94 protein-coding genes and 2 pseudogenes (2 of these 96 cut by a window edge) are annotated in these 115,343 nt (G+C 60.3%); 44 read left to right on the top strand and 52 right to left on the bottom strand.

Annotation, left to right across the window (positions count from 1 at the left end; translation table 11 throughout):
* A protein-coding gene (locus tag BLU01_RS15600; protein ID WP_092277204.1) for an aspartate aminotransferase family protein crosses the window boundary here: on the bottom strand, window positions 1-654 show its 5' portion. Its footprint begins 639 nt before the window's first position; the window shows 654 of its 1,293 coding nt (coding positions 1-654); its start codon is at window positions 652-654; the stop codon falls past the left edge of the window.
* A gap of 181 nt (window positions 655-835) precedes the next feature.
* On the opposite strand from BLU01_RS15600, the gene BLU01_RS15595 reads away from it, so the two are divergent.
* The gene (locus BLU01_RS15595) at window positions 836-1,756 is read left to right on the top strand and encodes a LysR family transcriptional regulator (protein ID WP_092277201.1); all 921 of its coding nucleotides are present in this window, start codon (window positions 836-838) and stop codon (window positions 1,754-1,756) included.
* Between the two features lie 239 nt (window positions 1,757-1,995).
* Here the strand turns inward: BLU01_RS15595 and BLU01_RS15590 are convergent, their stop codons facing one another.
* The 10 genes from BLU01_RS15590 to bioB all read right to left on the bottom strand — a co-directional run bounded on the left by BLU01_RS15590 (window position 1,996) and on the right by bioB (window position 14,536).
* On the bottom strand, window positions 1,996-3,774 hold the full coding sequence (locus BLU01_RS15590; RefSeq protein ID WP_092277198.1) for an acyl-CoA dehydrogenase C-terminal domain-containing protein: 1,779 nt from the start codon (window positions 3,772-3,774) through the stop codon (window positions 1,996-1,998).
* A gap of 256 nt (window positions 3,775-4,030) precedes the next feature.
* The gene (locus tag BLU01_RS15585; protein WP_092277195.1) at window positions 4,031-5,827 is read right to left on the bottom strand and encodes an acyl-CoA dehydrogenase C-terminal domain-containing protein; all 1,797 of its coding nucleotides are present in this window, start codon (window positions 5,825-5,827) and stop codon (window positions 4,031-4,033) included.
* A gap of 90 nt (window positions 5,828-5,917) precedes the next feature.
* Window positions 5,918-7,204: a GGDEF domain-containing protein gene (locus BLU01_RS15580; RefSeq protein WP_092277191.1), complete on the bottom strand. Its 1,287-nt coding sequence runs from the start codon at window positions 7,202-7,204 to the stop codon at window positions 5,918-5,920.
* A 231-nt stretch (window positions 7,205-7,435) separates the two neighbouring features.
* Entirely contained in the window at window positions 7,436-9,241 is a 1,806-nt protein-coding gene (locus BLU01_RS15575; RefSeq protein ID WP_092277188.1) for a phenylacyl-CoA dehydrogenase, read from the bottom strand.
* 278 nt (window positions 9,242-9,519) lie between these two features.
* On the bottom strand, window positions 9,520-9,816 hold the full coding sequence (locus BLU01_RS15570; protein ID WP_092277185.1) for a pyrroloquinoline quinone biosynthesis protein PqqE: 297 nt from the start codon (window positions 9,814-9,816) through the stop codon (window positions 9,520-9,522).
* 108 nt (window positions 9,817-9,924) lie between these two features.
* The gene (gene bioD / locus BLU01_RS15565) at window positions 9,925-10,605 is read right to left on the bottom strand and encodes a dethiobiotin synthase (protein WP_092277182.1); all 681 of its coding nucleotides are present in this window, start codon (window positions 10,603-10,605) and stop codon (window positions 9,925-9,927) included.
* A complete protein-coding gene (bioC, locus tag BLU01_RS15560) occupies window positions 10,602-11,414 on the bottom strand; it encodes a malonyl-ACP O-methyltransferase BioC (protein ID WP_092277179.1) in 813 nt (270 codons plus the stop codon). Before bioC ends, bioD begins: the two co-directional genes overlap by 4 nt.
* Window positions 11,407-12,138 (bottom strand): alpha/beta fold hydrolase, encoded by a 732-nt coding sequence (locus BLU01_RS15555; RefSeq protein WP_092277176.1) that lies wholly within the window; start codon window positions 12,136-12,138, stop codon window positions 11,407-11,409. The genes bioC and BLU01_RS15555 overlap by 8 nt, the downstream gene beginning before the upstream one ends.
* The gene (gene bioF, locus BLU01_RS15550) at window positions 12,131-13,309 is read right to left on the bottom strand and encodes an 8-amino-7-oxononanoate synthase (protein WP_092277173.1); all 1,179 of its coding nucleotides are present in this window, start codon (window positions 13,307-13,309) and stop codon (window positions 12,131-12,133) included. Before bioF ends, BLU01_RS15555 begins: the two co-directional genes overlap by 8 nt.
* 171 nt (window positions 13,310-13,480) lie before the next feature.
* Window positions 13,481-14,536, bottom strand: a complete 1,056-nt coding sequence (gene bioB, locus BLU01_RS15545; RefSeq protein ID WP_092277170.1) for a biotin synthase BioB — start codon at window positions 14,534-14,536, stop codon at window positions 13,481-13,483.
* An 89-nt stretch (window positions 14,537-14,625) separates the two neighbouring features.
* On the opposite strand from bioB, the gene BLU01_RS15540 reads away from it, so the two are divergent.
* From BLU01_RS15540 to rarD, 5 genes are all read left to right on the top strand, one after another.
* Entirely contained in the window at window positions 14,626-15,366 is a 741-nt protein-coding gene (locus BLU01_RS15540) for a ComF family protein (RefSeq protein ID WP_092277167.1), read from the top strand.
* Between the two features lie 184 nt (window positions 15,367-15,550).
* On the top strand, window positions 15,551-16,315 hold the full coding sequence (locus BLU01_RS15535; protein ID WP_092281628.1) for a TOBE domain-containing protein: 765 nt from the start codon (window positions 15,551-15,553) through the stop codon (window positions 16,313-16,315).
* Window positions 16,316-16,421: 106 nt separating this feature from the next.
* Window positions 16,422-18,323: a PhoX family protein gene (locus BLU01_RS15530; RefSeq protein ID WP_092277164.1), complete on the top strand. Its 1,902-nt coding sequence runs from the start codon at window positions 16,422-16,424 to the stop codon at window positions 18,321-18,323.
* A 208-nt stretch (window positions 18,324-18,531) separates the two neighbouring features.
* Window positions 18,532-19,506 (top strand): serine/threonine protein kinase, encoded by a 975-nt coding sequence (locus BLU01_RS15525; protein ID WP_092277162.1) that lies wholly within the window; start codon window positions 18,532-18,534, stop codon window positions 19,504-19,506.
* A gap of 146 nt (window positions 19,507-19,652) precedes the next feature.
* The gene (gene rarD / locus BLU01_RS15520; protein ID WP_092277159.1) at window positions 19,653-20,540 is read left to right on the top strand and encodes an EamA family transporter RarD; all 888 of its coding nucleotides are present in this window, start codon (window positions 19,653-19,655) and stop codon (window positions 20,538-20,540) included.
* A gap of 229 nt (window positions 20,541-20,769) precedes the next feature.
* Here rarD and BLU01_RS15515 read toward each other — a convergent pair whose 3' ends face one another.
* The gene (locus BLU01_RS15515) at window positions 20,770-21,288 is read right to left on the bottom strand and encodes a glycine cleavage system protein R (RefSeq protein ID WP_028619921.1); all 519 of its coding nucleotides are present in this window, start codon (window positions 21,286-21,288) and stop codon (window positions 20,770-20,772) included.
* 590 nt (window positions 21,289-21,878) lie between these two features.
* Between BLU01_RS15515 and BLU01_RS15505 the strand changes: the two genes are divergently transcribed.
* Window positions 21,879-24,056, top strand: coding sequence for a malate synthase G (locus tag BLU01_RS15505; RefSeq protein ID WP_092277153.1), 2,178 nt, complete (start codon window positions 21,879-21,881; stop codon window positions 24,054-24,056).
* A 191-nt stretch (window positions 24,057-24,247) separates the two neighbouring features.
* Here BLU01_RS15505 and BLU01_RS15500 read toward each other — a convergent pair whose 3' ends face one another.
* On the bottom strand, window positions 24,248-24,694 hold the full coding sequence (locus BLU01_RS15500; RefSeq protein WP_092277150.1) for a response regulator: 447 nt from the start codon (window positions 24,692-24,694) through the stop codon (window positions 24,248-24,250).
* A 283-nt stretch (window positions 24,695-24,977) separates the two neighbouring features.
* On the opposite strand from BLU01_RS15500, the gene BLU01_RS15495 reads away from it, so the two are divergent.
* The 8 genes from BLU01_RS15495 (at window position 24,978) to BLU01_RS15460 (ending at window position 34,587) form a co-directional block, all read left to right on the top strand.
* Window positions 24,978-26,912, top strand: coding sequence for a DUF294 nucleotidyltransferase-like domain-containing protein (locus tag BLU01_RS15495; RefSeq protein ID WP_331716103.1), 1,935 nt, complete (start codon window positions 24,978-24,980; stop codon window positions 26,910-26,912).
* Window positions 26,909-27,616 carry a 3'-5' exonuclease gene (locus BLU01_RS15490; RefSeq protein ID WP_092277147.1) on the top strand — a complete coding sequence of 236 codons (708 nt, stop codon included), beginning with the start codon at window positions 26,909-26,911 and terminating at the stop codon, window positions 27,614-27,616. Before BLU01_RS15495 ends, BLU01_RS15490 begins: the two co-directional genes overlap by 4 nt.
* A gap of 333 nt (window positions 27,617-27,949) precedes the next feature.
* A complete protein-coding gene (locus tag BLU01_RS15485) occupies window positions 27,950-28,468 on the top strand; it encodes an RNA polymerase sigma factor (RefSeq protein ID WP_092277144.1) in 519 nt (172 codons plus the stop codon).
* Window positions 28,465-29,436: a FecR domain-containing protein gene (locus tag BLU01_RS15480; protein WP_092277141.1), complete on the top strand. Its 972-nt coding sequence runs from the start codon at window positions 28,465-28,467 to the stop codon at window positions 29,434-29,436. Before BLU01_RS15485 ends, BLU01_RS15480 begins: the two co-directional genes overlap by 4 nt.
* A gap of 212 nt (window positions 29,437-29,648) precedes the next feature.
* The gene (locus BLU01_RS15475; protein WP_092277138.1) at window positions 29,649-32,075 is read left to right on the top strand and encodes a TonB-dependent siderophore receptor; all 2,427 of its coding nucleotides are present in this window, start codon (window positions 29,649-29,651) and stop codon (window positions 32,073-32,075) included.
* A 77-nt stretch (window positions 32,076-32,152) separates the two neighbouring features.
* A complete protein-coding gene (locus BLU01_RS15470) occupies window positions 32,153-33,295 on the top strand; it encodes a PepSY-associated TM helix domain-containing protein (protein ID WP_092277135.1) in 1,143 nt (380 codons plus the stop codon).
* A complete protein-coding gene (locus BLU01_RS15465) occupies window positions 33,292-33,471 on the top strand; it encodes a hypothetical protein (RefSeq protein ID WP_092277132.1) in 180 nt (59 codons plus the stop codon). Before BLU01_RS15470 ends, BLU01_RS15465 begins: the two co-directional genes overlap by 4 nt.
* A gap of 486 nt (window positions 33,472-33,957) precedes the next feature.
* Window positions 33,958-34,587, top strand: a complete 630-nt coding sequence (locus tag BLU01_RS15460; protein ID WP_092277129.1) for a glutathione S-transferase — start codon at window positions 33,958-33,960, stop codon at window positions 34,585-34,587.
* 261 nt (window positions 34,588-34,848) lie between these two features.
* Here BLU01_RS15460 and creD read toward each other — a convergent pair whose 3' ends face one another.
* The 4 genes from creD to rloA2 form a co-directional block, all read right to left on the bottom strand.
* The gene (gene creD, locus BLU01_RS15450; protein ID WP_092277123.1) at window positions 34,849-36,219 is read right to left on the bottom strand and encodes a cell envelope integrity protein CreD; all 1,371 of its coding nucleotides are present in this window, start codon (window positions 36,217-36,219) and stop codon (window positions 34,849-34,851) included.
* Between the two features lie 140 nt (window positions 36,220-36,359).
* On the bottom strand, window positions 36,360-37,778 hold the full coding sequence (gene creC / locus BLU01_RS15445; protein ID WP_092277120.1) for a two-component system sensor histidine kinase CreC: 1,419 nt from the start codon (window positions 37,776-37,778) through the stop codon (window positions 36,360-36,362).
* Window positions 37,778-38,488, bottom strand: a complete 711-nt coding sequence (gene creB, locus BLU01_RS15440; RefSeq protein ID WP_092277117.1) for a two-component system response regulator CreB — start codon at window positions 38,486-38,488, stop codon at window positions 37,778-37,780. The genes creC and creB overlap by 1 nt, the downstream gene beginning before the upstream one ends.
* A 59-nt stretch (window positions 38,489-38,547) precedes the next feature.
* Window positions 38,548-39,054: a retropepsin-like aspartic peptidase RloA2 gene (gene rloA2 / locus BLU01_RS15435; RefSeq protein ID WP_092277114.1), complete on the bottom strand. Its 507-nt coding sequence runs from the start codon at window positions 39,052-39,054 to the stop codon at window positions 38,548-38,550.
* 463 nt (window positions 39,055-39,517) lie between these two features.
* On the opposite strand from rloA2, the gene BLU01_RS15430 reads away from it, so the two are divergent.
* Window positions 39,518-40,405, top strand: coding sequence for an acyltransferase (locus BLU01_RS15430; protein WP_092277111.1), 888 nt, complete (start codon window positions 39,518-39,520; stop codon window positions 40,403-40,405).
* Window position 40,406: 1 nt separating this feature from the next.
* Here BLU01_RS15430 and BLU01_RS15425 read toward each other — a convergent pair whose 3' ends face one another.
* The 9 genes from BLU01_RS15425 to BLU01_RS15385 all read right to left on the bottom strand — a co-directional run bounded on the left by BLU01_RS15425 (window position 40,407) and on the right by BLU01_RS15385 (window position 51,635).
* On the bottom strand, window positions 40,407-40,976 hold the full coding sequence (locus BLU01_RS15425; protein ID WP_092277108.1) for a DUF2780 domain-containing protein: 570 nt from the start codon (window positions 40,974-40,976) through the stop codon (window positions 40,407-40,409).
* A 459-nt stretch (window positions 40,977-41,435) separates the two neighbouring features.
* Window positions 41,436-42,635, bottom strand: a complete 1,200-nt coding sequence (fdhA, locus tag BLU01_RS15420) for a formaldehyde dehydrogenase, glutathione-independent (RefSeq protein WP_007947729.1) — start codon at window positions 42,633-42,635, stop codon at window positions 41,436-41,438.
* Between the two features lie 207 nt (window positions 42,636-42,842).
* Window positions 42,843-43,700 (bottom strand): formyltetrahydrofolate deformylase, encoded by an 858-nt coding sequence (gene purU, locus BLU01_RS15415; protein WP_092277106.1) that lies wholly within the window; start codon window positions 43,698-43,700, stop codon window positions 42,843-42,845.
* 283 nt (window positions 43,701-43,983) lie between these two features.
* The gene (locus BLU01_RS15410; RefSeq protein WP_092277103.1) at window positions 43,984-44,616 is read right to left on the bottom strand and encodes a sarcosine oxidase subunit gamma; all 633 of its coding nucleotides are present in this window, start codon (window positions 44,614-44,616) and stop codon (window positions 43,984-43,986) included.
* Between the two features lie 134 nt (window positions 44,617-44,750).
* A complete protein-coding gene (locus BLU01_RS15405) occupies window positions 44,751-47,768 on the bottom strand; it encodes a sarcosine oxidase subunit alpha (RefSeq protein WP_092277100.1) in 3,018 nt (1,005 codons plus the stop codon).
* A complete protein-coding gene (locus BLU01_RS15400; protein ID WP_092277097.1) occupies window positions 47,765-48,094 on the bottom strand; it encodes a sarcosine oxidase subunit delta in 330 nt (109 codons plus the stop codon). The genes BLU01_RS15405 and BLU01_RS15400 overlap by 4 nt, the downstream gene beginning before the upstream one ends.
* Window positions 48,095-48,108: 14 nt before the next feature.
* Entirely contained in the window at window positions 48,109-49,359 is a 1,251-nt protein-coding gene (locus BLU01_RS15395; RefSeq protein WP_007947735.1) for a sarcosine oxidase subunit beta, read from the bottom strand.
* A 23-nt stretch (window positions 49,360-49,382) separates the two neighbouring features.
* A complete protein-coding gene (gene glyA, locus BLU01_RS15390; RefSeq protein WP_092277094.1) occupies window positions 49,383-50,636 on the bottom strand; it encodes a serine hydroxymethyltransferase in 1,254 nt (417 codons plus the stop codon).
* Between the two features lie 282 nt (window positions 50,637-50,918).
* Complete coding sequence (locus tag BLU01_RS15385; RefSeq protein WP_092277091.1) at window positions 50,919-51,635, bottom strand: TraX family protein; 717 nt, start codon at window positions 51,633-51,635, stop codon at window positions 50,919-50,921.
* Window positions 51,636-51,766: 131 nt separating this feature from the next.
* Between BLU01_RS15385 and BLU01_RS15380 the strand changes: the two genes are divergently transcribed.
* From BLU01_RS15380 to BLU01_RS28315, 3 genes and pseudogenes are all read left to right on the top strand, one after another.
* Window positions 51,767-52,807: a threonine aldolase family protein gene (locus BLU01_RS15380; protein ID WP_092277088.1), complete on the top strand. Its 1,041-nt coding sequence runs from the start codon at window positions 51,767-51,769 to the stop codon at window positions 52,805-52,807.
* A gap of 78 nt (window positions 52,808-52,885) precedes the next feature.
* Window positions 52,886-53,017 carry an SDR family NAD(P)-dependent oxidoreductase gene (locus BLU01_RS28320; RefSeq protein WP_408003119.1) on the top strand — a complete coding sequence of 44 codons (132 nt, stop codon included), beginning with the start codon at window positions 52,886-52,888 and terminating at the stop codon, window positions 53,015-53,017.
* A 20-nt stretch (window positions 53,018-53,037) separates the two neighbouring features.
* Window positions 53,038-53,246 (top strand): annotated as a pseudogene (locus BLU01_RS28315) (SDR family oxidoreductase); the annotation flags it as partial.
* 340 nt (window positions 53,247-53,586) lie between these two features.
* On the opposite strand, the gene gbcB reads toward BLU01_RS28315, so the two are convergent.
* Window positions 53,587-54,687: a glycine-betaine demethylase subunit GbcB gene (gene gbcB / locus BLU01_RS15370; RefSeq protein WP_092277085.1), complete on the bottom strand. Its 1,101-nt coding sequence runs from the start codon at window positions 54,685-54,687 to the stop codon at window positions 53,587-53,589.
* A gap of 296 nt (window positions 54,688-54,983) precedes the next feature.
* On the opposite strand from gbcB, the gene gbcA reads away from it, so the two are divergent.
* Window positions 54,984-56,279: a glycine-betaine demethylase subunit GbcA gene (gbcA, locus tag BLU01_RS15365; RefSeq protein WP_092277082.1), complete on the top strand. Its 1,296-nt coding sequence runs from the start codon at window positions 54,984-54,986 to the stop codon at window positions 56,277-56,279.
* Between the two features lie 68 nt (window positions 56,280-56,347).
* Here the strand turns inward: gbcA and BLU01_RS15360 are convergent, their stop codons facing one another.
* The 8 genes from BLU01_RS15360 to BLU01_RS15320 form a co-directional block, all read right to left on the bottom strand.
* Window positions 56,348-57,127 carry a hypothetical protein gene (locus BLU01_RS15360; protein ID WP_092277079.1) on the bottom strand — a complete coding sequence of 260 codons (780 nt, stop codon included), beginning with the start codon at window positions 57,125-57,127 and terminating at the stop codon, window positions 56,348-56,350.
* 76 nt (window positions 57,128-57,203) lie between these two features.
* On the bottom strand, window positions 57,204-57,977 hold the full coding sequence (locus BLU01_RS15355) for a hypothetical protein (protein ID WP_092277076.1): 774 nt from the start codon (window positions 57,975-57,977) through the stop codon (window positions 57,204-57,206).
* Window positions 57,978-59,403: 1,426 nt separating this feature from the next.
* On the bottom strand, window positions 59,404-60,174 hold the full coding sequence (gene etfB, locus BLU01_RS15345; RefSeq protein ID WP_092277070.1) for an electron transfer flavoprotein subunit beta: 771 nt from the start codon (window positions 60,172-60,174) through the stop codon (window positions 59,404-59,406).
* A 15-nt stretch (window positions 60,175-60,189) separates the two neighbouring features.
* Window positions 60,190-61,410, bottom strand: coding sequence for an electron transfer flavoprotein subunit alpha (etfA, locus tag BLU01_RS15340; RefSeq protein WP_092277068.1), 1,221 nt, complete (start codon window positions 61,408-61,410; stop codon window positions 60,190-60,192).
* Entirely contained in the window at window positions 61,410-63,359 is a 1,950-nt protein-coding gene (gene dgcB / locus BLU01_RS15335; protein ID WP_092277065.1) for a dimethylglycine demethylation protein DgcB, read from the bottom strand. Before dgcB ends, etfA begins: the two co-directional genes overlap by 1 nt.
* A gap of 219 nt (window positions 63,360-63,578) precedes the next feature.
* Window positions 63,579-65,654 carry a dimethylglycine demethylation protein DgcA gene (gene dgcA / locus BLU01_RS15330; protein ID WP_092277062.1) on the bottom strand — a complete coding sequence of 692 codons (2,076 nt, stop codon included), beginning with the start codon at window positions 65,652-65,654 and terminating at the stop codon, window positions 63,579-63,581.
* A gap of 15 nt (window positions 65,655-65,669) precedes the next feature.
* The gene (locus BLU01_RS15325; protein ID WP_092277060.1) at window positions 65,670-66,200 is read right to left on the bottom strand and encodes a DUF5943 domain-containing protein; all 531 of its coding nucleotides are present in this window, start codon (window positions 66,198-66,200) and stop codon (window positions 65,670-65,672) included.
* Window positions 66,201-66,373: 173 nt separating this feature from the next.
* A complete protein-coding gene (locus tag BLU01_RS15320; protein ID WP_092277058.1) occupies window positions 66,374-67,351 on the bottom strand; it encodes a dipeptidase in 978 nt (325 codons plus the stop codon).
* Window positions 67,352-67,582: 231 nt separating this feature from the next.
* Between BLU01_RS15320 and BLU01_RS15310 the strand changes: the two genes are divergently transcribed.
* Together BLU01_RS15310 and BLU01_RS15305 are read left to right on the top strand one after the other, a co-directional pair.
* On the top strand, window positions 67,583-67,984 hold the full coding sequence (locus BLU01_RS15310; protein WP_092277052.1) for a lysozyme inhibitor LprI family protein: 402 nt from the start codon (window positions 67,583-67,585) through the stop codon (window positions 67,982-67,984).
* A gap of 51 nt (window positions 67,985-68,035) precedes the next feature.
* Entirely contained in the window at window positions 68,036-68,452 is a 417-nt protein-coding gene (locus BLU01_RS15305; protein ID WP_092277049.1) for a DUF3010 family protein, read from the top strand.
* 14 nt (window positions 68,453-68,466) lie between these two features.
* Here BLU01_RS15305 and BLU01_RS15300 read toward each other — a convergent pair whose 3' ends face one another.
* Complete coding sequence (locus BLU01_RS15300) at window positions 68,467-69,411, bottom strand: GlxA family transcriptional regulator (protein WP_092277045.1); 945 nt, start codon at window positions 69,409-69,411, stop codon at window positions 68,467-68,469.
* Window positions 69,412-69,617: 206 nt separating this feature from the next.
* Between BLU01_RS15300 and BLU01_RS15295 the strand changes: the two genes are divergently transcribed.
* From BLU01_RS15295 to BLU01_RS15270, 5 genes are all read left to right on the top strand, one after another.
* Window positions 69,618-70,562 (top strand): choline ABC transporter substrate-binding protein, encoded by a 945-nt coding sequence (locus BLU01_RS15295; protein WP_092277042.1) that lies wholly within the window; start codon window positions 69,618-69,620, stop codon window positions 70,560-70,562.
* A gap of 73 nt (window positions 70,563-70,635) precedes the next feature.
* Complete coding sequence (locus BLU01_RS15290) at window positions 70,636-71,523, top strand: BKACE family enzyme (RefSeq protein ID WP_092277040.1); 888 nt, start codon at window positions 70,636-70,638, stop codon at window positions 71,521-71,523.
* Window positions 71,524-71,667: 144 nt separating this feature from the next.
* On the top strand, window positions 71,668-72,633 hold the full coding sequence (locus BLU01_RS15285; RefSeq protein ID WP_092281624.1) for an L-carnitine dehydrogenase: 966 nt from the start codon (window positions 71,668-71,670) through the stop codon (window positions 72,631-72,633).
* Between the two features lie 670 nt (window positions 72,634-73,303).
* Window positions 73,304-73,786 (top strand): thioesterase family protein, encoded by a 483-nt coding sequence (locus tag BLU01_RS15280; RefSeq protein WP_092277037.1) that lies wholly within the window; start codon window positions 73,304-73,306, stop codon window positions 73,784-73,786.
* A 407-nt stretch (window positions 73,787-74,193) separates the two neighbouring features.
* The gene (locus BLU01_RS15270) at window positions 74,194-74,451 is read left to right on the top strand and encodes a hypothetical protein (protein ID WP_092277032.1); all 258 of its coding nucleotides are present in this window, start codon (window positions 74,194-74,196) and stop codon (window positions 74,449-74,451) included.
* A 93-nt stretch (window positions 74,452-74,544) separates the two neighbouring features.
* Here BLU01_RS15270 and gbdR read toward each other — a convergent pair whose 3' ends face one another.
* Together gbdR and BLU01_RS15260 are read right to left on the bottom strand one after the other, a co-directional pair.
* Complete coding sequence (gene gbdR / locus BLU01_RS15265; protein WP_092277029.1) at window positions 74,545-75,648, bottom strand: choline metabolism transcriptional regulator GbdR; 1,104 nt, start codon at window positions 75,646-75,648, stop codon at window positions 74,545-74,547.
* Window positions 75,649-76,220: 572 nt separating this feature from the next.
* On the bottom strand, window positions 76,221-77,597 hold the full coding sequence (locus BLU01_RS15260; protein ID WP_092277026.1) for an L-serine ammonia-lyase: 1,377 nt from the start codon (window positions 77,595-77,597) through the stop codon (window positions 76,221-76,223).
* A 436-nt stretch (window positions 77,598-78,033) separates the two neighbouring features.
* Here BLU01_RS15260 and BLU01_RS15255 point away from each other — a divergent pair, with 436 nt between their 5' ends.
* The 3 genes from BLU01_RS15255 (at window position 78,034) to choV (ending at window position 81,082) form a co-directional block, all read left to right on the top strand.
* Entirely contained in the window at window positions 78,034-78,984 is a 951-nt protein-coding gene (locus BLU01_RS15255) for a choline ABC transporter substrate-binding protein (RefSeq protein WP_092277023.1), read from the top strand.
* Between the two features lie 77 nt (window positions 78,985-79,061).
* Window positions 79,062-79,907, top strand: a complete 846-nt coding sequence (choW, locus tag BLU01_RS15250; RefSeq protein WP_092277021.1) for a choline ABC transporter permease subunit — start codon at window positions 79,062-79,064, stop codon at window positions 79,905-79,907.
* Window positions 79,904-81,082 (top strand): choline ABC transporter ATP-binding protein, encoded by a 1,179-nt coding sequence (choV, locus tag BLU01_RS15245; RefSeq protein ID WP_092277018.1) that lies wholly within the window; start codon window positions 79,904-79,906, stop codon window positions 81,080-81,082. The genes choW and choV overlap by 4 nt, the downstream gene beginning before the upstream one ends.
* A 252-nt stretch (window positions 81,083-81,334) precedes the next feature.
* Here choV and BLU01_RS15240 read toward each other — a convergent pair whose 3' ends face one another.
* Window positions 81,335-83,284, bottom strand: coding sequence for a BCCT family transporter (locus BLU01_RS15240; protein ID WP_231987167.1), 1,950 nt, complete (start codon window positions 83,282-83,284; stop codon window positions 81,335-81,337).
* 485 nt (window positions 83,285-83,769) lie between these two features.
* On the opposite strand from BLU01_RS15240, the gene betI reads away from it, so the two are divergent.
* The 9 genes from betI (at window position 83,770) to yccS (ending at window position 97,844) form a co-directional block, all read left to right on the top strand.
* A complete protein-coding gene (gene betI, locus BLU01_RS15235) occupies window positions 83,770-84,363 on the top strand; it encodes a transcriptional regulator BetI (RefSeq protein WP_092277012.1) in 594 nt (197 codons plus the stop codon).
* A gap of 107 nt (window positions 84,364-84,470) precedes the next feature.
* Window positions 84,471-85,943, top strand: coding sequence for a betaine-aldehyde dehydrogenase (gene betB, locus BLU01_RS15230; protein ID WP_092277009.1), 1,473 nt, complete (start codon window positions 84,471-84,473; stop codon window positions 85,941-85,943).
* 153 nt (window positions 85,944-86,096) lie between these two features.
* Window positions 86,097-87,800, top strand: a complete 1,704-nt coding sequence (gene betA / locus BLU01_RS15225; protein WP_092277006.1) for a choline dehydrogenase — start codon at window positions 86,097-86,099, stop codon at window positions 87,798-87,800.
* Between the two features lie 284 nt (window positions 87,801-88,084).
* Window positions 88,085-89,527, top strand: coding sequence for a TldD/PmbA family protein (locus BLU01_RS15220; protein ID WP_092277003.1), 1,443 nt, complete (start codon window positions 88,085-88,087; stop codon window positions 89,525-89,527).
* Window positions 89,527-90,864, top strand: a complete 1,338-nt coding sequence (locus BLU01_RS15215) for a TldD/PmbA family protein (RefSeq protein ID WP_092277000.1) — start codon at window positions 89,527-89,529, stop codon at window positions 90,862-90,864. Before BLU01_RS15220 ends, BLU01_RS15215 begins: the two co-directional genes overlap by 1 nt.
* Window positions 90,865-91,085: 221 nt before the next feature.
* Window positions 91,086-92,513, top strand: a complete 1,428-nt coding sequence (gene mdtD, locus BLU01_RS15210; RefSeq protein ID WP_092276997.1) for a multidrug transporter subunit MdtD — start codon at window positions 91,086-91,088, stop codon at window positions 92,511-92,513.
* Window positions 92,514-92,700: 187 nt separating this feature from the next.
* Window positions 92,701-94,086, top strand: a complete 1,386-nt coding sequence (dbpA, locus tag BLU01_RS15205; protein WP_092276994.1) for an ATP-dependent RNA helicase DbpA — start codon at window positions 92,701-92,703, stop codon at window positions 94,084-94,086.
* A gap of 133 nt (window positions 94,087-94,219) precedes the next feature.
* Window positions 94,220-95,398 (top strand): BaiN/RdsA family NAD(P)/FAD-dependent oxidoreductase, encoded by a 1,179-nt coding sequence (locus tag BLU01_RS15200; protein WP_092276991.1) that lies wholly within the window; start codon window positions 94,220-94,222, stop codon window positions 95,396-95,398.
* Window positions 95,399-95,660: 262 nt separating this feature from the next.
* Window positions 95,661-97,844 (top strand): YccS family putative transporter, encoded by a 2,184-nt coding sequence (yccS, locus tag BLU01_RS15195; protein ID WP_092276988.1) that lies wholly within the window; start codon window positions 95,661-95,663, stop codon window positions 97,842-97,844.
* A gap of 155 nt (window positions 97,845-97,999) precedes the next feature.
* On the opposite strand, the gene BLU01_RS15190 is transcribed toward yccS, so the two are convergent.
* Window positions 98,000-98,737: a substrate-binding periplasmic protein gene (locus BLU01_RS15190; protein WP_092276985.1), complete on the bottom strand. Its 738-nt coding sequence runs from the start codon at window positions 98,735-98,737 to the stop codon at window positions 98,000-98,002.
* A 257-nt stretch (window positions 98,738-98,994) separates the two neighbouring features.
* Here BLU01_RS15190 and BLU01_RS15185 point away from each other — a divergent pair, with 257 nt between their 5' ends.
* Window positions 98,995-99,447, top strand: coding sequence for a GNAT family N-acetyltransferase (locus tag BLU01_RS15185; protein WP_092276982.1), 453 nt, complete (start codon window positions 98,995-98,997; stop codon window positions 99,445-99,447).
* Between the two features lie 126 nt (window positions 99,448-99,573).
* Here the strand turns inward: BLU01_RS15185 and BLU01_RS15180 are convergent, their stop codons facing one another.
* Genes BLU01_RS15180 through BLU01_RS15170 form a run of 3 tightly spaced genes read right to left on the bottom strand, consistent with a single transcriptional unit; the run spans window position 99,574 to window position 102,549 of the window.
* On the bottom strand, window positions 99,574-99,870 hold the full coding sequence (locus BLU01_RS15180; RefSeq protein ID WP_092276979.1) for a winged helix-turn-helix domain-containing protein: 297 nt from the start codon (window positions 99,868-99,870) through the stop codon (window positions 99,574-99,576).
* Window positions 99,871-99,883: 13 nt separating this feature from the next.
* Window positions 99,884-100,381, bottom strand: a complete 498-nt coding sequence (locus BLU01_RS15175) for a M48 metallopeptidase family protein (RefSeq protein ID WP_092276976.1) — start codon at window positions 100,379-100,381, stop codon at window positions 99,884-99,886.
* A gap of 44 nt (window positions 100,382-100,425) precedes the next feature.
* Complete coding sequence (locus BLU01_RS15170) at window positions 100,426-102,549, bottom strand: putative bifunctional diguanylate cyclase/phosphodiesterase (RefSeq protein WP_092276972.1); 2,124 nt, start codon at window positions 102,547-102,549, stop codon at window positions 100,426-100,428.
* Window positions 102,550-102,871: 322 nt separating this feature from the next.
* Between BLU01_RS15170 and BLU01_RS15165 the strand changes: the two genes are divergently transcribed.
* Together BLU01_RS15165 and BLU01_RS15160 are read left to right on the top strand one after the other, a co-directional pair.
* A complete protein-coding gene (locus BLU01_RS15165) occupies window positions 102,872-103,540 on the top strand; it encodes a polysaccharide lyase family 7 protein (protein WP_092276969.1) in 669 nt (222 codons plus the stop codon).
* A 713-nt stretch (window positions 103,541-104,253) separates the two neighbouring features.
* Complete coding sequence (locus tag BLU01_RS15160) at window positions 104,254-104,547, top strand: fructose-bisphosphate aldolase (protein WP_092276966.1); 294 nt, start codon at window positions 104,254-104,256, stop codon at window positions 104,545-104,547.
* Window positions 104,548-104,924: 377 nt separating this feature from the next.
* Here BLU01_RS15160 and BLU01_RS15155 read toward each other — a convergent pair.
* From BLU01_RS15155 to tkt, 9 genes and pseudogenes are all read right to left on the bottom strand, one after another.
* Window positions 104,925-105,242 (bottom strand): annotated as a pseudogene (locus BLU01_RS15155) (class II fructose-bisphosphate aldolase); the annotation flags it as partial.
* A 42-nt stretch (window positions 105,243-105,284) separates the two neighbouring features.
* Window positions 105,285-106,550 carry a type II toxin-antitoxin system HipA family toxin gene (locus BLU01_RS15150; RefSeq protein WP_092276963.1) on the bottom strand — a complete coding sequence of 422 codons (1,266 nt, stop codon included), beginning with the start codon at window positions 106,548-106,550 and terminating at the stop codon, window positions 105,285-105,287.
* Window positions 106,543-106,794 carry a helix-turn-helix transcriptional regulator gene (locus BLU01_RS15145; RefSeq protein ID WP_092276960.1) on the bottom strand — a complete coding sequence of 84 codons (252 nt, stop codon included), beginning with the start codon at window positions 106,792-106,794 and terminating at the stop codon, window positions 106,543-106,545. The genes BLU01_RS15150 and BLU01_RS15145 overlap by 8 nt, the downstream gene beginning before the upstream one ends.
* Before the next feature lie 162 nt (window positions 106,795-106,956).
* The gene (gene fba / locus BLU01_RS15140; RefSeq protein ID WP_054044249.1) at window positions 106,957-108,021 is read right to left on the bottom strand and encodes a class II fructose-bisphosphate aldolase; all 1,065 of its coding nucleotides are present in this window, start codon (window positions 108,019-108,021) and stop codon (window positions 106,957-106,959) included.
* Window positions 108,022-108,274: 253 nt separating this feature from the next.
* Window positions 108,275-108,607 carry an MliC family protein gene (locus tag BLU01_RS15135; RefSeq protein ID WP_092276957.1) on the bottom strand — a complete coding sequence of 111 codons (333 nt, stop codon included), beginning with the start codon at window positions 108,605-108,607 and terminating at the stop codon, window positions 108,275-108,277.
* A gap of 56 nt (window positions 108,608-108,663) precedes the next feature.
* Entirely contained in the window at window positions 108,664-108,888 is a 225-nt protein-coding gene (locus BLU01_RS15130; RefSeq protein WP_092276954.1) for a hypothetical protein, read from the bottom strand.
* A 34-nt stretch (window positions 108,889-108,922) separates the two neighbouring features.
* Window positions 108,923-110,086: a phosphoglycerate kinase gene (locus BLU01_RS15125; RefSeq protein WP_092276951.1), complete on the bottom strand. Its 1,164-nt coding sequence runs from the start codon at window positions 110,084-110,086 to the stop codon at window positions 108,923-108,925.
* 12 nt (window positions 110,087-110,098) lie between these two features.
* Window positions 110,099-111,166, bottom strand: a complete 1,068-nt coding sequence (gene epd, locus BLU01_RS15120) for an erythrose-4-phosphate dehydrogenase (protein ID WP_092276948.1) — start codon at window positions 111,164-111,166, stop codon at window positions 110,099-110,101.
* Window positions 111,167-111,338: 172 nt separating this feature from the next.
* Window positions 111,339-113,336 carry a transketolase gene (gene tkt / locus BLU01_RS15115; protein ID WP_092276945.1) on the bottom strand — a complete coding sequence of 666 codons (1,998 nt, stop codon included), beginning with the start codon at window positions 113,334-113,336 and terminating at the stop codon, window positions 111,339-111,341.
* A gap of 261 nt (window positions 113,337-113,597) precedes the next feature.
* Here tkt and BLU01_RS15110 point away from each other — a divergent pair, with 261 nt between their 5' ends.
* Both BLU01_RS15110 and metK read left to right on the top strand, forming a co-directional pair.
* Window positions 113,598-114,593 (top strand): ArsR/SmtB family transcription factor, encoded by a 996-nt coding sequence (locus BLU01_RS15110; protein WP_092276942.1) that lies wholly within the window; start codon window positions 113,598-113,600, stop codon window positions 114,591-114,593.
* Between the two features lie 18 nt (window positions 114,594-114,611).
* Window positions 114,612-115,343: the 5' portion of a methionine adenosyltransferase gene (gene metK, locus BLU01_RS15105; protein ID WP_092276939.1), read on the top strand. Its footprint extends 459 nt past the window's final position; 732 of the gene's 1,191 nt are visible here — the first part of the coding sequence; the start codon lies at window positions 114,612-114,614; its stop codon lies off the right edge, out of view.

Here is a 115,343-nt window from a genome sequence, read left to right as displayed (position 1 = left end):
GGCATCACTCTGGATTGGCTCGAGCATGATCGCCACGGTTTGCGCGTCTACCGCCGCGTGCATCGCCGGCAGGTCGTTGAACGGCACGTGGCTGAACCCCGGCAGTCGCGGTTCAAAGAGGTTGGTCAGGCTGGAACTGTCCGACGCCGAGATCGTCGCGAGACTACGCCCGTGGCAGCCATTTCTGGCAACGATGATCCGCGAAGCACCACCGCGATAGCGCTGGCCCCACTTGCGCGCCAGCTTGATCGCCGTTTCACAGGCCTCGCTGCCGCTGTTGAGCAGGTACGCCTGATCGCTGCCGGTACTGCGGCAGAGACGCTCGGCGAGGTTGAGCATGCCGCGGTTATGTAGGCCGAAACCTGGATTAATCAGCGCCTGAGCCTGATCGGCAATGGCCCTGACCAACACCGAAGCGCTATGGCCCAAGCTGTTGGCACCGCCGCCCTGGGTGAAATCCAGATACGCGCGGTCGTCGCTGTCCCACAGCCACGAACCCTGCCCTCGCACGAATATCTGCTTCGGCCGCTCGACGCTGGGCATCAGGCACTCGCTGGAAAGGTTGTCGTTGCAAGTCGGTTTGGACGCGTCCATCGCCAAGTCGTCGAGGCTGCGCGGGCTGGCTGTATTGCGGCGCAAATTGAACAGATTCATCGCAAAAAACCTCCGTTGAGGTGTTTTGCCGTGTCTGTGTAAAAACCTATGTAAACACCATCGCTGCAAACGCTATTCATCGCGCTTTCCGGCCCTGTAAGCCTTGTGAATGCGGTTAGACTAGGCGCCGGCACGGCCGTGAGCCATTTCGATTTCACAGCATTTTCGATAAGTGTTACTTATGGATTTCAAGCAACTGCGTTATTTCGTCGCGGTCTACGAAGAGGGCCATGTCGGCCGGGCTGCCGAGCGACTGTCGATCTCGCAACCGGCGCTGTCGCAGCAAATCCGCCATCTCGAACAAAACCTCGATGTCAGCCTGTTCGAGCGCAGCAGCAAACGGTTGTTGCCGACGTTGGCCGCGCACACGCTGTACAACCACGCGCTGCCGCTGCTGGATGGGATGCAGCGGGCGCGCGAAGCGCTGGGCAATTTCAAGGGCCAGGCGTTGCGCACACTGGCGATTGGCGTGCTGCAAACGGTGCACACCAGTCTGGTGCCGCAAATGCTCGAACGGGTGCGCAAGGCGCAGCCGCATCTTGTCGTGCAGATCTACGAATTGACGGGTCTGGAGATCGAGCGGCGCCTGCTCAACGGTTCGCTGGACATCGGCATCAGCTACCTGCCGCCACGTCAGCCGGGGCTGCATGGCGTGCTGCTGTACGAAGATGAACTGACGCTTGTCATCCCGGCGGAGCATCCGTTGCGGGAATTCAAGAAAGTCTCGATGAGTCAGGCGGCCGAGCTGCCGATGTTGCTGCTGGGCGAGGAATTTCAGCTGCGGCAGATCTGGCAAACGCAACTGGCCAACCTCGGCCGGCGGCCGCAGGTGCAAGCTGAATTGAACAACATGGCGGGCATTCTCGACAGCTTGCCGCATACCCGGCTGGCGACGGTGCTGCCGGGGCGCTCGCAAAAAGCTTTGGGCAACCATGAACTGCTGTGGAAACCGATTACCGAACCGCGCGTGCCGCTGAACGTCGGATTGGTCTGTCGAGATGTGCAACGGCAGCAGGCCTCGTTGGCGCTATTGCAGACGTTGCTGGAGGAAGTGCTGAACGGACCGGAAGATCGCTTAGTCGGCCCGGCGAAACCGGCCTGATGGCTGGGCCGGGCACTTTTCTGCAGGCAAAAGAAAACCCCGCCGAAGCGGGGCTTTGCAGACTGTTTCCCTGACATCCATTTCACTCCGCCGTCCTGGCAGAATCCTACGTGTCCCTGTTGTTGCTTTGCGCTTCCTGCGCGACGTCCATGTGAAGTAGATTAACTGTGGATCCAATCGGCGCCAATGGGAGAACAGCAGCACGTCATGTAAGAGATTGCTTACATGACTTTACATGGTCAGAACTGCGCAGCGTCGAGCAGGAACAGCGACTCGCTGCCAGCCTTCACCGAGGCGCTCAACGAGTGGATACGCGGCAGCAGACGGGCGAAGTAGAACCGCGCGGTGCCCAGCTTGCTGGCGTAGAAATCTTCCTGCGCTTCTTTGCCGAACGCCGCTTTGGCCATCAACGCCCACATATAGGCGTAGGAAACGTATCCAAACGCTTGCAGATACTCGACCGACGCCGCGCCGATTTCATTCGGGTTGTTTTTCGCCCGGTCGAGCAGCCACGAAGTCAGCTCATCGAGAGTGGTTACCGCGTCGTTCAACGGCTTGGTGAACTCCGCCAGATCGGCGCTGGCCGTTGCGGTGAAGTGGCGGATTTCGTCGGCGAACAGGTTATAGAACGCCCCGCCGCTGCCAACAATCTTGCGCCCGACCAGGTCCAGCGCCTGGATGCCGTTGGTGCCTTCGTAAATCTGCGTGATGCGCACGTCGCGCACCAATTGCTCCTGGCCCCACTCGCGGATGTAGCCGTGGCCGCCGAAAATCTGTTGGCCATGCACAGTGGTTTCCAGGCCCAGATCGGTGAGGAACGCCTTGGCCACTGGCGTCAGTAGCGCCACCAGATCTTCCGCACGTTTGCGTGTGGTCGGGTCTTCGCTGAACTTCGCGGTGTCCAACTGCATCGCCACGTACGTCGAGAACGCGCGACCGCCCTCGTTCGAGGCTTTCATGGTCAGCAACATCCGGCGCACGTCCGGGTGGACGATGATCGGGTCAGCAACTTTGTTTTTGTTCTGCGCGCCGGTTGGCGAACGGCTTTGCAGACGATCGCGCGCGTATTCGATGGCGTTCTGGTAAGAACGCTCGCCGGTCGCCAGGCCCTGAATGCCGACGCCCAGACGCTCGTAGTTCATCATGGTGAACATCGCCGCCAAGCCTTTATTCGGCTCGCCGACGATGTAACCGACGGCTTCGTCGAAGTTCATCACGCAGGTCGCGGAGGCCTGGATGCCCATTTTGTGTTCGATCGAACCGCAATTCGCCGGGTTGCGCGCGCCGAGGCTGCCGTCAGCGTTGACCATGAATTTCGGCACGAGGAACAGCGAAATGCCTTTCGGACCGGCCGGCGCGTCGGGCAATTTCGCCAGCACCAAGTGAATGATGTTTTCGGTCAGGTCGTGCTCGCCACCGGTGATGAAGATTTTGGTGCCGCTGACTTTGTAGGAACCGTCGGCCTGAGGCTCAGCCTTGGTGCGGATGATCCCGAGGTCGGTGCCGGCATGCGGCTCGGTCAGGCACATGGAACCGGCCCAGACGCCGGAGTACATGTTCGGCAGGTACGCAGCTTTCAATTCTTCGCTGGCGTGGGCGTTGATCGACAGGCAGGCGCCGGCCGTGAGCATCGGGTACAAGCCGAACGACAGGCTTGCGGAGTTGACCATTTCTTCGACTTGCGCCGAAACCGCCTTGGGCATGCCCATGCCGCCGTAAGCCGGATCGCCGCCGACGCCAACCCAGCCGCCCTCGGCATAGGTCTGGTAAGCCTGTGGGAAACCTGCCGGCGTGGTCACGGCACCGTCCGCCCAATGGCAACCTTCTTCGTCGGCTGCACGGCTCAGTGGCGCGATGCTTTTGCTGGTGACCTTGCCCGCTTCTTCGAGAATCGCTTCGACGGTTTCGGCGTCGACGGTGTCGGCCAGTGCCGGCAGTTCGGCCCAGAGCTTGGCGACCTCGAACACTTCATTGAGGACGAAGCGCATATCGCGCAGGGGCGCTTTGTAGTCAGCCATGGCAAACCTCGCAGGATCTAAACAGGTGATTCACAGGAAATGTGTTTTCGTTGGGCCCGAGTGTAACCCAACAACTTTTACGACACATAGGGTCAGCTCATGACCGATTTGTAATCTTTAGTCACTGCGATTTGTCTGCTGAATCGCAATCGCGGGCAAGCCTTGCTCCCACAAGCGTTCAGCCAATGCAGACTTGCGAACGGCACTGAACCTGTGGGAGCAAGGCTTGCCCGCGATGCTTTTCATGGGCTCGCCATCAAAGCGCAAACATCTGCGCCGGCAATTTCATCAAACAATCACTCCCGGCCTCGATCGCCGCCCGATGCGCAGCGGTGCGTGGCAGCAATCGCTTGAAGTAAAACTCGCACGTCGCCAGTTTCCCGCGCAGGTAATCGGCATCGCCGCTGCCCGCGTCCAACTGTTGCTGCGCCGTCAGCGCCATGCGCAGCCACAAGTAGCCGAGGATGATGTAGCCGCTGTACATCAAATAATCCACGGACGCGGCGCCGACCTCGTCGGCATTCTTCATCGCCGCCATGCCGATCTGCGTAGTGACTTCGCCCCACTGCTGGTTCAAGCCATTGAGCTGCGCGACGAACGCGCCCAGTTGCGGATGCTCGGCATTCGCCGCGCAAAACTTATGGACGATTTTGGTAAACCCGCGCAGCAGTTTGCCCTGGCTGCCGAGCACTTTGCGCCCGAGCAAGTCCAGCGCCTGAATGCCGTTGGTGCCTTCATAAATCGGTGCAATCCGGCAGTCGCGTACCAGTTGCTCCATGCCCCATTCGCGGATAAAACCGTGGCCGCCGAAGACCTGCATACCGTGGTTGGTCACTTCCAGGCCGGTGTCGGTCATGAACGCTTTGCAGATCGGCGTGAGAAACGCCAACAAGTCCTCGGCGTCCTGCCGCGCGGTCGCGTCGGCGCTCAGATGCGCGGCATCGAGTAATTGCGCGGTGAAATAAGTCAGCGCGCGGTTGCCTTCGTTGAAGGCTTTCATGGTCAGCAACATGCGCCGCACGTCGGGGTGGACGATGATCGGGTCAGCGGCTTTTTCCGGGGCTTTGGCGCCGGTCAGCGAGCGCATTTGCAGGCGATCGTTGGCGTATTTGATCGCGCCCTGGAAGCTCGCTTCACCCAGACACAAGCCTTGCATGCCGGTGCCCAGGCGCGCGTGGTTCATCATGGTGAACATGCAATTGAGGCCTTTATTGGCCTCGCCGATCAAAAAGCCCTTTGCCTGATCAAAGTTGAGCACGCAGGTGGCCGAGGCCTTGATGCCCATTTTGTGCTCGATGGAACCGCAGGAAACGCCATTGCGCTCACCCGCAGCGCCCTCGGCGTCGGGTAGGAATTTAGGCACGATAAACAGCGAAATGCCCTTGGTGCCTGCGGGAGCATCCGGCAGTTTCGCCAGCACCAAGTGGATGATGTTGTCGCTCAAATCGTGCTCGCCGGCGGAAATGAAGATCTTGCTGCCGGTGATCGCGTAACTGCCATCGGCGTCAGGCACCGCGCGGGTCTTGATGATGCCCAGATCAGTGCCGCAATGGGCTTCGGTCAGGCACATGGTGCCGGTCCACTGGCCGGCCGTCAGTTTGCTCAGGTAGGTGTTTTTCTGCTCTTCGGTGCCGTGGGCGTGGATCGCCGACATTGCGCCGTGGGTCAGGCCGGGGTACATGCCCCAGGAGGTGTTGCTGGAACCGACCATTTCGCTGATGACCAGCCCCAGCGAACTCGGCAAACCTTGGCCACCGTACAGCGGATCCGCCGCCAGACCATGCCAGCCACCTTCGACGTATTGTGCGAAAGCCTGCTTGAAGCCTGTAGGCGTTGTTACCACGCCATTGTCGAAATGGCAGCCCTCTTCGTCACCGCTGCGATTGAGCGGCGCGAGGACGTTTTCACAGAATTTCGCGCCTTCTTCGAGGATCGCGTTGACCATGTCCGGGCTGGCGTCAGTCGCCCCCAGCGCGGCGTAGTTGTGGTGAAAGTCGAAGACGTGGTCGATCAGAAAGCGCATGTCGCGCAGGGGGGCTTTGTACTCGGGCATGGTCGTTTCTCCGGCAGCAGATCAGCCAAACCTACTGCCGCGCACCACGCCTCACAATCACAGTCCAGACGCTGAATGCGCCATCATCACTCAACCCGCAGCGGCGTCCATGCGCACGGCGCCACGGCGGCTCTGGCCGAACGCAACGACGCAATTTCGCCCGGCACCCTTGGCGCTGTAGAGCGCTTCGTCAGCCGACTTGAGCACTTGTTCAGGGGTGCGCTGCTCCAGACGCTCGGCGACGCCGATGCTGACCGTCACCGAAACGCTGGACGCGCCGGAGCCGGCTCGACGCTGACGTCCCTGTTGGTCGTCTTGCGGCCGGTCGGGGTTGCGCAGTTGAATGTTGTAGGTCGCAATCGACTCGCGGATGACTTCCAGGTGCGGCATGCACTCTTCGAGCGTCTTGCCCGCAAACACCAGGGCGAATTCCTCGCCGCCATAGCGATATGCCCTACCGCCACCGCTGATTTTCGACAGTTTGCTGGCGACTAATCGCAGCACCTGATCGCCAACATCGTGGCCGTGGGTGTCGTTGAATTTCTTGAAATGATCGACGTCGCTCATCGCCAGCACGTAATTGCGCCCCAGCCGCTGCATGCGCTCGTTCAAGGCGCGGCGGCCTGGCAAACCGGTGAGTTCGTCACGGAAGGCCATTTGGTAGGCTTCGTGAGCGACCGCCGAGGCAATCATCAACATCACTTGGCTGCACATGATGTTCAGGGTAAACGGCAGGATGAAGGTTTTCGGCAACATCCAGAACAACCCGAGCAAACCGACCAGTTGCGCAGCGTGCAGCGGTCGCGGATGGCGCCAGTATTGCCAGGCCAGCAGTACAAACGCGGCGATGAACACCGGATAGGACAACTGGATCAGGCTCATCCACGCGCCGTGCAACGCCGGCCAGCGAATCTCCGATAACCACATCAGCAACGCCTGCGGATAACTCTGCTCGATGCCCAGCGCCACGCTGCCGAACGCCAGCAACACGGCGAAACGCGCCACCATGTCCTGAAACAAATGCGTGCGTTCCTGCCACGCCGCGAACAGCCCGAACAACAGCGGCAGCAGCAGGCAACAGAGGTGGAACACCACTGCGGCGTCTTCGCGAACCTTGCCGTTGTCGCGGTAATAGTCGGTCTGGGTGTCGAGCAAAAAGTAGGCGATGTACACCGTGACCATCAGAAACAGTTCGCGCTGACGTCGGTAAACCGCGCAATACGCGCCGCCGAGCAACAGCACCAAGGTCGGCAGCACGTTGAACAGCGAGGTGAAAAAGACGTTGAGATCCTTGATATACGCAGCCGAAAGCCCTGCGAGCAGCAGCAGGAGTGAAGGCAGGAAGTGGCTGAAACGTACAGCGGAAGAACGCGGCAAGGGGTAAAGCTCCGACCCGGCAAACAAAGATGGCATTGTGCCTGCAATTGGCGCAGTTAAGCACATGCAATGTGATGTCTGTCACACCGCCCACTCTATAACGGCAGGTTTCGGCGATTTCTTAGTGTTGCAGTCGGGAATTATTCAGCGCAGCACTCGACGTTTTGCGCAGGCACAAAAAAGCCGCTGCTCTCGAAAGAGCAGCGGCCGGTTGAAGCGACCGCGGCGGGCTTAGTAACCCAGGGCGAAGTCTTCTTCTTTCATGTCCATCAGGTTGTTGGCGCCCGACAGCATGGTCACCACGTGGGTGCGGGTACGCGGCAGGATGCGCTGGAAGTAGAAGCGCGCAGTCTGCAGCTTGGCGGTGTAGAACGCTTCTTCGGAGGTGCCGGCCGCGAGTTTCTCGGCTGCCAGACGTGCCATGTCAGCCCAGAAGTAAGCGAGGCAGGCGTAACCGGAGTACATCAGGTAATCCACCGACGCCGCGCCGACTTCTTCGCGATCTTTCATGGCGGCCATACCGACCTTCATGGTCAGCTCGCCCCATTCCTTGTTCAGTGCAGCCAGCGGCGTAACGAATTCCTGAACGGCTTCGTTACCTTCGTTGGTCTGGCAGAACTTGTGGACGATCTTGGTGAAGCCTTTCAGGGCCTCGCCTTGAGTCATCAACACTTTACGGCCCAGCAAGTCGAGTGCCTGGATGCCGGTGGTGCCTTCGTACAGCATCGAAATGCGGCTGTCGCGAACGTTCTGCTCCATGCCCCACTCGGCGATGAAACCGTGGCCACCGTAGATTTGCACACCGTGGTTGGCGGATTCAAAACCGACTTCGGTCATGAAGGCTTTGGCGATTGGAGTCATGAAGGCCAGCAGTGCGTCGGCTTTCTTCTTCTCTTCTTCGTCCACGCCGTATTTGACGATGTCGACCTGCTTGGCGGTGAAGTAAACCATCGCGCGGTTGCCTTCGGCGAACGCCTTCATGGTCAACAGCATGCGACGTACGTCAGGGTGCACGATGATCGGGTCAGCGGCTTTTTCTGGCGCTTTCGGGCCCGTCAGCGAACGCATTTGCAGACGATCGCGAGCGTATTTCAGGCCGCCCTGGAAGCCGATCTCGGCGTGCGCCAGACCTTGCAACGCAGTGCCCAGACGCGCGGTGTTCATGAAGGTGAACATGCAGTTCAGGCCTTTGTTCGCCGGGCCGATCAGGTAACCGGTGGCCGCGTCGAAGTTCATCACGCACGTGGCGTTACCGTGGATGCCCATTTTGTGTTCCAGGGAACCGCAGGTCACGGCGTTACGCTCGCCGATCGAACCGTCAGCGTTCGGCATGAACTTCGGCACGATGAACAGCGAGATGCCTTTGGTGCCGGCCGGTGCATCCGGCAGACGGGCGAGGACGATGTGGACGATGTTGTCGGCCATGTCGTGTTCACCGGCCGAGATGAAGATCTTGGTGCCGGAAACCTTGTAGGAACCGTCGGCCTGAGGTTCAGCCTTGGTGCGCAGCATGCCCAGGTCGGTGCCGCAGTGCGGTTCGGTCAGGCACATGGTGCCGGTCCATTCGCCGGACACCAGTTTGGTCAGGTACGCGTCTTGTTGCTCAGGCGTGCCGTGCTCGGAAATGGTGTTCATCGCGCCGTGCGACAGGCCTGGGTACATGCCCCACGACCAGTTGGCTTCGCCAACCATTTCGCTCACGGCCAGACCCAGCGACTCCGGCAGGCCCTGGCCGCCGTGCTCGACGTCGTGCGCCAGGCTCGGCCAGCCGCCTTCGACAAATTGCTTGTAGGCTTCTTTGAAGCCAGTCGGGGTTTTAACCCCGGACTCGCTCCAGGTGCAGCCTTCGGTGTCACCCACGCGGTTCAGCGGAGCCAGCACCTGCTCACAAAACTTGGCGCCTTCTTCGAGAATGGCGTCAACCATGTCCGGAGTTGCGTCTGCGCAAGCCGGAAGGCTCGAATAATGCGCTTCGTAGCCGAGCAGCTCGTCACAAACGAAGCGAATATCACGCAAGGGGGCCTTGTAGTCAGGCATAGCGATAAACCTCTGCTGATGTAACCGGGAATGAACGACCGCATTGATTTGTTGTGACGGTCAAACAGTTGTTTGAAACATACGTTTACGCCCAAATCTTGTCAAGCGCCGATCTTTTGCCGTTCGTCATCACGCTCGCATTCATAACGGCCACACAGCCGCGAACCGCCGCCGACATCGCGCCATGCCACAGACAAAAGATTAGTTGAGGAAGAAAGACTTACGCAGAAAAACGCCGCGAAGATTCGCGGCGTTGGGGAAGCGGATTGAGCAAATAATCAGGCGTAAGTATCAATCAACGTGCCGAGCACTTCATCGGAAGCCTTGGCGACTTTCGCTCCAAGCTCGACCTGCAACTTGCCCTGAGACATCTCGACCATATCGCTGGCGAAGTCCGAGCGCTGACTGCGATCAACCGAACGCAGGCGATCGACCTGCACATCCGAAGACTGACCGACCGGCACCCGTTCGACAGCAGCACCGGCGATCTGGCCGGCAGCCTGATCGATACGGTTCTGCCCGGTCTGGATAGTGTTCAGACCGGCATAAAAAGCGCTGTTACCTGAGATTTCCATGGGAGAACTCGTCCTGTGAAGGAACAACAGCGGCCATTGAACCAGACGCACCGGCAAAACACCCGACAAAAACACTAATGGCACAGTGCCTTGCCATAGGCAAAAACATTAATCGAGCAAGTCCAGTTGCAGATGCTCCGCCACCGCTTCCGCCGATAACGCCTTGAGTTTCGGCACTCGCCCCAGGCACGGCGCGGGGATGCGCTCGGCCAGTGTCGCGAGGTTCTCCTCCAGCCGCGAAGTCTTCGGCTCGATGATATTGGCCACCCATCCGGCCAACTGCAGCCCGTCATTGGCAATCGCTTCAGCCGTCAATAGCGCATGGTTGATGCAGCCCAGCCGCACGCCGACCACCAGAATCACCGGCAGATTCAGCGCCATCGCCAGGTCCGACAGATTGTCCTGATCGGCCAGCGGCACGCGCCAGCCGCCGGCGCCTTCGATCAAAGTGAAATCGGCCTGCAGATCGAGAATTTCACGCATCGGCGTCAGCAACGATTGCACAGTCAACGCTACGCCCGCCTCGCGCGCCGCCAGATGCGGGGCGATTGCCGGCTCGAACGCCACCGGATTGACCTGTGCATACGTCAGCGGCAGCGAACACTGCGCCAGCAACGCCAACGCGTCGGCGTTACGCAAACCTTTCGGCGTCACCTCGCAGCCAGACGCCACCGGTTTCCCCGCCGCAGTGCTTAAACCAGCCGACCGCGCGGCGTGCAGCAAACCGGCGGCGACCGTGGTCTTGCCGACGTCAGTGTCAGTGCCGGTGATGAAATAAGCTGCGCTCATAGGGGTTTCTCCAGCACGGCGTAAACCACTTGATAAGTCGCCGGCAATCCCTGCGCCTGACGAAACGGCTCATACGCCTCGATCAGACCGAGGATCCGCGCCCGGCCAGTCAAACCACCGGGCCGCCCGGGATTCAAATTGTGCGCGCCGAGGGCCTTGAGCTCATGGGTCAGGCTGCGCACGTCCAGGTAATGCAACACATGCGCAGTGTTTTGCAGGCTCACAACCCTCAAGCCACTGGCCGCACACAGTTGTTGATACGTCGCGAACTCGCGGAAACGGTTCACATGCACCAGCCCATCCACCTGCCGCCAGCTATCGCGCAATTCGTAGAGCGTGCCGACACACAGACTAGCAAACGCAAAAATCCCGCCCGGTTTCAGCGCCCGGTTCGCTTCGCTGAGCACCGAGGCGAAATCCGCACACCACTGCACCGCGAGGCTGGAGAAGATCAGGTCGCAGGTCGAATCCTGCAGCGGCAGACGCTCGGCATCACCCGCGATGAAATGCGTGGCGCCGCCCAATGGCCGGGCGTGCTCAAGCATGCCCTCGGCAATGTCCAGCGCCACGCCGTGCGCCGCCGCAAAACGCTGCGCCAGCGCCCGGCTGAAATAACCGGTGCCGCAGCCCAGATCCAGCCAACGCTGCGGCGAAAAATCCTCCGGCAAACGGCTCAACAATTGGTTGCCAACATCGCGTTGCAGCTGCGCGACGCTGTCGTAACTGCCCGCCGCGCGGGAAAAGGACGCCGCGACCTGGCGCTTGTCCGGCAAAGCGCCGGGCAGCCGTGGATTGGATAAATCAGTCATCACCGCACTCATGCAAAAAAGCCTGGATCGCCCCGGCCACGCCGTGAGGGTCTTCCAGGAGAAACGCGTGGCTGGCCTGTTCGATCAGGCCGATTTCGACATCCGGCAGCAACGCCAGCAGTTCGCTTGCTGCTTCTGCGGGAACCAGAGCGTCGAGGCCGGCGAACAAATGCAACTGCGGGCCACGAAACGCCTGCAACGCCTGGCGGGTATCCAGTTGCGCGAGAATCTCCAGACCGCTCATCAACACCTGCGCCGAGGCGTGCGGCGCGCCGCCGAGCACCAACCGCGACAACCCGCGCGGGTCATCGGCGCCTTGCGCGCAAAGCAGCGAAAAGCGTTTCAGGGTCATGCGCGGATCAGCGCTGCAACCGGCGAGGAAAGCATCGAAGGATTCACCGGGCATCGCGCTCGGCCATTGCTCATGGGCGACGAATGCAGGATTGCTCGCCAACGTCAGCAAACCGCAGCAACGATCGCCGCGCCGCGCCGCCAACTCGGAGGCGAGCATGCCGCCCAGCGACCAGCCGCCGAGCCAGGCATCCTGCGGCACGCTCGAATCGAGCTCGTCGAGCCATTCTTCGAGATCGCCCGATTGCAGCTCCGGCAACGGCTCGATTTCCACGTGCAAATGTTCATCGAGCCCTTGCAGCGCTGCGGCCAATGGCTCCAGCGGCGAAATCCCGAGGCCCCAGCCGGGCAGCAAAATCAGACGATCACGCATGGCTTGGCTCCGGTCCCAGTTGTGCAAAACAGTCGGCCAGTCCATCTAACAATAGCTGCACCTGCGCCTCGCTGTGCGCGGCGCTCAGGGTCACGCGCAAACGTGCGCTGCCGGCGGGCACGGTGGGCGGGCGGATCGCGGTGACCATCAAGCCGCGTTCGCGCAACATCTGCGACAGGCGCACGGCGCGGCCGGCATCGCCGATCATGATCGGCTGGATCGGGGTGAAGCTGTCCATGAGTTCCAGGCCGATCTGATCGGCGCCTCGACGAAATTGATGGATCAGCACATTAAGGTGCTCGCGCCGCCAATGCTCGCTGCGCAGTAATTCGAGACTTTTCAGCGTCGCGCAGGCCAGCGCCGGCGGTTGACTGGTGGTGTAGATGTACGGACGGGCGAACTGGATCAGGCTTTCGATCAGATCGTCGCTGCCGGCGACAAACGCGCCAGCCGTCCCGAACGCCTTGCCGAGGGTGCCGACCAACACCGGCACATCCTCCTGGCTCAAGCCGAAATGCTCGACGATGCCGCCACCATTGGCGCCCAGCGGACCGAAGCCGTGAGCGTCATCGACCATTAGCCACGCGCCTTTGGCTTTGGCTTCGCGGGCCAGCGCTGGCAAGTCGGCGATGTCGCCGTCCATGCTGAACACGCCGTCGGTGACCACCAGCGTATTGCCGGTGGCTTTCTCCAGACGCTTGGCCAGACTTTCGGCGTCGTTGTGCAGGTATCGATTGAACCGCGCCCCCGACAACAGGCCGGCATCCAGCAGCGAAGCGTGGTTGAGCCGGTCTTCGAGCACCGTGTCGCCCTGCCCGACCAGCGCGGTGACCGCGCCGAGGTTGGCCATGTAGCCGGTGGTAAACAGCAGCGCACGCGGGCGCCCGGTGAGGTCGGCCAGCGCTTCTTCCAGTTGATGATGCGGCGTGCTGTGGCCGATCACCAAGTGTGAAGCGCCGCCACCGACGCCCCAACGCGATGCACCGGCGCGCCAGGCTTCGATGACTTGCGGGTGATTGGCCAAGCCCAGGTAATCGTTGTTGCAGAACGCCAGCAATGGCTGGCCATCGACCACCACTTCCGGGCCTTGCGGACTTTCGAGCAGTGGGCGCTGGCGGTAGAGATTGTCGGCACGACGGGCAGCAAGGCGTGCGGCGAGATCGAAAGACATGCAGGCCTCGAAGGTCAGATCACAGAGTGCGAAAACTACACAGTCTCCTGTGGGAGCGAGCTTGCTCGCGATGGCGGCGGCTCAGTCAACATCAATGTTGAATGTCACTCCGTCATCGCGAGCAAGCTCGCTCCCACAGGGATTTGTATTCCATCAGAGGAATGTGTCGGGTCAAACAGCGGCGTTATAGAACTGCTCGCTGCTTTTCTGCTCGACCAACGCTTGCTCGATAGCGGCCTGATGCACTTCATCGGCGTGTTCTTCGCGGGCTTCCGGCAAAATCCCCAGGCGCGAGAACAGTTGCATGTCCTTGTCAGCCTGCGGGTTGGCGGTGGTCAGCAGTTTGTCGCCGTAGAAAATCGAGTTGGCCCCGGCGAAAAACGCCAGCGCCTGCATCTGCTCGTTCATCGCTTCGCGGCCGGCGGACAGGCGCACGTGAGATTGCGGCATGAGGATGCGCGCGACCGCGAGCATGCGGATGAAGTCGAACGGGTCGATGTCATCGGCGTTTTCCAGCGGCGTCCCAGCGACTTTCACCAGCATGTTGATCGGCACCGATTCCGGGTGCTCCGGTAGGTTGGCCAACTGGATCAGCAGATTGGCGCGGTCGTCGAGCGATTCGCCCATGCCGAGGATGCCGCCCGAGCAGATCTTCATCCCTGATTCACGCACGTAGGCCAGCGTTTGCAGGCGTTCGCTGTAAGTGCGCGTGGTGATGATGCTGCCGTAGAACTCCGGCGAGGTGTCGAGGTTATGGTTGTAGTAATCGAGGCCGGCCTGGGCCAGCGCTTCGGTCTGGTCCTGGTCGAGGCGGCCGAGGGTCATGCAGGTTTCCAGGCCCATGGCTTTCACGCCTTTGACCATTTCCAGCACGTAAGGCATGTCTTTGGCCGACGGGTGTTTCCACGCCGCGCCCATGCAGAAACGCGTCGAGCCAATGGCCTTGGCGCGCGCAGCCTCTTCGAGGACCTTCTGCACTTCCATCAGTTTTTCTTTTTCCAGCCCAGTGTTGTAGTGGCCGGACTGCGGACAATATTTGCAATCTTCCGGGCAGGCGCCGGTTTTGATCGACAGCAGCGTCGAGACTTGCACGCGATTGGCGTCGAAATGCGCGCGGTGCACCGTCTGCGCCTGAAACAGCAGGTCATTGAATGGCTGAACGAAGAGTGCTCTGACTTCGGCCAAAGACCAGTCATGACGCAGGTTTGCAAAGGTGCTGGCGCTCATGGGTGTTTCCTTGTTTATGCTTGGCTGGCGCCGGGGAATGGAATACCCACAGGCGCGACACGGATGTTCGGCATATTTAAGGAAGAGCGATGCGCTGTCAACCACGATACAAAGGACTGGTTTACATCTGGTTAAAAAACAAACAGCAGTGTTTGTTATGTTCGGAAGTCGCCGAGGAGGCTTCAGCAATCTGTTCAGCCTGCGAAACCGAGCTGCCCTGGCTCGGCGAGCAATGCCGCACCTGCGCCCTGCCGCTGCCCACGTCCGGGCTGACGTGCGGGCAATGTCTGCGGCAACCGCCCGCGTTTGAACAGGTCGCAGCGCCGTGGAGTTACAGCTTTCCGGTGGACACGCTGATCACTCGCTTCAAACACGGCGCGAAGTGGCCGTTTGGCCGCCTGCTCGGCGAACTTCTCGGGCAATACCTGCAACATCGCTTCGATGAAGACCTGCCACGACCGGATGCCCTGGTGCCGGTGCCGCTGGCGAATCAACGCTTGCGCAGGCGCGGGTTTAATCAGGCTGCCCTGCTTGCGCGCTGGTTGAGTGAACAGCTGCAGATCGCCTGCGATGAATCGTTGTTGCTGCGGGTTCAGGACACCAGCGCGCAGCAGGATCTGAATGCCGAGGCGCGCAAACGCAACTTGCGCCACGCCTTTGCGCTGGCGCCGAATGCATCAGTCGCCGGCCGGCATCTGGCACTGATCGATGACGTGCTGACCACCGGTGCCACCGTGCAAACCTTGGCCAAGCTGCTAATCAACGCCGGCGCCGCACGGGTCGACGTCTACTGCCTGGCCCGCACGCCCAAACCTGGCGATGTCATCTAAACCACACAAAACCCCTTGTAGGAGTGAGCCTGCTCGCGATGGCGGTCTTCCAGTCAAAAAACCGGTGACTGACAGATCGCCATCGCGAGCAGGCTCACTCCTACAGGGATTACTCGGTGACTTGACTCCCGCGCTCCAAGCCGCCAACTTGCCTGCCATCACGACCGCCCAAAAGCACCTCGCCATGTCCTTGCCCACGTTGTTGTCCCAGCACATCGTTCGTCGCCCGCAGCGCATCGCGTTGCTGCAGCACATCGCCGAACAAGGCTCGATCACCCGCGCTGCGAAGAGCGCGGGGCTGAGTTACAAAGCCGCGTGGGACGCCATCGACGAGCTCAACAACCTCGCGCAAAAGCCCTTGGTCGGGCGCAGCGTCGGCGGCAAGGGCGGCGGCGGTGCGCGGTTGACCAGCGAGGGCGAAAGGGTCTTGCGCCTGTATCAAAAGCTGCAAGCGTTACAGGCCCAGGTGCTGGAAGCGGCAGAAGATGCCAGCGACCTGGACTTGCTCGGGCGGTTGATGCTGCGCACCAGCGCGCGCAATCAATTGCACGGCACAGTCATGGCGATTGAAGCCCAGGGGCGCAACGACCGCATTCAGTTGCGCCTGGCGGAAGACTTGAGCATCGACGCGCAAATCACCCACGACAGCACCCTGCGCCTGGAGCTGCAAATCGGCACCGAAGTCGTCGCGCTGATCAAGGCTGGCTGGCTGGAATTGTCGGCGCCCGAGCACAGCGCAACACCCGGCGACAATTGCCTGCGAGGCCTCATCGAAGAAATCCTCGACGCCGAAGACGGCCCCAGCGAAGTGCGCATCAGTTTGCCCAACGGCCAGACGCTCTGCGCCCTCGCTGAGCCTCTGCACTTGAAAACCCAAGGCCTGACCGCCGAAAAACCGGTGCTCGTGCAGTTTTCCCCGTCCAACGTTTTGCTCGGCACCCCGCTCTAGCCAGCGCCTGCGCAACCTTTGTTACACCGATCGTGGCAAGACAACTGCAACAAAAGCTTCATCGACCATGATTAAGGTGACTGCAAAAACCTGCAGGGAGCCTGACGTGAGCCTATTAAAAGAACACCAATCCACCGACCTGGAAAAAATGGTCGGCCTTAGCCGTCGTGGCTTCATCAGTGCCGGCGCCCTGTGCGGCGCGGCGATGTTTCTCGGGGGCAACCTGCTGAGCCGCAGCGTGCTGGCCGACAGTGTCAGCACCGGCACCAGCAAATTGCTGGGGTTCGACAGCATCGCCGCCGCCACCAGCGACGCGATCACGCTGCCCAAGGGTTACACCTCTTCGGTATTGATCAGTTGGGGCCAGCCACTGCAGAAAAACGGTCCGGCGTTCGACCCCAGCGGCAACGGCAGCGCACAGGCGCAGGAAGTGCAATTCGGCGACAACAACGACGGCATGAGCCTGTTCGAGTTTCCCGGCGAGAAAGACCGGGCGCTGATGGCGATCAACAACGAATACACCAACTATCGCTACCTCTACCCGCACGGCGGCATGCCGCAATCGGCCGAAGAAGTGCGCAAGGCACTGGCCTGCGAAGGCGTTTCGGTGATCGAAGTGCGGCGCAAGAACGGCCATTGGCAGTTCGTCCAGGGCTCGCGCTACAACCGGCGCATTCATGGCAACTCGCCGTTGCGCGTTGGCGGTCCGGCCGCCGGCCACGCTTTGCTGAAGACCAGCGCCGACCCGCAAGGCACGCGCGTTCTGGGCACCTTCCAAAACTGCGCCAACGGCAAAACGCCGTGGGGCACGTACCTGACCTGCGAAGAAAACTTCACCGATTGTTTCGGCAGCAGTGACGCCGCGCAGACCTTCGACGCCGCGCAAAAACGCTACGGCGCGGTCGCCGCGAGCAAAGAGATCAACTGGCATCAACACGATCCGCGTTTCGACCTGGCGAAGAATCCCAACGAGCTCAACCGTCACGGCTGGGTGGTGGAAATCGACCCGTTCGACCCGCAATCGACCCCGGTCAAACGCACGGCGCTGGGGCGCTTCAAGCATGAAAACGCGGCACTGGCAGAAACCCGCGACGGCCACGCCGTGGTGTACATGGGCGACGACGAGCGCGGCGAATTCATCTACAAATTCGTCAGCCGCGACAAGATCAATCACAAGAACGCCAAAGCCAACCGTGACCTGCTCGATCACGGCACTTTGTACGTCGCGCGCTTCGACGCCGGCGATGGCAATGCTGATCATCCGAAGGGCCAGGGCCAGTGGATCGAGCTGACTCACGGCAAGAATGGCATCGACGCCAGCAGCGGTTTTGCCGATCAGGCCGAAGTGCTGATCCACGCGCGCCTCGCCGCCAGTGTGGTGAATGCGACGCGCATGGATCGCCCGGAATGGATCGTCGTCAGCCCCAAGGATGGCCAGGTTTATTGCACGCTGACCAACAACGCCAAGCGCGGCGAAGACGGTCAACCGGTCGGCGGCCCGAACCCACGGGAGAAAAACGTTTACGGGCAGATCCTGCGCTGGCGCACCGACCGCGATGATCACGGTTCGAAAAGCTTTGCCTGGGACTTGTTTGTGGTCGCCGGCAACCCCGGCGTGCATGCCGGCACGCCGAAGGGCGGCTCGTCGAACATCACCGCGCAGAACATGTTCAACAGCCCGGATGGTCTGGGTTTCGACAAGGCTGGGCGTCTGTGGATTCTCACCGATGGCGATTCGAGCAATGCCGGGGACTTTGCCGGCATGGGCAATAACCAGATGCTCTGCGCCGATCCTGCGACCGGGGAGATTCGGCGGTTTATGGTCGGGCCGATTGGTTGCGAAGTGACCGGGATCAGTTTTTCTCCGGACCAGAAAACCCTGTTTGTCGGGATCCAGCATCCGGGGGAAAACGGTGGTTCGACCTTCCCCGAGCATTTGCCGAACGGCAAGCCAAGGTCATCGGTGATGGCGATTACCCGCGAGGATGGCGGGATCGTCGGCGCCTGATCGGCCCTCATCGCGAGCAGGCTCACTCCCACAGTTGATCGTCTGGGTGACACAGATAATGTGTACACCCAAGATCCCTGTAGGAGTGAGCCTGCTCGCGATGGCGCCAGCTGAAACGACACACAGCACAAGCCCAACCACTAAAGAAGCCTCGTCTGCGCTACCATGCTTGGCCGGACGCGGCAGCCTGCTGCGCGCAGGAGTCAGCATGGCCCACCCGTTTGCAACCCTCACCCCCGATCTCGTGCTGGATGCCGTCGAAAGCATCGGCTTCCTCAGCGACGCGCGCATTCTGGCGCTGAACAGCTACGAAAACCGCGTCTATCAAGTCGGCATCGAAGACTCCGAGCCGCTGATCGCCAAGTTCTACCGCCCACAGCGCTGGACCAACGAAGCGATCCTCGAAGAACACCAATTCACCTTCGAACTCGCCGAGTGCGACGTGCCGGTGGTCGCGCCGATGATTCACAACGGCGTCAGCCTGCACGAACACGCCGGGTTTCGTTTCACCCTGTTTCCGCGCCGTGGTGGCCGCGCGCCAGAGCCGGGCAATCTCGATCAGCTGTATCGCCTCGGCCAATTGCTCGGGCGCCTGCACGCGGTCGGCGCGACCAAGCCGTTCGAGCACCGCGAAGCACTGGGCGTGAAAAACTTCGGCCAGGATTCGCTGAACACCTTGCTCGAAGGCAATTTCATCCCCAAAAGCCTGCTGCCGGCCTACGAGTCCGTAGCGCGCGACCTGCTCAAGCGCGTCGAAGAAGTCTACAAAGCCACGCCGCACCAGAACATCCGCATGCACGGCGATTGCCACCCCGGCAACATGATGTGTCGCGACGAGATGTTCCACATCGTCGACCTCGACGACTGCCGCATGGGCCCGGCGGTGCAGGACATCTGGATGATGCTCGCAGGGGATCGCCAGGAATGCCTCGGCCAATTGTCGGAATTGATGGACGGCTACAACGAGTTTCACGACTTCGACCCGCGCGAACTGGCGCTGATCGAACCACTGCGCGCGTTGCGCCTGATGCACTACAGTGCCTGGCTCGCCCGACGCTGGGACGACCCGGCGTTCCCGCACAGCTTCCCGTGGTTTGGCAGCGAGCGATATTGGGGCGATCAAGTGTTGGCATTGCGTGAGCAGCTGTCTGCGCTCAATGAAGAACCCCTGAAACTCTTTTAAACACCGCAACCCCTGTAGGAGCGAGGCTTGCCCGCGAAGCTTTTGGCGGCCTCAAGGTCCCCTTCGCGGGCAAGCCTCGCTCCTACAAAAACCGAAACACATCTATACAATCCCCTCTTTGTTAGCTGCCTAAGCAAGGATTCTGCATGCAAGCCGCCAACCCGCGTCGCGGGTACATCCTGGGCCTTACTGCCTACATCATCTGGGGACTTTTCCCCATCTACTTCAAAGCCATCGCCTCGGTGCCGGCTGTAGAAATCATCATTCATCGCGTGCTCTGGTCGGCGTTGTTCGGCAGTTTGCTGTTGCTGGTGTGGAAGCACCCAGGCTGGTGGCGCGAGTTGCGCGACAACCCCAAACGCCTGGCGATTCTGGCGCTCAGCGGCACGCTGATTGCGGCCAACTGGCTGACGTATGTGTGGTCGGTGAACAACGGGCGGATGCTTGAAGCCAGCCTCGGTTACTACATCAACCCGCTGATCAACGTGTTGCTGGGGATGTTGATCCTCGGCGAACGGCTGCGGCGCATGCAGTGGCTGGCGGTGGGTCTGGCGGCGGTGGGCGTGGCGCAGCAGGTGTGGCAGGTCGGCAGTTTGCCGTGGGTGTCGCTGGTGTTGGCGCTGACCTTCGGTTTCTACGGGCTGATCCGCAAACAAGCGCCGGTCAAAGCGTTGCCGGGGCTGGTGGTGGAAACCTGGATGCTGGTGCCAATTGCCATTGCGTGGTTGCTGTTCAACCCGGCGGCGGCCAGCGCACAACCGGCGTTCTGGACCACTTCCGAGGCGTGGTGGCTGGTGGCGGCCGGGCCGGTAACGTTGATCCCGCTGGTCTGTTTCAACGCTGCCGCGCGGCATTTGCCCTACACCACGCTGGGATTTCTCCAATACCTGGCGCCGACCCTGGTGCTGCTGCAAGCTGTCCTGCTGTTTGACGAACACATGTCATCCAGCACGCTGGTGGCGTTCATCTTTATCTGGGCGGGATTGGCGATTTACAGCGTCGATGCGGTGATCAGTTTGCGTCGGCGCAGCTGATCAGAAAACGTACAAACCTCTACAGGCCACGTCCCTCGTGGCCTGCATCAATCCTTCCCAAGGTTATCCACAGCGTGATCCCCGCCGTTTGTGCGCAACTTGTTGAAACTGCTGGTTTTTTGATCAGATCCTGAAGAAGCCCGGCCGCCGTGGTCTGGCGGCGCATCTCTACAGGTTATCCACAGGCAGGTGCACGTTTAACTTGGATAACCCTGCTGGCGCTGTCGGCTCATGGCTCGCTGCGCAGGACCAATTCGACCATCAAGTCATCGGCGAGGGTTTCCAGCCGCGATTGCAGCACGTCCAGCGACAAGGTCAGCGGCACCGCGAGAATTGCTTCGGCGTGGAATAACGGCTCGCTGCTCATCGGCGCCGGGCGCACTTCGGTGACCAGACGTTCGAGATTCACCCCTTGCTCGCTCAGCAGCCGAGTGATGTCGCGGACGATGCCCGGACGGTCGTTGCCGACCAGTTCCATGGCAATCGGCTTCCAGGTGCAGGATTGCTCGATGCCGCTTTCGGCGATCAATACGCGAATGCCGTGAGTGGACAGCGCTTGCAGGGCATCGACCAGTTCGTCATAGGCCTCTGCCGGTACGCCGACGCGAAGAATCCCGGCGAACTGCCCGGCCATCCGCGACATGCGGCTTTCCAGCCAGTTGCCGCCGTGCTCGGCGATGCATTGGGCAATGCGCTCGACCTGCCCTGCTTTGTCCGGTGCGAATACAGTGAGTACGAGGTGGTCCATGGCGCAGCCCTCTGTTGTTATAGAAAAAGAAGTATAGGCACGGGTTGTTTGTGGCGAGGGGGCTTGCCCCCGTTCGGCTGCGAAGCAGTCGCAGAATCGGCCAATCTGATTGATCTGAAAATCATCGGGGCCGCTCCGCGCCCCAACGGGGGCAAGCCCCCTCGCCACAAAAGATCAGCATTCAGCCCAAAAATGCAGGGCCACATTGCAGTGCATCGAAGATTATGTGTACAAGTTTTTATATTTAACTGGAACAATCCAATAGTTTTTTGAGAACATCCCGTTCCCCGACATGACTGCAATGCGTCATGGGGTCGCAGAACGACGTAATTAGTCTGATTTTCACAAGCGCAATTCATCATGTAGTATGCCGCTGCGCGCACTACATAACGTTGGATCGATGTCTGCCAAGGCCCACTCGCAACCCGCAAAGCCCCGTCAGCAAGGCCTCCAAGCCGTTGATTGGACCCAACCCAGCCGCCCGCAATGGCATGTACTGGTAGACCGGTTTGTGGTTTAAATGGCCAGAGGCTTCATTGTCATAATTGAAGAGCTGAAAAGCGAAATAGCTGAGCAGAGTGAGGCAAGCAATGACTGAACACGTTCAAGTCGGTGGCCTGCAGGTCGCCAAAGTCCTGTTCGACTTCGTGAACAACGAAGCCATTCCCGGTACCGGCCTCACCGCCGATAAGTTCTGGGCCGGTGCCGACAAGGTCATCCATGACCTGGCGCCGAAGAACAAAGCCCTACTCGCCAAACGCGATGATATCCAGGCTCGTATCGATAGCTGGCACCAATCCCGTGCCGGTCAAGCACACGATGCCGTGGCCTATAAAGCCTTCTTGCAAGACATCGGTTATCTGCTGCCAGAAGCGGCTGATTTCCAGGCAACGACGCAAAACGTCGATGACGAAATCGCCCGCATGGCCGGCCCGCAACTGGTGGTGCCGGTGATGAATGCGCGCTTCGCGCTCAATGCCTCGAACGCTCGCTGGGGCTCGTTGTACGACGCGCTCTACGGCACCGACGCCATCAGCGAAGCTGACGGCGCGGAAAAAGGCAAAGGCTACAACAAGGTTCGCGGCGACAAGGTCATTGCCTTCGCCCGCGCCTTCCTCGACGAAGCGGCGCCATTGGCCGCCGGCTCCCACGTCGATTCCAGCGCTTACAAAATCGTCGACGGCAAACTGGTGGTCGCCCTCAAGGGTGGCAGCAACAGTGGCCTGCGCAACGATGCGCAGTTGATCGGTTTCCACGGTGACGCCGCCGCGCCAACCGCGATCCTGCTGAAGAACAACGGCCTGCATTTCGAAATCCAGGTCGATGCCAGCACTCCGGTCGGCCAGACCGACGCGGCCGGCGTCAAAGACATCCTGATGGAAGCCGCGCTGACCACCATCATGGACTGCGAAGACTCGGTCGCCGCTGTCGACGCCGATGACAAAGTGGTGATCTACCGCAACTGGCTCGGCCTGATGAAGGGCGACCTGTCGGAAGAAGTCTCCAAGGGCGGTCAGACGTTTACCCGCACCATGAACGCCGACCGCACCTACACCGGCGTCGATGGCAAGGAACTGAGCCTGCACGGTCGTTCGCTGCTGTTCGTGCGCAACGTTGGCCACTTGATGACCATCGACGCGATCCTCGACAGCCAGGGCAACGAAGTGCCGGAAGGCATTCTTGATGGTCTGGTGACCTGCCTCGCGGCGATCCACAGCCTCAATGGCCACAACTCGCGCAAGAACAGCCGCACCGGTTCGGTCTACATCGTTAAACCGAAGATGCACGGCCCGGAAGAAGCGGCGTTCACCAACGAGCTGTTCGGGCGCATCGAAGATGTGCTCGAGCTGCCGCGCAACACGCTGAAAGTCGGGATCATGGACGAGGAACGCCGCACCACGGTCAACCTCAAGGCGTGTATTCAGGCGGCCAGCGAGCGCGTGGTGTTCATCAACACCGGTTTCCTCGACCGCACCGGCGACGAAATTCACACCTCCATGGAAGCCGGCCCGATGGTGCGCAAGGCTGACATGAAAGCTGAGAAGTGGATCGGCGCTTATGAAAACTGGAACGTCGATATCGGCTTGAGCACTGGCCTGCAAGGTCGCGCGCAAATCGGTAAAGGCATGTGGGCAATGCCCGACCTGATGGCGTCGATGCTCGAACAGAAAATCGCCCACCCGATGGCCGGCGCCAACACGGCTTGGGTGCCATCGCCAACCGCCGCGGCGCTGCACGCGCTGCATTATCACAAGGTTGACGTGTTTGCCCGTCAGGCCGAATTGGCCAAACGGGCGCGCGCTTCGGTGGACGACATTCTGACCATCCCGCTGGCGGTCAATCCGAACTGGACGCCAGAGCAGATCAAGAACGAACTGGACAACAACGCCCAGGGCATTCTCGGTTACGTGGTGCGCTGGATCGACCAAGGCGTGGGTTGCTCGAAAGTGCCGGACATCAACGACGTCGGCCTGATGGAAGACCGTGCGACGCTGCGGATTTCCAGCCAGCACATCGCCAACTGGCTGCGCCACGGCATCGTCACCGAAGAACAAGTGATGGAAAGCCTCAAGCGCATGGCGCCGGTGGTTGACCGTCAGAACGTCAATGACCCGCTGTATCGCCCGTTGGCTCCGGATTTCGACCGCAACATTGCCTTCCAGGCAGCGGTCGAACTGGTGGTCGAAGGCACCAAGCAACCGAACGGTTATACCGAGCCGGTGCTGCACCGTCGTCGTCGCGAGTTCAAGGCTGCCAATGGTCTGTAACTGAGCGCTGATGCCGGACAAAAAAGGCCCTGATCGCGAGATCAGGGCCTTTTTTTATCTGCAAACTCGGTCCCCTGTGGGAGCGAGCTTGCTCGCGATGGCGGTGTGTCAGTCACCTCGATGTTGGCAGTGATGGCCTCATCGCGAGCAAGCTCGCTCCCACAGGGAATATGCCGGGCTCACGGCTTGCGCTAAGGCTCCATCCCCAATTCATGCTTGACCAATTCGAGCAATTTGCCGGTATCGATCGGCTTGAGCAGAAAATCCACCACGCTCAAATGCATCGCGGCGATGGCGTCTTTGACGTCGGCATCACCGGACACGATGATAATCGGCATCGCTGCGCGGACTGACTCGCGGACTTGGCGGATCAGCTCCAGGCCATCGACATGGCCCATGCGCAGATCGGTAATCACCAGTCCAATCGAAGGTTTCTCGTCGAGCATTTTGAGCGCTGTCTCACCACTGGCGGCGGTCATGCAACGAATGCCGTCCAGCGCAAGAATCTCCGACAACAACTCCCGGGCGTCCTTATCGTCATCAACGATCAAGACCCGCTGCGGCGGAAGATCGGGTTCCAGCATGATCGCACTGAGCGCCTCGCGCTCGGCGTCACTCAAAATATCGTGGTCGGACATGGCTTTCTCTACGTGTTCAATTCAATCCCCTAGCACAGTGGTCAGACATCGCTAAGCAGGCCTTCAATGTGCACTTCGTCGGATAATTTTCCTAGAGGGCAATTGAGAGATAAATCCCGCACTGGCGATTAAGAGATAAATCCCACGCCGGCGCCGGACTTCTCCGAATTCAAGCAAATGCACGCTTACCTAGACTTACGTCCAATGGGCACCCTGCGCACAGGGGCCGACCATGGCTGAACGATCCGACAACAATAATTCGAAAAAGACTGCGGTAATAGTTATGAGTAAAGCGGACGCGTTCACCCAGGCAGGGAAAACCGCGGTATTGCAGAACATTCAGGGCACTTTGCAATTCCTCCAGCGTTTCCCGCCCTTCAATCACATGGAACATGCCCACCTGGCTTATCTGGTGGAGCAATGCCAGCTGCGTTTTTATGGTCCCGGCGAAAGCATCATCAAGCCTGCCGATGGCCCGGTTGCGCACTTCTACATCGTCAAACAGGGCCGAGTGGTTGGCGAACGCCCGCACACGGCCAAGGGCGGCACCGAAACCACGTTTGAAATCACCACCGGAGAATGCTTTCCGCTCGCCGCGCTGCTGGGCGAACGGGCGACCCGCACCGAGCACCTGGCGGCCGAAGACACCTTTTGCCTGCAACTGAACAAACTGGCGTTCATCAAACTGTTCGCGCTCTCCAGCACCTTCCGCGATTTCGCCCTGCGCGGGGTCAGCAGTTTGCTGGATCAGGTCAATCAGCAAGTTCAGCAAAAAGCCGTGGAAACCCTCGGCACGCAATATTCGCTGAACACCCGGCTGGGCGAATTGGCCATGCGCCACCCGGTGACGTGCTGCCCGCAGACGCCGCTGCGCGAAGCAGTGACGCTGATGCACGAGCAGCAGGTCGGCAGCATTGTGATCGTCGATGAGCAGAAAGCGCCGCTGGGGATTTTCACCCTGCGCGATTTGCGCCAAGTCGTTGCTGGCGGCACCAATGATTTCAATCAGGCCATCGACCAGCACATGACCCGCGCGCCGTTTTTCCTGACGCCGGATCACAGCGCGTTCGACGCAGCCATCGCCATGACCGAACGGCACATCGCCCACGTCTGCCTGGTCAAGGATCAGCGCTTGTGCGGCGTGGTCTCGGAGCGCGATCTGTTTTCCCTGCAACGGGTCGATCTGGTGCACCTGGCGCGGACTATCCGCAGCGCGCAGAGAGTGGAAAACCTGGTGGCGATGCGCGGCGAGATCGGCCAATTGGTCGAGCGCATGCTCGCTCACGGCGCATCCTCGACGCAGATCACTCACATCATCACCCTGCTCAACGACCACACCGTGTGCCGGGTGATCGAGCTGACGCTGGCCGAGAAAGGCGACCCCGGCATCCCGTTCAGTTGGCTGTGTTTCGGCAGCGAAGGCCGGCGCGAGCAGACGCTGCACACCGATCAGGACAACGGCATTCTGTTCGAAGCACGCGACGCCGCGCATGCCGCCGAGATTCGCGGCAAGCTGCTGCCGATCGCGCAGCACATCAACCAGAGCCTGGCGCTGTGCGGGTTTACCCTGTGCAAGGGCAACATCATGGCCGGCAACCCCGAGCTGTGTTTGTCGCGGGCCGAATGGGCGCGGCGCTTTGCGGCGTTTATTCGCGAGGCGACGCCGGAGAACCTGTTGGCTTCGAGCATTTATTTCGACTTGCGCGTGGTCTGGGGCGACGAGCAAAGCTGCGAGCAACTGCGCCGGGGGATTCTCGAGCAAGTCGCCGACAACCGTTTGTTCCAGCGCATGATGGCCGAAAACGCGCTGCGCAATCGGCCGCCCGTGGGACGTTTCCGCGAGTTCGTGCTGGCGCGCAAGAATGGCGAGAAAGCCACGCTGGACCTCAAAGTCCAAGGCCTGACGCCGTTCGTTGATGGCGCGCGCTTGCTCGCGTTGGCCAATGGCATCGAGGCCAACAATACCCAGGAACGCTTCCGCCAATTGGTCGAAAAAGAGCTGATTGATCGACTCGACGGCGCCGCGTACGAAGAGGCGTATCACTTCATCCAGCAAACGCGCATGCAGCAACATCAGCTGCAGACCCGCGAAAACCTGCCCTATTCCAATCGCGTCGATCCCGACAGCCTCAATCATCTGGACCGGCGCATCTTGCGTGAATCCCTGCGCCAGGCCCAACGCCTGCAAAGCAGCCTGACGTTGCGGTATCAGCTATGAGCCTGTTTTCGTGGTTGCGCCCGGCGTCGCCGCTGTTGCCCGAGGCGCTGCAACAACGTCTGACGCGCTTGCCGCTGGGCGCGGAACTGGCGCAATGCAGCTTGCGCGAGCAGCGCTGGGTGGTGCTGGACCTGGAAACCACCGGGCTGAACCTGAACAAGGATCGGGTGTTGTCGATCGGCGCAGTGGTGATCGAGGATGGCGCGATTGATTTCAGCCAGCAATTTGAACGCACGCTGCAATGCGCCGACCTGAAACGCGCGCCGAGCATGTTGATTCATGGCTTGGCGCCCAGCGCGATTGCCGCGGGCAGCGACCCGGCGCAGGCGTTGCTGGAGTTCATGGAGTTTGTTGGCGACAGTCCGCTGCTGGCGTTTCATGCGCCGTTCGATCAACACATGCTTGGGCGCTCGCTGAAAGATCATCTGGGCTACAAGTTGCAGCATGTGTTTCTGGATGTGGCAGATATCGCGCCGCTGCTGTGCCCGCAGGCGAATATCCGTGAGGCGGGGCTGGATGAGTGGATTGAGTGGTTCAAGCTCGAAGTGTTCGAGCGCCATAACGCCAGTGCCGATGCGCTGGCCACGGCGGAACTGGCGTTGATCCTGTTCAGCCGCGCGCGCCAGCAGCAGATCGATAGCCCGTTGGAACTGCAGCAGCGGATCAACCAGTGGAAACGCCGGCAACGAGCGCCCTCGTTTTAGAACCGTCCCCAATGTCGCGTCAGCAGAGCTTTAGTGGCCAGGGCGCTTGCCTTGTGGCGAGGGGGCTTGCCCCCGTTGGGGCGCGAAGCGGCCCCCAGCATTTTCCAGTCAGACCGCGTTGTGCGAGTTGACGACTGCTGCGCAGCCGAACGGGGGCAAGCCCCCTCGCCACAAGGCGATCCCCTCAACACAGGCAAGCGTCCTTCACCAGAGGATGTTGTTTCACTTCACCCCCCGAAACCTCCCGACCAACGCCAATTGCTTACCTCTGCCGCTCCTGACACAATCGCGAACAATTCTCGTTAGTTAACACTTCCTAATCGGTGAAGCTTCTTGTCGTCAATTCCAGGCCCTCACAGCGACCTCGTCGGTGCGTTATACCGCGACCATCGGGGTTGGCTGTTGGCGTGGTTGCGACGCAATGTGGCCTGCCCGCAACGGGCCGAAGACCTCAGCCAGGACACCTTCGTGCGCCTGCTCGGCCGCGATCAATTGAAAGAGCCGCGCGAGCCTCGCGCGTTTCTGGTGGCAATCGCCAAAGGCCTGCTGTTCGACTACTTCCGCCGCGCTGCGCTGGAACAGGCCTACCTCAACGAACTGATGCTGATCCCCGAGGGCGAGCAACCGTCGGTGGAAGAGCAGCAAATGATCCTCGAAGACCTCAAAGCCATCGACCGCTTGCTCGGCAAACTCTCGAGCAAGGCCCGCGCGGCGTTCCTTTATAACCGTCTCGACGGCCTCAGCCATGGCGAAATCGCCAGCAAACTCGGGGTTTCGGTGCCGCGTGTGCGCCAATACCTGGCCCAGGGAATTCGCCAGTGCTACATCGCGCTGTACGGAGAACCGCTATGAGCCCGGCCAGTTCCAAACCGGTTTCGGCGCATGTGCTGGACGCGGCGATTGCCTGGCAATTGTCGCTGGATTGCGCCAGCCCGATCGAGCGCGAAGAGTTCGCCAAATGGCACGCCGCCCACGAAGAACACGCCCGCGCCTGGCGCCAGTTGGGCATGCTCGACCAACGCTTCAGTGTCGCCAACGGCCCGGCCCGCGCGGCGTTGCTGCAATCGCGTGAAAGCATTCGGCGGCGCGTGCGCAAGCTCGGCAGCGGTCTGGCCAGCGTGGTTGCGGTGTTTGGTTTGGCGCTGTTTGCCGGCGAGCGTTATCTGCCGCTCGACTATTGGCTGGCCGATCAGCGCACCGCCACCGGCGAGCAACGCACCTTGCACCTCGCCGACGGCACGCAGATCAACCTCAACACCCACAGCGCGGTGGACGTGCGTTTCGATGACAAGCAGCGGCTGATCATTCTTCAGGAAGGCGAAATCCTCGTCGAAACCGCTCATGGCGATGCCCGGCCATTTATCGTCGAAACCCGCGAAGGCAGCATGCGGGCGCTCGGTACGCGGTTTTTGGTCAAACGTGAAGAACAAGGCACGCGGTTGAGTGTGCTGAAGTCGGCGGTGGCGGCGCATCCCGAGTCGAGCCCGGAAGAACAGATTTTGCACGAAGGCCAGCAAGTGCTGATGCGCAGCAACGGTCTGGGGCCGATTGTGGCGCTCAACAGCGGCGCCGATGCGTGGACGCGCGGGATGCTGGTGGTGGACAACGCGCGGCTGGAAGACTTGGTGAATGAGCTGGCGCGCTATCGGCGCGGGCATTTGGGCGTGGCGCCGGAGATTGCCGATTTGCGCATCACTGGCAGCTTTCCGTTGCACGACACCGACAAAGCATTGAGCGCCCTGCTGCCTACCTTGCCGGTGCAGATCGAACAGCGCACGCCGTGGTGGGTGACCGTGGCGAAGGCTGACGTCAAACCCTGAGATTTGCGGTGTCTGGTCGGACGCCTTCGCGGGCAAGCCTCGCTCCTACATTAGAAATACGCTCCCCCTGTAGGAGCGAGGCTTGCCCGCGAAGAGGCCAGCAGCCACACCGCAAATCACGAATCAAAATTATTTTCATCCAGCCCTATCACTTTTGCATTCTCGTTCGGCACCTAGGCAATTGAGAAATATTTCCATTCAGGAGCCTGTGTATGACCCGTTCGCTCGATACCGTGCTGCGCCCCAGTTTGCTCGCGATTGCCATTGCCCTGTGTGCGCCGCTGGCCAGCAGTCCGCTGTTGGCTGCCGAACAGGCGTCGAGCGTTCGCGCCTACAACTTGCCGGCCGCGCCACTGGCCAGCACGTTGAACCAGATCGCCAGCCAGGCTGGCCTCGCGCTGTCGCTGAATCCTTCGCTGGCGGCGGGCAAAACCTCGGCGCCGGTCAACGGTCAGTTCGACGCGACCGGCGCATTGCGTGAGGCGCTGCGCGGCACCGGGCTGCAACTGGAACAGAGCGGCACCGGCACCTACAGCCTGGTCGCGGTGCCGGATGGCGTAATGGCGCTGCCGGAAACGGCGGTCATTGGCGTCGAAAACTACGAAACCGCCTGGAGCCCGGTCGAAGGTTACGTCGCCACGCGCACCGCCGCCGGCACTAAAACCGACACCGCGCTGGTCGAAGCGCCGCGCTCGATTTCGGTTGCCACGCGCCAGCAAATGGAAGATCGCGGCGTGCAAAACCTCGACGACGCCGTGCGCTACATGCCGGGCATCACCGCCAGCAGCTACGGCAGCGATACCCGCGCCGACTGGCTGCGCGTACGCGGTTTCGAACCGACGCAATTCCTCGACGGCCTGCCATTGCCGCGCGGCACGTACGCCAACCCGAAACAGGAAACCTGGAACCTCGACCGTCTCGCCCTGCTGCGCGGCCCGGCTTCGTCCGTCTACGGCCAGACTCCGCCGGGCGGTTTGCTGGACATGGTCAGCCGCCGCCCGAGCGCCGAGCAGAGCAGCGAAATCGAGTTGCAGTACGGCAGCGACAACCACCGCCAGATCAATTTCGCCAGCACCGGCAAAATCGATGAAGAGGGTCAGTTCCTCTATAGCCTCAGCGGCGTGGTGCGCGACAGCGGCACGCAAATCGACCACGTCGACAACAAGCGCTACAACATCGCGCCGAGCCTGACCTGGAACATCGACGAAGACACCAAATTCACCTTGCTCACGCAGTTCACCCGCGACGATACCGGCATCACCAGCCAGTTCCTGCCGGTGCAAGGCACCAAGATCGACATGCCGTTCGGCAACGTCTCGCATCACAAAAACCTCGGTGATCCGGACTGGGAATACTACGACCGCACCTACTACGCGCTGGGCTACGCGTTCGAACATCGTCTGAATGACGTGTGGCAGTTCAAGCAAAACCTGCGTTACACCAAGTCGGATTTGTCGTTTCAGGGCATTACCGTCGGTTCGTATCCGTCCACTCAAGTGGACAACGCCGGCAACGTCGGGCGCAGCACGACCATCGTCGACGAAGACATCAGCCAGTTCGCCGTGGATAACAACTTCCAGGCCGATTTCAATACTGGCGAGGTGCGCCACACCTTGCTGCTGGGCCTTGATCACCAGCGCAGCAACACCAACTACACCTCGATCTTCGGCACCGCGCCGACGATCAATGTAAACAATCCGGTGCACGGTTTGCCGATCACGCGCCCGGACCGCTCCACCGCTTTCTACGACCTCGATCAGAAAACCTACCAGACCGGCCTCTACGTTCAGGACCAGATGGCCCTCGACCAATGGCGCCTGACCCTCGGCGGGCGTGAAGACTGGGTGCACACCGGCACCAAGTTCTTCAACAAGGGCGACGCGACCAACACCGAGCGTGACAAGAAATTCAGCGGCAACGCGGCGATCAGTTATGTCTTCGACTCCGGTTTCGTGCCGTACCTGTCGTACGCCGAATCCTTCCAGCCAACCACTGGCGCCACGGCTTCGAGCACCGAAAGCTTCAAGCCGACCGAAGGCAAGCAGTGGGAATTGGGCATCAAATACCAGCCACCGGGCAGCAAGACTTTGCTCTCCGCTGCGGTGTATGACCTGACGCAGAAAAACGTTTCGGTCTCCACCACCGTCGGCGCCACGCCCATCACCAGCCAAACCGGCGAAGTGAAGGTCAAGGGCCTGGAGCTGGAAGCGGTGTCCGACGTCACCGACAACCTGAAAATCATCGCCGCTTACACCCTGGCCAAATCCGAAGTGCAGAAGGGCGACAACAAAGGCAACCGCCTGCAACTGATGCCCAACCAACAAGCCTCGTTGTGGGCCGATTACACCTGGCACAACGGCGTGCTCGACGGGTTCGGCATCGGCGCCGGCGCCCGCTACACCGGCAACACTTATGGCGACCAAGGCAACACCTGGCTGGGCAAGGCCAACGCCTACACGGTGTTCGACGCGGCGCTGCATTACGACCTCGGCCGACTCGACAACAGCCTCAAAGGCGCATCGTTGGCACTTAACGCCACCAACTTGCTGGACAAGGATTACATCTCGACCTGCGACAGCTTTTACTGCTACTACGGCGACCAGCGCAGCGTCGTCGCCAGCGCGTCCTACAAATGGTAAAAGCTTGAGCTGATACGCCCAATTACTGAGCCGTCCTCCGTGGACGGCTTTGGTATTTCTGAACGCTATGAAATGAAATGAAAAGTAAAACAATTCGTCGCTGGTCCTTTGTCCACACCTGGACCAGCCTGATTTGCACAGTGTTTCTGCTGATGCTGGCGCTGACCGGCCTGCCGTTGATTTTCCATCACGAGATCGACCATTTGCTGGGCGACGCGCCGGAATTGAAGCAGATGCCGGCCGACACGCCGCAGCTGAATTTGCAGCAGTTGATCGAAGCGGCGGAAAAACATCGTCCCGGCGAAGTTGTGCAATACGCCGGCTACGACGAGGAAGACCCCAACGGCATGTTCGCGATCATGGCGCCCACCGCCGACACCGAACCGAACTCGTCGCACACCTTCATGCTCGACGCCCGCACCGGCGAAGCGCTGGAAATGCCCTCGGCCAACGGCGGGCTGATGATGGTCATGCTGCGCCTGCACGTGGACATGTTTGCCGGGCTGCCGGGCAAATTGCTGCTGGCGTTCATGGGGTTGTTGTTCATCGCGGCGCTGGTTTCCGGCACCGTGCTGTACTTGCCGTTCATGCGCCGCTTGAAGTTCGGCACGGTACGCCAGGACAAATCCACGCGGCTGCGCTGGCTCGATTTGCACAATTTGCTCGGCGTAGTGGCGTTGACGTGGATGCTGGTGGTCGGCGTGACCGGGGTGATCAGTGCCTGCGCCGATCTGCTGATTGCCGCGTGGCGTTATGAAAGCCTCAACGCGATGATCGCGCCGTACCGCGACAAGCCACCGCTGACGCAACTGGCCCCGGCCACGCGGTTGCTCGACATCGCCAAAGACGTGGCGCCGGGCATGCAGCCGGACTTTATCGCGTTCCCCGGCACGCGCTTCTCCAGCGAACACCATTACGCGGTGTTCATGAAGGGCAGCACGCACCTGACTTCGCACTTGCTGACGCCGGTGTTGATCGACGCCAGCACGCTGCAAGTCACGGCGGTCGCGCAACGCCCGTGGTACATGGACGCGATGGGCATGTCGCAGCCGCTGCACTTTGGTGATTACGGCGGCATGCCGATGAAGATCCTTTGGGCGGTGCTCGATGTGCTGACGATTATCGTCCTCGGCAGCGGTGTTTATCTGTGGGTGGTGCGGCGCAAAGCGGCAAAACGCCTCGCGCAAAACGTCGAGCAAATCGCGGAGCAAACGGCATGAGGCCGCGCCAGTCGAACTTCTGGAAAGTCTTCGCCACGCCGACAGTGATCGCGCTGCTGAGCGCCGCCGGGTTGTTCGCCGCACTGTTGGGCGATGGCTTGTGGGATGCGCTGAGCTGGCTGGGGCTCGGCGTTCCCGCAGTGCTCGGCATGCGCGGCCTGCTGCGACGCCGCTGATATCCCCGCCCCCAATCCCTGTAGGAGCGAGCCTGCTCGCGATAGCTATTCATCATCCAACATCGATGTTGACTGACACACCGCCATCGCGAGCAAGCTCGGCTCCCACAGGAATCTTCAGTGGATGCCGGATTTTGTGGACAACACAGATCCCCTGTAGGAGTGAGCCTGCTCGCGATAGCAATTGATCATTCAACATCGATGTCGGCTGACACACCGCCATCGCGAGCAAGCTCGGCTCCCACAGGAATCTCCAGCGGATGCCGGGTTTTGTGGACAACACCGATCCCCTGTAGGAGCGAGCCTGCTCGCGATAGCAATTGATCATTCAACATCGATGTAGGCTGACACACCGCCATCGCGAGCAAGCTCGGCTCCCACAGGAATCTTCAGTGGATGCCGGGTTTTGTGCGCAACACCGATCTTCCCGGTCTGGATTCGCGATCAGCTATCCTGCCCCACTCTGCCACTGACCGAGACGCTGCCATGTCCGCCCCGAGCATGACCCTGTTTCACAATCCCGCTTCGCCGTTCGTTCGCAAAGTCATGGTGCTGCTGCACGAGACTGGGCAAACCGCGCGCGTGGCGTTGCAAGCCAGCCAACTGACGCCGGTCAGCCCTGACCTGGCGCTGTGCGAAGACAACCCGCTGGGCAAAATCCCGGCCCTGCGCCTGGCCGATGGCAATGTCATCCATGACAGCCGGGTGATCCTCGATTACCTCGATCAGCAGCACGTCGGCAATCCGCTGATCCCTCGCGAAGGCCCGGCGCGCTGGCGGCGCTTGACCCTGGCCTCGCTGGCCGACGGGATCATGGACGCTGCGGTGATGATCCGTTACGAACAAGCGTTGCGCGCCCCGGAGAAGCAGTGGGACGAGTGGCTTGAGGGCCAACGCGAGAAGATTCGTCGTGCGCTGGCGCTGTTGGAAGCCGATGCGATTGCCGAATTGACCAGCCATTTCGATGTCGCGGCGATCAGCGTGGCGTGTGCCTTGGGTTACCTGGATTTGCGCCATCCCGATCTGCAATGGCGCGTGGCTAATCCGAAGCTGGCCGAGTGGTTTTTTGCGGTAAGTCAGCGGGCGTCGATGCTGGCGACGATGCCAAAGATTTAACGACGCCCGGGGTTTAACAAAAAAAGGGTTTAACGAAGCCTAAGCCTTAATGCTTCGCCGACTGTTCGGCCCCCATCGCGAGCAAGCTCGCTCCCACAGGGTTTTTCGGTTGTTCATGCCATTGCGGTGACACCAGAAATCCAATGTGGGAGCGAGCTTGCTCGCGATGGCACCAACGCGGTTCAACAGGCAATAACTCGACAATCCGCGTCACCAGGTTTTCCCTCCAGCATTGATCCTCCCGCAACCCCAACCGCCGGCTCATTGCACCGCTCCAATATCAAACGCCAATGGCTTGGCCGACTTTTGCCCGATCCCGTACCAGTCGAGTTTGCGCGTCAGCACCATGAACACCCCGAGCAGGCCGAACAACAGCAGCGAGCCCATGAGCAGCGCGTAATCCTCGGCGCTGAGCAAGCCGTAAAGCAAGCCGTACAACGCCGCCAATCCCGCCGAAAAACTCAAGCCGTGGCGCACGCTGCGCAGCACGTGGCAGACGTAGAAGCCGATCAACAACACACAACTGCTCGCCGACACCAGGTACGCCAAGGCAAAACCGATGTGTTCGGACAGCGACAGCAGCAACAGGTAAAAGAACGCCAGCGCCACACCGACCAACGCGTATTGCACCGGGTGCACCGCCAGGCTTTTCAGCACTTCGAAGAGGAAGAACCCGGCGAACGTGAGGACGATGAACAACAGCGCATATTTGATCGCCCGATCGCTTTTCAGGTACTGGTCCACCGGATCGATAAAACTCACGCCGAAACTGCGCGCATTGAACGCTTCACACTTGTCGGCGACTACGCAGCTGTCCAGCGCCTCTTCGAGGTTGGTAGAGAAAAACGAGGTCTGCCAATGGGCGCTGAAACCCTGATCGCTGACTTCCCGCTGAGCCGGCAAGTAGTTGCCGATAAAGCTTGGATGCGGCCAATTCGCGGACAACGAGACCTTGCTGGTGCGGCCGACCGGGATCACTTGCAACTGCCCGGTGCCTTGCAAACGCAGGTCAAACCCGAAAGCCAGTTCCGTGGCTTTGCCGGGGTCCAGCGCTGGCAGCATGACGTGCACGCCCTCGCCCAAAAAGCTCACTTGGCTGCCCGGCACGAAGTCCAGGCGTTGGCCGTCGAGTTCCAGTTTCAGCGCGTTTTCGATACCGCGAATATCGCTGATGCCGACCGCGAGGAAGGGCTGATCGAACTGGTAATCGGCGAAATCTTCGGTGATGCCGAGTTGCTCGGGAATCGCGAAGTTGCCGCTGATGCGGTTGTCGGCGTGGAACAGCCGCGCTTCATAAATGCCCCGCGCACGCAGCTCGGTCTGCACGTTGCCGTCCAGTTCGAAGCGCTCAGGGAGGAAGAACATCCGCCCGCGCTCTTCGCCGACTTCCTGATAACGCTCGTTGGTTTTTTCGTTGAGTTTCCAGGTGCGCACCACTTTGCGATACGGCACCACCATCACCGGCCCGCTCAATTGCTGGCTGTAACTGGAGCTGCGGGCAATGTCTTCAAGCACGCCGTCGCGCAATTGCTGACGGTCCTGGATTACGCCGTTGATCATCATCAACGGGATCAGCAATAACAGAATCAGCAGGGCAATCGCCCCGAGTTTTATGGCCAGGCTACGGTTCATGAGGTCTCTCCCTGTTCGAATGAGGGAGAGTCTGGCGGCGGCGTGTGAGGGTTTTGTGGGGAAAATGTGGAGAGTGTGTGGAGACTCATCTACATAACCCTGTAGGAGTGAGCCTGCTCGCGATGGCCCGCAACTCGGTCCTAAGCCAGGCGCAACATCACCTCAACCCCACCCTCAACGTTGCCCACACTCATGTCCCCACCATGCAACTTGACCACTTCTTCGACGAAGTTAAGCCCCAACCCGGTGCTTTTGCGCCCACTGTCCGGTCGCGGCAATGAGTAAAAACGCTCGGTCAATCGCGGCAACGCGTAATCGGGAATCGCCTCGGTCTGGTTGAACAGTTTGAATTCGACGCGCGCCCCGGCCCTCTCAGTGCTAAAGCGCAACACGCCGCCCACCGGGGTGAAATCCAGCGCATTTTCCAGCAGGTTGCCGAATGCCTGACGCAACAAAAACGGTTCACCGATCACGCTCAGGTCCTGTGCAATCGCTTGTTCGACGCGCAACTGTTTGCCTTCAATGCGCGCCGTTTGCGCCGCCAGCACTTGCTCGACCAGCGCCGCCAGCGGCACCGCGACCCGTTCCTCCAGACCCTGGCGCTGCTCGACCAGCGCCAGATTGAGCAAGCGCTCGATCAACTGCTGCATCCGCGCACTTTCGCTGTCGATGTTGCTGACGAAACGCTGTTGCTGCGCCAACGGCATCTCGTCTTGCAGCAGTTCCGCCGCACCGCGAATCGCCGCCAACGGACTTTTCAATTCATGGGTCAGCGTGTGCACGTAGCGCTCGACGTAGGCCTTGCCTTCCAGTTGCGTGCGCATCTGCTCGACGGCGCTCGCCAGTTGCTCAAGTTCGCCGCCGCGATAATGCGGCACCTCGACCCGGCGCCCTTCGCTGACGGCCTGCGCGTAAGCGGTCAAGCGCCGCAGCGCCGCGCTCAACCACCACGACAACAGCGCGCCGAACAGCAGACCCAGGACAATCATCCCGGCGCCGTAAGCGATCAAGCGCCGCTCCGTGCGATCGACGTAGGGCTGCAGCGAACTGTTGGGTTTGGCCACGGTGACCACGCCAATGATCTTGCCGTTGTCGCGGATTGGCGCGCCGACGTGCATCACCGAGGTGGTCGCATCTTCTGCAATGCTGCGGGTCGAGCGCGCGCCGTATTCACCGCGCAAGGTCAGGTAGACGTCGTTCCAGCGCGAGTAATCCTGGCCCAGCGCCACGCCGCTGGAATCCAGAACCACGATGCCTTTGGCGTCGGTCACGTAGATGCGGTGGCTGACCTGATTTTTCGGCAAGCCCCAGATGCTCGCCTTCGGCTCGCGCTCGCCATAGGCCTTGAGCAGTTGCGGCCAGCGGTTCTGGTTGAGCGTGCCGGCCTTGAAATCGTCGCGCAGGATTTCTGCCATCAGGTTGGCGGTATCCACCAGCGTTTCTTCGGTGGATTGGCGCACGCCGGGGCGGACTTCCTTCATCACGGTGTTGAGCACAAAGTAGCCGGTCAGGCCGATGAACAGCACATAGACCAGGAAAATCCGGATTCCCAACGGCATCAGCTGTGTCCCGGGCTGTAGCTGTAGCCGAGGCCGCGATGGGTCTGGATCGGCTCGGCCTCGGCGCGCACCAGGCGTAATTTGGCTCGCACGCTTTTGATGTGGCTGTCGATGCTGCGCTCGTAACCGGCATCGGCCGGAACGCCCAGCGCGTCGAGCAATTGTTCGCGGCTGAAGACACGTTCGGGTTGTTCGAGCAGGCATTGCAGGAGCCGGAATTCGTGGCGGGTAAGGCTCAGCAACTGGCCGCGATAGCTGATCTGCACGCGTTCGCTGTCGATGCGAAACAGCATTGGGGTCGGGGCTGGGGTTTGAGTTGAAGTTGCTGCGACCTCGGCCACCGCGCGCGGCGCCATGCGTTTGAGGATCGCGCGGACCCGCGCCGCCACTTCGCGTGGGCTGAACGGCTTGACCACGTAATCGTCGGCGCCGATCTCCAGGCCCACCACCCGGTCAATTTCGGCGTCGCGGGCGCTGAGGAAAATCACCGGCACTTCGCTAAAACGGCGCAGTTGCTTGCAGGTTTCGAAGCCACTGATATCGGGCAGGCCGATGTCGAGGATGATCAGGTCGGCCGGGGTCTCGCGCTGATGCTCCAGCGCGGCGGCGCCGAGGCTCAACCAAGTGGTGGTGAAGCCTTCGCCCTGCAAGGCAAAAATCAACGTATCGGCAATGGCCGCTTCGTCTTCGACAATCAGGATATGAGGCATGGCATCCGAGCCCAACAGTTAAGTTGCGCAACGGTGGCGCAAGCCTCGCATCGCGTCAATCAGCAGTCGGGTTTGTCGGCGGTGTAACGACGTGCCGGGTTCACTGCGGCGTTGAATTCGCGCAAGGCCTTGGCGCCGATCAGCAGCGGGTAATTGAAGCTGCTGCGGTCGGTAAGGTTGACCTCGACCGTGCGCTTGACGTTGCCGAGGCACAATTCCAGATCGACCACTGGACGCTTGGTCGGCGCGGCTTCGTCCTTGTCGTCTTCATCTTCTTCGGAGCGTGCCTTGATCTTGCTGATCCGGGCGATCTTGTGTTCGTAGACCTTGTTGCTCGCGTCTTTGGTGGCGAGGCGGAAGCGCACCCACTCGTCGCCATCGCGGGTGAACATTTCGATGTCCTTGGCCGACAGCGACGCGGTCAGGGCGCCGGTGTCCATTTTCGCCTTGAGGACTTCACCGCCGATTTCCGGCAGCGCGATGTATTCGTAACGCCCGTACAGGGTCGGCTCGGCGGCCATGACCGGCAGGGCCACGAGGGTCAGCAGTGCAAGGAGGGATTTCACGTGATGGGTTTTCCTTGGGAAATGGAGGGCGCAGAGACCGAATTCTAGACCGCAAAAACCAGCGATAGTTAGGCTGCCGCTGCCTTGTGGCGGGAGAGCTTGCTGTGGCGGGGCCGCTTGCTGTGGCGAGGGGGCTTGCTGTGGCGAGGGGGCTCGCCCCCGTTCGGCTGCGCAGCAGTCGTAAACCCGGCTCACACGGTCCGCCTGAAACTACGCGGCGCATGGTTTTGGGGCCGCTTCGCAGCCCAACGGGGGCAAGCCCCCTCGCCACAGCAAGCCCCCTCTCTAGAGCAAGCCCCCTCTCCAGAGCAAGCCGCCTATCCACAGCAAGCCGCCTCGCCACAGGGATCTTCATGAGGCGCGAAGCATAACTGTTGAAAGGTGAAACATTCGTCGACGCGGATTTGGCCTGCCGGCCGAAGCTGCTTATCATGGCGCGCCCAACTGTTTTCAAGAGTTACTTATGCGCCGCCTGCTCACCGGCTGTTTCGTTACCCTGCTGCTGTTGCTCAACACCCTGGTCCTGATCGGGCCGCTGATGGTGTTTGCCCTGCTGAAACTGGTCTTGCCCGGTCGTTATCGCGTTTACGCCTCGACGGCGGTGATGTGGATCGCCGAAACCTGGGCGGAAATCGACAAGCTGATTTTCAAGCTGTGCATTCCCACCCAATGGGACATTCGCGGCGGCGGCGACTTGCGCAGCGACACCTCGTATCTGGTGATCAGCAACCATCAATCCTGGGTGGATATACCGGCGCTGATCCAGGCGTTGAACCGGCGCACGCCGTTCTTCAAATTCTTCCTCAAGAAAGAACTGATCTGGGTGCCGTTCCTCGGGCTCGCCTGGTGGGCGCTGGATTACCCGTTCATGAAGCGCTACACCAAGGCGTTTCTGGCGAAGAACCCCGAACTGGCAGGCAAGGACCTGGAGATCACCAAAGCCGCGTGCGAGCTGTACAAAAGCCAACCGGTGACCGTGGTCAATTACCTGGAAGGCACGCGGTTTACCTCGGCAAAAAGCACTCAGCAGCAATCACCCTTCAGTCATTTGCTCAAACCCAAGGCGGGCGGCGTGGCGTTTGTACTGGCGGCGATGGGCGAACAGCTGGACGCTATTCTCGATGTGACGGTGGTGTATCCGCAGCAGCGGATTCCGGGGTTCTGGGATTTGATCAGCGGCAATGTGCCGAAGGTGATCATCGACATCCAGACCCGCGAACTCGACCCGGCGTTGTGGCGTGGCGATTACGAAAACGACCCGCAGTTTCGCCAGACGGTCCAGAACTGGGTCAACCAGCTCTGGATCGAGAAAGACCGGCGCATCGCCGAATTGCGCGACGAGCGCCGTTGAATCAGCTACCAGTGCCGGTGCCGGTGCCGGTGCCCCAGATGCTGCCCAGACTGCCGAGCAGCGAACCGCCGACGCCCTGCTGACCGAGGTATTGCAGAATCACCGGGGCAAACTGGCCGATCATGCCGCTGTCCATGCCCAGCGCGCTGAAGGCGTTGTTCAGGTCGTTGGTGTCCTTGACGTTGCCCAAGGCATTTTCCAGCCCTGCGGATTTGCCCGACGAGCCCAGCAAACCGCTCAGCGCCGCCAGGTTGCCGCTGCCGCCGGAGAGCTTGTCGATGCCCGGTACTTCCTTGGCCAATTGCGAATAGTCAGTGCTGCTCAACTGATTCTTCGCCAGGCCGAGCATCGCACTGGTGCCGCCGACCGCTTGTTGCGGGGTGACGTCCAGCGCACTCAGGGCGCTCAACAGACCGGCGGTCTCCGAAGTCGGCGCCGCCGCGGCCGCACTGTCATTGCCCTTCATGCCGGAAATGGCATTGGCCGCGTCGTTCAGGTTGAACTGGGCGAAGGCCGGACTGGCCGCCAGACTCATCAGCGTAGCCAATGCAAAACCGCGTGAAATCTTCATCGAGAGAACCTCTATTGGGCAAAAACCGTCCGCCCTGTTTGCCAGCAAACAGACGCGGCGAAAAACTGTGCGTTGGACTGGCAGGTCGGGGGATTGTTCCCATCTGCACAACCGACTGCCCTCTGTGGCAAGGGACATGCCCCATCTGCGCAACTCACTGTCCTCTGTGGCAAGAGGACTTGCCCCATCTGCGCAACTGACTGGCCTCTGTGGCAAGAGGACTTGCCCCATCTGCGCAACTCACTTTCCTCTGTGGCAAGAGGACTTGCCCCATCTGCGCAACTCACTGTCCTCTGTGGCGAGGGGGCTTGCCCCCGTCGGGTCGCGCAGCGGCCCCTGAACAATCTTGCGCGGTGAATCAGGCAAAACGAACGGGGGCAAGCCCCCTCGCCACGGGTTTGCTGGTTTGCTCATGAAAACGGCGACCCGAAGGTCGCCGTTGTGCATTGCGTGAATGCCTTACGCCGCGCTGAACAGTTTGTGCGGATCGATCACAAACTTCTTCGGCACACCGGCATCGAACTCGCCGTAACCGCGTGGCGCGTCATCGAGGCTGATGACTTCCACGCCTACGATGTCAGCAATGTGGATACGGTCCCACATGATCGCCTGCATCAGTTGGCGGTTGTACTTCATCACAGGCGTCTGGCCGGTGTGGAAGCTGTGGGATTTGGCCCAGCCCAGACCGAAGCGAATGCTCAGGCTGCCCATTTTTGCGGCGGCGTCCACGGCACCCGGATCTTCGGTGACGTAGAGGCCCGGAATGCCGATCTTGCCGGCGACGCGGACCACGCCCATCAGCGAGTTGAGGACAGTGGCCGGGGCTTCGTGTTTGACCCCGTCATGGCCGTGGCCGCGTGCTTCGAAGCCCACCGCGTCGACCGCGCAATCCACTTCCGGCTCGCCCAGCAGAGCGGCGATTTGTTCGTGCAGCGGGGTGTCCAGCGACAGGTCGGCGATTTCGAAACCCTGCGCTTTGGCGTGGGCCAGGCGCACGGTGTTGACGTCGCCGATGATCACCACCGCCGCGCCCAACAGGCGAGCAGAAGCGGCAGCGGCGAGGCCGACCGGGCCGGCACCCGCGATGTACACGGTGCTGCCCGGGCCGACGCCGGCGGTGACGGCGCCGTGGTAGCCGGTCGGCAGGATGTCGGAGAGGCAGGTCAGGTCGCGAATTTTTTCCATCGCGCGGTCGCGGTCCGGCAGTTTCAGCAAGTTGAAGTCGGCGTACGGCACCATCGCGTATTCAGCCTGGCCGCCGGTCCAGTCGCCCATGTCGACGTAACCGTAAGCGCCGCCGGGACGGGCCGGGTTGACGCTCAGGCAAACTCCGGTGTGCATCTCTTTGCAGGAACGGCAGCGCCCGCAAGCAACGTTGAACGGCACGGACACCAAGTCGCCGATTTGCAGGTTTTCGACGTCGCTGCCCTTCTCGATGACTTCACCGGTAATTTCATGGCCCAGCACCAGACCGGTTTGCGCCGTGGTACGACCGCGCACCATGTGCTGATCGGAGCCGCAGATGTTGGTGGAGACGACGCGCAGGATCACAGCGTGATTAATCTTCCTGCCGCGCGGGTCCTGCATTTTGGGATAGTCGATTTTCTGTATTTCGACCTTGCCGTTGCCGAGATACACGACACCACGATTACCAGACATGCTTTCACCTCGCTGTTGTTTTTATGTAGCGGTCGCGTCGCCATGGATCGGCGGCGCGTTGATTGCTAGGGTTAGTGCTTGTTTGTCTTGTGTTGCCTGTTATGGCCTCATCGCGAGCAAGCTCGCTCCCACAGTTGATCTTTGGTGTGACTGAGATCTGCGACCAAGTGCAACCCCTGTGGGAGCGAGCTTGCTCGCGATAGCAATCTAAAGAACCACGGTGCGATTGGCGTTCAAAAACACCCGTCGCTCAATGTGATAACCAACGGCCCGCGCCAGCGTCAGCCCTTCGATATCCCGCCCCTTGGCGATCAGATCTTCCGGGTAATGACTGTGGTCCACGGCCTCGACGCCTTGGGCAATGATCGGCCCTTCGTCCAGATCGTTGTTGATGTAATGCGCCGTCGCTCCGACCAGTTTCACGCCTTTGTTATAAGCCTGGTGATACGGCTTGGCGCCCTTGAAACCCGGCAGCAGCGAGTGGTGAATGTTGATCGCCTTGCCATCGAGCTTGCGGCACAGCTCGGGCGAGAGAACCTGCATGTAGCGCGCGAGGATCACCAGTTCCGCGCCGGATTCTTCGATCACTTGCCACACCTGACGCTCTTGCGACGGCTTGTCGTTGGGGTCGAGTGGGAAATGGTAGTACGGAATCTGGTGCCAGTCGGCGAGCGGTTTGAGGTCCGGGTGGTTGGACACCACGGCGGCCACGTCCATCGACAATTGGCCGATGCGCTGGCGGTAGAGCAAATCGTTGAGGCAGTGATCGGCCTTGGAAACCATGATCACCACTTTTGGCCGGTAGTTCGGCGCGGTCAGTTCGAAGATCATGCCGAAACTTGCGCCGCGTTCTTCGAGGCCGGCGCGGAAAGCTTGTTCGTCGAAGCCTTCGGGCTGACGGAATTCCACGCGAATGAAAAACCGCCCCGAGAGCCGGTCATCGAAGGAATGGTGCTCGGTGACGTAGCAACCCTGCTCGAACAAAAAGCGCGTCACCGCGTCCACGGTGCCGAGCACGCTGGGGCAGTCGGCAGTCAGAATCCATGTGTCTGGGGCGCGGCTCATAGTGCGGTGACTCCTGTTCATTGTGCGGGGTGTCAGGGAAATCCCCCCCTCACCCTAGCCCTCTCCCCAAAGGGGCGAGGGGACTGACCGAGTTGTTCCTGCAGCTACATCGACCTGAAATACCGAGTTGAACTCAGGCTCTTCAAAGCGATTTCAAGTCGAACACAAATAGCGACAACACTAGAGATCTGCTCCCTTTCCCCCTCTCCCCTTTGGGGAGAGGGTTGGGGTGAGGGGTCGATTTCAGGTCAACCCCAAATATCAGGGCCAACCCGGCTCATTTCTAAGCCTGAACACTAAGCCCGTATTCGGCCGCCGCATCCTGCAGCCACAACCACCAGTAATCCGAAAAGCTACGGCGGATCAGCAGTTCCCAAGTGTCTTCAGCTGTGTGGCGAATCACCAGTTGCGACTTGGCGAACACGGTGCCGACGGCTTTGCCCACCGGGAAGCTGTTCGGGTGCACGTCGTAGCTGGTGGATTTCATCAGCACCTGGCGCACGTTCGGGCCGCTCAGTTCAAGGATCTGCTGGCCGCCGCTGACGTTGACGATCTGGATGTGCAGGTCGCCCAGCGCTTCACGGAGTTTTTGCTCGGCGGCGAATTCTTCGCCGCTCGGTACGATCAGCAGCCACTCGTCCGGGCCCATCCATTGCAGGCTGGTTTCACCCTGGATGATGACGGCCAGCGCGCCGGGCAATTCGATGCCCAAGGCTTTGTGTACGCCTTCACTGAACGCCGGATCGTGGCCATCGCCACGAAGGGTCAAGTGGCCGAGGAGTTTTTTCTCACGCACGATCACGCCGGCGCTTTTGCGGCCCTTGCCCACCAGGCTGGCGAGGTCGGCATGATGCAGCGACGACTCGGCTTTGGCCCCGGTGGTCGGGCGTTGTTGGTAAACATTGGCTGCGGTCATAAAGCACCTTTTCTGAATTCGTACGACACACCTGTGGGAGCAAGGCTTGCCCGCGATTGGGGCGACGCGGTTCGGCTGATACACCGCGTCATCGTTCATCGCGGGCAAGCCTTGCTCCTACAGGGGGTGTGTGGTTACACGTTCTGGCGATCACCTTTCGGGTCGAAGAACACCGAAGAAACAATCTCCGCCTCGATCACGCTGCCATCCGCCAGCGGCGCAAAAACCCGCTCGCCGATGCGCTTCAAGCCGCCCTTGACCACGCCCATGGCAAACGAATAGCCCAAGGAGTTGTGCAAGTAGCTGGAGGTGACGTGGCCAACCATCGTCATCGGAATCGTCTGCTTAGTGTTGAACACCAGTTGCGCGCCTTCCGGCAGCCACTGAGTCGGATCGATCGGCTTCAAGCCGACCAACTGTTTGCGCTGTTCACGCACACAATCTTCGCGATTCATCCCGCGCTGGCCGATCCACGAAAACGGCTTGGTGCGACCGACACACCAACCCATGTTCAGGTCGTCCGGGGTCATCGAGCCGTCGGTATCCTGGCCGACGATGATGAAACCCTTCTCGGCCCGCAGCACGTGCATGGTCTCGGTGCCGTACGGCGTCAGGTTGTACGGCTTGCCGGCCTCGACGATTTTCTCCAGCACGCCCATCGCATAGTCGGCTTGCACGTTGACTTCATACGACAGCTCACCGGTAAACGAAATCCGGAACACCCGTGCCGGCACACCGCCGACCAGGCCTTCTTTCCAGGTCATGAACGGGAACGCTTCGTTGCTCAGGTCAATGTCGGTGACTTCGTTGAGCAGCTTGCGGCTGTTCGGCCCGGACAGGGTCATGGTTGCCCAGTGATCGGTCACGGAAGTGAAGTACACCTTCAAGTCTGGCCATTCGGTCTGCTGGTAGATTTCCAGCCATTGCAGCACGCGTGCCGCGCCGCCCGTGGTGGTGGTCATGACGAAATGGTTGTCGGCCAGGCATGCAGTCACGCCGTCGTCGAAGACCATGCCGTCTTCTTTGCACATCAAGCCGTAACGCGCCTTGCCGACGTCGAGCTTGGTCCAGGCGTTGGTGTAGATGCGGTTGAGAAACTCGCGCGCATCCGGGCCTTGAATGTCGATTTTGCCTAGGGTCGAGGCGTCGAGCAGGCCGACGCTGTCGCGCACGGCTTTGCATTCGCGCTTCACCGCCGCGTGCAGGCCTTCACCGTTTTTCGGGAAGTACCAAGGGCGTTTCCACTGACCGACGTCTTCAAACTCGGCGCCATTTTTCACGTGCCAGTGATGCAGCGCGGTGTGGCGAACCGGTTCGAAAATGTGCCCACAGTGACGACCGGCCACGGCGCCGAAAGTCACCGGCGTGTAGTTCGGGCGGAACATCGTGGTGCCCATCTGCGGGATGGTCACGTTCAGCGAACGGGCGGCGATGGCCAGGCCGTTGACGTTGCCGAGCTTGCCCTGATCGGTGCCGAAGCCCAGCGCGGTGTAGCGTTTGACGTGCTCGACCGACTCGAAACCTTCACGGGTCGCCAGCTCGATACCGCCCGCGGTGACGTCGTTTTGCAGGTCGACGAATTGCTTCGGCGCACGCGCCGAGTTCTTCTCATGCGGCACCTGGAACAGCGCCAGAGTCGGCTCTTCGAGACGGCTCAGGGCTTTCGGCAAGGTCGCTTCGACCAGCCCGAAACCGGCTTCGCTGGCGGCGCGCACGCCCCCCTCAAAACCATCGGCCAGCGAATCGCCGAGGCCGTAGACGCCATTGATGCCGCCGACGCACACGCGTTTCTGCGGTGCTTCGCCCGGTACAAAACCGAGGATGTCTTCACGCCAGGTCGGTTTGCCGCCCAAGTGCGAAGCCAAGTGAACCACCGGGCTGTAACCGCCGGAAGTCGCCACCAGATCGCAATCGAGCCATTCGCCCGGACTGGTCACCGCGTGGGCTTTCACATCAATTGCGGCGACGCGTGCAGCGCTGACGCGCTTGGTGCCGCGCACTTCGATCACCGCGCTGCCAGTGAGGATGCGAATGCCTTTGGCGCGTGCTTCTTCAACCAACGCACCGCGCGGGTTGCTGCGCGCATCGGCGATGGCCACGACTTGCAGGCTGGCGTCGAGCCAATCCAGGGCCACGCGATAGGCGTGATCGTTGTTGGTCGAGAGGACGAGTTTTTTCCCCGGGGCCACGCCGTAACGGCGCACATAAGTGGAAACAGCGCCGGCGAGCATGTTGCCCGGCACGTCGTTGTTGCCGTAGACCAGTGGCCGCTCACAAGCGCCGGTGGCCAGCACCACACGCTTGGCGCGGACCCGGTGAATGCGCTGACGCACCTGGCCAATCGGTGCGCGGTCGCCGAGGTGATCGGTCAGGCGCTCGTGAATGGTCAGGAAGTTGTGGTCGTGGTAACCGTTGACCGTGGCGCGCGGCAACAGCAGCACGTCCGGGGTGTTTTTCAGTTCTTCGATGACGCTGGCGACCCACTCGATAGCCGGTTTGCCGTCGAGGCTTTCGCGCGAATCGAGCAGGCTGCCGCCGAATTCTTCCTGCTCATCCGCCAGAATCACCCGTGCGCCACTGCGCGCCGCTGCCAATGCCGCCGCCAGACCAGCAGGGCCGGCGCCGACGATCAGCACGTCGCAGTGCTGGTTCATGTAGTCGTAAGTGTCCGGGTCGTTCTCGGTCGGCGAGCGGCCAAGCCCGGCAGCCTTGCGGATGTACTTCTCGTAAGTCATCCAGAACGATTGCGGGTACATGAAGGTTTTGTAGTAGAAACCCGGCGGCATCAGCTTGCCGCCGACCTTGCCGAGAATGCCCATCATGTCGTTGTTGACGCTCGGCCAGCCGTTGGTGCTGGTCGCGATCAAACCTTGATACAGCGCTTGTTGCGTGGCGCGCACGTTGGGAATTTGCGTGGCTTCGGTGGCGCCGATTTGCAGCACCGCGTTCGGCTCTTCGGCACCTGCGGCAAAGATGCCGCGCGGACGTGAATACTTGAAGCTGCGACCGATGATGTCGACACCGTTGGCAATCAGCGCAGCGGCCAGCGAGTCGCCTTCGAAGCCTTTGTAGGTCTGGCCGTTGAAGGTGAAGCTCAGCACTTTGTTGCGGTCGATCCGTCCGCCGTTGGACAGGCGATTGATCTGGCTCATACCTTCTCTCCCAGAGCCGTGGCGGCCGCTTTCGGGCTATCGGTCTTGTCGGTGAATTGTGGCTTGGCGCCGATCTTGTAGGTTTCCAGAATCTCGTAGGTCACGGTGTTGCGGGTCGCGTTGAAGTACTGGCGGCAACCGGCGGCGTGAATCCACAGTTCGTGGTGCAGGCCGCGCGGGTTATCGCGGAAGAACATGTAGTCGCCCCACTCCTCGTCGGAGCAGGCCGCCGGGTCCAGTGGGCGCGGAATGTGCGCCTGGCCGGATGCATGGAATTCCTCTTCGGAGCGCAGCTCGCCGCAGTGAGGACAGAAGATATGCAACATGGGGATTTCTCCTGTTAGTGGGCAACCGCAGCAGCGCCGTGTTCATCGATCAACGCACCGTTGTGGAAACGGTCGATGGAGAAAGGTGCGGCCAACGGGTGCATTTCACCCTTGGCCAGACTCGCGGCAAACACGTTGCCCGAGCCAGGTGTGGCCTTGAAGCCGCCGGTGCCCCAACCGCAGTTGAAGAACATGTTCGGCACCGGAGTTTTCGAGATGATCGGGCACGCATCCGGCGTGGTGTCGACGATGCCGCCCCACTGGCGGTTCATGCGTACGCGCGACAACACCGGGAACATTTCGACGATGGCTTGGATGGTGTGCTCGATCACCGGGTACGAACCGCGCTGGCCGTAGCCGTTGTAGCCGTCGATACCGGCGCCGATTACCAGGTCGCCCTTGTCGGACTGGCTGATGTAACCGTGCACCGCGTTGGACATGATCACGCTGTCGATAATCGGCTTGATCGGCTCGGACACCAGCGCTTGCAGCGGGTGGGATTCGATCGGCAGGCGGAAACCGGCGAGCTTGGCCATGTGCCCGGAGTTACCGGCAGTCACTACGCCGACGCGCTTGGCGCCGATGAAGCCTTTGTTGGTTTCAACGCCGATGCACACGCCGTTTTCCTTGCGGAAACCGATCACTTCGGTCTGCTGAATCAGGTCCACGCCGAGTGCGTCAGCGGCACGGGCGAAACCCCACGCCACGGCATCGTGACGGGCGACGCCGCCGCGACGCTGGACGGTGGCGCCCATCACCGGATAGCGGGTGTTTTTCGAGCAATCGAGGTACGGAATCTCGTCGGCCACTTGCTTGGCATCGAGCAGCTCGCCGTCGACGCCGTTGAGGCGGTTGGCGCTGACCCGACGCTCGGAATCACGAATGTCTTGCAGGGTGTGGCACAGGTTGTAAACGCCGCGCTGCGAGAACATCACGTTGTAGTTCAAGTCCTGGGACAGGCCTTCCCACAGTTTCATCGCGTGTTCGTACAAGTGCGCCGACTCGTCCCACAGATAGTTGGAGCGGACGATGGTGGTGTTGCGCGCGGTGTTGCCGCCGCCCAGCCAGCCTTTTTCGACCACGGCGACGTTGGTGATGCCGTGCTCTTTGGCCAGGTAATAAGCCGTGGCGAGACCATGCCCGCCACCGCCGACGATGACCACGTCATAGACCTTTTTCGGGGTCGGCGTGCGCCACATCTTCTGCCAGTTTTCGTGATGGCTGAGGGAGTGCTTGAAGAGGCCGAAGCCTGAGTAGCGTTGCATAGTCATTTACTCCAAAACCGCGCTCAGCGATAAACCGGGAAGTCTGCGCACAGGGCCGACACTTGCTGCGCGACATTGGCCTCGACGTCGGCATCGCCGAGGTTGTCGAGGATGTCGCAGATCCAGCCGGCCAGCGTCACGCACTGGCTGACTTTGAAACCGCGCGTGGTCACCGCCGGGGTGCCGATGCGCAGGCCCGAGGTCACGAACGGCGACTGCGGGTCGTTCGGCACGGCGTTCTTGTTGACGGTGATGTGGGCGCGGCCGAGTGCGGCGTCCGCCTCTTTGCCGGTGAGGCCCTGACGGATCAGGCTGACCAGAAACAGGTGGTTGTCGGTGCCGCCGGACACGACGTCATAGCCGCGCTCGATGAACACGCCGGCCATTGCTTGGGCGTTGTCGATCACTTGTTGTTGATACGCTTTGAAACCTGGCTCCAGCGCTTCCTTGAAGCACACCGCTTTACCGGCAATCACGTGCATCAACGGGCCGCCCTGACCACCGGGGAACACCGCCGCGTTGAATTTCTTTTCCAGCGCTTCGTTGGCCTTGGCCAGGATCAGACCGCCACGCGGACCGCGCAACGTCTTGTGGGTGGTGGTGGTGACTACGTCGGCGTACGGCAGCGGGTTCGGGTACAAACCCGCGGCGACCAGACCGGCAACATGAGCCATGTCGACGAAGAGGTATGCGCCGACCTTGTCTGCAATCTCGCGAAAGCGCGGGAAGTCCAACGTCTTCGAATACGCCGAGAACCCGGCGATGATCATTTTCGGTTTGTGCTCGACCGCCAGACGCTCGACTTCGTCGTAGTCGATCAGCCCGGTTTTGGTGTCGATGCCGTACTGCACGGCGTTGTACAGCTTGCCGGAAAAGCTCACTTTGGCGCCGTGGGTCAGGTGACCGCCGTGGGCCAGGCTCATGCCCAGCACGGTGTCGCCGGCGTTGAGCAATGCCAGGTAAACCGCAGCGTTGGCCTGGCTGCCGGAGTGCGGCTGGACGTTGGCGTAATCGGCGCCGAACAGTTGCTTGGCGCGTTCGATGGCCAGCGCTTCAACCTTGTCGACGTGCTCGCAGCCGCCGTAGTAGCGCTTGCCCGGATAACCTTCGGCGTATTTGTTGGTCAGGCCGCTGCCCTGCGCTTGCATGACGCGTTTGCTGGTGTAGTTCTCTGACGCGATCAGTTCGATGTGATCTTCCTGGCGTTGCTCCTCGGCATTCATCGCCGCCAGCAGTGCATCGTCGTAGCCCTTGATCTGGTCTTGCTTGCTGAACATCGCGTCTCTCCCAGCGGCATCTATGCGCCATTCGTCTCGGTAAGGCCCTGGCAATTTCGGCAGTGCCCTTTGATGCGATGGTATGACCGGCGCAGACAGGTCAAATGCCTACGGACGCCACGCAAAGGTGCGTTTACGACATGCGCTGAAATGGCTGGCGCGGCAGATCACCAAACCACAGAGATCCCCTGTAGGAGTGAGCCTGCTCGCGATAGCGGTAGGCCAGGCAACATCAGTGTTGCCTGTAAAGGCCTCATCGCGAGCAGGCTCACTCCTACAGGGTTATGCGACAAGCTCGCGGATGAGTAACAACAGCAAAAAATGCATCGGATACAGCGCATACGCCCAGCGGCGCATCGGTGGCGGCTTGACGTTTTTGGCGTGTCGCAACAAGAACACTCCCAGCACTGGCGCAATCAGGCAAATCACGAAACCGCCAATCGCCGTGCCGTTGCCCCAACGCGCCGCGCTGTACAGCACTTGCCATTGGTTGGCCGCCAGACAGACGATCCCCGGCAACAGGCTGAAATACCATGGCCGGCGAAACACCAGGAGCATCGCCAGCGGCAGCAGCACGCCGAAAAACCCGAACATCAGCCGTTGTGCAAAAAGTGCCGCAATCACCACCGCGCCCACCGCCAGCCATCGCGATTGCAGCGTCGGTTGCCGCCAGCCGCGCGCCACCAGCAGACCGAGGACCAGGGTCGGCATCACGTTCAGCGTGTCGGGATCAGGAATAAACAGTCGATAGGGGATTTCGCTGATTGCGCTGAACAGCAGCAACCAGCCCAGATAACGCCACTGGCTGTTCGCGGCCGCCGCGTTGACCCGCGCCAGATTCGCCGCCATCGCCAGGCAAAACCACGGAAACGCCAGCCGACCCGGCACATACAGAAAATCGACGGAGTAACCGACATATCGCAGGTGATCGAGCACCATGCTCATCAGCGCCAGCCACTTGAGCAGATCCAGCGCGCCGTCCCTTTGCGTCATGTGCATAATTGCCCGTCAATTGTGTAATTTTCTGACAGCATCATCGCGTGTGCTCCCCGGACGATCTTCGGTAAAGTGCGCACCATCATTGACCCCGAGGCCCTTCACCATAAGGGCCTTGCACACGGAATCAGGCCATGACCGATAAGAGCCAACAATTTGCCAGCGACAACTATTCCGGCATCTGCCCTGAAGCCTGGGCCGCCATGGAACAGGCCAACCATGGCCACCAGCGCGCTTACGGCGACGATGAATGGACCGCACGCGCGTCCGACGATTTCCGCAAATTGTTCGAAACCGACTGCGAAGTGTTTTTCGCCTTCAACGGCACTGCCGCCAACTCGCTGGCCCTGTCGTCGCTGTGCCAGAGTTACCACAGCGTGATCTGCTCGGAAACCGCCCACGTCGAAACCGACGAATGCGGCGCTCCGGAATTCTTCTCCAACGGCTCGAAACTGCTGGTCGCGCGCACGGAAAACGGCAAGCTGACCCCGGAATCGATCCGCGAAGTCGCGCTCAAGCGCCAGGACATCCACTACCCGAAACCGCGCGTGGTCACGCTGACCCAAGCCACCGAAGTCGGCAGCGTCTACACCCCGGAAGAAATCCGCGCGATCAGCGTCACTTGCAAAGAACTCGGTTTGAACCTGCACATGGACGGCGCGCGTTTCTCCAACGCCTGCGCCTTCCTCGGCTGCACGCCGGCGGATCTGACCTGGAAGGCTGGCGTTGATGTGCTGTGCTTCGGCGGCACGAAAAACGGCATGGCGGTGGGCGAGGCGATTCTGTTCTTCAACCATAAACTGGCGGAAGACTTCGACTATCGCTGCAAACAGGCCGGGCAACTGGCTTCGAAAATGCGCTTTCTCTCGGCGCCGTGGGTCGGCATTCTGGAAAACGACGCCTGGCTGAAATACGCCAAACACGCCAACCGTTGCGCGCAATTGCTTGCCGAACTGGTCAGCGATATTCAAGGCGTGGAATTGATGTTCCCGGTGCAGGCCAACGGCGTATTCCTGCAACTCTCGGAACCGGCGATCGCCGCCCTCACCGCCAAGGGCTGGCGCTTCTACACCTTCATCGGCAACGGCGGCGCCCGCTTCATGTGCTCATGGGACACCGAAGAAGAACGCGTGCGCGAACTCGCCGCCGACATCCGCGAAGTCATGTCCCGCTGAGCCCTCCCCTGCCGGACCTGACGGACCCGTAGGAGCTGTCGAGCCCCCGCTCACATACCAATAATCAGGAGCGCACGCATGTCCCTAAAAGGCAAAACCCTGTTCATCACTGGCGCCAGCCGTGGCATCGGGCGCGAGATCGCGCCGCGGGCCTCGCGGGATGGGGCAAATTTTGTGATTGCCGACAAAAGTGCCGAGCGGCATCCCTAGTTGCCGGGCACGATCTTCGGGGCTCGCGGGAGTCCTTCAAACATGCACGAACGCCGGCGATCATGGCGGATGCCGCGCACATCATTCTGGACAGCGCTGGCCGCAGCATTACCGGGCGGTTGCTGATTGATGAGGAGGTTTTGCGCGAAAGCGGAGTGACGGATTTCGGGGGTATCGGTTTGAACCGGGCGCCACCGACAAACTGATGCCGGACCTGTTTGTCGATTGAGGGGTTTGTAGTGTCAGCTGGGCCCACCCCTCTCCCTAACCCTCTCCCCAAAGGGGCGAGGGGACTGACCGAGGTGCTCTTAGAGCTACGTCGACCTGAAAAACCGAGTCGAACTCAGGAATTGAATAGCCTCGATACTTGAAATCCAGAGTCGAACTCAGGCTTTGAATAGCCTCGATACTTGAAATCCAGAGTCGAACTCAGGCTTTGAATAGCCTCGATACTTGAAATCCAGAGTCGAACTCAGGCTTTGAAAACAACGAAGATCTGCTCCCTTTCCCCCTCTCCCCTCTGGGGAGAGGGTTGGGGTGAGGGGGTGGTTCTTGAAGTTAACGAATCATCAGAACTCAATCCGCACGTCGCCCTTCGGCACGCTGCAGCAGGACAGGATGTAGCCTTCGGCTTCGTCTTCTTCGGTGATCCCGCCGTTGTGTTCCATGTCGACTTCGCCACCCAGTTTCAGCACTTTGCAGGTGCCGCAAATGCCCATGCCGCACGCTTTCGGGATCAGCAGGCCGAGCTTGGCGGCGGCGGCGTGCACGGTTTCGCCCGGTGCCACGCGAATGCTTTTGCCCGAAGAAATGAATTCCACTTGATGCAGGTCTGCCAGATCGACTTCTGGCGCATCCGCAGCGATTTCCGCCTGTTCTACCGCATCGGCGCGGGCCTCCGGTGGGGTCGCGCCGAAGGATTCTTCGTGATACCGCGACATGTCGAAACCGACCGCTTCGAGCATGCGCTTGACCGCGTTCATGTACGGCGTCGGGCCGCAGCAGAAAACTTCGCGCTCAAGGAAATCCGGCGCCATCAGTTCGAGCATCTTGTGGTTCAGGTAACCGCGATAGCCGGCCCACGGCTCGCCCAGACCGTGCTTCTCGCAGATGAGGTGCAGGCTGAAGTTGTCGATCCGCGACGCCATGTGTTCCAGCTCGCGGTGGTAAATGATGTCTTTCGGTGAACGTGCGCTGTGGATAAACACCATGTCGACGTTGCCGTTGGTGTCGTAAAACCAACGCGCCATCGACATCACCGGCGTGATGCCGACGCCGCCGCTGAGGTAGAGCACTTTCGGCGCGGTGAAATCCATGGCGTTGAACAGCCCCACCGGCCCGTGCACCGCCAGCTCCTGGCCCTCGTGCAAGGTGTCGTGCAACCAGTTGGAAACCTTGCCGCCCGGCACGCGTTTGATCGTCACCGAAAAGCTGTACGGCACCGATGGCGAACTGGAGATGGTGTAGGAGCGCATGATCGGCACGCCTTCGATTTCCAGCTCCAGGGTGACGAACTGCCCCGGTTTGAAGAAGAACAGAATCGGCTGATCGGCCATAAAGCAGAAGGTGCGCACGTCCCAGGTTTCCTGGATGACTTTGACGCAACGGACGATGTGTCGACCATTGGCCCAGGTCTGGGTGGTAACCGGATTCAGGAAGCTGTTGGACATGCTGTTCTCCGTAGCCGTGTGTCGGCCTTATGTTGGCGATTCTGCGTATAGCGCGAGTCGCCCATTTACCTATCTGCGACATTCACATACTTATCGCGACCAGCCCCCAACTACCGGGGGTTGCGCGTCGGGAACAGATTGGGCCATGTCGCCCATGGATAAGGTTCTGGCGTGCGCCGGCCCCACACTCGCCCCATACCTATACACATTCCTTACATCTTCAATTAGCACCTTGCGTCGCAACCCTGATTAGCCACTTTCGCCGGCCACACAGAATGGCCTTGAGGATCAAATCGATGGACGTCACCGCAAAAATCAGCTTGGGCGATCCGCTGGAACCCGCACGCAAGGCCACCGCGCAGATGCTGCAAGAACGCGAGCGCACTTTCTCGCTGCCGCAGCCGTTTTACTCTGACGAGCGGCTGTTCGATATCGACATGCAGGAGATTTTCCAGAAAGAGTGGTTGATCGCCGGCATGACCTGCGAGATCCCGGGCAAGGGCAACTACCTGACGCTGCAAATCGGCAAGAACCCGATCATCGTGATTCGCGGTGCCGAAGGCGTGGTGCACGCGTTCCACAACGTCTGCCGCCACCGCGGTTCGCGGCTGTGCACCAGCGACAAGGGCAAGGTCGCCAAACTGGTCTGCCACTACCACCAGTGGACCTACGAACTCGACGGTCGCCTGCTGTTCGCCGGCACCGAAATGGGCGCCGACTTCCACATGAAGCAGTACGGCCTCAAACCGGTGAACGTGAAAACCGCTGGCGGCTACATCTTCATCAGCCTGGCCGAGAATCCGCCGGCGATTGATGACTTCCTGTCGACGCTGAACCATTACATGGAACCGTACGACATGGAGAACACCAAGGTGGCCATCACCACCACCCTGGTGGAAAAAGCCAACTGGAAACTGGTGCTGGAAAACAACCGCGAGTGCTACCACTGCAACGCCTCGCACCCCGAACTGCTGAAAACCCTGCTGGAATGGGACGACGTCACCGACCCGCGCGCCGATCAGGCATTCAAGGATCACGTCGCCGCGTCCGCCGCCGCGTGGGACGCCGAGAAAATCCCTTACGCCCACGCCAGTTTCGGCCTGCGCAACCGTATCGTGCGTATGCCGCTGCTCAAGGGCACCGTGTCGATGACCCTCGACGGCAAACAGGGCTGCGCCAAACTGATGGGCCGGATCAAAAACCCGGACCTCGGCTCGATGCGCATCCTGCACCTGCCGCATTCGTGGAACCACTGCATGGGCGACCACATCATCGTCTTCACGGTGTGGCCGATCAGTGCGCAGGAAACCGTGGTCACGACCAAATGGATCGTGCACAAGGACGCGGTTGAAGGCGTCGATTACGACGTCGACCGCATGCGTCAGGTCTGGGACGCGACCAATGATCAGGATCGGCGCTTGGCCGAAGAGAACCAGCGCGGGATCAACTCAACGGCTTATCAGCCTGGGCCTTACTCCAAGACGTACGAGTTCGGCGTGGTGAATTTCGTCGATTGGTACAGCGAGCGGTTGCTGAACAATCTGGGGGCCGAGCCTGCGGCCTACCTCAAAGGGGTTCCGGTTCAAGGCTGATTGCTCAGGCAGCGATTCCAACCATCAACAACGAAGGGCGCTCAGCGCCCTTTGTCAGTTATGTCGTCTCAGATATCCACACTGTCCAGAAACTGTCGAGTGCCTGTATCAAGTTCGATTCCGGCAGGCGCGAGATTGGCTGGAACAAGCATTATATTTTCGCGGATATTGGTTTCGCCCAGCTTGTCGATGATCTGCTGGCGAATTGCTGAATAGTTCGACTCGATCAATTCAGCCTTGAATGAACTGACGCTTACATTGCCCAAAATATCCTTTACTGCAAACTTCTGATTAAACAAATCCGCTTCGACCGACTCAAGCGTCTTGAAATAAATACTGCAAACGGACAATCGACTGCCGCTGTGAACAACGCTGAGTTGCAGATTAATGACCGAGATTGTCGACGGCACTGGCGGTACTTTTTCTTCTACCTCGAATTCGACGTGGGTTTTGCTATTGTACAAAAGCGCAGGCGCACTGGACTCAGGCAGTTCCAGCCAAAGACCAATGCCCTCCTCAATGCAATCTACCAAAGTGGAATCCAGCGTCTTGAAAAATGTCGCCTGCAAAATCTTCATAAGGGTTAACGAGCGAATCAGCGGTGGCACAGGGTAGCTGATCGTATTGGAGTTGGTTATTTGCCAGAATACTTTCCCCAACGAGCTGCGATACATATCCAGCCAGGCCGCAGGATCAATAAAACGTGATGTCAGTTTTTTATCAGCAGCCAACTGGCATAACAGATTGGAATTGACTACATCCTGCACAACAGTGTCGTTTGTTACCGAAGGCGCAGCGACTAGCAAATTACCTGATACGACGTAAGTTCCGGCGGCAGGCAAGCTCATGGCGAATCATCCTTGAATAATGATGACGCGAAGAAGACAAACCCGGCACCTGAGTGCCGGGTTCGCATCAGGACAATTAAATATCCAGGTCTTTGACAAAGTTTTTGGCGTTATCACCAAGCTTGTCGATAACAGCCTGGCGAACCTGTTTATACACCGATTCGTTCAGGACAATCTGTTGCGCCGCCCGGTACATCCGGGACGATGATGAACTCCAGTGCCAGAACAGGAAGCTGCCGGACTGCACCGTCGTCGTCGCGTTGACGCACGTCAGCACCATAATCACGTTACCGCCAGTGTCCTGCGCCACCGGAAGGATCTGGAAGGTGCCGGTGCCGCTCTTGGTGCTGCTGTTGTCGAAGAGTTTCAGCGCGCCTTGATTATTCGGATTGGATTTCAATGCCTCGAAAGTTTGCGCCACCACTAGATACAGGGCTGACTCGGGAGCCACCACCTGTGCGAGAACTTCCAGCACCACCTGGTCCATCGTGACATCGGTATTCTTTGGCTGATAATCGGAGTAAGCACTTGATACACGACCCCAGCCCAGATTCGCCAGACCTTCGGTATAAAATTTGAACCACTCCTGCTTCTGCGAATCCGGATCAAACTTCTTGTCAGCCGCCAGTTGCATCAACAACGTGCTGTTCTGCACATCGTCGCGGGCTTGATCAGTAAGCCCTGACACAAAAGAAACCACACTGCCTTTGACCACCGCCGCGCCATTCTCATCGGCACTGGCACGCACCACTGCTGATCTTTCGCGAGAACTTACTGCGGCCGGTGCTTCTGGAATTTCAAGTTTCGAGATCCAGGCCAGACGTTCTACATGGCTTTCGATAACACTCATGACAATGCTCCATATTGTTAAGAAGTTAGTTACACGATTGGCTGCCACCGCCGAGCTGACTGTTTTAACAGATCAGCCGCGCACGCAATAACGTGAACGCTGGTAGGCGTCATTATCTATTCATAAACGCAGTGAATCCCGCCGTTGGTGCAACGGCAGATTTGGATTTAATCCAGTCGAAGAAGATATCGGTTATAGCGCGGCAGACAAACGAAGGTCGTGCGGTAAGTTTCCATGATCTCTCTCCTTGAGAAATGCGAGTACGCAATGGTATTCCGTCCAGTGCTTTTTGCCAGTGACAGTTAAGTCTTGAAGCCACCATGTGTCAATGTGCCTTTATAGACTTATAAGGAGTTATCTAGAGAATTTTCAGGGCCATTGGCGATAACTTCCATGGTGGTTTTGTTGCTGTCGCTCAAGCGTGTCCTGGCGGACTGAAGCGAGACGGGACGCGGGAGTGCTTTAGAACTGTACGAAATTTGATCTATTGCGTCTGGGACTATACGGAGCGTGGCTTGTGGGGTTTCGCAAACAAGTTATCCACAAGACCACCCACAGCTATTGGGGACAACTGAGGGTGCTCCCGAGAAATGATCGATAAATAGTGAATAAAAACCGTGACTTATTCGGAAGTACGCTTTGACAGCGGGATTGGTTGTTTTTTGATCGAAAGGTTGCAAGGCACGGTTTGTATAGCCTGCAGAGGATGGCGAACATGTTATCCACAGAAGGGCTAACAGAGTTTGGGGGCAACTTTGGCTAGGCTGTGGAAAACCGCTGACTGTGGCGGTAAATCCAGGGTTGGGGGAGATTTTCGGAGGGAAAAGGCTGAATTGGTTGTTTATTGATCGATCACGTGTAAGGCCCGATTTATAAGGCGTGCAGCGGACAGCGAACATCTTATCCACAGAAGCGCCAACAGAGATTGGGGGCAAGTGTGGATGATCGAGCAGAGTTATCCCAAAGAAAAAGCCAGGAAAAACCGTGAGATAGGCTGGTTGTTTTTTGTACGAGAGGCTGCAGGGCGCGAAGCACAAGGGCTGCGGCGAAGCGCGAACACCTTATCCACAGATACGCTAACAGGGATTGTGCATAAACCCACTACCACGCAAATTCTTGTAGGAGCTGAGCTTGCTCGCGAAAGCGGTGGGTCAGGCGATATCGATGTTGGATGGGATGGCCCCTTCGCGAGCAAGCTTTGCTCCTACAGGGGTTTTCGGTGGTCACAAATTTTGTGTACACCCACCGGCCCTGTGGGAGCTGAGCTTGCTCGCGATGGCGGTGGGTCAGGCGCCATTGATGCTGGATGGGATGGCCTGTGGGAGCTGAGCTTGCTCGCGATGGCGGTGGGTCAGGCGCCATTGATGTTGGATGGGATGGCCCCTTCGCGAGCAAGCTCAGCTCCTACAGGGGTTTGTGTGCGGGTTTAGCGAACTACGCCTTCTTCGATCAGCAATTTGAGGATGGCCTCGGCCCCGGCTTGCGCGGTCACGCCTTTGAGCACTTGCCCGCCGCCACCGCTGGCCTTGGCCGTGGCGGCTTTCATGCGGTCGGCGCCGCTTTTGGCTTTGATTACTTTCAGGCGTTTCGGCCGTGGTTTGGCGGTTTGCAGAGTGGCGACGCTGAGCAATTCATCATCGACAACCTCGACCTCGTCCGCTTCCAGCACCCCACGCCGCGCTGGGCCGTAGGCACTTTGCCGAGGTTTCGGCGCCGCGTTATCCACAGTCGCGAGGAACGGCAATCGCACTTCCAAGCGACGCCGCTGACCGCGCGGCAACGCTTGCAGTACCAGCGCCGAACCGCCGTCGATGGATTCAACCTGGGCCAGCCCCACCACCAGCGGCCAGCCAAGGCTTTCGGCGAGCAGGAACGGCAACATGCCCGAGCCCTCGCCGGTTTCCGCCTGACTACCAGTGAGCACCACTTGCGCCCCGGCCTCACGCAAATACGCGCTCAACGCCGGCAGCGCGTCGGCGCCGTCCGGTTGCTCGAGCACGTGCAATTGCGCCAGGCCCATGCCCAGATAAGCGCGCAACGCCGGTTCCGCGACATCGCCGGCATGCAGCACTTGCAGGTTATCCCCAGCCAGTTGCAGGCCCAGCTCCACCGCGCGCGCATCCTGCTCGGCGCGGCGCGGGCGGCCGGAGGTCGGGTGGGCGCCGATGGACACCAAGCTGATGACTTTTGTACTCATGGTGCGTTCCTTCCCTTAAGCCGCATCGCGCTTGGCGTCGTTGCGGTAAGCCGCTACCGCGTCGATCAAGGCTTGAAGAATGTCGGCGCTCTCACCGATCACCGACAGGTCGGCCCGTTTGATCATGTCGCAACCCGGATCAAGGTTGATCGCCACCACTTTGTCGCAGGCGCCGATGCCTTGCAGGTGCTGGATTGCCCCGGAAATCCCCACCGCCACATAAACCCGCGCGGTGACCCAAGTGCCGGACGCGCCGACTTGGCGATCGCGTGCCATGAAGCCATCGTCCACCGCCACCCGCGACGCGCCTTCAGTGGCGCCCAAGGCTGCGGCGGTGTTGTGGAAAAGTGTCCAGTCCTTGACCCCGTTGCCGCCGGAGAAGATGAACTCGGCTTCGGCCATCGGAATCGCCGCCGGGTCCACCGCGACTGCGCCCAAATCTTCGATACGCGACAAACTGCGCGCCACGCTTGTGGATAACTCCACGGGCAACGCTTCATGACGGGTTTCGCTGACCGGATCGGCGCATTCGGCGGCGCCCAGAATCAACCGCGCGACCGGCCGCGCAAGGTCTTGCAGCCCAGCGCCAGCACGGCCGATGCATTGCTCATCCTTGACCTGCCAGACCCGCGTGGCCGGGCGTTCGCCGAGCGCCGCGGCAAAGCGCCGACCAAGTTCGCCACCGCCGCTGCGACTGTCCGGCAGCAACCAGTGACGCGGGTTGAACTGGTTATCCACAGCCCGCAAGCCCTGCACGCGTTGCTCCGGTGCATAACCGTTGAATTCCTCACCATCGAGCACCAGCAAACGATCAACGCCCGCCGTGGTGAAAGCGTTTTCCTTGTGTTCGCCGAAGACCACCGCCAACACCGCGCCGTCCTTGCCGGCCAACTGATGCGCGAGGCCAAGCAGATCGCGGTCGTGGCTGCTCAAGCGGCCGCCGACCATGTCCGGCACCACGCTGATGTAAAACGCCGGAGCCGGCACTTGATGCAGCGGCAGTTGCACGTCTATGGCGGCTGAACGTTTGGTCGCCCCGCCCTGCTGCGCGCCGCTGCGATCGATGCGCTTGATCCCGTTCGGCCCGATAAAACCGATGCCATGCAAATTCTTGCGGATGACCCCGTTCGGCCCCATCCAGCTGTGTTGCGCCGGTTGCATCGCCGCGTGCAGCGGGTGCAAGCGGTTACGCGCAATCCATTCGGCGCGCGGGTCGCGGCGGATAGTGTCGCTCATCAGTGGGCCTCCGCAGGTTCACGTTTGGCCGGAGTGGCGGGTTTGCTCGGTGCCTGGTCTTCGAGCAGGGCATCGGCCACCAGTTCGGCAATGTCTTTGATCAGCGGCCGCGGTTCGACCACGCCCTCAAGCATCGCGGTGCATTGCGGGCAACCCACGGCCACCAGTTCGGCGCCGGTTTCGCGGATGTCGTCCATGCGCATGTCGGGGATCCGCTGCTTGCCCGGAATGTCGGTGATCGGCGCGCCGCCACCGCCACCGCAGCAACGCGAGCGGAAACCGGAACGCTGCATCTCTTTGACTTCGATCCCGAGCGCGCGCAGCACTTCGCGCGGCGCCTCGTATTCGCCGTTGTAACGGCCGAGGTAGCACGGATCGTGATAAGTCACGCTGGCGCCTTTGTGCTGGCCGAGATTCAGTGCGCCAGCGCCAATGATTTCCGCCATGTAGGTGCTGTGGTGCTGCACCAGATAGTGGCCGTCGAAGGCGCCGTACTCGTTTTTCAGCACATGGAAACTGTGCGGATCGCAGGTGACGATGCGGTTGAAGCTGTACTTGGCGAGGGTCTGAATGTTGCGTTTGGCCAACAACTGGAACGTCGCTTCGTCGCCCAGACGTCGGGCCACGTCGCCGCTGTCGCGCTCCTCCAGACCGAGCACGGCGAAATCGACCTTGGCCGCTTTCAGCACTTTGACGAAGGCGCGCAAGGTGCGCTGGTTGCGCATGTCGAACGCGCCGTCGCCAACCCAGAACAGCACGTCGATGGATTTTTTCTCGCTCATCAAATTCAGGTTCAGATCCGCCGCCCAGTTCATCCGCCCGCCCGGCGCAAAACCGCCCGGGTTGTCGGTGGCGATCAGGTTTTCGAGGACTTCGGCGCCCTTGTTCGGCGTCGCCCCGCGTTCCAGTGTGAGGTGGCGGCGCATGTCGACGATGGCATCGACGTGCTCGATCATCATCGGGCATTCCTCGACGCAGGCGCGGCACGTGGTGCACGACCACAGGGTTTCGGCATCGACCAGACCGTTGACGATCGGTTGATGGGGATTGCCTGCGTGTCCGCCGATCGGTTTGCCGGGGTACGGGCTACCGGCGAAGTTGGCATCGGTGCCCCCGGCGAGGCCGACGACCATGTCTTGAATGAGTTTTTTCGGGTTCAGCGGTTGGCCGGCGGCGAACGCCGGGCACGCCGCTTCGCACTTGCCGCACTGCACGCAGGCGTCGAAACCGAGCAGTTGGTTCCAGGTGAAATCCTTGGGTTTTTCCACGCCCAGCGGCGCGTTCGGGTCGTTCAGGTCCAGTGGTTTCAGACCGGTCGAGCGACCGCCGCCAAAGCGTTCGGCGCGACGGTGCCAAGCCAGGTGCAGGGCACCGGCGAAGGCGTGCTTCATCGGCCCGCCCCAGGTCATGCCGAGGAACAGTTCGCAGACGCCCCAAAGCACACCGACGCCGAGGATCGCCGCGACCACCCAGCCACCAAAGTTTTCCGGGAGGATCCCGGCGACCGGCAGGGTCAGCAGGAAGAAGCTCGCCGAGAACGCCAACAGGCTTTTCGGCAAACGCATCCACGGTCCTTTGGACAGGCGCGCGGGAGGATTGCGCCGCCGCAGGAACATGAAAATCGCGCCGACGAACATTACCGCCGAAGCGATCAACAGGGCGAAGCCGAGGATGCGGTTTTGCAGGCCGAAACCGTAAACCAGCAGCGCCAGCACAATCGACGCCACCGCGCCGCCGGCTGTCGCTACGTGGGTGTTGGCGATGTATTTGTCGCGCGCGACGACGTGGTGCAAGTCGACCATGTAGCGCTTGGGCATGGCGAGCAGGCCGCCGATCAAATCGACCTTCGAAGCCCGGCCCCGGCGCCACATGTTCATCCGCCGCAACGCGCCGAGCACAGCCAGGCCCAGGGCAGCGAACAACAGGATTGGAAGAAGGGTGTTCAACATGGTGAAGCTCCCAAAGACCTCAGGGTCTTGCACGGGTTCATGTGCGTGCCGATGAAGGCCTGGCACCTACCTGTGGCGAGGGGGCTTGCCCCCGTTCGGCTGCGAAGCAGTCGTAAACCGTCCAACGCGTTTTACTGAAAAACCGCATCAGCTGATTTCGGGGCTGCTGCGCAGCCCAACGGGGGCAAGCCCCCTCGCCACGGTGATGGTGGTTATCCGTCAGAAATCCTTACACAGGCGCAGTGCGTCGTAGATCGCTGCGTGCGTGTTGCGCTGCGCCACGCAGTCGCCGATGCGGAACAGCAAGTAGCCGTCGCCCGCCGTCTTTTCATCAAGAGTTTTCAGCGAAGGCTGCGGCTGGATCGCGAACAGGGCTTCGATATCCATCTGGCCTTTGTTGCGCGACGCCTCCTTCAGCGCGTAATAGATTTCTTCGTCCGGACGCACGCCGTTTTCGACGACGACCTGGTCCACCACCCGCTCCTCTTTGGCGCCGGTGTATTCGTTCTCCAGCACCGCCACCAACTTGTCGCCTTCGCGGTAAACCTTCTCGAGCATCATGTCGCCGGTCATGATCACTTCTTTCGGGTACATGCTGCGGTAGTAGGTAGGGAACGAGGTGCCGCCAATCGCCACGCCTGGTTTGATGTCGTCGGTGACTATCTCGACCTGGCAGCCCTTGTCGGCCAGATAGTCGGCGGTCGACATCCCGGTGAATTCACAAATGGTGTCGTAGACCAGCACGTTTTTGCCCGGCGCCACTTTGCCGTCGAGGATGTCCCAACTGCTGACCACCAAACCTTCCGCCGCGCCCCAATGCTCGTTCTGCTCGATGAATGGATGGCCGCCGACGGCGAGCACCACCACGTCCGGGCGCAGATCAAGAATGGTCGCCGCATCCGCCGCCACGCCCAGGCGCAGATCGACTTTCAGCCGCGCCAGCTCCAGTTGGAACCAGCGCGTGATCCCAGCAATCTGGTCGCGTTGCGGAGCTTTCGACGCCGTAGTGATTTGCCCGCCGATGAATTCTTTTTTCTCGAACAGCGTCACGTCATGGCCACGTTCGGCCGAGACACGCGCCGCCTCCATCCCCGCCGGACCGGCACCGACCACCACGACTTTGCGTTTGACTCCGGTCGATTTCTCGATGATGTGCGGCACGCCCATGTATTCACGGGAAGTCGCGGCGTTCTGGATGCACAGCACGTCCAGGCCCTGGTACTGACGGTCAATGCAGTAGTTGGCGCCGACGCATTGTTTGATCTGGTCGACCTGACCCATTTTGATCTTGGCGATCAGGTGCGGATCGGCGATGTGCGCGCGGGTCATGCCGACCATGTCGACGTAGCCGCCCTCGAGAATCCGCGTGGCCTGGTTCGGGTCTTTGATGTTCTGCGCGTGCAGCACCGGGGCCTTGACCACTTCCTTGATCCCGGCAGCCAGGTGCAGGAATGGCTCCGGTGGATAACTCATGTTGGGGATAACGTTGGCCAGAGTGTTGTGCGTATCGCAACCCGAACCGACGACGCCGATGAAGTCGATCATGCCGGTGTCGTCGTAGTACTTGGCGATCTGTTTCATGTCCTCGTGGGACAAGCCGTCCGGGTGGAATTCATCGCCGCACAGGCGCAGGCCGACACAGAAATCCGCACCGACTTCGGCGCGCACAGCCTTCAATACCTCGAGGCCGAAACGCATGCGGTTCTCGAAGCTGCCACCCCATTCATCGGTGCGCTTGTTGACGCGCGGGCTCCAGAACTGATCGATCATGTGCTGGTGCACCGCGGACAATTCGATGCCATCCAGACCACCGGCCTTGGCGCGGCCCGCCGCTGTGGCGTAGTTGCCAATGACCCGCCAGATTTCTTCCGGCTCGATGGTTTTGCAGGTCGCACGGTGCACCGGTTCACGGATGCCCGACGGCGACAGCAGGGTTGGCCAATGCTCGCCGTCCCAGCGCGAGCGGCGGCCCATGTGGGTAATCTGGATCATGATCTTGGCGCCATGCTTGTGCATGGCGTCGGCCAGGTTCTGGAAATGCGGGATGATCCGGTCGTCAGCCAGGTTGACCGATTTCCACCAGCCTTGCGGGCTGTCGATGGCCACACTGGAAGAACCGCCGCAAATCGCCAGGCCGATCCCGCCCTTGGCTTTCTCTTCGTAATACTTGACGTACCGGTCGGTGGTCATGCCGCCGTCGGTCGCGTAGACCTCGGCGTGCGCGGTGCTGAGCACGCGGTTGCGGATGGTCAATTTGCCGATCTGGATCGGCTGGAACATTGCTTCGAAAGCCATGGCGGGTTCCTCGACTTACAACGGCTTGACGGTGAACAAACCGTCGTCGTGGCCTTCTTCGGAGCCACCGTAGACTTGCTCGGCAACCGTGCGAATGCTGCTGCCGCGCGCTTGCAGAATCTGGTCCATGGCACCGGCAAACCAACCGGTGAACATGTAGTCGACTTTGCGCCCGACCTTGCCGTAGACGTAGACGAATGCCGAGTGTTCGAGCTTGACGCTGGCGATGCCTTTATCGAGGTCGATGTCTTGGATCTTGAACAGGCCCCAGCCGCGTTGCGACAGGCGCTTCATGTAGTGCTCGAACACCGCAACGCCTTCCAGGCCGTGGCATTCAGCTTCTTTCTCGCACCAATGCCAGGCGGATTTGTAGCCGGCCTTGTAGAGGATTTCGGCGTAGGCGTCGGCGCCCAGCACTTCTTCGATGCCCATGTGGTTGTTGACGAAGAAATGACGCGGCACGTACAGCATCGGCAGGGCGTCGGAGGTCCAGACACCGGTTTCGCTGTCGACTTCGATTGGCAATTGCGGGGCGATCTTGGCCATGGAAACTTAACTCCAGAAAATTCGTGGTGTGTTTTGCGTATGTAGCAGCTGCCGAGCCTGCGAGGCTGCGTTGGGCTGCGAAGCGGCCCCCCAAGGGCGGTCCTGCGGACCGCGACGCAGCCTCGTGCCTCGGCAGCTGCTACAAAAGATCGTTATTCACAAGGGATCGTTATTCACTCGCCCCAGACGTCTTTGAGAACGCTGACCCAGTTATCGCCCATGATCTTGCGCACTACTCGCTCGGGGTGGCCGCGCTTGAGCAGCGTTTCGGTCAGGTTCGGGAACTCGCCGACGGTGCGGATGCCCAGCGGGTTGATAATCTTTCCGAAGCTGGTGAGGCGTCGCGCGTAGCCCTTGTCGTGGGTCAGCATTTCGAAGAAATCCTGGCCGTGACCCTGGGTGAAGTCGGTGCCGATGCCGATCGCATCTTCGCCAACGATGTTCATGGTGTATTCGATCGCTTCGGCGTAGTCGTCGATGGTCGAATCAATGCCCTTGGCGAGAAACGGCGCGAACATGGTCACGCCGACAAAACCGCCGTGGTCGGCAATGAACTTCAGTTCTTCATCGGACTTGTTGCGCGGGTGCTCTTTGAGGCCCGACGGCAGGCAGTGGGAATAGCAGACTGGCTTTTTCGATTCGAGGATGACTTCTTCGGAAGTCTTGGAGCCGACGTGGGACAGGTCGCACATGATGCCGACGCGGTTCATTTCGGCGACGATTTCGCGACCGAAACCCGACAGCCCGCCATCACGTTCGTAGCAACCGGTGCCGACCAGATTCTGCGTGTTGTAGCACATCTGCACCACGCCAACGCCGAGCTGCTTGAAGATCTCGACATAGCCGAGCTGGTCCTCGAACGCATGAGCATTCTGGAAGCCGAAAATGATCCCGGTCTTGCCCTGCTCCTTGGCTTTGCGGATGTCGGCGGTGGTTTTCACCGGGATCACCAGGTCGCTGTTCTCGCGGATCAGCTTCTGGCTCGCGGCGATGTTATTGATCGTGGCCTGGAAGCCTTCCCACACCGACACTGTGCAGTTGGCTGCGGTCAGACCGCCCTTGCGCATGTCTTCGAACAGGTCGCGGTTCCACTTGGCGATAATCAGCCCGTCGATAACGATGCTGTCGGCGTGCAATTCGGCTGGGCTCATCAGGCAGTCCCCTATTAGCGATTCGTGCGCCGAATCGTGTGCCGGCGCTTTGGGGCCAGCATATGCCTGAGCACCGGGGCAGCCGGGTGCAAAAACGACAGGGGGTTTGCCGAAAGCGTCAATCCGCGACAAAGGGTCGTCGTTGAACGTGGCGCGCCACCTGTTCAAGGACCTGCGCATGGGCCAGAATTCGGCGCATCACTGGATGCTTACTGGATTTAGGGCGACTCAATGAAATCGATCTTCCTGGCAATGGCACTGATAGCGACCGGCGTACACGCGGCAGAAGAATCCGACAACAACCCCTGCGATGCCGTCGAAAACGACATACAGACCCTGGAATGCTCAGTCTACGGCCGCACCACCGCCGAAGACCTGCTCAAGGAAAACGTCCAGAGCCTCAACGATAGCCTGCAAACGACCTACGGCAAAAACAAGGCCCAGCTGAACGACATCAGCGAAAAACTCAAAGTCGCCCAACAGCAATGGCTGAAAACCCGCGACGCCGACTGCGCCGTGGAAGCGTTCCCGGCGACCAGCGGCAGCCAGGCCTTCACCATTGCGCAGAATGATTGCGTGGCAAGAATGAGCGATGAACGGTCGGAGTTTTTGGAGTCGATTTCGCAGGAGTGAGGATGTAATGGAAAACAATGTGATCCCCCACTAAGTAGTCAGGAATTCCCAATGAACATCTGCGGCATTGAAATCAAAGGCAGCGAAGCGATCATCGCCGTGGCCTCCCTCGACGGTCAGGCCTTAAGCCACGTTGCTTTGGCGACCAAGAAAATCGCTCTGGACGATGACGACGAAGCGGCGAACGTCAAAGTCTTCGCCGCTCAGGTTGCCTCGTTTGTTCGGGAGAATTCGGTCGACCGGATCGCGATCAAGAAGCGCAGCAAGAAAGGCGAGTTTGCCGGTGGGCCGACGACGTTCAAGATCGAAGGGATTTTTCAGCTATTGGAGAGTTGCGAGGTGACGCTCTTGTCTCCGCAGACGATCAATGCCCAGGCCAAGAAGCACAATTTCGAGCTGCCGGCGACGCTGAACAAGTATCAGCATGAAGCCTATAAAGCGGCGTGCTCGGCGCTGATGAAGAAGTAGAAACTTTCCACTGATCATGCCCTGGCGGTGCGGCGATCCTCCCGCGGGCAGCGCTCAAACCGTGCGCGGTAGCTGCGGGTGAAATACGACGGCGACTCAAACCCGCAGGCGATGCTCACTTCCAGCACGCTGAGGTCGGTCTGGCGCAACAGTTGCCGGGCTTTTTCCAGCCGTAGTCGCAGATAAAAATTGCTCGGTGTGTCGTTCAGGTGCAGGCGAAACAACCGCTCCAACTGCCGCCGCGTCACTTTGATCGACTCCGCCAATTGCAGCGTGCTCAGCGGCGGCTCGCTGTGCAGTTCCATCTCGCCGATCACCTGAACCAGTTTCTTGTTGCGAATCCCGTAGCGCGTGGCGACTTCCATGCGCTGGTGGTCTTTGCGCGGGCGGATGCGCCCGAGCACAAACTGTTCGCTGACCTGGATCGCCAGCTCCGGGCCGTGGGCCTGGGCGATGAGGTCGAGCATCAGGTCGATGGACGCGGTGCCGCCAGCACAAGTGATGCGGCGGCGGTCGATTTCGAACAGTTCCTGGGTGACGCTGAGCTGTGGATAAGACTCTTTGAAGGCGTCGATGGCTTCCCAGTGCAGCGTCAGGCGATGGCCGTCGAGCAAACCGGCGTCGGCGAGGACAAAACTGCCGGTGTCGATGGCGCCGAGGGTCACGCCGTCGTTGTCCAGTCGGCGCAGCCAATGCTGCAGCGTCGGCGTGGCGAATTTCAGCGGTTCAAAACCGGCGACCACCAATAAAGTCGCGCCTTTCTTCAGCGGTTCCAGCGCCGCGTCGGCGTTGACCGACATGCCGTTGCTGGCCAATACCGCGCCGCCGTCGGCGCTCAACACGTGCCAGCGATACAGCTCGCCGCGAAAGCGATTGGCGACCCGCAACGGCTCGATCGCCGAGATGAAACCGATGGCGGAAAAACCCGGCATCAACAAGAAATAGAAATCCTGGGACATGGAGCGCACTCGACTGGCAGGTAACGAGAGGTCGACTAGCGTGGGGACGTTGATACGCCAGTTGTCGATGGCATTCAAGGGCGCAGGTCGCTGCAGTGCAAGAGCTGGTCGCCATAGTGCGCTTTCACGGGGGCATTGCTGCGTAACTTGGCATCACCGGTGCGCAGATGCCGGGAACCACAATAACGTATGCCGAGGAAACCGACATGAAACGACTGATCAGCAGCTGTGTTCTTGCACTCAGCGGTACCGCTTTCTTCAGCGCCAGCGTCATGGCGGCCGAACCTGCGTCGTGCCAGAACGTGCGCATGGGCGTGGTCAACTGGACCGACGTGATCGCCACCAGCGCCATGACCCAGGTCCTGCTCGATGGCCTCGGCTACAAAACCAAACAGACCAGCGCGTCCCAGCAAATCATTTTCGCCGGGATTCGTGACCAGCGCCTCGACCTGTTCCTCGGCTACTGGAACCCGTTGATGACCCAGACCATCACCCCGTTCGTCGATGCCAAACAGGTGAAAGTGCTGGAAGCGCCAAGCCTCAAGGATGCCCGCGCGACCCTCGCGGTGCCGACCTATCTCGCCGACAAGGGCCTGAAAACCTTCGCCGACATCGCCAAGTTCGAAAAAGAACTGGGCGGCAAAATCTACGGCATCGAGCCTGGCTCGGGCGCCAACACCCAGATCAAAGCGATGATCGCGAAGAACCAGTTCGGCCTCGGCAAGTTCCAGTTGGTCGAGTCGAGCGAGGCCGGCATGCTCGCGGCGGTGGATCGCGCCGTGCGCCGCAAGGAGGCCGTGGTGTTCTTCGGTTGGGCGCCGCACCCGATGAACGTCAACGTGCAGATGACGTACCTGACCGGCAGCGAAGATGCGCTCGGGCCGAACGAAGGCATGGCAACCGTGTGGACCGTCACCTCGCCGAACTACGCGCAGCAATGCCCGAACATCGGCCGTTTGCTCAGCAACCTGACTTACACCGCCGAAGACGAGAGCCGGATGATGCAACCGCTGCTCGATCACAAAGATGCTTTCGAATCGGCCAAGCAATGGCTCAAGGATCACCCGCAGGACAAGCAGCGCTGGCTCGAAGGTGTGACCACGTTCGATGGCAAACCAGCGGCTGAAAACCTGTCATTGACCAGTAAATAAACCCGATTGAACCACCGAATCGCAGCCTACACGGGCTGCGAACGGAATCATCACGCCTGTAAGGAATCGCTAAATGAACCACGACGTCATCATCACCTGCGCACTCACCGGTGCTGGCGACACGAGCGCCAGAAGCCCACACGTGCCGGTCACCCCGAAACAAATCGCTGCCGCTGCGGTGGAAGCGGCCAAGGCCGGCGCAACCGTGGTGCATTGCCACGTTCGCGACCCGCAAACCGGCAAGTTCAGCCGTGACGTAGCGCTGTACCGCGAAGTCATGGAGCGCATCCGCGAGGCGGACATCGACATCATCGTCAACCTCACCGCCGGCATGGGCGGCGACCTTGAAATCGGTGGCGGCGAGAACCCGATGGAGTTCGGCCCGAACACCGATCTGGTCGGCCCGCTGACCCGTCTGGCCCACGTCGAAGAGTTGCTGCCGGAAATCTGCACGCTCGATTGCGGCACGCTGAATTTTGGCGATGGCGACACCATTTATGTGTCGACGCCGGCGCAGTTGCGGGCCGGCGCCAAGCGGATTCAAGAGCTGGGCGTGAAGCCAGAACTGGAGATTTTCGACACCGGTCACCTGTGGTTCGCCAAGCAGATGATCAAGGAAGGTTTGCTCGACGACCCGCTGTTCCAGTTGTGCCTGGGCATCCCGTGGGGCGCGCCGGCCGACACCACCACCATGAAAGCCATGGTCGATAACCTGCCGGCGAATGCGGTGTGGGCCGGGTTTGGCATCGGCCGCATGCAAATGCCGATGGCCGCGCAAGCGGTGCTGCTCGGCGGCAACGTGCGGGTCGGGCTGGAGGACAACTTGTGGCTGGACAAAGGCGTGTTGGCGACCAATGGGCAATTGGTTGAACGCGCCAGCGAAATCCTCAGCCGCCTCGGCGCCCGCGTCCTCACGCCGGCAGAAGGCCGGACAAAAATGGGCCTGACCAAGCGCGGTTGATCCCCTTAAACACATAACCTGTGGGAGCACAGCTTGCTCGCGATAGCGGTATTCCAATCGCAGAAGATGTGCCGGATGTTCCGACGCCATCGCGAGCAAGCTTTGCTCCCACAGGCGTTCACCGAATCAATTCAGGAAGTCGCCATGAGCTTTATCACCGAAATCAAAACCTTCGCCGCACTCGGCAGCGGTGTCATCGGCAGTGGCTGGGTGTCTCGCGCCCTCGCCCACGGCCTCGACGTGGTGGCCTGGGACCCGGCGCCGGGTGCCGAAGCGGCATTGCGCAAACGCGTCGCGAACGCCTGGGGCGCGCTGGAGAAACAAGGCCTGGCGCCCGGTGCAGCGCAAGATCGCCTGCGTTTTGTCGCGACCATTGAAGAGTGCGTGCGCGACGCCGATTTCATTCAGGAAAGCGCCCCGGAACGCCTCGAACTGAAACTCGAACTGCACGGCAAAATCAGCGCCGCAGCCAAACCCAACGCGTTGATCGGCTCCAGCACCTCAGGGCTGTTGCCGAGCGAGTTCTACGAAGGTTCGACGCATCCGGATCGCTGCGTGGTCGGGCACCCGTTCAACCCGGTTTACCTGCTGCCGCTGGTGGAAGTGGTCGGCGGCAAGAATACTGCGCCGGAGGCCATTCAAGCGGCGATAAAAGTCTATGAATCCTTGGGCATGCGTCCGCTGCACGTGCGCAAGGAAGTGCCGGGATTTATCGCCGACCGCTTGCTCGAAGCATTGTGGCGCGAGGCGCTGCACCTGGTGAATGACGGCGTCGCGACCACCGGTGAAATCGACGATGCGATCCGTTTTGGCGCCGGCCTGCGCTGGTCGTTCATGGGCACGTTTTTGACTTACACACTGGCGGGCGGCGATGCCGGGATGCGTCACTTCATGGCCCAGTTCGGTCCGGCATTGAAGCTGCCGTGGACCTACCTGCCGGCCCCGGAACTGACCGACAAATTGATTGATGACGTGGTCGACGGCACCGCCGACCAGCTCGGCTCGCACAGCATTTCGGCGCTGGAACGCTACCGTGATGATTGCCTGCTGGCGGTGCTCGAAGCGGTGAAAACCACCAAAGAAAAGCATGGGATGGCGTTCGCCGACTGATAGCGATCGGCTTGAAATCCACCCCTCACCCTAACCCTCTCCCCAGAGGGGAGAGGGGACTGACCGAGGTGTTTTTGGAGCTCCATCGACCTGAGTTATCGAGTCGGACTCAAGCTTGAAAGCCATGGAGATCTGCCCCCTTTCCCCCTCTCCCCTGTGGGGAGAGGGAACTGACCGAGGTGTTCTTGGAGCTCCATCGACCGGGGATATCGAGTCGGACTCAAGCTTGAAAGGCATGGAGATCTGCCCCCTTTCCCCCTCTCCCCTGTGGGGAGAGGGAACTGACCGAGGTGTTCCTGGAGCTCCATCGACCGGAGTTATCGAGTCGGACTCAGGCTTGAAAGGCATGGAGATCTGCCCCCTTTCCCCCTCTCCCCTGTGGGGAGAGGGGACTGACCGAGGTGTTTTTGGAGCTCCATCGACCGGAGATATCGAGTCGGACTCAGGCTTGAAAGGCATGGAGATCTGCCCCCCTTTCCCCCTCTCCCCTGTGGGGAGAGGGAACTGACCGAGGTGTTCTTGGAGCTCCATCGTCCGGAGATATCGAGTCGGACTCAGGCTTGAAAGGCATGGAGATCTGCCCCCTTTCCCCCTCTCCCCTGTGGGGAGAGGGCTGGGGTGAGGGGTGGATCTTGAACACAAACAAACTCCCAAGACTGGAACCAAAATCATGCCCGCACTCACCACCTATCAAACCCGAATCATCCCCGACTGGGTCGATTACAACGGCCACCTGCGCGATGCCTTCTACCTGCTGATATTCAGCTACGCCACCGACGCGCTGATGGATCGCCTGGGCATGGACAGCAGCAACCGCGAAGCCAGCGGCAACTCGCTGTTCACCCTCGAACTGCACCTCAACTACCTGCACGAAGTGAAGCTCGACGCCGACGTCGAAGTGCACACGCAAATCATCGCCCACGACAGCAAACGCCTGCACCTCTACCACAGCCTGCATCTGGTGGGCGGTGACAAGGAACTGGCCGGCAACGAGCAAATGCTGTTGCACGTCGACCTCGCCGGGCCGCGTTCCGCACCGTTCAGTGCCGACACCTTGAGCAAACTGCAAACCATCGTCGCCGACCAAAGCGACCTGCCAAGCCCTGACTACGTCGGCCGAGTGATTGCTTTACCGCAAAAAAAATCGGGATGAAATGAGTTGTTGACGCGCATTCCCGTGCTGCAACGCTAGACCGCGTTTTCGTTCTTCGCGGGCAAGCCTCGCTCCTACGGGCGTACCTCTGTAGGAGCGAGGCTTGCCCGCGAAAGCGTCAGCCGAGACACCCAATCCCTTCCTGATCCACAGCCAAAAAAAACCCCGATCAAGCCGTGACTTGATCGGAGCTGAGGAGGGTACTTTTGAGGAGCTGTTGCGCGAGGGTGACCAAACCGTCGTGGTGCCAGCTGAGTCCAGTGTGCCTAACCTCACCCATCGCAAGTTAGCCGAAAACGACCTGTTCATAGGTATTGCGGCCATGGCGACAAATCGCCCTTGCCCAGACCCCATCGCGCTACGAGAATCGAGCCACACGACACCGTTCCCTGAAGAAGGATTGCGTCATGATGCACGCCGATTTAATTGACCAGGAAGACCTGTTGGGCCAACTGAAAGCGCTGGGTTTTCAAGTGCCGAGCGGCGCCACGGCCGAGCAGGCTTGTGAGTGTGCGGTGCGCGGGCTGGACGATGTCCGGGCATTTGAATTGCGCAAGATGGTCAAGGACATGTACACCAGCGGCGCGAGCATCCAGCCGATGGTACGCCAGGCGATCGACAAGCAATTATTGCCGGCGCTGGCGGAGTATCAGCAGAAGTCGTAGCGACTGATAAATCCAATCGCGAGCAAGCTCGCTCCCACAGAAGATCGCATATCCCTGTGGGAGCGAGCTTGCTCGCGATGAAGGCCCCTCGGCCTAGAGCCTTACGCTGGCAAAAGTCGATTCATTACGCGCCTGACTCAGCGCCGACAGCGGCCCGGACAGCGGCGACAGCACCAGTGCTTGCGGCAGCGGCATCATCGCCACTTGCTGCGTGGTGTTGGAACCGACGCGTTCGTCGCGCGGCGGAATGCCGAAGTACTCGCGGTAGCACTTGGAGAAGTGCGGCGTCGAGACAAACCCGCACACCGACGCTACTTCGATGATCGACATCGGCGTTTGCTTGAGCAACTGCCGGGCGCGGATCAAGCGCAGTTTCAGGTAATAACGCGACGGCGAACAGTGCAGGTATTTCTGGAACAGCCGCTCCAACTGACGGCGCGAAACGGCGACGTACACCGCCAGCTCATCCAGATCGATCGGCTCTTCCAGATTGGCTTCCATCAGCGCGACGATTTCCTGCAGCTTCGGCTGATTGGTGCCGAGCATGTGCTTGAGCGGCACGCGCTGGTGATCCTGCTCGTTGCGGATGCGTTCGTAGACAAACATCTCGGAAATCGCCGCCGACAGTTCGCGGCCATGATCGCGGCTGATCAGGTGCAGCATCATGTCCAGCGGCGCGGTGCCGCCGGAGCTGGTGAAACGGTTGCGGTCGAGGGTGAACAAACGAGTGCTCATGGCCACGCGCGGGAAGGCTTCCTGCATCGAGGCCAGGCATTCCCAGTGCACGCTGCAATCAAAACCATCGAGCAGACCGGCGCACGCCAGCGCCCAGCTACCAGTGCACACCGCGCCCAGGCGCTTGGACTGGCGCGCCTGGCTTTGCAGCCACGACACGTGTTCGCGAGTGACCGTGCGCTGAATGCCGATGCCGCCGCAGACGATGATGGTGTCCAGGCTTGGTGCTTTGTGCATCGAGCAATCGGGGGTGATTTGCAGACCATCGCTGGCCCAGACCTGGCCACCGTCAACGGTGAGTGTGGTCCAGCGATACAGCTCGCGGCCGGACAATTGGTTGGCCATACGCAGAGGTTCTACTGCGGAGGCCAGAGAAATTAGCGTGAAATTGTCCAGCAGCAGAAAGCCGATGGATTGAGGCGCACGGTTCTGGGGTTGGGCCCCGGAGTTGAACGTCGTCATCGCGGTATCTCCTCACACAAAGCGGGTGATGGCCTCAGGCGGAGGCTCTTGTTATTGCCATCGTTCTCGCGTGGGAGACGGGCTTTGTAATGACAGAGCAATTGCCATGCCTAAAATTGAATGGCCGTTCAATAACTCCTGAAAACGACGTCGCGGTGCGTCTATATAAGCCTTGCGCGAAGTGGGGGTTATAAGTGCCATCAGCGCCGGCAAATGCGCCGCGCAAAAGGCTGTGAGCAAATCGGTAGCACTTGTGGGAACAGGGCTGCGGCGCCTTGCAACAGAATGTCACCGCAAGCACAGGTGACAGGCGGTATTGGCCAGCCAGGAGCGCTGATCAGGGATCTGTCACTTATCTGTAAGCGACGCGCCAAAACGTGGCGCGTTTTGATTGCGGTGTGCACTTAGCGCGCAGTTTTGACTGGTCTTCTCTGGCAAATGACCTTTCTGTGGCGAGGGGATTTATCCCCGTTCGGCTGCGCAGCAGTCGTAAAGATTCTGGGGCCGCTTCGCGACCCAACGGGGATAAATCCCCTCGCCACAAAAGCCCCTCGCCACAGGGCAACTCGGTTTCAACACTCCACCGCGCTGACCGCCAAGCCGCCGCGCGAGGTTTCTTTGTATTTGTCGTGCATGTCGGCGCCGGTGTCGCGCATGGTGCGGATCACCCGGTCCAGCGAAATAAAGTGCTGGCCGTCGCCGCGCAAGGCCATTTGTGCGGCGTTGATCGCTTTCACCGCGGCAATCGCGTTGCGCTCGATGCACGGCACTTGCACCAGGCCGCCGACCGGGTCGCAGGTCAGGCCGAGGTTGTGTTCCAGGCCAATTTCCGCGGCGTTGCACAACTGCTCCGGGGTCGCGCCGAGAATCTCCGCCAGCCCCGCCGCCGCCATCGCGCACGCCGAACCCACTTCGCCCTGGCAACCGACTTCGGCGCCAGAGATCGAGGCGTTTTTCTTGCACAGGATCCCCACCGCCGCGGCGCTGAGGAAATAGTCGACCACGTTCGCCTCCGTCACCACTTCGCTGAACTTCATGAAGTAATGCAGCACCGCCGGAATGATTCCCGCCGCGCCGTTAGTCGGTGCCGTGACCATGCGCCCGCCGGCCGCGTTCTCTTCGTTGACCGCCAGTGCAAAAAGATTGACCCATTCCATCGCGCTTAACGTCGAGCCGATCACATTGGGCTTGCCCAATTCCTGAAGACTGCGATGCAACTTGGCCGCGCGCCGCCGCACGTTCAAACCGCCAGGCAAGATGCCTTCGTGCTTGAGCCCTTGCTCGACGCAATCCTGCATGGCGCGCCAGAGTTTCATCAGCCCGGCGCGGATTTCATCTTCGCTGCGCCAGACCTTTTCGTTGGCCATCATCAGCTCGGCGACGCGCAGATCGTGCGTCTGGCACAGCGCAAGCAATTCCACCGCGCTGGAAAAATCGTAAGGCAGTTCGGTGCGATCCAGATCCACCACGCCGCTGGAGGCTTGCGCCTCATCGACGACAAAACCACCGCCAATCGAATAGTAGGTGTCGCGATGCAGTTCGCCGTTTTCGCCTTCTACAATCAACGTCATGGCGTTCGGGTGAAACGGCAGGTTTTCATCGATCAGACGCATGTCGCGGGCCCAGATGAACGGCACCGGCAAACGACCGTCGAGGTACAGCGTGCCGGTCTCGCGCAGGCTGGCGATGTGGATGCCGATTTGCGACGGATCGATCGCGTCCGGCCACTCGCCCATCAGGCCCATGATCACCGCGTTATCGCTGCCGTGACCGATGCCAGTGGCGGATAACGAGCCGTAGAGCTGAACTTCGACACGCCTTGTTTGTTCCAAAAGACCCTGCTCACGCAAACCTTGCACGAACAGCGCGGCCGCTCGCATCGGGCCGACGGTGTGCGAACTGGAAGGGCCGATGCCGATTTTGAACAGGTCGAAAACGCTGATAGCCATTACTGCCGAACTCCTGGATGTACCCGATCCAGGCGCAAAAGCGCCCAGTGACGAAGCTGCTACGCTCAAGCTGCAATCCGCCGCAATGGCTGCATCATCGGGCTTTTGCGGTGTCGTTCGACGTCTCACACCGACGCACTCATGTCCACCAACGCCGCGGGTCTTTGACGCTGCGCTTTCGCCGTTTTTTAGCGGTGCAGAGCGGCAAACAGGGCTGAAAAAAGCTGTAAACGACGTCACCGACACTGGATGCGACCATCCCTGTACTGGTTACGACGCCCCCTGTAGGCGTCAGATTTTCACTGGTACATGATCGTATCGACTCGATTGCAAGGCGCCGCGGTAGAGCAGTCTGAAAAACGCCACCCAACCGCAACCTATAAGTGCGGTGGTCCAATCGGAACACTGCCGAAAAAAACAACCAAGGAGTCCATCCATGAAAGGTTCCCCCTCGCTGTTGTTGGCCGCCATGCTGAGTCTGCCGTTATTGGCGCAAGCCGCAGAACCAGCTCAGTGCAGCACCGTAAATTTCTCTGATGTCGGCTGGACCGACATTACCGCGACTACCGCGACCACCAGCGTTGTCCTCAACGCCCTCGGCTACAAAACCAAAACCACGATGATTTCCGTGCCGGTGACCTACAAGTCGCTGGCCGACGGCAAAAACATGGACGTGTTCCTCGGTAACTGGATGCCGACCATGGAAAACGACATCAAGGCCTACCGCGAAGCGGGCACCGTCGACACCGTGCGCACCAACCTGACCGGCGCCAAATACACCCTCGCGGTGCCGCAAGCGCTCTACGACAAAGGCCTGCATGACTTCGCCGACATCGCCAAATTCAAGAAAGAGCTCGACGGCAAGATCTACGGCATCGAGCCGGGCAACGACGGTAACCGGCTGATCCAGAGCATGATCGACAAGGATGCCTTCGGCCTCAAAACCGCCGGTTTCAAAGTCGTCGAATCAAGTGAAGCGGGGATGCTCTCGCAGGTTGATCGCGCGCAGAAACGCCAAACCGCCGTGGTCTTCCTCGGCTGGGCGCCGCACCCGATGAACAAGCGCTTCAAGATCCAGTACCTGACCGGCGGCGATGACTTCTTCGGCCCTGATTTCGGCGCCGCCACCGTCGCCACCAACACCCGCAAGGATTATGTCCAGGAATGCAGCAACGTCGGCACGCTGCTGAAAAACCTGGAGTTCACCGTGGACATGGAAAGTGCGCTGATGGGCAACATCCTGGATGACAAGATGAAACCTGACGCCGCTGCCAAGGCCTGGCTGAAAAAGAATCCACAGGTGCTTGATACCTGGCTCGCAGGCGTGACCACCATTGACGGTAAACCAGGCCTGGAGGCCGTGAAAGCCAAGCTCGACCAGCCTTGAATTAAGGAGCATCGCTTACGCCGGGCGGCTCACGCCGTCCGGGCTGTTTATTTCCTTGCATGCGGACGTTCATTACCATGCTGATTGATCAGAAAATCCCTTTAGGCCAGTACATCGCAGGCTTCGTTGAATGGTTGACGCAACACGGCGCCAACACCTTCGACGCCATCGCCGTGTCACTGGAAACGATGATCCACGGCGTGACTTTCGCGCTGACCTGGTTCAACCCGCTGGCATTGATCGGCCTCATTGCACTGATTGCACATTTGATCCAACGAAAGTGGGGGCTGACGGTTTTCGTCATCGCTTCCTTTCTGCTGATCCTCAATCTGGGGTACTGGCAGGAAACCATGGAAACCCTCGCCCAGGTGTTGTTCGCCACCCTGGTCTGCGTGGTCATCGGCGTGCCGCTTGGCATCGTCGCCGCGCACAAACCGATGTTCTACACACTGATGCGTCCGGTGCTCGATCTGATGCAGACCGTGCCGACGTTCGTGTACCTCATTCCAACCCTGACCCTCTTCGGGCTGGGTGTGGTCCCGGGCCTGATTTCGACGGTGGTGTTCGCGATTGCCGCGCCGATCCGCCTGACCTACCTGGGGATCCGCGATGTACCCGCAGAACTGCTCGACGCCGGCAAAGCCTTCGGCTGCTCGCGTCGCCAACTGCTCTCCCGTATCGAACTGCCCCACGCCATGCCAAGCATCGCGGCCGGTATCACCCAGTGCATCATGCTGTCGCTGTCGATGGTGGTGATCGCCGCACTGGTGGGCGCCGATGGCTTGGGCAAACCCGTGGTCAACGCACTGAACACCGCCGATATCGCCCTGGGCTTCGAAGCCGGGCTGGCCATCGTCCTGCTGGCGATCATGCTCGACCGTATCTGCAAACAACCCGACGCCAAAGTAGGGGGTGACGCATGAGCATTATTCGCTTCGAAGACGTCGACGTGATCTTCTCCCGAGATCCGCGTGAGGCGCTCAAACTCCTCGACCAAGGCATGACCCGCGACCAGATCCTGAAAAAAACCGGGCAGATTGTCGGCGTTGAAAAAGCCACGCTGGACATCGAGCGCGGCGAAATCTGCGTGTTGATGGGCCTTTCCGGTTCCGGCAAATCAAGCCTGCTGCGCTGCATCAACGGCCTCAACACCGTCAGCCGTGGCAAGTTGTTCGTCGAGCACGAAGGCAAGCAGATCGACATCGCTTCGTGCACCCCGGCCGAGCTGAAAATGATGCGCACCAAGCGCATTGCGATGGTGTTCCAGAAGTTCGCGCTGATGCCGTGGCTGACGGTTCGCGAGAACATCAGTTTCGGTCTGGAAATGCAGGGTCGCCCAGAGAAAGAACGGCGCAAGTTGGTCGATGAAAAACTCGAGCTGGTGGGTTTGACCCAGTGGCGCAACAAGAAGCCCGACGAGCTCTCCGGCGGTATGCAGCAACGTGTCGGCCTGGCCCGTGCGCTGGCGATGGACGCCGATATTCTGCTGATGGATGAACCGTTCTCGGCACTCGATCCGCTGATCCGCCAAGGTTTGCAGGACGAACTGCTGGAGCTGCAACGCAAGCTGAGCAAGACCATTGTGTTTGTCAGCCACGACCTCGATGAAGCACTGAAACTCGGTAGCCGGATCGCGATCATGAAGGACGGCCGGATCATCCAGTACAGCGTGCCGGAAGAAATTGTGCTCAACCCGGCGGACGATTACGTGCGTACCTTCGTCGCGCACACCAACCCGCTGAACGTGCTTTGCGGCCGCAGCCTGATGCGCACGCTGGACAACTGCAAACGCATCAATGGTTCGGTGTGTCTCGATCCGGGCGGCGATTCGTGGCTGGACCTGGCCGAGGGCAACACCATCAAGGGTGCTCGCCAGAACGGCGCCAGCATGGACTTGCAGAACTGGGCGCCGGGGCAAGCGGTTGAGGGCCTGGGCCGTCGGCCGACGCTGGTGGATTCGAACATCGGCATGCGCGATGCGCTACAGATTCGTTATCAGACCGGCAATAAACTGGTGCTGCACGACAACAACAAAGTCGTCGGCATCCTCGGCGACAGCGAGCTGTACCACGCACTGCTCGGCAAGAACCTGGGTTAAGGCAACAGACACAAAAACGCCGCGAGAGGATCGCGGCGTTTTTGTTTACGCAGATATCTAGCTATCACACCACCACTGTGGCGAGGGGGCTTGCCCCCGTTGGGTCGCGCAGCGGCCCCAAATCCAGACAGTGCGATCTTACAGATGGACCGCGCTGGCCGGGTTTACGACTGCTTCGCAGCCGAACGGGGGCAAGCCCCCTCGCCACAATGGTTCTGCGGTGCAGCGACGTGCACCGCAGTACTTCAAGTTTTAGCTATACACCCGGCCAAGGAGTTGCCGATGGCTTTCAAACTGATCGAGCACGTCACGGGTGATCTGATCCTGAGTGAAGCCCATCAAGTCGTAATCCTGGCTGCCGTTGTGCAGGTACACCTCGGCGCGGTAGTACCGAGCGCGTGGCTCTTCAGCGCTTTCCGCCGACACCCCTTCGCTCGCCGCCGCCAGATAACCGTCCAGGCTCACTTCGTAGACAAAAGGGTTGCCCTCTTCCATCTCGATCCGCAGGCCCATGCAACGCTTGGATTTACCGAGCAAGGTCTGCACTTCCAGGCCTTGAGCCTGCAACTGCGCCGCCGCATCTTCCAGCGCCGGGCTGACTTGCTTGTCCATGAAACGCTGCACGACCGACTGGTTCGGTTGCAGGTCCAGTTGGGTCAAACGCTCGCTGAAACCACGACGACCGCGTGCCGCCAGCTGCGCTTGCTCCTGTTCGACCTGCACGTCCTGACGCATCTGCTTGTGCAAACCGAACATGAAGAACACCAGCACCACCGAGAACGGCAGACCGGCCAGCACCACCATGGTTTGCATGGCTTCGAAGTTACCGGCGAACAGCAGGCCAATCGTTACCAGAGTAATCACCGCCGACCAGAAGATCCGCAGCCAGTGCGGCGCATCCTCGTCAACGTTGCCGCCTCTGCAGGAAAGGTTGGCCATCATCACCGCGCCGGAATCCGCCGGGGTCAGGAACAGCACAAAACCGACAAAGATCGACACGCCGATCACAATCTTCGACGCCGGGTAATGCTCCAGCAATTGATAGATCGCCATCGACGGCTGTTCCAGCGCGGTTTTCCCGAGCTCGACCGCGCCATGGTTCATCACCAGATCCAGCGCCGAGTTACCGAAGATCGACAACCACGCCAGGGTAAAACCCAGCGGAATCAGCAACACGCCGGCGACCAGTTCACGCACCGTGCGACCACGGGAAATACGCGCGATGAACATGCCTACGAACGGTGCCCAGGAAATCCACCAGGCCCAGTAGAACAAGGTCCACAGGCCCATCCAGCGTTCAGTCTTGGCGCCGTCGCCCTCGTACACATACAGGTCGAAGGTTTTCAGCACGATGCCGTTCATGTAGTCGCCGATGTTCTGCACAAAGCCGTTGAGCAAGTGCAGGGTCGGGCCGAACAGCAGCACGAAAATCAGCAAACCGCTGAACAGCACGATGTTCAGGTTGGACAGACGACGGATGCCGTTTTCCACGCCGGACACGGCAGCGATGGTCGCCACGGTGCTCATCACGATGATCACGATCAGCAGGTTAGTGTTGCTGTGTTCCATGCCGAACAGGTTTTCCAGCCCCGACGACACTTGCAGCGAACCAATCCCCAGGTTCGTCACCAGCCCCAGCAGCGTCACGAACATGCCGAAGCCGTCCACCGCGTGACCGGCCGCGCCTTTGACCCAGCGCTCGCCGACCAGCGGATACAGCGCCGAACGCAACGCCAGCGGTTGGTTATGCCGATACGCAAAGTACGCCACGGCGAGGCCGACCAGTGCGTAGATCGCCCAGCCGTGCAGGCCCCAATGCAGGAAGGTCAGTTGCACTGCCTGACGCGCGGCCATGTTGCTGCCGGCCACGCCTTCAGGCGGATTGAAGTAGTGGTCCAGCGGCTCGGAAGCGCCGAAGTACAACAGCGAAATGCCGATGCCCGACGAGAACAGCATCCCCGCCCAGGCGCCGTAGCTGAAGTCCGGGGTGTCGTCCTTGCTGCCCAGTTTGAGTTTGCCGTAAGAGGAAAACGCCAGGCCGACGACGAATACCAGGTAGGCGGCGATCACCACCATGTAGTACCAGCCGAAACTGCGGGACAACCAGGCCTGGGCAATACCGAGCAATCTGCCGGCCTCTTGCGGGGCGATGATCAGAATGGCGGTCAACAACAGGATCAACGCGGTAGAGGTGTAAAACACCCAACCGTTGACCGTCACCTTCTCGGGTGGGGTCTTTATAAGAGAGGCAGAACTCATGGCACAGATGCTCCAGGCAGTGCGAGAGAAGAACACAAGGCAACGCGTGACCCGACCAATCGGTTAGTTGGCAGCCGACCGGCGGGTGATATAAAGACACCCCGAAAAAGCCCGCAAACCGCAGGCAAAGCGTTGAGAACCGACGTCGCAGACCAAGCGACGGACGAATGGTCCGCCGCTTGGGCCAAAGGCGTCTTGCCCATTTCAACACGTCCGTCATCGTCGATCCGCGCCATGCCCCGCGCAGGTTTCGGGCTTTTTCAGATGTCGTTTTTCCGCCGACTACACGCGGGAAAAACCGGTAGGCAGCGACGAATTGTCGCAGATCTTATTCTTTGTTGATTGAACGTTCAATCAAAACAAAATAGACTGGCCCTCAATCCGACAGACGTTTTTCGTCCGTCGGAAGGCCTAAGGAGATGTGCAAGATGCCCAAGGTCGGTATGCAACCCATCCGCCGTCAGCAATTGATCGAAGCCACATTGCAGGCCGTCGATCAGGTTGGAATGGGGGACGCCAGCATTGCGCTGATCGCCCGTTTGGCCGGTGTCTCGAATGGCATCATCAGTCACTACTTTCAGGACAAGAACGGCCTGATTGCCGCTACGGCGCAGTACCTGATGAGTGTTCTCAGCGAGAACGTCACCGCGCGTCGTCAAGCGCTGGAAGACAGCAGCCCGAGGGCGCACCTTCAGGTGATTATCGAAGGCAACTTCGACGCCAGCCAAGTCAATGGCCCGGCAATGAAAACCTGGCTGGCCTTCTGGGCCACCAGCATGCACCACCCGTCTTTGCACAGGTTGCAGCGGATCAACGATCACCGTTTGTATTCCAACCTGTGTTGCCAGTTCCGCCGTGTATTGCCGCTCAATGATGCGCGCAGTGCAGCCCGAGGCCTGGCGGCCCTAATCGACGGTTTGTGGTTGCGCGGCGCCCTGTCGGGAGATGCTTTCGACACCGAGCAAGCGCACCGCATCGCTTACGAATACATGGATTTCCAATTGGCCAAGCAGGTGAGCTAGAGCACACATAACCGCTCAGCCCCTGAACGCCGCTGAACCGCACCGCTCCAGCTACACGGTGCGAGCAGTGGTTACCGCCAACCCACTTATGCTCTTGCGAGGACTTTATGGCCCGTTTCGAACTGCAAAAACTCTACATCGATGGCGGCTACTCCGACGCCAGCAGCGACGCCACTTTCGAAGCCATCAACCCGGCTAACGGAGAAGTCCTCGCAAACGTTCAGCGCGCGACATTCGACGACGTCGAGCGCGCTGTTGTCAGCGCTGAAAAAGGTCAGAAGATCTGGGCTGCGATGACCGCCATGGAGCGTTCGCGCATCCTGCGTCGTGCCGTCGACATCCTGCGCGAGCGCAACGATGAGCTGGCCGCGCTGGAAACCCTGGACACCGGCAAATCGTTCTCCGAAACCAAATACGTCGACATCGTCACCGGCGCCGACGTGCTGGAATACTACGCCGGCCTGGTGCCAGCGATCGAAGGCGAGCAGATCCCGTTGCGCGACACTTCTTTCGTCTACACCCGCCGCGAGCCGCTGGGCGTGGTTGCCGGTATCGGCGCGTGGAACTACCCGATCCAGATCGCCCTGTGGAAATCCGCACCTGCCCTGGCGGCCGGTAACGCGATGATCTTCAAGCCAAGCGAAGTCACCTCCCTGACCACGCTGAAACTGGCCGAGATCTACACCGAGGCTGGCGTTCCAGCGGGCGTGTTCAACGTGCTGACCGGCAGCGGCCGTGAAGTCGGCACCTGGTTGACCGAGCACCCACGCATCGAAAAAATCTCCTTCACCGGCGGCACCGACACCGGCAAGAAGGTCATGGCCAGCGCTTCGAGCTCTTCGCTCAAAGAAGTGACCATGGAACTGGGCGGCAAATCCCCGCTGATCATCTTCGACGACGCCGACCTCGATCGCGCCGCCGACACTGCGATGATGGCCAACTTCTACAGCTCCGGTCAGGTCTGCACCAACGGCACTCGCGTATTTGTTCCGACTCAGCTCAAGGCTGCGTTCGAAGCCAAGATCGCCGAGCGCGTTGCACGCATCCGCATCGGCAACCCTGAAGACGAGAACACCAACTTCGGCCCACTGGTCAGCTTTGCGCACATGGAAAGCGTGTTGGGTTACATCGCCAAGGGCAAGGAAGAAGGCGCCCGCCTGCTCTGCGGCGGCGATCGTCTGACTGAAGGCGACCTGGCCAAAGGCGCATTCGTCGCACCGACGGTGTTCACCGATTGCACCGACGAAATGACCATCGTTCGCGAAGAAATCTTCGGCCCGGTCATGGCGATCCTGACTTACGACACCGAAGAAGAAGTGATCCGTCGTGCCAACGACACCGACTTCGGCCTCGCTGCCGGCATCATCACCAAGGACCTGAACCGCGCTCACCGCGTGATTCATCAACTGGAAGCCGGTATCTGCTGGATCAACGCCTGGGGCGAGTCCGACGCGAAAATGCCGGTCGGCGGCTACAAGCAGTCGGGTGTTGGCCGTGAGAACGGGATCAGCTCGCTGAACAACTTCACACGCATCAAATCGGTACAGGTCGAACTGGGCGATTACGCCTCGGTGTTCTAAGGAACGCCCGCACAACCTGTAGCAGCTGCCGAGGAACGAGGTTGCGTTGCGCGTCCGCAGGACCGCCCCCGGGGGTCGCTGCGCACCCAACGCAGCCTCGTGCCTCGGCAGCTGCTACGGGCGACCTGACCACTTTCAATGAGGGTGCATTTTATGTCCCAAGAATACGATTACATCATCATCGGTGCCGGCTCGGCCGGTAACACCCTGGCGACCCGTCTGACTGAAGACGAAGGCGTCACCGTCCTGCTGCTCGAAGCAGGCGGCCCGGATTATCGTCTCGACTTCCGCACGCAAATGCCTGCCGCTCTGGCGTTTCCGCTGCAAGGTCGACGCTACAACTGGGCGTACGAAACCGATCCGGAACCGTACATGGACGGTCGCCGGATGGAATGCGGTCGCGGCAAAGGCCTCGGCGGTTCCTCGCTGATCAACGGCATGTGCTACATCCGCGGCAACGCGATGGACTACGACAACTGGTCGAAACTCCCAGGTCTGGAAAACTGGACTTACCTCGACTGCCTGCCGTATTTCCGCAAAGCGGAAACCCGCGACATCGGCGCCAACGACTACCACGGTGGCGACGGTCCGGTCAGCGTGACTACGCCGAAGGCTGGCAACAACCCGCTGTTCCACGCGATGGTTGAAGCCGGCGTACAAGCCGGTTACCCGCGCACCGAAGACTTGAACGGTTACCAGCAAGAAGGCTTCGGCCCGATGGACCGTACCGTCACGCCGAACGGCCGTCGTGCCAGCACCGCGCGCGGTTACCTGGACATCGCCAAGAAGCGCTCGACGCTGACCATCGTCACCCACGCCTTGACCGACAAGATTCTGTTTGAAGGCAAACGTGCGGTCGGCGTGCGTTACCTGATCGGCTCGGCAGAAGAACGTGTTGAAGCCAAGGCGCGCAAAGAAGTGCTGCTGTGCTCCGGCGCCATCGCCTCGCCGCAGATTCTGCAACGCTCCGGCGTCGGCCCGGCCGAACTGCTGAACAAGCTCGACATCCCGGTGGTCCACGACCTGCCAGGCGTCGGCGAAAACCTGCAGGATCACCTTGAGCTGTACCTGCAATACGCCTGCACCCAACCGGTTTCGCTGTACCCGTCGCTGCTCTGGTACAACCAGCCTGCGATCGGTGCCGAATGGCTGTTCAACGGCACCGGCATCGGCGCCAGCAACCAGTTCGAAGCCGGCGGTTTCATCCGTTCGCGTCCGGAATTCGAATGGCCGAACATTCAGTACCACTTCCTGCCGGTGGCGATTAACTACAACGGCAGCAACGGCGTGAAAGAGCACGGTTTCCAGGCGCACATGGGTTCCATGCGTTCGCCGAGCCGTGGTCGCATCCAGGCCAAGTCGAAGGATCCGCGCGAATACCCGAGCATCCTTTTCAACTACATGGCCACCGAGCAGGACTGGCAGGAATTCCGTGACGGCATCCGCCTGACCCGTGAAATCATGCAGCAGCCGGCACTGGATCAATACCGTGGCCGCGAAATCAGCCCGGGTATCGACGTGCAAACCGATGAGCAGCTCGACAAGTTCATCCGCGAACACGCCGAAACCGCGTTCCACCCGTCCTGCTCCTGCAAAATGGGCACCGACGAGATGGCCGTGGTTGACGCCGAGGGCCGTGTGCATGGCATGCAGAGCCTGCGTGTGGTCGATGCGTCGATCATGCCGATCATCACCACCGGCAACCTCAACGCGCCAACGATCATGATCGCCGAGAAAATCGCCGACAAGATCCGTGGCCGCCAGCCACTGCCGCGCAGCACCGCCGACTACTTCGTCGCCGGCGATGCGCCAGTGCGTGGCAAGCCGATGCGTGATGTGAGCCCGACTGCGCAGTAACACCCTTACACCGCGGTGCTGCCTTCGCGGGCAAGCCTCGCTCCTACAGGTTTTGGATTGGTTCGCCTATTTGTGATCAACCCAATCCACTGTAGGAGCGAGGCTTGCCCGCGAAAGCGTTCCAACAGACGAAACATGTAGACCTGACACAAACCGGTAAACCTTCCTACACCCGCGCCGCCCTTGATCCTACCCCCCACGCAGGCCTAATCTAGCGCCACGCAAACGTTTCACCCCCCTCGCCGTACCGATACGCCGCTACTCCATACCAAGGAGGTTCTCGAATGTTCGATTTCCACCCCCAGCTCAAGCAGCGTTTTGCTGCGTTGCGCACGGGCGCTGAATTCTTTTCGCTGCGTTATGTGCGCGAGTCCGGCCAATACCTGTCGGTGCGCAAGAACGTCGCCGAACCGCCGAGCCTGAGCCGTGACGAAGGCGCGATGCTGACCGTTCGGGTCAACGGCGTCGAAGCCTACGCGGCGACCAACGACCTCTCGCAGCAAGGCCTGCAAGCCGCACTGGAGAAAGCCGAGCAGCACGCTCGCCGACTCAAGCCGCACGCCCTGCTCGACCTCAGCGCACAAGCCGTATCGAGTGAGCGCGCCGATTACTTTTCGCCAAACTTCGACCAGCCCTTCCCGTCCCTGAACGACTGCTACCAGTTGCTCGGCGCCGAATCCGCGTCCGTGCCCAAGGACGAGCGACTGGTGAACTGGCAGGTCAGCATCGGCGTGACCAACGTCGAGCAGATCTACCTCAGCAGCGCCGGCGCCGAACTGCGCCAGGCCCAGCGCTTCGTGTTCCCCAGCCTGGAAGTGACCGCCTACGACGGCAACGACAGCCAGACCCGCACCCTCGGCCGCGAGAACTTCGGCCAACAGGGCGGCTTCGATGTGATCAGCCGCTGCGGACTGGTCGGCGCCGGGCCGAAAATCGCCGATCAGGCGCTGCAATTGCTGTTGGCGCCGAACACCCCGCAAGGCCCGCGCGACCTGCTGTTGATGCCCGACCAGATGATGCTGCAGATCCACGAATCGATCGGCCATCCGCTGGAACTCGACCGCATCCTCGGTGATGAACGCAATTACGCCGGCACCAGTTTCGTCAAGGCTGAGGATTTCGGCAGCCTGCAATACGGCTCCAAACTGCTCAACGTGACGTTCGACCCGGACATCCCCGAGCAGCTCGCCAGCTACGGCCATGACGACGACGGCAGCGCCGCGAGCAAGCAATTCCTGATCAAGGAAGGCCTGTTGTTACGGCCACTGGGCGGCGCACTTTCGCAATTTCGCGCCGGCATGGACGGCGTCGCCAACAGCCGCGCGTGCGGCTGGAACCGTCCGCCGATCGATCGCATGGCCAACCTCAACATCGAGGCCGGCGATCAGCCGCTGGAGCAATTGATCGGCGGCATCGAGAACGGCATTGTGATGAGCACCAACCGTTCCTGGTCGATTGACGATGCGCGCAACAAATTCCAGTTCGGCTGCGAGTGGGGCCAGTTGATCGAGAACGGCGAACTCAAAGGCGTGGTGAAAAACCCCAACTACCGGGCGATTTCCGCGCACTTCTGGAAAAGCCTCAGCGCGGTCGGCGACGCCAACACCGTCAAAGTCCTCGGCACGCCGAACTGCGGCAAGGGCGAACCGAACCAGGTGATCCGCGTCGGCCACGCCTCGCCGGCGTGCGTGTTCAGCAACATTGATGTGTTTGGGGGAGATGCCTGATGAGCATTGAAAAAAGTCAGGCCGATGCGTTCAAGTCGCTGGTCACCTGGCTGCGCGACGCGATTCGCGAGCCGGAACAATTCACCCTCAGCTACGCCGCCGAGTCGTCGTCCTTCGTGCGTTTCAATCACGCCAAGGTGCGTCAGGCCGGGCAAGTGCAGCAGGCGAGTGTCGGTTTCAAATTGATCAACGAAGGTCGCCACGCCGACCTGCACATCACCCTGTCCGGCGATGCCGAGGTTGACCTGCAGCGCTTGGCCGAGGGCCTGCAACAACTGCGCGAAACGTTGCCGTTGCTGCCGGCGGACCCGTACTTGCTGCTCAACCACAACGGCTGGCAGAGCAAGAATGTGCAGGACCATCCGTTGCCGGACACCGAGCAGGTGGTCGCCGAAATCGCTCAGGCCGCCGAGGGTCTGGACCTGGTCGGGTTCTACGCTGCCGGGCCGATCAGTCGTGGTTTCGCCAGCTCTTCGGGCGCGTTTGGCTGGCATCAGGCCAACAGCTTCAACTTCGATTTCAGCCTGTTTCATGAAAACGGCCAGGCGCTGAAAGCCAGCTACGCCGGGCACGACTGGAGCAGCGAAGGCTTCGCCAAACGCTTCCAGCAGGCCCGCGAGCAATTAGCGTTTCTCGGTCGGCCATCGCGCACTCTGGCGCCGGGGCAATACCGCGCTTACCTCGCCCCGGCGGCGCTGGAAGAGATCATGGGCATGCTCGGCTGGGGCGGTTTTTCCGCGCAGTCGATTGCCAGCAAGGGCAGCCCGTTGCAGAAGTTGTATGCCGGTGATCAGTCGTTCAGCCCGCTGGTATCGCTGGACGAAAAGGTCAGCGGTTCCCTGAGCCCGGCGTTTTCCGGCGAAGGTTATCCGCGCAGTGATCTGGGGTTGATCGTCGCCGGCAAGGCTGGCGCGCAACTGGTGGGTTCGCGCAGTGCCGCCGAATACGGTTTGACCGCCAACGGTGCCGGCGGCGGAGAAATGCCAAGTGCATTGAACATGGCGGCCGGCGTGTTGCCAGAAGCAGAGATCCTCAAGCAGTTGGGCACCGGGCTGTACATCAGCAACCTGTGGTACTTGAACTACTCGGATCAACCCGCTGCACGGATGACCGGGATGACCCGGTTTGCGACGTTCTGGGTCGAGAACGGCGAGATTCAGGCGCCGGTCAGCACCATGCGTTTTGATGACAGCGCCTACAGCTTGCTTGGTTCGCAGCTCGAAGCGCTGACCGAAGAACGCGAACTGCTGCTGTCGGCGAGCACCTACAGCCAACGCGCCACGGCATCGGCGCTGCTGCCCGGCGCACTGATCAAGCGATTGACCTTGACCCTGTAAACCCGCCACCCGGCACACCGAAAACCCTGTGGCGAGGGGGCTCGCCCCCGTTGGGTTGCGAAGCAGCCCCAGATCGGCAAACGCGGTTCACCGGCCAAACCGCGTTTGCTGGATTTACGACTGCTTCGCAACCCAACGGGGCGGTGCGACGTTTCGCCAAGCCCCCTCGCCACGGGGTCACCGGTAGTCGCTGGATTTTTGTTCGAATCAAATGAGGTCCCATGCCCAACCGCCCGCCTCTTGACGCTGTCACCGCCCGTTGGCTGCCGTGGGTTGTGGCGATTGCTTTCTTCATGCAGTCGCTCGACGGCACCATTCTCAACACCGCGCTGCCGGCGATGGCGCTGGACCTGGCGGAAAACCCGCTGCGCATGCAAGGCGTGATCATCGCCTACATGCTCACCGTCGCGTTGCTGATCCCCGCCTCAGGCTGGATCGCCGACCGCTTCGGCACCAAGAAAATCTTCTTCGGCGCGATCCTGCTGTTCAGCATCGGCTCATTGCTTTGCGCGTTGTCGAGCACCCTGAGCATGTTGATCGGCGCGCGCATCATTCAGGGCCTGGGCGGCGCGCTGATGTTGCCGGTCGGGCGCCTCGTGGTGCTCAGAGCCTACCCGCGCTCGGAACTGGTGCGGATCATGGGTTTCATCACCATCCCCGGCCTGCTCGGCCCGCTGATCGGCCCGACCATGGGCGGCTGGATGGTCGAATACCTGACCTGGCACTGGATCTTCCTGATCAACCTGCCGGTCGGCGCCATCGGCTGCTACGCCGTGTGGAAGTTCATTCCCGACCTGCGCGGCAGCGAACGCACACGCTTCGACAGCCTGGGCTTTTTGCTGTTTAGCGCGGCGATGGTGCTGATCACCATTGCCATGGAAGGCCTCGGCGAATTGCACCTGCCGCACCTGCGCGTGATGTTGCTGCTGTTCGGCGGCATGGCGTGTCTGGCGGCATATTGGCTGCGCGCCGGACACATCGATAATCCGCTGTTCGCGCCGTCGCTGTTCAGGACCCGCACATTTGCCGTGGGCATTCTCGGCAACCTGTTCGCGCGCCTCGGCAGCGGCGCCTTGCCGTTTCTGGTGCCCTTGCTGCTGCAAGTGGCGCTGGGTTATTCGCCGTCGCAGGCCGGCATGAGCATGCTGCCGCTGGCCGCTGCGGCGATGGTCGCCAAGTCGGTCGCGCGGCCGCTGATCGAACGCTTCGGCTACCGCATCATCCTTACTGGCAACACCGTGGCGCTGGGCCTGATGCTCGCGAGCATGGGCTTGGTCAGCGAGCAGACGCCGTACTGGTTGCTGCTGGCGATGCTAGGGATTCTCGGCGCGATCAACTCGCTGCAATTCACCGCGATGAACACCGTGACCCTGATCGACCTCGACGACGCCAGCGCCAGCAGCGGCAACAGTTTGCTCTCGGTGGTCGCGCAACTGTCGCTGAGCCTCGGCGTCGCGTGCGCCGGGGCGCTGCTCGGTGGTTTCACCGCCGAAGTCGGCAACGATGGCGTCGACACCGTGCTCGGTGCGTTCCAGCTGACTTTTGTAACAGTCGGGATCATGGCGATGCTGGCCGCGACAATCTTCTCGCAGCTGTCAAAGGAAGACGGGCGCCGGGCAATCAGCCGCCAACCCGACATCGACCACTAACCGTGTAGCAGCTGCCGAGGCACGAGGCTGCGTTGCGTGTCCGCTGGACCGCCCTCGGGGGCCGCTTCGCAGCCCGACGCAGCCTCGTGCCTCGGCAGCTGCTACAACGTGCTTCTCGTCCAGAATTTGCAGGTGCAGCGCGCAGGCCTGATACACTGCGCGACATTTTGTTTTGCAGGCCCGTCCCGTGACCACCATCGCCACCGCTTTTAATACTTTGCCGCTGTCCGCCGCCATGCTGGCTAACCTCGACTCCCTCGGTTATGCGCAGATGACGCCGATCCAGGCGCAAAGCTTGCCGGTGATCCTCAAGGGGATGGACCTGATCGCCCAAGCCAAGACCGGCAGCGGCAAGACGGCTGCTTTCGGCATCGGCCTGCTGAACCCGATCAATCCGCGCTTCTTCGGTTGCCAGGCACTGATCATCTGCCCGACCCGCGAGCTGGCGGACCAGGTGGCCAAGGAAATCCGTCGTCTGGCCCGTGCCGAAGACAACATCAAGGTTCTGACCCTGTGCGGCGGCGTGTCCCTCGGCCCGCAGATCGGCTCGCTGGAGCACGGCGCGCAAATCATCGTCGGCACGCCGGGGCGGATTCAGCAACATTTGCGCAAAGGTTCGCTGATCCTGCATGGCCTCAACACGCTGATCCTCGACGAAGCGGATCGCATGCTCGACATGGGTTTCTACGATTCCATCGAAGAAATCATCGCGCAGACCCCGGAGCGCCGTCAGACCCTGTTGTTCTCCGCGACTTACCCGACCGGCATCAAGCAATTGGCCGCGAAGTTCATGCGCAACCCGCAGATCGTCAAAGCCGAGGCGTTCCACGACGACACGCAGATCGAGCAGCGTTTCTACGAAATTTCCCCGGAAGAACGCATGAGCGCCGTGACCAAGGTGCTTGGCCATTTCCGTCCGGCGTCCACCGTGGCTTTCTGCTTCACCAAGCAGCAGGTTCAGGAAACCGTTGATCACCTGACCTCCAAAGGCATTTCCGCCGTCGGCCTGCACGGCGATCTGGAACAGCGTGATCGCGACCAGGTATTGGCGATGTTCGCTAACCGCAGTACTTCGGTGCTGGTTGCCACCGACGTCGCCGCGCGCGGTCTGGACATCGATGCGCTGGACATGGTGATCAACGTCGAGCTGGCGCGTGATTCGGAAATCCACATTCACCGTGTGGGCCGTACTGGCCGCGCCGGCGAAAAAGGCATTGCGATCAGCTTGGTTGCGCCGTCCGAAGCCATCCGCGCCCAAGCCATCGAGAAACTGCAGCAGTCGCCGTTGAACTGGGATCAGATCGACAACCTCACCTCCCAGGGCGGCGGTCCGCTGCTGCCGGTGATGAGCACGCTGTGCATCGGTGCCGGGCGCAAAGACAAAGTGCGTCCGGGCGACATCCTTGGCGCCCTGACCGGCGATGCCGGGATTCCAGGCGCGCAGGTGGGCAAGATTGCGATCTTCGATTTCCAGGCGTTTGTGGCGGTTGAACGCGGGATTGCCAAGCAAGCCCTGCAACGCCTGAACGATGGCAAAATCAAAGGCCGTTCGTTGCGCGTACGCATTTTGTAAGAACACCACCGCCCCCCCCTGTAGGAGCGAGGCTTGCCCGCGAAGCTTTTGGCGGCCTCACGGTCCCCTTCGCGGGCAAGCCTCGCTCCTACAAGGTCCGGGCTAGCTTTGAGATCTGTGTGAGGACACCGTTTTGCGCTCTACCGAAGTCGTGATCATTGGCGCTGGCGCCGCCGGGTTGATGTGTGCGCTGACCGCCGCAGGGCGCGGGCGTAAAGTGATGTTGCTCGACCACGCCAACAAGGCCGGCAAGAAAATCCTCATGTCGGGCGGTGGCCGCTGCAATTTCACCAACATGTACACCGAGCCGGGCAATTTCCTCTCGCAGAACGAACACTTCTGCAAATCCGCCCTCGCCCGCTACACCCAGTGGGATTTCATCGGCATGGTCGCCAAGCATGGCGTGCCGTACCACGAGAAAAAACTCGGCCAGTTGTTCTGCGATAACAAATCCAGCGACATCCTCGAAATGCTCCTCAACGAATGCGATCAGGTCGGCGTCAACCTGCACCTCGACACCTCGATCTCGACCATCGAAAAAACCGCAAGCGGTTACTTGCTGGACACCACGCTCGGCCAGTTGAGCTGCGAATCGCTGGTGATCGCCACCGGCGGTTTGTCGATCCCGACACTCGGCGCCACCGGTTTCGGCTACCAGGTCGCCAAGCAATTCGGCCACGAATTGCTGCCAACCCGCGCCGGGCTGGTGCCGTTCACCATCACCGATCAGCTCAAAGAGCTTTGCACCGAGCTGTCCGGCACCTCGGTGGATTGTCTGGTGAGCTGCAACGAGCAGAGTTTCCGCGAGAACATTCTGTTCACCCATCGCGGCCTCAGCGGCCCGGCGATTTTGCAGATTTCGTCATTCTGGGAATCCGGCGACACGGTTGAAATCAACCTGATGCCGGACCACGACGCGCCGAGCTGGCTGCAACAGCAGCAAGCCGAACGGCCGAACAGCGAGTTGAAAACCCTGCTGGGGGAAATCTTCACCAAGAAGATGGCCAACCTGCTGGCGGACAGCTGGTTCGTTTCCAAACCGATGAAGCAGTACACCCACGCCGAAATCGCCGACATCGCGGAAAAACTCGCGAGCTGGAAAGTCGTGCCGGCCGGCACCGAGGGTTATCGCACGGCGGAAGTGACGCTGGGCGGGGTCGATACGCACGAAGTGTCGTCGAAAACCATGGAATCGCTGAAAAGCCCCGGTTTGTACTTCATCGGCGAAGTGCTGGACGTCACCGGCCACCTCGGCGGCTTCAACTTCCAATGGGCCTGGGCCTCCGGCTACGCTGCCGCGCAGTACGTCTGATACCACCCACACCAGATTGTCGGCGGATCGAAACTCTGGCAATCAACACACCGCCCCTGTAGGAGTGAGCCTGCTCGCGATAGCGCCGGGTCAGGCAAATTATTTCTGACTGACACGCCTCATCGCGAGCAGGCTCACTCCTACAGCGGGTCGCTTGTGATATCAGGGAACAGATTTTGCTGTCAGATGTGATCGGCGCCATTGCGTCGACGTCATTACTGGCTCAATTTAGCGGCATTGCCTCGGAAGGCCTTCGCACTTCATGTCATCGACTTCTTTTACTCAGTCTCTGCGTCGCCTCTGGGCGCTGGATAAATTCAGCTACAGCGTGCGGGTGTTCATCGCCCTGACCGGCAGCATGGCCGTGTGCTGGTATCAGGACGAAATGGCGCTGCTGATCCCGTTGTTCCTGGGCATCATCGCCAGCGCCCTCGCTGAAACCGACGACAGTTGGCAGGGCCGCCTCAACGCGCTGGCCGTGACGCTGGTGTGTTTCAGCGTCGCCGCGCTGGCGGTCGAATTACTCTTCCCCTACCCGATCATTTTCATCGTCGCCCTGGCGCTGGCCAGTTTCGGCCTGACCATGCTCGGCGCCCTCGGCGAACGCTATGGCGCGATTGCCTCGGCGACGTTGATCCTCGCGGTCTACACCATGATCGGCGTCGACCAGCGCGGCGGCGCGGTCACCGATTTCTGGCACGAGCCGCTGCTGCTGGTGGCCGGCGCCGCGTGGTACGGCTTGCTCTCGGTGCTGTGGCAGGCGTTGTTTTCCAATCAGCCGGTGCAGCAAAGCCTGGCGCGGCTGTTCCGCGAATTGGGCCTGTACCTGAAGCTCAAATCATCGCTGTTCGAACCGATCCGGCAGATGGACACCGAGGCGCGGCGCCTCGAACTGGCGCAGCAAAACGGGCGTGTGGTCGCGGCGCTGAACGTCGCCAAAGAGATCATCCTGCACCGGGTCGGCAACGGTCGGCCGGGGTCGAAAGTCAGCCGTTACCTCAAACTGTACTTCCTCGCCCAAGACATTCATGAACGCGCCAGCTCTTCGCACTATCCGTACAACGCGCTGGCCGAGGCGTTCTTTCACAGCGACGTGATGTTCCGCTGTCAACGCCTGCTGCGCCAGCAAGGCAAGGCCTGCCGGGCGCTCGCCGAATCCATCCAGATGCGCCAGCCGTTCGTCTATGACGCCAGTTTCGCCGAAGCGCTGGGCGACCTGCACGCCTCCCTCGAACACCTGCGCGTGCAAAGCAACCCGGCGTGGCGCGGGCTCCTGCGCTCGTTGCGCGCATTGGCGGCCAACCTCGGCACGCTCGACCGTTTGCTCAGCGACGCGAGCAACCCCGACGCTCTCGCCGACGCCACCGACAGCAGCCTGCTCGACCGCTCGCCGCGCAACTTCAAAGACGTCTGGCTGCGCTTGCGCACGCAACTGACGCCGACCTCGTTGCTGTTCCGCCACGCCCTGCGCCTGCCGCTGGCGCTGAGCATCGGCTACGCGATGGTGCATTTGATTCACCCATCGCAAGGCTACTGGATCATCCTCACCACGCTGTTCGTCTGCCAACCGAACTACGGCGCCACGCGACGCAAACTCGGCCAGCGGATCATCGGCACGGCGATCGGCCTGACCATCGCCTGGGCATTGTTCGATCTGTTCCCCAATCCGCTGGTGCAATCGTGTTTCGCGATCGCCGCCGGGGTGGTGTTCTTTATCAGCCGCACCACGCGCTACACCTTGGCCACCGCTGCGATCACGATCATGGTGCTGTTCTGCTTCAATCAGGTCGGCGACGGTTACGGACTGTTCCTGCCACGCCTGTTCGATACCTTGCTCGGCAGCCTGATCGCCGGGCTCGCGGTGTTCCTGTTCCTGCCCGACTGGCAGGGCCGACGCCTGAACAAAGTGCTGGCCAACACCCTGACCTGCAACAGCATTTACCTGCGCCAGATCATGCAGCAATACGCCGCCGGCAAAAGTGATGACCTTGCTTATCGCCTCGCCCGCCGCAACGCGCACAACGCCGACGCGGCGCTGTCGACCACGCTGGCGAACATGCTGATGGAGCCGGGGCATTTCCGGAAGGAAGCGGACGTCGGTTTCCGTTTTCTGGTGTTGTCGCACACGCTGCTGAGTTACTTGTCAGGCCTCGGCGCGCACCGCGAAACGCAGTTGCCGCCGGACGTGCGCGAGCATTTGATCGACGGCGCCGGCGTGAGCCTGGCCGCGAGCATCGACGAAATCGCCCAAGGGCTGGCGAGCAAAACGCCGATTGCGATTCAGAGCGATGAAGAAGAAGCGCTGGCCAATGCGCTGGAGCAGATGCCGGACGAGATTGATGAAGGGCAGCGATTGGTGCAGACGCAACTGGCGCTGATCTGCCGGCAGTTGGGGCCGTTGCGCACGTTGGCGGCGCATTTGATCAAGGACACCCGCCAGGATTGAGATTTGCAGTGGCTGGGCGGGCCTCTTCGCGGGCAAGCCTCGCTCCTACAAGGGAAACGCATTTCCAATGTAGGAGCGAGGCTTGCCCGCGAAGGCGTCATCCGCAACACCGCCGAGCAACTTGCGGCTCGCCGCTCAGAACTTGCCGCAGCCCTTCACATCCCATGCTGCTTCATCAATCGCTCATAACTGCCATCCGCCTTCATCGCTGCAATCTCCCGATCAAACCCGGCAACGATCTGCTGATGCCTGGGGTTCTTCAGGCTGACCAGAATATGCAGGCTGTTCTCACTCAACGGCTTGGGCAGAAACTCCACCGAGTTGCGCACCTTCACCGATTCGCGCGACAGGTAATAGCGCGCGACGAACTCATCTTCCAGCGTCAGTTGCACCCGGTCCGCGGCGAGCATGCGCACGGCCATGGCGAAGTTATGCACAGGGATTTTCTGCAACGCGGCGTCGTCATCGAATTCCGGCGAATAGGCGTAACCGCGCACCACCGCAATCGGGTACGTGTGCAATTGCTGCAAATTGTTGTATTCGATGGGCGCGTCTCTGCGCTTGATGAAGCGCACGCGGTTGAGCAGGTATTCGGCGGAAAACTGCCCAAGTTGGGTCCGCTCGTCGTTGTACCAGGCGTTGACCAACACGTCGTAGCGGCCCTCGCCCACACCCAGCAACGCCCGCGCCCACGGCACTTGCTCGAACTCGCTGGCATACCCGGCGCGGGCCAGCGCGGTGCTGACGATGTCGGTAGCCAGGCCGCCGTTGATCAACGTGGCATCGGTGAACGGCGGCCAGTTATCGGCCACCAAACGCAGCTTTTCCGCCGCCGCGTTCTGAGTCAGCAACAGCAATCCAATCAAAGCAAAGGCTCGATGCAATCGCGGCATGCTAGAAAATCCTTGGCGGGCGGGCTGCCCGGGATGTTTTTCAGCGAAGACTCCAAAACGCGGAGGCCGGTGAACCGGTACTCAACTTTAGCTCATTGAAGCCGGCGCACAGTGCTGACTTGCAGAGTACACAAAGCAGCAGCGGCCGCGCGAAATGAATGATGGCATTTTGGCCTTTGTCACAGATTTATCAGCCACCGAGACATCTTTCGTCAGGTCGCCTAGTATCGGCTGAACGTTGTTCAAGGAATAAGAAGATGACTATCGAGTGGGTCTGCAAACATCACAACGATCTGGGTAAAGAGCAGCTGTACGCCATTTTGAAATTGCGCGCCGAAGTGTTTGTGGTCGAGCAGCGCTGTGCTTATCAGGACGTCGACGGCCAGGACCTGGAAGGTGACACCTGCCATTTGATGGGCTGGAACGGCGATGTGCTGGTCGCGTACCTGCGCTTGCTCGACCCGGAGTCGCAGGGCGGCGACGTGGTGATCGGTCGGGTGCTGACCGCGCCGCAAGGTCGGGGTCAGGGGCTGGGCCATCAGATGATGGAACAGGCGTTGAAGCAGGCTGAGAAACGCTGGCCGGATGTGCCGATTTATCTGTCGGCGCAGGCGCATTTGCAGGGGTATTACGGGCGATACGGGTTTGTCGCGGTGGGTGAGGAATATCTGGAGGATGATATTCCGCATATTGGAATGCGGCGTCTCTGAGGGACCCATCGCGAGCAAGCTCGCTCCCACAGGGGATTTATGGTTTGCCGGCGATCTACGGCACGACATATTTCCCCTGTGGGAGCGAGCTTGCTCGCGATGGCGTCAAGACTGGCGCCACCTACCTCAGGGATACCCCAACACTTCCTTTATCTGACGCAAATTACCCTCAATCCACCGCCGATCAATCGCCCCCCAATCACGAATCCGGTAGCACCCGGCGTGATTGCGCGCGCCATCCTCCTGCTCAAACTCGCAGACGATGTCCAGATCGGCCAGCGCCGCGATGGTGTCCTGCGCCGTGCGCCGGGGCATGCCGGTGACTTCGGTGAGCGTCGGCACGCTGCTGGCCTGCCCGCTGTCGATCAGGTACGCCACGTACAACCGGCGGTAGAAGCTGCTTTTGGTTTTGCTGACATCCATCCAGGCCTTCCTTTTATTCCGATTGCATGTCGCGCCACGTCAGGTACACGCGCAAATCGAACTCGACCTGGTGATACCCCGGCAACATGTGTTCGCACAGTTTGTAGAACGCCTTGTTGTGATCCGACTCTTTGAAGTGCGCCAACTCGTGCACCACGATCATTTTCAGAAAGTCCGACGGCGCTTCCTTGAACAGCGAGGCCACGCGGATTTCCTTCTTGGACTTGAGCTTGCCGCCCTGCACCCGCGAAATCGTGGTGTGCAGGCCCAAGGCGCGGTGGGTCAGGTCGAGGCGGTTGTCGAACAAGACCTTGTCGATGCCCGGCGCGTTGCGCAGGTATTCCTGCTTCAACTCCAACGCGTAGGTGTACAACGCCTTGTCACTTTGCACGGCGTGTTTTTGCGGGTAACGCTGGCTCAAGTAATCACCCAGCCGACCGTCGGCGATCAGCTGGCGCACTTGATCCTGCAACGCGGCGGGATAGGCCTGGAGGTATTTCAACGCGGTCATTGGGCGGGCAACACGATCATCAAAAGGTCGCCAGTGTAGCGAATTCAGCCGCTCAGCGCGCTCCAGTCAAACGGGCGCACAAAGTCGTCGGCATCCTCGGCCATCAGTGGCCGCGCCACCAGAAACCCCTGCACGTACTCGCAGCCATTGGCTTGCAGCCACTCGTATTGCGCCACGGTTTCCACGCCTTCGGCGATCACCAGCAAACCGTATTGCTTGCACAAATCGATCACCGTGCGCACCAGCGACGCATCGCGCGCCGACTCCGGCAGCCGCGCGATCAGGTGCCGATCAAGTTTGAGCGTGTCCAGTTCCAGATCGCGCAAATGCGTCAGCGAACACGGCCCCGAGCCGAAGTCATCCAACGCTACGCGCACCCCGAGATTGCGCAGCAAGCGCAGCTGCTTGCGGGTTTCGTCAGGGTTGAGCATCAGTGCGTCTTCGGTCACTTCGACTTCGATTTGCCACGGCTTGAGGTCATGCCGTTCCAGGGTTTGCCGCAACTCCGTGACCAGGTTCGGCATGCCAAATTGCGTGCTGCTCAAACTCACACCGAGCACCAGATCCTCGGCGAACAGGGTTTCCCAGGCTTTGCGTTGCTGGGCGCTGCGGTGATAAATCCAGCTGCCGAGACGACTGATCAGCCGAGCCTCTTCGAGCAACGGTAAAAACAGCCCCGGCGGCACATCGCCAACACTCGGGTGCTGCCAGCGCAGCAACGCTTCGAAGCCGCGCACCTGACCGCCATCAATCGCCACTTGCGGCTGATAAACCAGATTGAAATCGCGGTTTTCGATGGCCGTGCGCACGCTCTCTTCCAGCATCAGACGCGAGCGCGCGCGGCCGTTCATTTCATGATCGTAAAAGCGATATTGCTGCCGCCCGGCGCGCTTGGCTTCATACATCGCGATGTCGGACGCACGCAGCAAGCCGTCGAGGTTCGAGCCGCAGTCCGGGTAGGTGGCGATGCCGATACTGGCGCCGAGGGCGATGTCCAGGCCTTCAATCTGCTGACAAATGGACACGCGCTCGATCAGCTTTTCAGCAATCTTCGCCGCTTGCTCGGGGAATTCCAGATCGAGCAACGCGGTGAACTCGTCGCCGCCCATGCGCGCGAGAATGTCGAACGGTCGCAGGCACGCTTTCAGTTGTTCGGACACCCAACGCAACACGCGGTCGCCGGCATCGTGGCCGAGGGAATCGTTGACCCGTTTGAAGCCATCGAGGTCGAGGTACAACAGCACCCAGGCGCCGTCGGAACGCTCGCCGCGCAGCAGCAAGTTATCCACCGTCTGGTGAAAACCGCGGCGATTGAGCAGCCCGGTCAGCGGGTCGGTCACCGCTTGAAATTCGAGTTGCTGATGCAGATGCCGCACCACCGACATGTCCAGCACCGTCACCACCATCGCGTGTTGTTCGGACGGCAACGGCGCGCAGGACAACGCCACCGGCACTTGCTGGCCCGGCGCCGTGCGCAGCAGCGCATCGTGCAAACGCAAGGTTTCGCCGCGCGTGTATCCGACATAAAGGTCGGAATCGGCCCACACCGGAATGTGCGGTTTTTGCAGGAAATCGAGAAACTCCCGCCCCTGCAACTCCGTCACCGTAGCATTGAGCAACCGCGACATCGCTGGGTTGGCAAAACGAATCAAGCCGTCCTCGCCCACCACCAGAATGCCCTCGGCGGCGTTGTCCAGCACCGAGGCATTGAAGGCGCGAGCGAGCTCCAAATCGTGGCTCAAGCGCTGCAGCGCGCGGCGATTGCGCTGATGCTCAAGCAAGGCCTGGACTTTCGGTTTGAGGATTTGCGGGTCGAACGGTTTGAACAGGTAATCCACCGCGCCACTGGCGTAACCCTTGATCACGGCGTCTTGGGACTGCTCGTTGGCGGTGAGGAAAATGATCGGCGTGAGGCGCGTGCGTTGACTGCCGCGCATCAGCCGCGCGACTTCAAAACCATCCATGCCGGGCATCTGCACATCCAGCAGCACCAGGTCGATATCGTGTTCGAGGAGCAAACTGAGCGCCTCGAAACCCGAGGCGGCGGTCATGACCTGCCAATCCTGGCGCTGCAACAATGCGCGCATGCTGATCAGGTTTTCAGGGTAATCATCAACGATTAAAAGGACAGAGCTACCATCACCTGGCGTTGGTTGAGCGCATTCCATGCTGCTTCTCTTGTCTGGACATTCAGGCCGATTTCTTGTGAAAACCGGACACGTACTGAGCCTTCACTCTAGACCCGGAACGGCAAAAGCAGTAGGTGTCATCTCGCCATCGTTGATTCAAAGCTTCTATAAGCCGACTAACGGTCGGCGCTACAGCCCCCTGAAACCGGGAAAGATGGCATTTCGACAGGATGTTGACGCCAATCATCTGCCGGGCGGGCATTAACAAAAACCCCCGCTACGCTTATAAAGAGCGCCCTCCAAGGCCCGTGCCAGAGCTTCTGGCACGGGCGTGCAGCCTGAATTTGTGGAAGCTTTGTCTATGATCGATCTCGCAACATGGAACCTCAGTGTTCCTGTCGGCAATCCGCCGTACACCGTCGAAACGTCCAAACTGGTGAACGGCTTCAAGGACCAATACTTCCATTCCAATACCGGCACGCTGTTTTTCTGGTCACCGGTCACGGGCTCCAAAACCGAAAACGCCAAGTACCCGCGCACCGAACTTCGCGAAACCTACAGCAACGGTACGTTGCGTAATTGGCTTTATCCGGACGCGGACAACACCTTGCGCGCAACGCTCGCGGTCAATCAGGTGCCCAGCTCCGGCAAGATTGTGATCGGGCAGATCCACGCGTATGAAAGTCAGAAGCCGATGGTCAAGGTCGAGTATCAATACAAGACCAAAACCGAGACTGGCAACATCGTCGCCAAAGTGCGCATGCACCCGGATGACGGCGAAGGCCGGGTGATTATCATCGCCACCGGGGTGAAGCTCGATCAGGAGTTTTCCTACCTGATTCATCTGAGCCCCGGCGGGCAACTGGGTATCAGCGCGGCGGGTTATCAGTGGGATTCGAACATCAGCGCCACTTGGCGCGTGAAGCCGCTGTATTTCAAGGCTGGCGTGTACGTGCAGGACAACACCGGTTACACCAGCGAGGGCGGCAAAGTGACCTTCAGCAAACTGGACATTGATCACGACAAGTAAGCCATCTGCCCTGTGGCGAGGGGGCTTGCCCCCGTTGGGCTGCGAAGCGGCCCCCATCAATTCCATTACCCTCCGAAAATCTCGTAGGAAATTACCTTTTGTGGCGAGGGGGCTTGCCCCCGTCGGGCTGCGAAGCGGCCCCAATCAATTCCATTCCCCTCCAAAAATCTCGTAGGAAATGACCTTTTGTGGCGAGGGGGCTTGCCCCCGTCGGGCTGCGCAGCGGCCCCCATCAATTCCATTACCCTCCGAAAATCTCGTAGGAAATTACCTTTTGTGGCGAGGGGGCTTGCCCCCGTCGGGCTGCGAAGCGGCCCCAAACCCTGCCACCTGTTTCCTACAGCCGCACCTTAGTGCCCGGTTTTACGACGGCTGCGCCGCCGGACGGGGGCAAGCCCCCTCGCCACAAGGGTTATGCGCTGTCCTACGGTGCAGTTGCAGCCATCAAAGTCGCCGCTTATAGTTCGCCCCGTCGCTGACAGCAGTCGGCGATAGGGTTTCGCAGCCCTACAGCGCAATGGCAACCAAGCTCCATAACAAACGATGGTCGTTTTAACGCCCGCAGTTCGTTTTATGGTGGCTGCGTGTGGGAGACCTTCGGGTCTGCCGGGTTCCTTGTGCCTCGGTCTGCGAACCCGCACGCAGCTACCACCCATTCGATTCGCAGCGAACGGCAGTAGCTCTTCTTTATTAAGCACAAGGAAGATTTACTAATGACCATGAGCAATCCGCCGCGCCGCTTCACCCCCATGTCCCAACTCGCCACCGACTACCCCGTCCTCGTCATCGACACCAACGCCCCGCTCCGCGAATTGCACAACTGCCTCAGCGAACGCCTCAACGCCGTCCTCAAATACCTCAACCTGATGGCCTGCACCAGCCTGCCCGACTACGCCGAACACGATATCAACACCGTCACCAACATCGCCCGCATCCTGCTCCAGGACGTGAATGACGTGTTTCGAGTGATTGAACAGCGTGGGTTTGATACGCCTGAAGTGAAGTAATCAAAAGTTAGTCGCAAAAAAACCCGCATCGCTGCGGGTTTTTCGACGGTAGTGACTAGAGCTTTGTCGGATCGACCTGGACCTTGGCATGACCTTACTGTTTACCATCCCTCCAAGCGGACTCGTGAGGGGTTTCGGTTTTTGAGGTTTTGTGTCTTCAGGCTTCGGTTATTTGGTGCTCATCGTTGTGTACTCCTTCAGATTTGTATTCTTCAACTTGTCTTCTATTCACGCGTCGACTTTCCTACACCGATCTGAATACACCATCAGCAATCCAGCTAGGCGCACATATGTCAGCCCATTCCGAAAGTGAAAATCGCCACACAAAAAACCCGCCTCTCGGCGGGTTTCTTATCAACGCAGCTTAACGCCCAGTCTTAATTAACCTTAGCGTTCAACTCACCTTTCAGATAACGCTGATACATCGCCTCCAACGAGATCGGCTTGATCTTCGACGCATTGCCCGCCGTACCAAACGCTTCATAACGAGCGATACACACATCACGCATCGCCGTCACAGTCGCGCCAAAGAACTTACGCGGATCGAACTCGCTCGGGTTGGTAGCCATCAGGCGACGCATCGCACCGGTGGACGCCAGGCGCAGGTCGGTGTCGATGTTGACCTTGCGCACGCCGTGCTTGATGCCTTCGACGATTTCTTCAACCGGCACGCCGTAGGTTTCTTTGATGTCGCCGCGCCACCCATCTCGCCGTGATGAAGATTCACACAAGGTCACTTATTTTTTCATAACAGGTTTTCGCTTAAGACCCGATTTAACAGAGTCATGCAGCGCCACCATTCTTCCTGCATCCCATTCCCCCTGCATTCCCGACAACAACTCATCCTCAACACGCCCCTGATTAACAACCAGCGCCTCAGTCATCGCTTCGGCAATTCGCTCAATAATCAACGACGGCTTGTCCACCGCGCAGTGCTGGCGACCAAACTCGATCAACTGCTGCCGATCGGGGTAAGTTTTGACCTTGTTCATCTTGATAGCCAAGGTACGGTCCACCAATGAGCGGCCGGATTTGGGATTGTAATTTTCGTAAACAGTCGTAGTCGTGACATCGAATACAGGAGCCAGTTGCACCGTTTCACGCGCACCAGGATGCGTGTAAATCACCCCAAAGTTTTTCAGGTGAGCATCACCATTGCGGACCATGACTGAAAGACAGACCGACGAAAAAAACCGTTCAAGCTCACGCAGCGGATTTGCATGCCGGCAAACCTGTGCAATCACCGCTGCGAGCGTTTCGTAACTCTGGGAATACTTATAGTTGTCATGAGGATCTTTGTTGAGCCCCAGAAGAACGGCCATGTCTTCAAATCCGAGTCGACCGGACTCCGTCAGGTCAAACCGCTCCATCACAAACAGATCACCCCTTTCAGAAAGCCAGAAGGGCGGTGTTTCCAATCCGGCAAGGCGAGCTGCCTCCAGACACAGGAACTCGTTCTGGGCCAAGTGTGCATATTCTTCAGCGCCTGACTTCACAATCAGGTCGGAACTGAGCATGGTTTTCCGGCTGCCGGTCAGCTTGTCCAGGTCAGGTACCAACACCTTGGGTTGTACACCGGAAATACCGGACTCGAAGTAAGTATCAACAAGGAAGTCGAAGACACCTTGAGAGGTATCGGCAGACAGGATTTCTTGCAGCCCGACTTGAGCGCGAACAGCAACGGAAGCCTCAAGCGGATTCTGATAGGTGAGACGTCCAATCTGGTTTCCACCGATCACCGACAGCAGGCGCATTTCGTCCACCTGCATGTGCTTGGCCATCCGACGCTTGATCTGATCCGCCAGAAATCCTTCAGGGACGTTCATATCAAATATTGGGTGCAAAACATTACTGACAGAGGGTGTCGGGTCATAGGGCATGACCAGCGATACTTCTTTAGGTGCATCCGCTGATTCGTACCCGAACGAAAACTGCGACCCCTTGGACAGCTCACCGGAAAAACCTTGCGGCGTGATGATGTTGAGCTGTTTAACCCTACTCATCGTGTTCTACCAGCTCGGCCAAGGATTTGAGATCGATGCGGTTATCGACAATTTCCAGCGCCATGCCCAACGCAGAAAGAACCCTGAATACCGTATACAGCGATACGTTTTCCCCCGCCTCCAGATCAATGACGGTTTTCCGGCTGCATTTCGCCCTGTGCGCCAACTGCAGCTGGGTATAGCCTTTGGCTCGCCGCAACTGGCGGAGACGATCAGCGAAGACGGAGGGGTTGTAGAGCAGCATAAATGTCACCTATATAGAACTTTTATAGCCTTGGACTTGATTATGTTTACTATAGGTGACTTTTCAAGCGCCTTACGTCGGTCATGATGAATCATGAGATTGCGCGAACAAAAAAACCCGCCTCACGGCGGGTTTCTTATCAAAGCTGTTTAACACTAAGGCTTAGTTAACCTTAGCGTTCAACTCACCCTTCAGATAACGCTGATACATCGCTTCCAACGAGATCGGCTTGATCTTCGAAGCATTACCGGCAGTACCAAACGCTTCGTAACGAGCGATACACACATCACGCATGGCGGTCACGGTGGCGCCGAAGAATTTACGTGGGTCGAATTCGCTCGGGTTGGTGGCCATCAGGCGACGCATCGCACCGGTGGACGCCAGGCGCAGGTCGGTGTCGATGTTGACCTTGCGTACGCCGTGCTTGATGCCTTCGACGATTTCTTCAACCGGTACGCCGTAGGTTTCTTTGATGTCGCCGCCGTACTGGTTGATGATCGCCAGCCAGTCTTGTGGGACCGAAGACGAGCCGTGCATCACCAGGTGGGTGTTGGGGATGCGTTTGTGGATTTCTTTGATGCGGTCGATGGCCAACACGTCGCCGGTAGGTGGCTTGGTGAATTTGTAGGCGCCGTGGCTGGTGCCGATGGCGATGGCCAGGGCGTCGACCTGGGTGCGTTTGACGAAGTCAGCGGCTTCTTCCGGGTCGGTGAGCATTTGGCTGTGGTCCAGAACGCCTTCTGCGCCGATGCCGTCTTCTTCACCGGCCATGCCGGTTTCCAGCGAACCCAGGCAGCCCAGCTCGCCTTCTACCGAAACGCCGCAGGCGTGAGCCATGGCCACGGTTTGTTGGGTAACGCGGATGTTGTAGTCGTAGTCGGTCGGAGTCTTGCCGTCTTCGCCAAGGGAGCCGTCCATCATCACCGAGCTGAAGCCCAGTTGGATCGAGCGCTGGCAGACGTCAGGGCTGGTGCCGTGGTCCTGGTGCATGCACACCGGGATGTGCGGGAATTCTTCGATTGCCGCCAGGATCAGGTGACGCAGGAACGGCGCGCCTGCGTATTTGCGCGCACCGGCCGAGGCCTGGACGATCACCGGGGAGTCAGTCTTGTCAGCGGCTTCCATGATGGCGCGCATCTGCTCAAGGTTGTTGACGTTGAAGGCTGGAACGCCGTAGCCGAATTCGGCTGCGTGGTCCAACATCTGGCGCATGCTGATAAGTGCCATTGTGTGTGTCTCTCCCGGTTTGGGTCGTTAATCGTGCCAGCCTGCCGTAGCGGCGGCGGCTATTCAAGTTATTGCAGATCGGGGGTGAGGCCGGTCCGCTCATTCGGTATTACAAAAATCCTGAGAGCCGTCGATTTCCTGTGGGAGCCGAGCTTGCTCGCGATAGCGCTTCAACTGCCAACACAGGTGTTGAATGTGCTGGCCTCATCGCGAGCAAGCTCGGCTCCCACAGGGTTAGCGTCGGCCCCTCGTATCATTCAGCTTTACAACCGCGGCCAATCAAATCGTTGGTGGCGACCCAGTACACCAGGCCTTCCTCACCTTTTACGTGAAACGCCAGCATGTCGTCGCTGTACAGCGAACCTTCGGCGCCCGGTTCAAGCTTCAAGCGGTAGACCTGATCGGCCCCGCCGAGGCGCACGTCGACTTCCTTGCGACTGTCATCGGTGTAGCGCCAGAGCACTTTGGCCTCGCTGTCGCAGGTCCAGGTGGTCCAGTTGTCCGCAGGTGCCGACGCGTCGAACAGGTTGAACGTGGAGCAACCTGCCAGCAGTGCCAGCGCCATGATGGCGATAAAGCCTTTCATCCGTGTTCCTCGACCGACGGCGCGCGCCGCCAGCCTTGAGTAATGAGTCAGACCCATCAAGGGCAGCCATGTTCCTTGGCCGGGGTCTGGGTCTCGTATTTGTCCAGGCCATCAGGCCCGGAACGCTTGTTGAGCACCGGATTGGTTTCCGCTTGCCAATCGGCCTGATAACAGCCTTTTTCATCCGGCGCAGTCGGCGCAGGTTCAGGCTTGGCTTTGGGATTACTCCCGCAAGCTGCCAGCGAAACCGCGATGATCAACAGCGCTATGTGCCTGACCATGTCAACACTCCTTTGCCTGGTCACAGGATTGGACTCAGGCCTTGGCCCGGCTTTCCAGAACTTCAACCGCTGGCAGAACCTTGCCTTCGACGAACTCGAGGAACGCACCGCCGCCAGTGGAAATGTAGGAGATCTTGTCAGCAACGCCATATTTGTCGATGGCGGCCAAGGTGTCGCCGCCGCCCGCGATGGAGAACGCCGAACTTTCTGCGATGGCCTGGGCCAGCACTTTGGTGCCGTTGCCGAACTGGTCGAATTCGAACACGCCGACCGGGCCGTTCCACAGAATGGTTTTCGACGATTTCAGCAGCTCGGCGAAATGGGCTGCAGTCTGCGGGCCGATGTCCAGAATCATGTCGTCTGCGGCCACATCGGCGATCAGCTTGACGGTGGCAGTGGCGCTTTCCGCGAATTCCTTGGCAACCACGACGTCGACCGGCAACGGCACGCTGACTTTGCCGGCGATTTCGCGCGCGGTGTCCAGCAGGTCTGGCTCGTACAGGGATTTGCCGACCGGGTGACCGGCCGCCGCGAGGAAGGTGTTGGCAATGCCGCCGCCGACGATCAACTGGTTGCAGATCTGGCTCAGGCTGTTGAGCACGTCGAGTTTGGTCGAGACCTTGGAGCCGGCAACGATGGCGGCCATCGGTTGCGCCGGGGCGCCGAGGGCTTTGCCCAGTGCGTCCAGTTCAGCGGCCAGCAACGGGCCAGCAGCGGCGACTTTGGCGAACTTGGCGACGCCGTGGGTCGAACCCTCGGCGCGGTGAGCGGTGCCGAAGGCGTCCATCACGAACACGTCGCACAGGGCGGCGTATTGCTGGGCCAGTTCGTCAGCGTTCTTTTTCTCACCTTTGTTGAAGCGCACGTTCTCGAACAAAACGATGTCGCCGGCCTTCACGTCAACGCCGTTCAGGTAATCGGCCACCAGCGGCACGTCGCGGCCCAGCGCCTTGCTCAGGTAGTCGGCGACAGGCTTGAGGCTGTTCTCGGCCGAGAATTCGCCTTCGGTCGGACGCCCAAGGTGCGAGCAAACCATCACCGCCGCGCCTTTTTCCAGGGCCAGCTTGATGGTCGGCAGCGAAGCCAGGATTCGCGCATCGCTGGTGACAACACCGTCCTTGACTGGGACGTTGAGGTCTTCGCGGATCAATACGCGCTTACCTTGCAGATCGAGGTCGGTCATCTTCAACACGGTCATGGGTCGCATTTCCTACTGTTTTGGGGTGCAGTGTTTTGGAGAGCCGGCTGCCTGCAGATAGTGTTCCGCAACATCCAGCATTCGATTGGCAAACCCCCATTCGTTGTCGAACCAAGCCAGGATGTTCACCAGCCGTGGGCCGGAAACACGGGTCTGACTGGCATCGACGATGGCCGAATGAGGGTCATGATTGAAATCACAACTGGCGTGCGGCAACTCGGTGTAGGCCAGCAGGCCTTTGAGCGGGCCAGTGGTGGCGGCCTCGCGCAGGATCCGGTTGACCTCGGTGGCATCGGTGTCGCTGACGGTTTGCATCGTGATGTCGAGGCACGACACGTTGACGGTCGGCACGCGTACGGCTTTGGCCTGAATTCGCCCGGCAAGTTCCGGCAGCAGCCGTTCGATGCCACGCGCCAGACCAGTGGACACCGGGATCACCGACTGGAACGCCGAACGGGTGCGGCGCAGGTCTTCGTGGTGATAAGCATCGATGACCGGTTGATCGTTCATCGCCGAGTGAATGGTGGTGATCGACACGTATTCCAGACCAATGGCCTGATCCAGCAAGCGCAACAGCGGCACGCCGCAGTTGGTGGTGCAGGACGCGTTGGACACCAGCAGTTCGTCGCCGGTCAGGCAATCCTGGTTCACGCCGTAGACGATGGTGGCGTCGACATCCGCCTCGCTGGCCATCGGCTGGGAAAACAGCACACGCGGCGCGCCGGCGTCGAGAAAGCGCTGGCCATCGGCGCGCGTGTGGTATGCGCCGGAGCATTCCAGCACCAGATCGACGCCCAGTGACGCCCAATCGATGCCTTCGGGGGTGGCACTGCGCAGGACCTTCACGCAGTCGCCATTAATATGCAGACAATCGTCTTCAACGCGCACTTCGCCGGGGAATCGCCCGTGAGTGGAGTCAAAGCGTGTCAGGTATTCGATGCTGGCCATGTCCGCCAGATCGTTGATCGCGACAATTTCAAACCCGGCTTTCTCGCCTCGCTCAAACAACGCACGCAAGACGCAACGACCAATGCGGCCGTAGCCGTTGAGTGCAACTTTGTAAGGACGCGGTTGAGGCATGGGGTTCTCGATTACCGTGGTGAATCCGTTGTTGCAGTGGTGGCAGGGCCGACGCCTTCGCGGGCAAGCCTCGCTCCTACAGGTTTTCGGTTGTCATGAAAAACAACACGATCCCTTGTAGGAGCGAGGCTTGCCCGCGAAGAGGCCAGCCCGGACAACGCATCCTTCAGACTTAGTCTTCCAGCAGCTCTTCAGCCTGACCCAGGATGTTTTCCAGGGTGAAGCCGAACTCTTCGAACAAGGCTGGCGCAGGCGCCGACTCGCCGTAGGTGGTCATGCCGATCACGCGACCTTCCAGGCCCACGTACTTGTACCAGTAGTCCGCGTGCGCGGCTTCGATGGCGATACGCGCGCTGACTTGCAACGGCAGGACTGCTTGCTTGTAACCGGCGTCCTGAGCATCGAACACGCTGGTGCAAGGCATCGAAACCACACGCACGTTGCGACCTTGCGCGGTCAGTTTGTCGTAAGCCTGAACAGCCAGGCCCACTTCCGAACCGGTGGAGATCAGGATCAGCTCAGGCTCGCCTGCGCAGTCCTTCAACACGTAACCGCCACGGGCGATGTCGGCGATCTGGCCGGCATCACGTTCCTGATGCTGCAGGTTCTGCCGCGAGAAGATCAGCGCCGAAGGGCCGTCCTTGCGTTCGATTGCGTACTTCCAGCACACCGCCGATTCAACGGCATCGGCTGGACGCCAGGTGTCGAGGTTTGGCGTGGTGCGCAGGCTGGTCAATTGCTCGACCGCCTGGTGCGTCGGGCCGTCTTCGCCCAGACCGATGGAGTCGTGGGTGTAGACGAACACCACGCGCTTCTTCATCAACGAGGCCATGCGGACGGCGTTGCGCGCGTATTCCATGAACATCAGGAAAGTAGCGCCGTAAGGCACCAGACCGCCGTGCAGGGACACGCCGTTCATGATCGCGCTCATGCCGAACTCGCGAACGCCGTAGTACATGTAGTTGCCGCTGGCGTCTTCCGCCGTTACGCCTTTGCAACCTTTCCACAAGGTCAGGTTGGAACCGGCGAGGTCAGCGGAGCCGCCCAGCAGTTCCGGCAACAGCGGACCGTAGGCATTCAGTGCGTTCTGGCTGGCTTTACGGCTGGCGATGGTTTCGCCCTTGGCCGCGACTTCAGCGATATAAGCCGAGGCTTTTTCGGCGAAGTCGGCCGGCAGTTCGCCGCTCAGACGACGGATCAGTTCGTTGGCTTCGGTCGGGAATGCAGCGGAGTAAGCAGCGAAACGCTGGTCCCACTCGGCTTCAGCAGCGCGACCGGATTCCTTGGCGTCCCACTCGGCGTAGATGTCAGCCGGGATGTCGAACGGGCCGTGGTTCCAGTTCAGCGCAGCGCGGGTCAACGTGATTTCCGCGTCACCCAGCGGGGCGCCGTGGCAGTCTTCTTTGCCCTGCTTGTTCGGCGAACCGAAACCGATGGTGGTCTTGCAGCAGATCAGCGTCGGCCGCTCGCTTTTGCGCGCAGTTTCGATGGCGGTCTTGATTTCTTCCGGGTCGTGACCGTCAACGTTGCGGATCACCTGCCAGTTGTAGGCTTCGAAACGCTTCGGCGTGTCGTCGGTGAACCAGCCTTCGACTTCGCCATCGATAGAGATGCCGTTGTCATCGTAGAAGGCGATCAGTTTGCCCAGGCCCAACGTACCGGCCAGCGAGCCGACTTCGTGGGAAATGCCTTCCATCATGCAGCCATCACCGAGGAACACGTAGGTGTGGTGATCAACGATGTTGTGGCCAGGACGGTTGAACTGCGCCGCCATGACTTTTTCCGCGAGGGCGAAACCCACGGCGTTCGCCAGGCCCTGGCCCAGTGGACCGGTGGTGGTTTCAACGCCAGGCGTGTAGCCAAATTCCGGGTGGCCCGGGGTGCGGCTGTGCAGTTGGCGGAAGTTTTTCAGGTCATCGATCGACAGGTCATAGCCGGTCAGGTGCAGCAGCGAGTAGATCAGCATCGAGCCGTGGCCGTTGGACAGCACGAAGCGGTCACGGTCGGCGAACGATGGATTGCTCGGGTTGTGCTTCAGGTAGTCACGCCAAAGTACTTCGGCGATATCCGCCATACCCATAGGGGCACCGGGATGGCCGCTGTTGGCTTTTTGCACGGCATCCATGCTGAGGGCACGAATGGCGTTGGCACGCTCACGACGGCTTGGCATCGCTGATCTCCTGGGGGATTGAATAAAACGAATCGGAAAAAAGGCGAGCATTTTCCCTCACCGGGCCGCCTCGGGGCAATGACAGATAGTCATCTGGAGACGTTTTTCCCATGGATAACGGCGGTTTCTGCAGGTGAAACCTTTCCGCTCTTGGTTTGTAGAGTGAACACCTCGCCGAGAAGTGCCATCTATCGAGCAATATCAAAACTTTTTGATATTGCCCTTGCGGGGTTTTCTGACCGTCACTAGACTGCTGGCCTTATGAATTTACGCGTGCCTTCCATTCAACATGACGATTGCGATGAGCTGGCGGCCCTGTGCAAGGCCGGCGGCGATCCTCTGCGCCTGAATGTATTGCGCGCGTTGGCCAACGATTCGTTTGGCGTGCTGGAACTGGCGCAGATCTTCGGCATGGGTCAGTCGGGCATGAGTCATCACCTCAAGGTATTGGCCCAGGCCGATCTGGTGGCGACTCGCCGTGAAGGCAATGCGATTTTCTACCGTCGCGCCCTGCCCCACACCGACCTGCTGGGCGGCAAGCTGCACGCCGCCCTGCTCGAAGAAGTGGACAACCTGACCCTGCCGGCCGATGTGCAATCGCGCATCGCCCAGGTTCACGGGCAACGGGCGGCGGCCAGCCAGGACTTTTTCTCACGGGTGGCGGAGAAATTTCGCGCCCAGCAAGACTTGATCGCCGGCCTGCCGCAGTACCGCGAAAGCGTGGTGGCGCTGCTCGACAAGTTGAGTTTCAGCGAAGGCGCGACGGCCATCGAAGTCGGCCCCGGCGATGGCAGCTTTCTGCCGGAACTGGCGCGCCGCTTCACGCAGGTGACGGCGCTGGACAACAGCGCGGCGATGCTCGAACTGGCGCGCCAGGTGTGCGTGCGCGATGCGCTGACTAACGTCAGCCTGCAATTGGCCGATGCCTTGAATGGTGTCAGCCTGACCGCCGATTGCGTTGTACTGAACATGGTGCTGCACCATTTCGCCGCGCCGGCCGAGGCACTCAAACACATGGCCGGCCTGCTGAAACCGGGCGGTAGCCTGTTAGTGACAGAGTTATGTAGCCACAACCAGAGTTGGGCCAGGGAGGCCTGCGGTGATCTGTGGTTGGGGTTTGAACAGGACGATTTGGCCCGTTGGGCCACCGCTGCGGGACTCGTTCCCGGGGAAAGCCTCTATGTAGGCTTACGTAATGGTTTCCAGATTCAGGTCCGCCATTTTCAGCGGCCGACTGGCGACACTCACCATCGGTAAATTCAGGAAAAAATCGAGATGAGCGAATACTCCCTCTTCACCTCCGAGTCCGTGTCCGAAGGGCATCCGGACAAAATCGCCGACCAGATTTCCGATGCGGTGCTGGACGCCATCATTGCTGAAGACAAGTTCGCTCGCGTTGCGTGCGAAACCATGGTCAAGACCGGCGTAGCCATCATCGCAGGTGAAGTCACCACGTCGGCCTGGGTCGACCTGGAAGATATCGTCCGTAACGTGATTCTCGATATCGGCTACAACAGCTCCGACGTCGGCTTCGACGGCGCGACCTGCGGCGTGATGAACATCATCGGCAAGCAGTCCCCTGACATCAACCAGGGTGTCGACCGTGCCAAACCTGAAGATCAGGGCGCCGGCGACCAGGGCCTGATGTTCGGCTACGCCAGCAACGAAACCGACGTGCTGATGCCTGCACCGATCACTTTCTCGCACCAACTGGTGCAGCGTCAGGCCGAAGCGCGTAAATCCGGCCTGCTGCCATGGCTGCGCCCGGACGCCAAGTCGCAAGTAACTTGCCGTTACGAAGGCGGCAAGGTTGTCGGTATCGACGCCGTTGTTCTGTCGACCCAGCACAACCCGGAAGTGTCGTACAAAGACCTGCGCGAAGGCGTGATGGAGCTGATCGTCAAGCACGTGTTGCCTGCCGAACTGCTGAGCAAAGACACCCAGTTCCACATCAACCCGACTGGCCAGTTCATCATCGGTGGCCCGGTGGGCGACTGCGGCCTGACT

Origin of the sequence: Pseudomonas prosekii, from assembly GCF_900105155.1 — a bacterium.
Taxonomy (GTDB): domain Bacteria; phylum Pseudomonadota; class Gammaproteobacteria; order Pseudomonadales; family Pseudomonadaceae; genus Aquipseudomonas; species Aquipseudomonas prosekii.
Note: the sequence above shows the minus strand (reverse complement) of the source record. Positions and strands in the feature narration are given on the sequence as shown.

Excerpts from the sequence above, each read along its gene's own strand:
- BLU01_RS15595 (WP_092277201.1), top strand. The coding sequence starts at position 836 with ATGGATTTCAAGCAACTGCGTTATTTCGTCGCGGTCTACGAAGAGGGC.
- BLU01_RS15590 (WP_092277198.1), bottom strand. The coding sequence starts at position 3,774 with ATGGCTGACTACAAAGCGCCCCTGCGCGATATGCGCTTCGTCCTCAAT.
- BLU01_RS15585 (WP_092277195.1), bottom strand. The coding sequence starts at position 5,827 with ATGCCCGAGTACAAAGCCCCCCTGCGCGACATGCGCTTTCTGATCGAC.
- BLU01_RS15575 (WP_092277188.1), bottom strand. The coding sequence starts at position 9,241 with ATGCCTGACTACAAGGCCCCCTTGCGTGATATTCGCTTCGTTTGTGAC.
- BLU01_RS15570 (WP_092277185.1), bottom strand. The coding sequence starts at position 9,816 with ATGGAAATCTCAGGTAACAGCGCTTTTTATGCCGGTCTGAACACTATC.
- bioD (WP_092277182.1), bottom strand. The coding sequence starts at position 10,605 with ATGAGCGCAGCTTATTTCATCACCGGCACTGACACTGACGTCGGCAAG.
- bioC (WP_092277179.1), bottom strand. The coding sequence starts at position 11,414 with ATGACTGATTTATCCAATCCACGGCTGCCCGGCGCTTTGCCGGACAAG.
- BLU01_RS15555 (WP_092277176.1), bottom strand. The coding sequence starts at position 12,138 with ATGCGTGATCGTCTGATTTTGCTGCCCGGCTGGGGCCTCGGGATTTCG.
- bioF (WP_092277173.1), bottom strand. The coding sequence starts at position 13,309 with ATGTCTTTCGATCTCGCCGCACGCCTTGCTGCCCGTCGTGCCGACAAT.
- bioB (WP_092277170.1), bottom strand. The coding sequence starts at position 14,536 with ATGAGCGCCAGCACCTTTGCAAACCTGCGTCATGACTGGTCTTTGGCC.
- BLU01_RS15540 (WP_092277167.1), top strand. The coding sequence starts at position 14,626 with ATGCGCTGTCAACCACGATACAAAGGACTGGTTTACATCTGGTTAAAA.
- BLU01_RS15535 (WP_092281628.1), top strand. The coding sequence starts at position 15,551 with ATGTCCTTGCCCACGTTGTTGTCCCAGCACATCGTTCGTCGCCCGCAG.
- BLU01_RS15525 (WP_092277162.1), top strand. The coding sequence starts at position 18,532 with ATGGCCCACCCGTTTGCAACCCTCACCCCCGATCTCGTGCTGGATGCC.
- rarD (WP_092277159.1), top strand. The coding sequence starts at position 19,653 with ATGCAAGCCGCCAACCCGCGTCGCGGGTACATCCTGGGCCTTACTGCC.
- BLU01_RS15515 (WP_028619921.1), bottom strand. The coding sequence starts at position 21,288 with ATGGACCACCTCGTACTCACTGTATTCGCACCGGACAAAGCAGGGCAG.
- BLU01_RS15505 (WP_092277153.1), top strand. The coding sequence starts at position 21,879 with ATGACTGAACACGTTCAAGTCGGTGGCCTGCAGGTCGCCAAAGTCCTG.
- BLU01_RS15500 (WP_092277150.1), bottom strand. The coding sequence starts at position 24,694 with ATGTCCGACCACGATATTTTGAGTGACGCCGAGCGCGAGGCGCTCAGT.
- BLU01_RS15495 (WP_331716103.1), top strand. The coding sequence starts at position 24,978 with ATGAGTAAAGCGGACGCGTTCACCCAGGCAGGGAAAACCGCGGTATTG.
- BLU01_RS15490 (WP_092277147.1), top strand. The coding sequence starts at position 26,909 with ATGAGCCTGTTTTCGTGGTTGCGCCCGGCGTCGCCGCTGTTGCCCGAG.
- BLU01_RS15480 (WP_092277141.1), top strand. The coding sequence starts at position 28,465 with ATGAGCCCGGCCAGTTCCAAACCGGTTTCGGCGCATGTGCTGGACGCG.
- BLU01_RS15475 (WP_092277138.1), top strand. The coding sequence starts at position 29,649 with ATGACCCGTTCGCTCGATACCGTGCTGCGCCCCAGTTTGCTCGCGATT.
- BLU01_RS15470 (WP_092277135.1), top strand. The coding sequence starts at position 32,153 with ATGAAAAGTAAAACAATTCGTCGCTGGTCCTTTGTCCACACCTGGACC.
- BLU01_RS15465 (WP_092277132.1), top strand. The coding sequence starts at position 33,292 with ATGAGGCCGCGCCAGTCGAACTTCTGGAAAGTCTTCGCCACGCCGACA.
- BLU01_RS15460 (WP_092277129.1), top strand. The coding sequence starts at position 33,958 with ATGTCCGCCCCGAGCATGACCCTGTTTCACAATCCCGCTTCGCCGTTC.
- creD (WP_092277123.1), bottom strand. The coding sequence starts at position 36,219 with ATGAACCGTAGCCTGGCCATAAAACTCGGGGCGATTGCCCTGCTGATT.
- creC (WP_092277120.1), bottom strand. The coding sequence starts at position 37,778 with ATGCCGTTGGGAATCCGGATTTTCCTGGTCTATGTGCTGTTCATCGGC.
- creB (WP_092277117.1), bottom strand. The coding sequence starts at position 38,488 with ATGCCTCATATCCTGATTGTCGAAGACGAAGCGGCCATTGCCGATACG.
- BLU01_RS15430 (WP_092277111.1), top strand. The coding sequence starts at position 39,518 with ATGCGCCGCCTGCTCACCGGCTGTTTCGTTACCCTGCTGCTGTTGCTC.
- BLU01_RS15425 (WP_092277108.1), bottom strand. The coding sequence starts at position 40,976 with ATGAAGATTTCACGCGGTTTTGCATTGGCTACGCTGATGAGTCTGGCG.
- fdhA (WP_007947729.1), bottom strand. The coding sequence starts at position 42,635 with ATGTCTGGTAATCGTGGTGTCGTGTATCTCGGCAACGGCAAGGTCGAA.
- purU (WP_092277106.1), bottom strand. The coding sequence starts at position 43,700 with ATGAGCCGCGCCCCAGACACATGGATTCTGACTGCCGACTGCCCCAGC.
- BLU01_RS15410 (WP_092277103.1), bottom strand. The coding sequence starts at position 44,616 with ATGACCGCAGCCAATGTTTACCAACAACGCCCGACCACCGGGGCCAAA.
- BLU01_RS15405 (WP_092277100.1), bottom strand. The coding sequence starts at position 47,768 with ATGAGCCAGATCAATCGCCTGTCCAACGGCGGACGGATCGACCGCAAC.
- BLU01_RS15400 (WP_092277097.1), bottom strand. The coding sequence starts at position 48,094 with ATGTTGCATATCTTCTGTCCTCACTGCGGCGAGCTGCGCTCCGAAGAG.
- BLU01_RS15395 (WP_007947735.1), bottom strand. The coding sequence starts at position 49,359 with ATGCAACGCTACTCAGGCTTCGGCCTCTTCAAGCACTCCCTCAGCCAT.
- glyA (WP_092277094.1), bottom strand. The coding sequence starts at position 50,636 with ATGTTCAGCAAGCAAGACCAGATCAAGGGCTACGACGATGCACTGCTG.
- BLU01_RS15385 (WP_092277091.1), bottom strand. The coding sequence starts at position 51,635 with ATGCACATGACGCAAAGGGACGGCGCGCTGGATCTGCTCAAGTGGCTG.
- BLU01_RS15380 (WP_092277088.1), top strand. The coding sequence starts at position 51,767 with ATGACCGATAAGAGCCAACAATTTGCCAGCGACAACTATTCCGGCATC.
- BLU01_RS28320 (WP_408003119.1), top strand. The coding sequence starts at position 52,886 with ATGTCCCTAAAAGGCAAAACCCTGTTCATCACTGGCGCCAGCCGTGGC.
- gbcB (WP_092277085.1), bottom strand. The coding sequence starts at position 54,687 with ATGTCCAACAGCTTCCTGAATCCGGTTACCACCCAGACCTGGGCCAAT.
- gbcA (WP_092277082.1), top strand. The coding sequence starts at position 54,984 with ATGGACGTCACCGCAAAAATCAGCTTGGGCGATCCGCTGGAACCCGCA.
- BLU01_RS15360 (WP_092277079.1), bottom strand. The coding sequence starts at position 57,127 with ATGAGCTTGCCTGCCGCCGGAACTTACGTCGTATCAGGTAATTTGCTA.
- BLU01_RS15355 (WP_092277076.1), bottom strand. The coding sequence starts at position 57,977 with ATGAGTGTTATCGAAAGCCATGTAGAACGTCTGGCCTGGATCTCGAAA.
- etfB (WP_092277070.1), bottom strand. The coding sequence starts at position 60,174 with ATGAGTACAAAAGTCATCAGCTTGGTGTCCATCGGCGCCCACCCGACC.
- etfA (WP_092277068.1), bottom strand. The coding sequence starts at position 61,410 with ATGAGCGACACTATCCGCCGCGACCCGCGCGCCGAATGGATTGCGCGT.
- dgcB (WP_092277065.1), bottom strand. The coding sequence starts at position 63,359 with ATGTTGAACACCCTTCTTCCAATCCTGTTGTTCGCTGCCCTGGGCCTG.
- dgcA (WP_092277062.1), bottom strand. The coding sequence starts at position 65,654 with ATGGCTTTCGAAGCAATGTTCCAGCCGATCCAGATCGGCAAATTGACC.
- BLU01_RS15325 (WP_092277060.1), bottom strand. The coding sequence starts at position 66,200 with ATGGCCAAGATCGCCCCGCAATTGCCAATCGAAGTCGACAGCGAAACC.
- BLU01_RS15320 (WP_092277058.1), bottom strand. The coding sequence starts at position 67,351 with ATGAGCCCAGCCGAATTGCACGCCGACAGCATCGTTATCGACGGGCTG.
- BLU01_RS15310 (WP_092277052.1), top strand. The coding sequence starts at position 67,583 with ATGAAATCGATCTTCCTGGCAATGGCACTGATAGCGACCGGCGTACAC.
- BLU01_RS15305 (WP_092277049.1), top strand. The coding sequence starts at position 68,036 with ATGAACATCTGCGGCATTGAAATCAAAGGCAGCGAAGCGATCATCGCC.
- BLU01_RS15300 (WP_092277045.1), bottom strand. The coding sequence starts at position 69,411 with ATGTCCCAGGATTTCTATTTCTTGTTGATGCCGGGTTTTTCCGCCATC.
- BLU01_RS15295 (WP_092277042.1), top strand. The coding sequence starts at position 69,618 with ATGAAACGACTGATCAGCAGCTGTGTTCTTGCACTCAGCGGTACCGCT.
- BLU01_RS15290 (WP_092277040.1), top strand. The coding sequence starts at position 70,636 with ATGAACCACGACGTCATCATCACCTGCGCACTCACCGGTGCTGGCGAC.
- BLU01_RS15285 (WP_092281624.1), top strand. The coding sequence starts at position 71,668 with ATGAGCTTTATCACCGAAATCAAAACCTTCGCCGCACTCGGCAGCGGT.
- BLU01_RS15280 (WP_092277037.1), top strand. The coding sequence starts at position 73,304 with ATGCCCGCACTCACCACCTATCAAACCCGAATCATCCCCGACTGGGTC.
- BLU01_RS15270 (WP_092277032.1), top strand. The coding sequence starts at position 74,194 with ATGATGCACGCCGATTTAATTGACCAGGAAGACCTGTTGGGCCAACTG.
- gbdR (WP_092277029.1), bottom strand. The coding sequence starts at position 75,648 with ATGACGACGTTCAACTCCGGGGCCCAACCCCAGAACCGTGCGCCTCAA.
- BLU01_RS15260 (WP_092277026.1), bottom strand. The coding sequence starts at position 77,597 with ATGGCTATCAGCGTTTTCGACCTGTTCAAAATCGGCATCGGCCCTTCC.
- BLU01_RS15255 (WP_092277023.1), top strand. The coding sequence starts at position 78,034 with ATGAAAGGTTCCCCCTCGCTGTTGTTGGCCGCCATGCTGAGTCTGCCG.
- choW (WP_092277021.1), top strand. The coding sequence starts at position 79,062 with ATGCTGATTGATCAGAAAATCCCTTTAGGCCAGTACATCGCAGGCTTC.
- choV (WP_092277018.1), top strand. The coding sequence starts at position 79,904 with ATGAGCATTATTCGCTTCGAAGACGTCGACGTGATCTTCTCCCGAGAT.
- betI (WP_092277012.1), top strand. The coding sequence starts at position 83,770 with ATGCCCAAGGTCGGTATGCAACCCATCCGCCGTCAGCAATTGATCGAA.
- betB (WP_092277009.1), top strand. The coding sequence starts at position 84,471 with ATGGCCCGTTTCGAACTGCAAAAACTCTACATCGATGGCGGCTACTCC.
- betA (WP_092277006.1), top strand. The coding sequence starts at position 86,097 with ATGTCCCAAGAATACGATTACATCATCATCGGTGCCGGCTCGGCCGGT.
- BLU01_RS15220 (WP_092277003.1), top strand. The coding sequence starts at position 88,085 with ATGTTCGATTTCCACCCCCAGCTCAAGCAGCGTTTTGCTGCGTTGCGC.
- BLU01_RS15215 (WP_092277000.1), top strand. The coding sequence starts at position 89,527 with ATGAGCATTGAAAAAAGTCAGGCCGATGCGTTCAAGTCGCTGGTCACC.
- mdtD (WP_092276997.1), top strand. The coding sequence starts at position 91,086 with ATGCCCAACCGCCCGCCTCTTGACGCTGTCACCGCCCGTTGGCTGCCG.
- yccS (WP_092276988.1), top strand. The coding sequence starts at position 95,661 with ATGTCATCGACTTCTTTTACTCAGTCTCTGCGTCGCCTCTGGGCGCTG.
- BLU01_RS15190 (WP_092276985.1), bottom strand. The coding sequence starts at position 98,737 with ATGCCGCGATTGCATCGAGCCTTTGCTTTGATTGGATTGCTGTTGCTG.
- BLU01_RS15185 (WP_092276982.1), top strand. The coding sequence starts at position 98,995 with ATGACTATCGAGTGGGTCTGCAAACATCACAACGATCTGGGTAAAGAG.
- BLU01_RS15180 (WP_092276979.1), bottom strand. The coding sequence starts at position 99,870 with ATGGATGTCAGCAAAACCAAAAGCAGCTTCTACCGCCGGTTGTACGTG.
- BLU01_RS15175 (WP_092276976.1), bottom strand. The coding sequence starts at position 100,381 with ATGACCGCGTTGAAATACCTCCAGGCCTATCCCGCCGCGTTGCAGGAT.
- BLU01_RS15170 (WP_092276972.1), bottom strand. The coding sequence starts at position 102,549 with ATGGAATGCGCTCAACCAACGCCAGGTGATGGTAGCTCTGTCCTTTTA.
- BLU01_RS15165 (WP_092276969.1), top strand. The coding sequence starts at position 102,872 with ATGATCGATCTCGCAACATGGAACCTCAGTGTTCCTGTCGGCAATCCG.
- BLU01_RS15160 (WP_092276966.1), top strand. The coding sequence starts at position 104,254 with ATGACCATGAGCAATCCGCCGCGCCGCTTCACCCCCATGTCCCAACTC.
- BLU01_RS15150 (WP_092276963.1), bottom strand. The coding sequence starts at position 106,550 with ATGAGTAGGGTTAAACAGCTCAACATCATCACGCCGCAAGGTTTTTCC.
- BLU01_RS15145 (WP_092276960.1), bottom strand. The coding sequence starts at position 106,794 with ATGCTGCTCTACAACCCCTCCGTCTTCGCTGATCGTCTCCGCCAGTTG.
- fba (WP_054044249.1), bottom strand. The coding sequence starts at position 108,021 with ATGGCACTTATCAGCATGCGCCAGATGTTGGACCACGCAGCCGAATTC.
- BLU01_RS15135 (WP_092276957.1), bottom strand. The coding sequence starts at position 108,607 with ATGAAAGGCTTTATCGCCATCATGGCGCTGGCACTGCTGGCAGGTTGC.
- BLU01_RS15130 (WP_092276954.1), bottom strand. The coding sequence starts at position 108,888 with ATGGTCAGGCACATAGCGCTGTTGATCATCGCGGTTTCGCTGGCAGCT.
- BLU01_RS15125 (WP_092276951.1), bottom strand. The coding sequence starts at position 110,086 with ATGACCGTGTTGAAGATGACCGACCTCGATCTGCAAGGTAAGCGCGTA.
- epd (WP_092276948.1), bottom strand. The coding sequence starts at position 111,166 with ATGCCTCAACCGCGTCCTTACAAAGTTGCACTCAACGGCTACGGCCGC.
- tkt (WP_092276945.1), bottom strand. The coding sequence starts at position 113,336 with ATGCCAAGCCGTCGTGAGCGTGCCAACGCCATTCGTGCCCTCAGCATG.
- BLU01_RS15110 (WP_092276942.1), top strand. The coding sequence starts at position 113,598 with ATGAATTTACGCGTGCCTTCCATTCAACATGACGATTGCGATGAGCTG.